Source organism: Georgenia soli, assembly GCF_002563695.1.
In the GTDB taxonomy this organism is placed as follows: Bacteria; Actinomycetota; Actinomycetes; order Actinomycetales; family Actinomycetaceae; genus Georgenia; species Georgenia soli.
The window spans coordinates 3,359,554-3,472,546 of sequence record NZ_PDJI01000004.1 but is presented as its reverse complement, the minus strand read 5'-3'; the positions used below and the strand labels follow the sequence as shown (position 1 = coordinate 3,472,546).

Below are 112,993 nucleotides of genomic sequence, written 5' to 3'. Positions count from 1 at the left end.
CCCTCCTGCACCTCGACCCAGTCGCCGTTGAGGCGGTAGACCGCCTTGCCCTCGAGCACGTAGAGGCCGTGCTCCATGACGTGGGTCTCGGCGAACGGGATCGACGCGCCGGGCTCGAACGTCACGATGTTGACGTGCATGTCGTAGGCGAGGTCGTCGACGGGGAGCATCCGGGTGGTGCGCCACCGCCCGTCCGTGTCCGGCATGGGGAACGGCTCGAGCTCCTGCTCTTTGCCGAAGACCGGGCGGGCCACGTAACCCTCGAGCGGCTCGTACGCCTTGCGGATCCAGTGGAACTGCGCGGGCGCGGCACCGGCGTTGCGCACGTGCCAGTCGGCCCCGGCCGGCGCGTAGGCGAAGCCGCCGGGAGCCAGGACGTGCGTCTCCCCCTCGATCGTCACGGTCAGCTCGCCGGACACGACCAGGACGAAGCCCTCGACCGTGTGCTGCGCCTCGGGGCGGCCCGAGCCGCCCCCGGGCTCGACCTCCATGAGGTACTGCGCGAACGTCGTCGCCCCGCCCGCGACGGGGCGGTTGAGGATCCAGGCCCGGGTTCCGGTCCAATCCGGGATGACGCTGGTGACGATGTCGCGCAGCACTCCCCGCGGGATGACCGTGTAGGCCTCGGTCACGATGGCACGGTCCGTCAGCAGGTCCGTCTGCGGCGGGAGACCGGCGGGGTTGGAGTAGTAGTGCGTCTGCGTCATCCGGGGAACCTCCGCTACGTCGGGGAACTCTGTTGCTTGCATATCATGACGCCTTCCGCGTCGTGGAACAACCCTTCCACGATCCGATGGGCCCAACGGTGAGGGCGATTGCCGTGCGCGTGGGCCGGCCGCCGTCCGGGAGCGCGGGTGGAGCGGGGCACGGCTTTTCCGGGCGAGCCGGCGTCCGGCAGCTCGAGGCCGAGCCAGCGTCAGCAGCCTCGGGGCCGAACCAGCGTCCAGCAACCTCGGAGCCGAACCAGCAACTGGGAGCTCGGCCCGAGCCGTCAGTCGGCGAGCCGGCCTGCCGTCGGCGCGCCGAAGCAGATGCTCACGTCCGCGACGTCGGCGTACCGGCCGAACGGCGGGATCTCGCGCCAGCCGCGCTCCTGGTAGAACACCACGGCCTCCGGCATCGGTGTGGCGGTGTGCAGCACCAGGGCGCCGTCCCCCGCCTGCGCGGCCGCGCCGCGCAGCTCGGCGAGCAGCAGGGAGGCGAGACCCCGACGGCGGTGGCCGGGAGCGACGTAGAGCTTCTTGACCTCGTGCCGGGCGCTCGCCCCGTCGACGTCGACGACGTCCGGCAGCCGGCGCAGGGACCCGCACGCCACGGCTTCGCCGTCGTCCTCCATGAGGAGGGTCAGGGCGACCTCGTCCGCCGGGGCCGCCAGGACCGGGGCGAGGCGGGTCTCGTGGGCGGCGAGGCGGGGGTCGAGCTCCTCGCTCATCGCGGCGCGGAGCCCGGCGGCGGCCGGGTCGTCCCACGCGACCTCACGGACGCTGACGGTGGAGGCATGCCGGGACACGAGGAGCATGTCTATCACGTCGCCCGGTCCGCGGGCCTGCACCGCCACGTCGGGCGGCCCTCCTCACCGCGTGCGCGGTCCGCCGCCCGGCCCCACGATGGTGCTTCCGCAACAGGACCGCTCAACGAGGAGAAGACATGGCTGCATCCGTCGCACGGGTCACGACCATCAGCGTCCGTTCCGACACCAGCTTCGAGGACGCCGTCAGGGTGGGGGTGGAGCGAGCCTCCCAGACGCTGCGCAACGTCTCCGGCGCCTGGATCAAGGACCAGAAGGTCGAGCTGACCGACGGGAAGATCACCAGCTTCCACGTGGTGCTCGAGGTCAGCTTCGTGCTGGACGACTGACCACCTGGACGACCGACCACCAGGCCTGGGGACGATCCGCTTCGGGTCGGGCCCGCTCGACCACCACGTCCGCCGGGTCCTTGTCGGGGCGCCACCCGCGCCAGCGGGGGTGCCGCATCCGCCCGTCGGGGGTCCACTCCGAGAGCGCCACCTCGGCCACCCGCACGGGACTGACCCAGTGGGCGTCCCTCGCGTCGAGCTTCGGCACGCCGTCGGCCGGGGCGGTCCTGCGGGAGATGCGCCGGAGCTCCTCGACCCAGTCCCGGGTCTCCCGCTCGGTGAAGCCGGAGCCGACACGGCCGGCGTAGCGCAGCTCGCCGTCGTCGTCCGGCACCGCGAGCAGGAGGGAGCCGACGGCGCCGTCGCGCGTGCCCTGGCCGGGGCGCCAGCCGATAACCACCGCCTCCTGGGTGAGCAGATGCTTGAGCTTGACCCAGGCGCGCGAGCGACGGCCCGGCGTGTAGGTGGAGTCGCGCCGTTTCGCCATGACGCCCTCCAGCCCCCACCGCAGCGACGCCTCCATCGCGGCCTCGACGTCGCCGTCGAACGCGTCGGGGATCTCCACGCGCCGGTTCCGCGCGGGGTCGACGAGCTCGTGCAGGCGCGCCCGCCGCTCGTCGTACGTCTCGCGGAGGAACGACGTCCCGTCCGCCTCCAGGAGGTCGAACAGCATCAGGTGCACGGGCGTGCTCTGCGCCAGGCGGGCGATCTCGCGGTCGCGCGTGAGGTTGAAGCGCTGCTGCAGCCGGGAGAAGCTCGGCCTGCCCCGCTCGTCGAGGGCGACGATCTCCCCGTCGAGCACCGCGCTCGTCGCGCCGGTCACGGCTGTGGCGATGTCGGAGAGCTCCGGGTACAGGGCAGTGACGTCGTTGCCGTTGCGGCTGACGAGGCGGACGTCGCCGTCATCGACCACCACGATCGCCCGGACGCCGTCCCACTTCATCTCCAGGGCCCAGTCGACGCCGGCACTGAGATCCCGTTCGTCCCCCAGCGTCGCCATCATCGGCGACGGCGGAGCCACCTCCCGGCGGGCCGCCGCCCTGCCGTTGCTCGCGTTCACGCCGCGCGCGTCGGCAGGGCGGGCCGCCGCCCTGCCGTTGCTCGCGTTCCCGCCGCGCGCGTCGGCACCGCGCCCGTCGCCGGAGGCGCCACCGGCCCGACCAGCACGGCCACCCGCCTCGCCATCGCGAGCACCGGCGTCGCCCGCGCCGCCGCTGCCACGACGGCCAGAGCTCGCACCCCTGGTGCGGAGAGTGGCGTTCTCCGGTCTCTCCGCACGCCTTCCCGAGGAGCTCGTCGGACTCGAGGAGCGGCCGGCATCGCCGTCGGCGCTCCCCTTCCGGCGCCCCTCGTGCTTCGAGACCCGCGCGACCCTGCTGGACTCCATCAGGTGGATGAGCCAGTGGTTCTCCTCCCCCGCGCCGCCGCGGCCACCCGTGCGGATGAGTGCGACCCGGGCGCCCTCGCCCGGGCCGTCGGGCCCGGCGAGGCCGCCGTCCGGCCGTCCGGAGAGGGCGACGATGACCTCCTTGCCCTCGTGCCACTTCTCCAGCACGTAGGTGCCCTCGTCCCAGATGCGCACCTCTCCCCCGCCGTACTCACCCTTGGGGATCGTGCCCTCGAAGGAGCCGTACTCCATGGGGTGGTCCTCGGTCTGCACGGCCAGGTGGTTGTCCCGGGGGTCCACCGGCACACCCTTGGGCAGTGCCCAGCTGACCAGCACGCCCGCGTGGGCCAGACGGAAGTCGAGGTGCCAGCGGCTGGCGTGGTGCTCCTGGATCACGAACGACAGCTCGGAGCCGCTGCCGGTGACGCTCTCGGGCACGGGCTCGGGCGTCAGCGCGGGGTCGCGCATGGCGCGGTAGCGGGCCAGCCGGTCCCCGACGGCGAGCGCCGACCGACCCGGCGCCCCCACCCCGCCGCCCTGGACGATCTCCCGCTCGGCGGTGGCGCGGCGGGCGGAGACGGCGGTGCGCTCGCCGGGGTCCGCGTAGGGCACGTCACCGCCGCCGTAGAGGTCGGCCATCGGGTCACCGGACTCCGCGACGCGGTCGAGGACCTCCTGGTACTCGAGGTGCTCGAGATCGCCGTCGAGCTCGTCCCAGGTGCGCGGCACCGCGACGGTGGGCCGGTGCCGCCCGCGCAGCGAGTAAGGCGCGATGGTGGTCTTCGAGGAGTTGTTCTGCGACCAGTCGACGAGCACCTTCCCCCCGCGCAGCGACTTCTTCATGTCGGAGACCACGAGGTCCTTGTTGTCGGCCTCGAGCACCCGGGCGAGCTCGTGGGCGACGGCGTTGATCTCGTCGGAGGTGTGCGAGCCGTCCAGGGCGGCGTAGAGGTGGATGCCCTTCGACCCCGACGTCACCGGCACGGGGCTCAGCCCCATGCCCTGCAGCAGCGTGCGGGCCAGCCGGGCCACCTCGGCGCACTCCGCGAGGCCGACGCCGGGGCCGGGGTCGAGGTCGAGGACGATCCGGTCGGGGTTGCGCGGGCGCCCGTCGGAGCCGAACCGCCACTGCGGCACGTGGACCTCGAGCGCGGCGACCTGCCCCAGCCAGGCCAGCGTCGCGGCGTCGTCGACCAGGGGGTACGTCTTCGGCCCGGAGGAGTGCTCGATGTCGGCGCGCACCACCCACGACGGCGCCGAGGACTCCAGGTCCTTGACGAAGAAGAACTCTCCCGGCCGGTCCGCCGTCCCGACGCCGTCGGGCCACCGCTTCCGCGTGGCCGGCCGGCCGGTGCAGTGCGGGATCATCACGGGCGCGATCCGGGCGAGGTAGCCGAGCACCTCGGCCTTGGTGGTGCCGGTCTCCGGGTAGAGCACCTTCGACAGGTTCGTCACGCGCAGACGGCGGCCCTCGATCTGCACGGTCTCGGGCTGGTCACGGGCGGGCATGCCTCATCGTCGCGCGCGGCAGCACCGCGCGCACGCCTGCACCGACGGTTGCATTTGTGCATCGTCGTAGGACTTTGGTCGGTGGTGAGGCCGGGGTGTGTTAGACAAGGGCCCTCCGAGACGCGGGTCACACCCCCGCGCCCGGCACCAGGGCACACGGGGTGCCCACCGGAACAGAAGAGGAACAACCCATGGCACCTGCAGGAACACGACGACGTGCACTCTGCGCCGTCGGCGCCTCCGCGGCCCTCGCCCTCGTGCTGGCCGCCTGCGCCGAGACCGACGACGCCGGCACCGATGACGGCACCGGCGGCACGGGCGGCGGCAAGACCATCAGCGTCGGCACCACGGACGTGATCACGAACCTCGACCCGGCCGGCTCCTACGACAACGGATCCTTCGCGGTGCAGAACCAGGTGTTCCCGTTCCTGATGAACACCCCGTACGGCAGCCCCGACGTCGAGCCCGACATCGCCGAGTCCGCGGAGTTCACCGCCCCGAACGAGTACACGGTCAAGCTGAAGGAGGGCCTGACCTTCGCGAACGGCAACGAGCTGACCGCCTCGGACGTGAAGTTCACCTTCGACCGCCAGCTGAAGATCGCCGACCCCAACGGCCCGTCGTCGCTCCTGTACAACCTGGACAGCGTCGAGGTCGCCGACGACCTCACCGCGGTGTTCCACCTCAAGAACCCGGACGACGTGATCTTCCCGCAGATCCTCTCCTCCCCGGTGGGCCCGATCGTGGACGAGGACGTCTTCGCCGCAGACGCCATCACACCGGCGGACGAGATCGTGTCCGGCAACGCGTTCGCGGGGCAGTACGCGATCACCGACTACACCGAGAACGAGCTGATCCAGTACAAGGCGTTCGACGGGTACGACGGCGTGCTCGGCGCCGCCGAGACGCCGACGGTCACGGCCCAGTACTTCACCGACGAGACCTCGCTGAAGCTCGCTGTGCAGCAGGGCGACGTCGACGTGGCCTTCCGCTCGCTGAGCCCGACGGACCTCAAGGACCTCGAGGGTGCGGACAACCTCACCATCCACGACGGTCCGGGCGGCGAGATCCGCTACATCGTCTTCAACTTCAACACCCAGCCCTACGGCGCCGAGACCGCGGAGGCCGACGAGGCGAAGGCCCTTGCGGTCCGCCAGGCGGTCGCGCACAGCCTCGACCGGCAGGCGCTGTCCGAGGAGATCTACGCGGGCACGTACACACCGCTGTACTCCTACGTCCCCGAGGGCCTCACGGGCGCGGCGGAGCCGCTCAAGGAACTGTACGGCGACGGCCAGGGCGGTGCCGATGCCGACGCCGCGGCGAAGGTCCTCGCGGACGCCGGCGTCGAGACCCCCGTCGAGCTGAACCTGCAGTACAGCCCCGACCACTACGGGAACTCCTCCGACGACGAGTACGCCCTCATCCAGAGCCAGCTCCAGGCCGACGGCCTCTTCAAGGTGAACCTGGCCTCGACGCTGTGGGACACGTACTCCACCGAGCGACGCGAGGACCTCTACCCCGCCTACCAGCTGGGCTGGTTCCCGGACTACTCCGACGCCGACAACTACCTCACGCCGTTCTTCCTCACCGAGAACTTCCTGGGCAACCACTACGAGAACCAGGAGGTCAACGACCTCATCATCGAGCAGGCCACCACGCCGGACGAGAGCGAGCGCACGTCGAAGATCGAGCAGATCCAGAAGCTGGTCGCCGAGGACCTCTCCACCGTGCCGTACCTGCAGGGTGCCCAGGTCGCGGTCGCCCAGAAGGACATCAAGGGCGTCACCCTCGACGCGTCGTTCAAGTTCCGCTACGCGCCGCTGACCCGCTGAGTCGCCGGACGGGATGCCGCCCGCCGGCATCCCGTCCGCACGGCCACGCCCGCGGACGGCACCGTCCGCGGGCCTCGCACGACCCGAAGGAGCATCACCCCGTTGACGATCGTCGACGAACGGACCGTCGAGGCGGCCCCCACGGTCAAGGCGCAGGGCTCCGGCCTCCTGCGCTACGTGATCGTCCGTTTCCTGCTCATCATCCCCACGGTGTTCATCCTCGTCACCCTGGTCTTCTTCCTCATGCGGGTGGCGGGCGACCCGATCACCGCCTCGGTCGGGGGCCGGCTCACCGAGGCCCAGCTCGCGGAGAGGCTCGCGGCCGCCGGTTACGACCGGCCCATCCTCGTGCAGTACGTCGAGTACCTCGGCCAGATCTTCACCGGTGACTTCGGCCGGACCATCACCGACAACCGCGAGATCAGCGACATCCTCGTCACCTACGGCACCGCGACGCTGGAGCTGGTGTTCTTCGCGCTCATCGTCGCCTTCGCCGTCGGCGTCCCGCTCGGCATGCAGGCCGCCTACCGCCGCGACCGCGTCCCCGACGCGGTGCTGCGCGTCTTCGCGATCCTGTGCTACGCCACCCCGGTCTTCTTCGCCGGCCTCCTGCTGAAGCTGGTCTTCTCCGTCTGGCTGGGCTGGTTCCCGCTCTCCGGCCGCACCAGCCCGAGCGTCCAGCTCATCCTCGGCCGTATCTCCGGCTCGTCCGGCATCAACATCGTCGACGCCCTGCGCACCGGCCGCTGGGACCTCATCTCCGACGTCCTCCTCCACGCCGCCCTGCCCGCCCTCACCCTCGGGCTGCTCACCGCCGGGGTGTTCCTCCGCCTGGTGCGTACCAACCTGATCGGCACGCTCGGGCGGGAGTACGTCGACGCCGCACGCTCACGCGGCGTGGCCGAGCGCCGCCTCCTGCGCAAGCACGCCTACAAGCCCGCGCTGATCCCGGTCATCACGGTGATGGGTCTGCAGATCGCGCTGCTGATGGGGGGTGCCGTCCTGACCGAGACCACGTTCGAGTGGCGCGGCCTGGGCTTCAGCCTCGCCCAGTACCTCGGCTCCCGGGACTTCGTCGCCGTCCAGGGCATCGTCGCGCTCCTCGCCGTGATCGTCGCCGTGACGAACTTCCTCGTCGACGTCCTCGCGGCGCTGATCGACCCGAGGGTGAGGTACTGAGATGAGCACCGTCGTCCACGGAACCTCCCGCGAGCCGCGCTGGAAGAGGCTGCCGGTGATCTGGCAGCTGCGTCAGAGCGTCGGCCTGCAGCGCGGCATGCTCGTCGCCGGCCTCCTGCTGTGCCTGATGTTCGTGATCATGGCGCTCCTCGCCCCCGTGCTCGCGCCGTACTCCTTCAACCAGCTCTCCGACGACGCCGGCAACTTCCCCCGCACCGCCCCGCCGAGCGACGCGCACCCCTGGGGAACGACGGTCGGGGGCTTCGACGTCCTTTCCCGGGTGATCTGGGGAGCCCAGACCGCGCTGTCGACGGTGATCATCGCCGTCGTCGCCTCGCTGTTCCTGGGGGTCCTGCTCGGCCTGGTCTCCGGGTACCTCGGCGGCTGGGTGGACCGGGTGCTCGTCACGATCGCGGACGCCGTCTACGCCTTCCCGACCCTGCTGCTGGCCATCGTCATGTCGATCGTCATCTCGGGCGGGCAGTCGTCCAAGTGGGGCGGCATCATGGCCGCGGCCCTGTCGATCACCGTGGTCTTCGTGCCGCAGTACTTCCGGGTGGTGCGCGCGGAGACCGTCCGGCTCAAGGCGGAGCCGTTCATCGAGTCCGCACAGGTGATCGGCACCTCCACCCCCCGGATCCTCTCCCGCCACGTCCTGCGCAACGCCACCCGCTCGTTGCCGCTGATCATCACCCTGAACGCGTCCGAGGCGATCCTGACCCTCGCGGCCCTCGGCTTCCTCGGCTTCGGCATCGTCCCGACGGCGGCGGCCGAGTGGGGCTACGACCTGAACCGCGCGCTCGCGGACGTCGCGTCCGGCATCTGGTGGACGGGCATCTTCCCCGGCCTCGCGATCGTCCTGCTGGTCATGGGGGTCACCCTGGTCGGCGAGGGCCTGAACGACCTGTCCGACCCTCGCCTGCGCATCCGCCGTCGGGTCGCCGGGACGGTCACCGCCACCACCGGGGCGGCAGCCGACCTCGCCACCACGTCCGCCACCACGACCGAGGGGGGCCGCCCGTGAGCGCCGTCGTCGACATCCGTGATCTCCATGTCGCCTTCGCCACCGACGCGGAGCCCGTTCGCGCCGTCGACGGCGTCAGCCTGTCCGTCGAGCCCGGGCAGGTGCTGGCCGTGGTCGGTGAGTCCGGGTCCGGCAAGACCGTCACCGGCAAGGCCATCCTGAAGCTGCTGCCCGAGACGGCGACGGTCTCCGGGGCGGTGCTCCTGGCGGGCAAGGACGTCGTCTCCCTGGACCGGCGGGCGATGCGCGCCGTCCGCGGCCGCGACGTCGCCATGGTCTTCCAGGAGCCCTCCTCGGCGCTCAACCCGGTGTACACCGTCGGCTGGCAGATCGCCGAGGGCCTGCGCGCGCACGGCGAGGTCTCGAAGAAGGAGGCCCGACGGCGGGCCGTGGAGATCCTGGGACGGGTGGGCATCCCCGACCCCGAGACCCGGGTGGACCACTACCCGCACCAGTTCTCGGGCGGGCAGAAGCAGCGCATCGTCATCGCGATGGCGCTGTCGCTGGGTCCGAAGGTGATCGTCGCCGACGAGCCCACCACGGCCCTCGACGTCACCGTCCAGGCCGAGATCCTGGATCTGCTGCGCCGGGTCCGGCGCGAGTTCGGCACCGCCATCGTGCTCATCACCCACAACATGGGCGTGGTCGCCGACCTCGCCGACCGGGTCGCGGTCATGTACCAGGGCAAGGTGGTGGAGGAGGCGGACGTGCGAGAGCTGTTCGCCAACCCGCGGCACGAGTACACCCGCGCGCTCCTGGAGGCGGTGCCACGCCTCGGTGGGCACGTCACGGCGGAGGAGCCGGAGCAGGGCACCGACCCGACGGCGGAACCGGCCGTCCCCGCCGTCGTCGAGGCGCGGGACCTCGAGATCGTCTACCCCGGCCGGATCGGCCGACAGGGCTTCCGAGCGGTCGACCGGGCGAGCTTCGCGATCGCGCCGGGCGAGGTGCTCGGACTGGTGGGCGAGTCCGGCTCCGGCAAGACCACCATCGGCCGGGCGATCGCCGGCCTCACGCGCGCGAGCGGCGGGTCGCTGCGGGTGCTCGGCCACGAGATGGTGGGCTTCCGGGAGCGTGCGTTCCGGCCGCTGCGGGCCCGGATCGGGTTCGTGTTCCAGGACCCCGCGACGAGCTTCAACCCCCTCCTCACCATCGCCGAGTGCGTGGCGGAGCCGCTGATCGTCCACGGCCGTGCCCGGGACCTGGCGGACGCCCGCAGGCGGGTGGACGAGCTGCTCGACGCGGTGCACCTGCCGACGTCCTACGGGGCGCGCTACCCGCACGAGCTCTCGGGCGGCCAGCGGCAGCGGGCGAGCCTGGCCCGGGCCCTCGCCCTGGACCCGGAGCTGCTCATCGCGGACGAGCCGACGTCGGCGCTCGACGTCTCCGTGCAGGCCCGGGTGCTCGAGGTCTTCACCGAGCTCCAGGAGCGGCTGCGCTTCGCGACGCTGTTCATCAGCCACGACCTCGCCGTCGTCGGCATGCTGGCCGACCGCATCGCCGTGCTCTACCACGGCCAGCTCGTGGAGATGGGCGCGAGCGAGCAGGTGCTCGGCGACCCGCGGGACGCCTACACCCGGCGCCTGCTCGCCTCGGTCCCCGTTCCCGACCCGGTGGAGCAGGAGCGGCGCCGCGAGGAGCTGCGAGCCTTGCAGTCCTGACGCGAGCTTGCAGTCCTGAGGCGAGTTTGCAGTGCTGAGGCGAGCTAGAGCGAGCCACGTGCGGTCGCGGCCGTGCCGGGCGCGGCAGCTCCGGGAGCCGGTGACCATCCGGCGGGTGCCACCCCTGCCGGATCGTGCCCGGGCACCGCTCCGGCGCCGCCCAGCAGGACGCGGGTGAGGGCACCGCCGTCGGCCATCATCTCCTCCAGCGACGTGCGCAGGTCGTCGTCGTCGACGTCGCCGCCGCGCTCGACCGCACGCAGCACCGACCGCCGCACGAGCTCCTTGGCGAACGACGCGGTCGTGCCCTCGGCGCCGGCCGCCACCTCCTCCAGGACGTCGTCGTCGAACGGCAGGCCCGCGGCGTAGAGGTCCAGCAGCGCGCGGCGGGCCCGGGCGTCGGGCAGCGGGATCTCCACGGCGAGGTCCACGCGACCGGGTCGCTGGGCGAGCGCGGGCTCGAGCACGTCGGCCCGGTTGGTGGTGAGCAGGAAGACGACGTCGCTGTCCGCGGCGAGGCCGTCGAGGGCGTCGAGCACCTCGAACAGCAGCGGGGAGGACGAGTGGTGGCTGCGCTCCTCGGCCACGAGGTCGCAGTCCTCGAGCACGACGATCGCCGGCTGCAGCGCCCGTGCGGTGTCGGCGGCCTGCGTGACCAGCTGCAGCGACTGGCCCGACAGCAGGATCACGGTCGAGTCCCGGGCCGCGCCGACGAGGTGGCGGACGGTGTGCGTCTTGCCCGTGCCCGGCGGGCCGTAGAGCAGCACGCCGCGCTTGAGGTGCTGGCCCGCCGCGGCGAGCTCGGCACGGAGGCGACCGATGCCGAGCACGTGCCGCTCGACCCGCGCCAGCAGCCCGTCCGGCAGGACCACCTCCTCCGCCGTGACCGCCGGGCGCCGGACGAACGTGACGCCGCCCGCGCCCGGCTCGTAGTTCGACGCCGTGAAGGTGAACACCTGCCCACGCAGCACGCTGTGGGTGTTCATCGCCTCGCGGACCTCGCCGAGGACCGCGGGCGCCACGCCCTCCGCCGCGGCGAGGACCTCCAGCTGGGGCGGGCTGCCGAACTGCGGCCGCCCGCCGCGCTGGAGGAGGACCACCGGCACGCCGTCGTGGTGGAACAGGTGGAGGCCGAAGCCGACGGTCGCGCGCTCGCTGTCGGGGCCGGTGGGCACGGTGGTGTAGTCGACGGGGCCGAGCGGGTACTGGCCCCACTGCCCGGCCACCTGCAGGATCTCGGACAGCCCGTTGTGCCACCGCTGGTCGCCGCCGCCGATCCCCAGAAGCGTGCCGCCCCCGTGCGCGGCGACGACGCGCTCGACCGCGACGTCCGCGTCGACCACGCGGAGCGGGCTGACGAGCTCGGTGAGCACCGCCAGGCCTCGCGGGTCCGTACCGAGGTGGGCCTCCAGCGCCGGCACGAGCGGATCGCGGCCCCGGGCCTGATCGGCCTCGAGCTGCCGCTGAGCGAGCTCGCCGAGGCGCTGGAACGTCCGGAGGAAGGGCGCGAGGTCCGATTCGGACGCTTCGTGGCTCATGGCGGGATCCTGCCAGGCAGCGACCGGTCGCCACGCCGGTATCGACGCGTCGTTCTCCCCGGGGACGGGACGGGCCGTGCCGCCTCCGGGAGGGACGGCACGGCCGGTCGGGGTCGTTCAGCCCGGGATCAGGCGCCGACCACCTTCACGCCGGTGCTCCAGGTGTTGCCGAGCTGGGCCTGGAGGGCCATGTGGACGAAGCCCATGCCCTCGAGCTGGTGGGACCGCTTGAGGGGACCGGCGTCGAGAGCGCGCATGCCGGAGGACTCGACGAGGGCGACGACGGCGGCCTTGGCGTCGACGTCGTCGGACGCGACCAGGACGTCGAGCTTCTCGCCCGCGACCTCGCCGGCGACGAGGGTGCTGGCGAACGTGGTGTTGAACGCCTTGACGACCTTCGCCCCGGCGGCGACCTTCGCGATCTCCTCGGCGGCCGAGGAGTCCGCCGGGGTGACGAGGCGGTCGAAGGTGGCGAAGTCGACCGGGTTGCTGATGTCGACGACGACCTTGCCCGCGAGGTCGTCGCGGCGCTGCTCCGCGACGGCGAGGGCGGCGTCGTAGGGCAGGGCCAGGACGACGATGTCGCCGGAGAGGGCGTCGTCGAGGCCGCCGGTGGTGACGTCGCCACCGAGTTCGCCGGCGAGCGTGGTCGCCTGGGAGGTGTCGCGGGCCAGGATCTGGACGGCGTGTCCGCCGGCCAGGGCGCGGGTGGCGATGCCACGGGCCATGTTGCCCGCTCCGACGATGGTGATGGCAGTCATACGAGTGCTCCTCTGGTCGATGGCCGGCGCCGCGGCGGGCGTCGAGGTGGTGGTCTCGTGCGTGGGCTCCGTCGCCTTGCGGCGGAGGCGGTCGAACAGGCCCATGAGGCTCCTTCGTGTCGTGCTCGCGAGCCCCGGCGGGGACTTACTTGAAACAACAACTATCAAGATACGCCGGGTTAGTTGAGGTGTCAACTAACTGTCCCGGCCGGGTCCGCCGCCGCACACCCAGGCTCCACGCCCGACCGGCAGCGACGCACGCCAGACCCGATCCGGTCGCGCTTATACGCTGGGCAGGTGACGGATGCGACGAGGTGGCTCACCAGCGAGCAGGAGGACGCGTGGCGCTCCGTCATGTCGGTCCTCATGCTCCTTCCCGGGGCCCTGGACGTGCAGCTGCAGCGCGACGCAGGCCTGACGCACGCCGGCTACGTGGTGCTCTCCGCCCTCTCCGAGGCTCCGGAGCGCATGATCCGGATGAGCCGGCTCGCAACGATGTCCAACATGAGCATGTCCCGCCTCTCCCACCTGGTGGACCGGCTCTCCGACCAGGGGTGGGTGGAGCGCCGGCCCGACCCGGCGGACGGCCGCAGCACGATGGCGGTGCTCACCGAGGCCGGCTGGGAGAAGGTGGTCGACACCGCTCCCGGGCACGTGAAGAACGTGCGCACGCTGATCTTCGACGACCTCACGGACAGCCAGGTCACCGAGCTGCAGCAGATCGCCACCAAGATCTCGTCCCGCCTCGACCCCGAGCACAAGCTCCGCTCGTACGGTCGCACCGCCCGCACCTGACCGGCAGACAACGCCGCACCACCCGACGACACTGGGCACCATCCCGCACAGATCCGTCCGGCGCGAAGGAGCAGCCATGGTGGACACGCCCCAGCACGTCACCTCTCCCGACGGAACGACGATCGCCTACGAGTCCTACGGCTCCGGGCCGACGGTCGTCCTCGTCGCCGCCGCGATGAACGACCGCTCCGGCCTCCGGCCGCTGGCGCAGGCCCTGGCCGACGGCGGAGCCCGCGCCGTGACCTACGACCGGCGTGGCCGCGGCGACAGCACGGACGCCGCCACCGTCGACGGCGTCACCCCGGTGGCGGGAGCGGTCGAGCGTGAGCTCGACGACCTCGACGCGCTGCTCGCGGCGGTCGGCGGCCGGGCGGCCGTGCTCGGCTACTCCTCGGGCGGGCACCTGGGCCTGCTCGCCACGATCCGCAACCCCGGCCTCGTCGCGCTCGCCATGTTCGAGCCGCCGTTCGCCTTCGACGACGAGTCCACGGAGCCGACGACGGCGAAGGCCGAGACCCTCTCGGCGCTCGTCGCCGCGGGGCGGCGGGCGGACGCGGTGACGGAGTTCCAGCGCGGCATCGGCCTGGACGACGAGATGGTCGACCAGCTGCGCCACGCCCCCTTCTTCCCGGCGCTGGAGGCGATGGCGGCCAGCCTCGTGTACGACGCGGCGGTCACCGGCCTGCACCCCGACCCGGCCCGGCTGGGCCCGCAGGTGCGGGTGCCGACGGTCGTGATGCACGGTCGGGGCACGTGGCCCGGGCTGGCCGGCTCGTCCCGGCGTGCGGCGGAGGCGATCCCGGGCGCCGAGCTGGTCGTGGTCGAGGGCGAGGACCACGCCGTCGTCCCCGGCGCCGTCGCGGCGGAGGTCCTCCGGCTGCTCGCCCGGGTGCCGTCCCGTGGGACAGCGGCCGCCCCGGAGGGAGCGAGATGACGACGTTCGCCGTCGTCCACGGTGCCGGCGGGTCCGCCTGGGAGTGGCATCTCGTCGGTGACGAGCTCGCGGCACGCGGGCACCGCATGGTGGCCGTCGACCTGCCCTGCGAGGACGAGTCCGCCGGCCTGGCGGAGCACGCCGACGCGGTGGTGACGGCGATCCGCGAGGCCGACGGCGCAGCTGGAGGTCCGGTCGTCCTCGTCGCTCACTCGCTCGGCGGGTTCGTCGCACCGCTCGTGGCAGCGCGCACCCCGGTCCGGCGCCTCGTCCTGGTGTCCGCGATGGTGCCGGCGCCCGGGGAGACGGCCGGCGAGTGGTGGGAGACGAGCGGGTACCGGGCGGCAGCGCGGGAGCGCGACGCCAGCCGGCAGGACAGCAACGTCCCGGGAGACAACCCCGGGGTTCAGGACAGCACGGGTCGGCAGGACGGGACGGCCGACGAGGCCGCCCATGACCCTGATGCCGAGCTGGTCGCACTGTTCATGCACGACGTCGACCGGGAGCTCGCGGCCGAGGCGCTGCGGCGGTCGCGGGACCCTGCGGAGCGGCTCATGTCCGACCCGTGGCCCCTGCCCGGCTGGCCGGACGTGCCGACGTCGTTCCTGGCTCTGGGCGACGACCGCGTCTTCCCGCCGTCCTTCCTCCGCGCGCACGCCCGCGAGCGCCTCGGGGTCACGGCCGACGAGATGCCCGGGAGCCACTGCGCCTACCTGTCACGGCCGGGCGAGCTGGCGGAGCGGCTCGTGGGCTACGCAGCGCTGGACCGACCGTCCCGCAGGTAGCGGAGCATGAGCATGTCGCCGGCGGTGAGGACGTGGCCCAGCCGCATGCGCCGGGTGGTCTGGGCGCCGCCGGCCGTGATCCGACCGGCGGCCCCGCCCTCGAGGACCGGGCTGAGCGTCAGGCACAGCTCGTCGACGGCGTCGGCCTCGACCAGCGTGCCGAGCAGCTGCGGTCCGCCCTCGCAGAGCACCTGGAACAGCCCGCGCCGCTCGAGCGCCGCACGCACCAGACCGACCTCGACGGCGTGGTCGCCGCACGGGACGACGTCGGCCACCCCCGCGAGCGCCAGCCGCGCCGCCGCCGGTGAGGCCTCGTCGGTGAGGACCAGCGGGCGGACCGGCGCCTCGGTGAACATGGGACTCTGCGGCGCGAGATCCAGCCGGGAGGAGACGACGGCGAGGACCGGGTGGGCCGGGAGGCCGTGCGCGAGCCGCCAGGCCGCGACCTCGTCGTCGAGCCGCATCGCGCCGTACCCCTCGGCGCGAATCGTGCCGGCCCCGACGAGGACGACGTCGGAGAGCATGCGCAGGGTGTCGAAGACCTGCTTGTCGTCGGCGTTGTTCAGGCCGCCGGACAGGCCGGCGTGGGTGGCGGCGCCGTCGAGGCTGGCGATGAAGTTCACCCGCAGGTGCCAGTCCGCCCGGTCCGCCACCGCGTAGCGGCGGATCAGCTCGTCGGGGTCGAACATCGGTGCCTCCTCAGCGGTTGTGCCGGCGCTGCACGGGGGCGCGCCGGCCGAGCACGGCCTCGGTGAGGCGGACGGCGTCGCACGTGGCGGCGACGTCGTGCGTGCGGACCACCCGGGCCCCCGCCGCCACGCACAGGGCCGCGGCCGCGAGCGACCCGGCGAGCCTGTCCTCACGGGGGCGGCCCAGCGTCTCCCCCACGAAGTCCTTGCGCGAGAGCGCCACGAGGGTCGGCCACCCGAGCGCGGTGATCTCCCCCAGGCGCCGGGTGAGCTCGAGGGAGTGGTCGGTGTTCTTGTTGAGGTCGTGGCCCGGGTCGATCACGATGCGGTCCTCGGCGACCCCGGCCGACGTCACCCGCTCGACCTGCCGGCGCAGGAAGAGCGCGACCTCAACCACGACGTCGTCGTACACCGGGCGGGGATGGTGCTCGTGCGGGGCGGCGAGCGAGTGCGCGATCACCACGTTCGCGCCCGTGGCCGCGACCACCTCGAGCATCGCCCCGTCACGCAGCCCGTTCGTGTCGTTGACGACGTCCGCCCCGGCGGCGACGCAGGCTGCCGCCACCTCCGGGCGGGTGGTGTCGACCGAGATGAGGACGTCCGTGGCCGCGCGCACGGCCTCCACGACCGGCAGCACCCGGTCGAGCTCCTCCGCCACCGGCACGGGCGGGGTCTCCGGGGAGAACGGCACGCCGCCCACGTCGACCCAGTCGGCACCGTCCGCGACCGCTCTCAGCGCCGCCGCGACGGCCGCGTCGAGGGAGAAGGTCCGGCCGCGGTCGTAGAAGGAGTCGGGCGTCCGGTTGACGACGGCCATGACGGCGACGTGGTCACGGAGGCGGAGGGGCCGTGGGCGGGTCGTCGTCGCGTCCGCCGGCAGCGGCCCCGGCGCCCCGGGCCCCGTGCCGGGCGCCACCGCCGCCTCCAGGGTTTCCGTCATGGCCGCCTCCTCGACACCGGTTCGGCGCTCATGCCGCGGGCTGGTGCGCGAGGGCGTCGAGCGGGACCTCCGGGTCCGCGAGCCGCGCCCGGTCCACCGGCTCGCCGGACCGCACGAGCCGTTCGATCGACGGGCTGACGTCCCAGACGTTGACGTTCATGCCCGCGACCACGCGGTCCTGCGCCACCCAGAACGCGATGAACTCCCCGCCGGCCGGGTCGCCGCGGTAGACCACCTCGGCGTCGCGGGCGAGGTCGAAGAACCCGGAGTACTCCATGCCGAGGTCGAACTGGTCGGTGTAGAAGTACGGCACGAGGTCGTCGACGACGTCGCTCCCGAGCATCGCCCGCGCCGCGATCGGTGCCGCGTTCAGCGCGGTCGCCCAGTGCTCCACCCGCAGGTGCCGGCCGAGCGCGGGGTGGAAGGCCTTCGCGACGTCACCGACCGCGTGGACGTGGGGATCCGAGCTGCGCAGCCGCTCGTCGACGACGACGCCCCCGTCGACCTGCAGGCCCGCCTCCCGGGCGAGCTCGTCGTTGGGCACGGCACCGATCCCGACCACGACGACGTCGGCCGGCACCCGCTCGCCGCCGTCGAGCACGACGGAGGTGACGCGGCCGGAGGCGCCGGCGATCTCGGCGACCCCGGTGCGCATGCGCAGGTTCACCCCGTGGCGGCGGTGCAGATCCGCGAAGACGGCGCCGAGCTCGTTCCCGAGCGCGCGGCTCAGGGGCACGGCCTCGGGCCCGACGACGGTGACGTCGTTGCCGTAGGTGCGGGCGGCGGCGGCCACCTCGAGCCCGATCCAGCCGGCCCCGACGATCACGACGCGGCGTCCGCCGTCGGCGATCTCGGCGCGGAGCGCGTCCGACTCGGCACGGGTGCGCAGGTAGTGCACGCCGGTGAGTCCCTCGCCCGAGCCGGGACCGGTCAGGCGCCGGGAGCGGGCGCCCGTGGCGAGGAGGACCTTGCGGAAGGGCAGGCGGGTGCCGTCGTCGAGCACCACAGCTCGTCCGGGCAGGTCGAGCGCGGTGGCGCGGTGGCCGACGACGAGGTCGACGTCGTGCTCGGCGTACCAGCCCCCGGGGTGGACGTAGCCCGCCTCCCGCCGCGCGGTGCCGGCGAGGTACTCCTTCGACAGCGGCGGCCGCTCGTAGGGGCGTTCGGGCTCCTCGCCCACGAGATGGACGGAGCCGTCGTAGCCCTCCTCGCGAAGGGTCTGCGCCGCCCGGGCGCCGGCGAGCCCGCCGCCCACGATGACGATGCCTGGTTGCGAGATGCCTGGTTGCGACATGGTGTCTCTCCTCCTCACTCACCGGCGCGGTGCCGGTCTCAGGTGAGGTACGCCGGGCTCAGCCCGCGTACGACCGCGGGGCGGGACCCGCCCCGACGAGCGCGAGGAACTCGGCCCGCGAGCGCGGGTCCTCGCGCAGAGTGCCGCGCAGCGCCGAGGTGACGGTGCGTGAGCCGGTCACCGCGACGCCGCGCAACGACATGCACAGGTGCTCCGCCTCGAGCACCACGCCGACGCCACGTGGCCGCAGTCGCTCCTGGAGGAGGTCGGCCACCTGCTGGGTCAGCCGCTCCTGGACCTGCAGGTCGCGGGAGAAGTGCTCGAGGACGCGGGCCAGCTTGGAGAGGCCGACGATCCGCTCCCCCGGCAGGTACGCGAGGTGCGCGACACCGTGGAACGGCAGGAGGTGGTGCTCGCACAGCGAGTGGAACGGGACGTCACGGACGAGCACCAGCTCGTCGTAGCCCTCGTCGTTCGGGAAGGTCGTCATCTCGAACGGGCGGGGCGTGAGCATCTCCGCGAGGGCGTCCGCCACGCGCCGCGGCGTGTCGGCGAGGTGCTCGCTGCGGGTGTCGCGGCCGAGGGCCCCGAGAAGATCGGCGACGGCGGAGCGGGCCCTGGCGAGGTCGATCCGCCCGGCCGAGCCGGCTGCGTCGTCGACCGGGGCGGGACGCTGCTCCACCAGGGCGGCACGCGACTCCGCCGGGACGGGACGTGGGTCGACCGTGGGGGCATGGGGCAGGGTCGTGTCGAGCGTCGGCTCCGCGTCCAGCGCGAGGCGCTCGTCCGCAAGGGTGACGACGGCCATCTGAGCTCGCCTCCTGCTCGTCCGCTGAGCGTGGTTCCCACGTCAGCCACCTCCGTGGTGCGTACTTCGACGGTAGGAACCTCAGCGTTCTTCAGTCAAGCGATCTTGTTTTTAGAGGCGTACACTGAGTGGCGTGCCGCAGACATCACGCTCCGCACGCGTCGCCGCCGTCTCCGTGCTGGACGACCCCACCCGGCGCGCGCTCTACGACCTCGTAGGCTCGCGCCCCTCCCCCACCAGCCGCGACGACGCCGCGACCGCCCTGGGCCTGAGCCGCAGCACAGCCGCGTTCCACCTCGACCGCCTCGCCCAGGAGGGGCTGCTGACCGTCGAGTTCCACCGACCACCGGGGCGGTCGGGGCCCGGGGCCGGGCGACCGACCAAGTACTACCTCCGGTCCGCAACCGAGGTCACGGTCTCGGTGCCGGAACGGCACTACGACCTGGCGGCGGACATCTTCGCCCGGGCCATCACCGAGGCCTCCTCCACCGGTGGGCACGTGCGCGACGCGCTGCGCCGGGTCGCGTCCGCGACCGGACGCGAGACCGGCGAGCGCGCCGGCGACTTCGACGCGGCGCTCGCGGCGGGCGGCTACGAGCCCCGACCCGACCCCGCCGGCGGTCTCGTCATGGGCAACTGCCCGTTCCACCAGCTCGCCCAGCGGCACACCGAGCTGGTCTGCGAGCTCAACTACCAGCTCCTGGACGGCGTCGCCCAGGGGTTGCCAGGGTGCGGCCGGCGAGTGATCGCGGACCCGGGCGCCGGCCGGTGCTGCATCCGTGTGCTGCTGGAAGGGGCCGGGAACGGGACAGCACCGCCGGCGGCCCGGCCCGACAGCCTGCTCGGCGACAGCGACGACCGAAGGTCGAAGGCGACTGACGGTGACTGAAGGCCACTGAGGCGACTGAAGGCGACAGCCACGGCTGAGGACTCCTCAGCCCGCAGGCGACGGCCGTGGGCCGCGTGGCGGGTCGAAGCGCGTCGTGCGGGTCCGCCACGGCTGGCGCCGGCGGGTCCGTGACTCCCTCGCCCCGACCGCCTCGGCGATGAGGTCTCTCGACCGGTACTCGTGCAGCTCCCACCACATCTCCACGCCCTGCTCCCACCTCTCGGCGGCGGCCCGGTGCCGCCGTCGCCACGAGCATGCAAGTTGAAGTCGACTTGAGGTCAACTACGCTGCGGACCGTGCCCTCAGCGACCCTCACGATCGGCCAGCTCGCCGAGCGCTCGGGCGCCGCCCCGTCGGCCCTGCGGTACTACGAGCAGCTCGGCCTCATCAGGTCCGAGCGCACGGCCGGCAACCAGCGCCGGTACCCGCGCGCGACGCTGCGGCGGGTGGCGTTCGTGCGGACCGCCCAGCGGGTCGGGCTCTCGCTCGAGGAGATCGCCGAGGCACTCGCGAGCCTCCCGGGAGACCGGGCGCCCACGCGCGAGGAGTGGGGCCGCCTCTCCCGCGGCTGGCGCCCCCGGATCGAGGCCCGGATCGCCCAGCTCGAGCGGCTGCGGGACAAGCTCGACAGCTGCATCGGCTGCGGGTGCCTGAGCCTGGACCGTTGCGCACTGTCCAACCCCGACGACGAGGCGGCCGCGCGCGGCCCCGGGGCCGCCTTCCTCTGACGATTCCGGTAGCCAGAAGCTGGTGCCACGGGTTGACTGTCCACCAGAGATCAGGGCCGTCGTCGGAAGGAGCTGCCGTGCGCGCGATCTGGAAAGGTGCCATCACCTTCGGACTGGTCAACGTGCCGGTGAAGCTCTACAGCGCCACCGAGAGCCACGACGTCCCCCTGCACCAGGTGCACGACGCCGACGGCGGTCGCATCCGCTACCAGCGCCGGTGCGAGATCTGCGGGAACGTCGTCGACTACGAGAACATCGACAGGGCCTACGACGACGGGCAGCAGACCGTCGTGCTCACCAAGGACGACTTCGCGGCGCTGCCGTCCGAGCGCAACCGTGAGATCGACGTGCAGGAGTTCGTGCCCACCGAGCAGGTCGACCCGATCATGATGGGCAGCGCCTACTACCTGGCCCCGGACTCGAAGTCGACTAAGTCGTACGCCCTGCTCCGCGAGACGCTCGAGCAGACCGACCGCACCGCGATCGTGACGTTCACGCTGCGGCAGAAGACGCGGCTGGCCGCGCTGCGGGTCCGGGACGACGTCCTGGTGCTGCAGACGCTGCTGTGGCAGGACGAGGTGCGCGAGGCCGACTTCCCCGGGCTGGACGAGAAGGTCAGCATCTCCGACAAGGAGCTGCAGATGTCGGCGGCGCTGGTGAAGAGCTTCGAGTCCGACTTCACCCCCGAGCAGTTCACCGACGAGTACCAGGAGCAGCTGCGCGAGCTCGTCACCGCCAAGCTCGAGCAGGGCGAGGCCCTCGACACCGAGGCCACCTTCGGCGAGGAGGCGGAGGCCGAGGAGGGCGGCCAGGTGCTCGACCTCATGGAGGCGCTGCGCCGCTCCGTCGAGCAGTCCCGCCAGAAGCGCGGGAACAAGGACGAGGAGCCGACGGCGGAGGGGGCCTCCGAGAAGGCCGCGCCCGACGACGAGGCGGACGAGGCGGAGGAGAAGAAGCCCGCCCGCCGGTCGTCGAGCAGGTCGCGCGCCAGCTCCAGCTCATCCGACGGCGAGAAGAAGACCGCCTCCCGGTCGCGGGCGAAGAAGGACACGACCGAGACGGCCGAGGAGAAGGCCGACGAGAAGACGAGCGGCTCCAGGTCCTCGCGGTCCACGACCAAGAAGGACACCGAGGAGAAGCCCGCGGCGAAGAAGTCGACCACCCGGAAGACCACCTCACGGAAGACACCCGCCAAGAAGTCCGCCTGAGCGAGTCCTCCAGCGACCGGGCCCGACGGTCAGCCGGCCGCGGACCGAAGCCTCTCGAGCAGCGGCTCGGCCGCCGTCGCCAGGAAGTCGTCCTGACTGTCGCCGCCCACCTGGACGAGGGCGACGTCGGTGTAGCCGGCCTCCCAGAAGGGCGCCACAGACTCGACCATCGCGTCCAGGTCGGGCCCGCAGACGATCGACTCACCGACGTCCTCCGGTCGGACGAAGGACGTGGCCGCCTCGAACGCCTCGGTGGTGGGCAGGTCGGCGTTCACGGCCCAGCCCAGGCCCGACCACCGGAAGAGGTCGTGGGCGCGAGCGAGCGCGGCGTCCGGGTCGGGGTCCCAGCACACCGGCACCTGGCCGATCGCCCGCCCCTCGGGCAATCCCTCCTCGCGGCGCTGCTCCTGCCACGCGGAGACCACGTCGGCGTCGGGCAGGGTGGAGACCAGGTGGTCCGCCATCGCGGAGAAGCGTGAGACCGACTGGCCGCCGGAGACAGCGACGGCGATCTCGACCGCCTCGTCGGGCAGGTCCCAGAGCTTGGCCTGGTCGACGCGGAAGTGCTCGCCCGCCCAGGTGACCCGCTCGCCGTCGAGGAGGTCGCGGATAATGACGAGCGCCTCCTCGAGCATGTCGTGGCGCTCCCCCACCGCGGGCCACCGCTCGCCGACCACGTGCTCGTTCAGGCTCTCGCCCGCGCCGAGACCGAGGGTGAACCGGCCGTCCGAGAGCACCCCGAGGGTGGCCGCCTTCTGGGCGACGACGGCGGGGTGGTAGCGCATGGTCGGGCACGTCACGTACGTCATGAGGCCGACGCGCTCGGTCACCTGCGCGACGGCGCCCAGCACCGACCACGCGTAGGGCGAGTGCCCCATCGAGTCCAGCCAGGGGAAGTAGTGGTCCGAGCAGACCTCGAAGTCGAACCCGCGCCGCTCCGCCTCCTGCGCGTGGCGCACCAGGTCCTTGGGGCCGGCCTGCTCGGTCATGAGGGTGTAGCCGAAGCGTGTCATGCGCTCCAGGCTGGCACCCGCACGGCCGCGCGGCACGCGGGGACGACGGTCGACCGCCGTCGGAATTCAGGACGCGCGTTCGGCTGCCCACTGCCAGACTTCGGCGCGTGAGTCCGCTCCTCTTCGTGGTGGCCGCGATCCTCTACGTGGCCACGGTCGCCCTGTTCACGCTGGCGGTCAGGCGCCTGCTCGGCGTCCAGGTGTCCATCGTGCGGGCCGCCGTCGCCACGCTGGTTGCCCTGACGGTCACCCGCCCGGTGCTCGACGCGCTGGTGACGGAGCCGGTCGTCTCGACCTCGAGCGTGACGACCGAGCAGCTGCTCTACGTCGCGCTCCTCGGCGCGGTCACGTTCGTGCTCGCGATGGTGATCATCGTCGTCGCCGAGGTGCTTGTGCCCGACGGGTCCGTCCCTGGGCCGATCGACCTCTGGCGCGGCTGGCGCTCGCGTCTGAGCCGGTCCGGGCGGTACCTCGAGATCCTGCGCATCGCGTGGCGGCACGGACTGAGCCGGTTCCTGCGCGGCCGGCGCCATCTCGCGCTGGGCACGGTGGCCGAGCGCCGCGACCTGGCGCGGTCGCTGCGCCGCGCCCTGGAGGACGGCGGGGTCACGTTCGTCAAGCTCGGGCAGCAGCTGTCGACCCGGCACGATCTGCTGCCCGCCGAGTTCGTCGCCGAGCTCTCGCACCTGCAGGACCAGGCGGCCCCGATCCCGTGGGAGGAGGCGGCCGACCTGGTGCGCACCGAGACGGGCCGCAGCCTCGACGAGCTCTTCGCCGAGATCGAGGAGCAGCCGCTGGCGGCAGCCTCGGTGGCTCAGGTGCACGGGGCCCGGCTGCGCACCGGCGAGCGGGTGGTGGTCAAGGTGCAGCGCCCGGGGATCGAGCACGACGTCGAGCGCGACCTCAACATCCTGGTGCGCCTCGCCTCGATGCTCGACGCGCGCACCGACTGGGGGCGCAGCATCGGGCTGCTCGACCTGGCCCACGGGTTCTCCGCGGCGCTGACCGAGGAGCTCGACTTCACGGTCGAACGGGACAACATGCGCGGCGTCGCCGCCGCGCTCGACCGCAACGGCACCAACGGCATCCACGTCCCCAAGCCGGTGGAGGAGCTGAGCACCTCGCGGGTGCTGGTGATGGAACGGCTGGAGGGTGTCCCTCTCACCGGGGCGGAGCAGACCCTGGTCCGCCTGGGACCGGAGACGCGCACCGAGCTGGCCAGCACGCTGCTGCGCACGGTGATGGACCAGCTGCTCGACAGCGGCATCTTCCACGTGGACCTGCACCCCGGGAACCTGCTCGTGGCCGACGACGGCACGCTCGGCATGCTGGACCTGGGCTCGGTCGGCCGCCTGGGTGCGAAGACCCGTCGGTCGATGGGCCAGTTCCTCGCGAGCATCGGCACCGGTGACTCGATGGCCGCGTCGGAGGCCCTGCTCGAGGTGGTCGAGCGGCCGGAGGAGATCGATGAGCGGGCCCTCGAGCAGGCGATCGGCGTGCTCATCCTGCGGTACACCGCCGGCGGCCCGACCGACGGCACGGTGGCGTTCGGGTCCCTCTTCACGCTGATCAACTCCTTCCGGCTCGGCGTCCCGCCCGAGGTGGCGGCCGTCTTCCGGGCGATGGCGACGCTCGACTCGACGCTGCGCGCCCTCGACCCTGGGTACGACCTCGTCGGCGAGGCGAAGGAGATGAGTCGGTCCCGGATGGCCAGACTCTCGGACCCCGGCCGGCTCAAGGAGACGGTCGAGCAGGAGCTGAGCTCGCTGCTGCCGATCGTGCGGCGGCTGCCCCACCGCATCGATCGTCTGGCCGACGCCGCGGAGCACGGCCGGCTCACCGCGAACGTGCGTCTCTTCGCGGATCAGCGGGACCGGCGGATCGTCACCAATCTCGTGCACCGCACTCTCCTGACGGTGCTGGCGGCGACGACGGGACTCATGTCCGTGGTCCTGTACACCGTCAACGGCGGTCCGATGGTCACGGACGAGGCGAGCATCTACACCGTGCTCGCGACATGCCTGTTCGTCGTCTCGGTGGTGCTCGGGCTGAGGGTGCTGATCATCATCTTCCGGCGCGAAGAGCCGTAGTCCGGGGCTTGCGCAGCATGCCCTCCCGGCGTCGTCGTCGCGGCCGCACGTAGCCCGGTCTGGTCGTCGCGGCGCGCGGCGCAGGTAGCGCCGCGCCTCGATGTCCGGCCATGCACGCCCGCTCGTCTTCGGGCCCGGTCACACGATGTCCGACCGACATCGGCACGGTCACGCGATGCCCGGTCCCGTCAGCGATGCCCGCTCGACCGGCGTTCTCCACAGGGCCGTGAGATGCCACGCCGTCCACAGATTTGGCGGAATGACGCCACTTCCCTTGCCCTCTCGAACGCCCGTTCGATAACCTAGGGGCACGTTCGAAACCGGGTCCGACGAGGCAGACCGGCTCTGACGGACGGACGTACGGGCCCCGCGGCCGACACGCACCCACGACGCAGAGGGAGGGCGAGATGACCACGACACCGCCCGCCCCCGGCGCGCCCGCCGGCCCCGCCGTGCCGGCCGGGCCGGTCTCCGCGGCCCTGACCGCGGCGGCCGACCAGCTCGACCTCCTCACCGGCCTCGACCTCGCCGCCCTGCCCTCCGCCGAGCTGCTCGCCGCGGTCGACGCCGCCGAGGCCCTCCACCGCCGCCTGCAGGCGGTCACCGCCCGCATCCTCACCGCCACCGAGACCGACGGCATGTGGGCCACCACCGGCGCACGGTCCTTCCCCGCCTGGTACCGCGCCCGCACCGGCCGCCACCACACCACCGCCCACAAGAACGTCCGCGAGGCCCGCCGCCTGCGCGACCACCTCCCCGCCACCGCCGACGCCCTGGCCGCCGGGTGAAGCGTTCGGGTTTTCGTGCCGCTCTCATACTGGCTGGGCCTCGGGCTCGAGGGCAGCGTAGTGGGCCTGCTCGTGCTCGACGGGCGGGACCATCCCGATGCTGGAGTGCAACCGGGTGTTGTTGTACCAGGCGACCCACCCGGCGGTGGCGAACTCGACGTCGCCGAGGGTCTTGTACGCCCCGTCGTGGAAGACCGTGGTGGCGATGCACTCGGTCTTGTACAGGCCGATGATCGACTCCATCAGGGCGTTGTCGTAGGCGTCGCCGACCGTGCCGATCGAGGGCGCGATGTCCTCCACGGCCAGGTGCTCGGTCAGCCGGATCGAGGTGTACTGGCTGCCCGCGTCGGAGTGGTGGATCAGCTGCCCGCGCGAGACGGGCCGCTCCTCGCGGTCGCGCTGCCAGATCGCCATGCGCAGCGGGACCATCACCAGGTCGGTGACCTTGGTGCGCTGGGCGTGCCAGGCCAGGATCCGCTGGGCGAAGACGTCGACGATGAAGGCGACGTAGACGAACCCCTCCCAAGTCCGCACGTAGGTGAAGTCGGTGACCCACACCAGGTTCGGCGCCGGCGCGGTGAAGTCCCGGTTGAGCAGGTCCCCGGCCCGTTTGCCGTCCTTGCCCGGCACGGTGGTGCGGTGGCGCCGGGCCCGGCTGATCCCGTGGTGGCCCAGGGCCCGCATCGCGGCGTCGACGCGCCCGTAGGAGACCTCCAGGCCGCCCCGCCGGAGCAGGGCGGTCATCTTCCGCCGCCCGTACAGGCCTTCGGGCAGCAGCCGGTACCGGCCCGTGGTGGGGTCCAGGACGAACGCCAGGGAGTGGATGGCGTTGACCAGGTACGCCATCGCCAGCTCCCGCGGCGCCAGGGAGGTCCGGGCCCGCCAGGCCCGGTAGGTCCGCGCGGCGACCTGCAGGCCCTGGTCAGACAGGACCCGGCAGACCGACTCGACCGAGCGGCCCTGGGCGTGCTGGGAGCGGATGAACTCCATGATCATCGGTTTCGGGGGTCGAGCTCCCCCGCGAAGAAAGTCGCCGCGGACCTCAGGATCGCGTTGTCCTCCTCCAGGCGCCGCACCCGCGCCTTGAGCGCCTTGATCTCCTCGCGTTCCTGGGTCGTCATCCCGTCCCGGGCGCCGGCGTCGACATCGCCCTGACGCACCCACCCCCGCAACGTCTCCCGGGACATCCCCAGACGCGCCGCGACCGCCTCGCACGCCTTGGTGATCGACCCGTACTCCGGGACCTGCTCCCTGACCATCCGCACCGCGCGCTCCTTCGCCGCGGCGTCGTACTGCTTCGGCATACCTGCATCCTTCCTCGCAAGAAACGATGCGGCACACAAACCCGAACGCTTCACCGCCGCCCACCTCGGCATCCTGCTGTGCTGGCACCACCACGACTACGTCCACCAACGCAACATCACCATCCAACGCGTCGGCGACCAGTGGATCTTCACCCGCCCCGACGGCACCACCATCACCACCATCCGCGCCGCCTGACCCGGCACAACGACAACGCGCCGGACACGCACGCACCGGAAGAGCATCGCCGCACCAGCGAGGGCCGCAGACCCACGGTCTGCGGCCCTCGCTCGCCGGTGACGCCTCGCCCTTCTCACCGGCCCCGCAGCACGAGCCCTGCCTACCGAAGCAAGCAGGGCAGCCAGCAGCGCCGGCTCCGACGGAGCGCCCGGTTCAGGCCACCGGCACAGCGGCCAGTCGACTCGCCGGGCCGTGAACGCGAGAGGCGGCAGTAGTGCGGACAGAACCGTTCCGCGTGCCGTGCCCACCGGCGGCGCGCCTGACGTCGTCGGGACGACGCGGGGTCGGGCGGGAGGCGACCGTGTGCTCCTCGACGAGGCCACGGGCGCGAAGCTCCGGCACGACACCCTTCAGCAGCGCGGCCACGTCGGCGGGAACCGACCCCGGCAGCACGACGAACCCGTCTGCCGCGCCCGCACTCACCCAGGTCTCGACCACGTCTGCGACGTCGGTGACGGTGCCGTAGGCGCGGAGCGCTCCCGCCCAGGACGCCTGGTCCCCGTCGATGTCGGCGATCAGCCCGGCCCGCTCCTCGGCGCTGGCCCGGTCCTGCGAGACGACGGCGTGCAGGTCGACGAGGACGCGCACGTCGTCCTCCCGGCCGGCGGCGCGGGCCGCCGCACGGACCGCGTAGCGCAGCTCGCGCGCCCAGCCGAGGTCCTCCTCGCGGATGCGCACGATGTCCGCGTGCGCGCCGGCCAGCGCGACATCCTGCTCGCCCGAGACCTGCAGCACCACGCTCGGGCGCGGCGAGCGCGTACGCGCCCCGGCGATCGAACGGGACACCCCTGGCAGCGACCGCGCGAGGTTCTCACCGCCGCCGGCGAGCTGGAGGCCTGTCCACGTGCCGTGCTCTCGGGACACCTGCGCCAGCTCACCGGCCACAACGCCGAGGTCGGCGCGCCCGGCGGGAACGCTGGGAATCAGGCCGGCTGACCCGGCGTGCGGGCTGATGCGCCGCGCGGCGACGACGGGGTCGAGCCAGTCGTCGCGGCGGACCGCCCGGTCGGAGCGCAGCCGGAACTGCTCGCCGAGAGAGACGAAATCGACGCCGCTGTGGTGCGCGGCGCGGGTGTAGGACGCCAGCTTGGCGAGGTCGCACTTCTCGACCGGCAGGTCGGCGGAGAGTCCCGTCGCGGACGTCGAGACTCCAAGGCCGGTGAGGTCCAGGCCGATGGTGGCGCGCGGAGTGTTGGAGGTACGGGTGGGCAGCAGAGAGACAGTCATGGTGCACGTCCAAGGTGTCGTCGCGCGGTCGCGCGCAGGCAGGAAGGAGGCTGACCGAGCCGGTCCACGCCACAGGCGTCTCACTCGCCCGGGTGTGGGCTCAGGTCAGGGGTGATGCGTCGGCGCGCAGTTCAGCGCCGGGGCATCGCGGAGGAACGTCGTTCAGGCGGACATTCGCGAACGACAGCACATGCACATGCACATGGAGCGGCCAGCAGAGAAGACGTTCTGCCTAGGGCTCGTGTGCGCGTTCATGTCGTTCCGGTTCCTTCGTGCTCATGCACCTGGAGGTGCGTGTCGTTGCCCTCACGGGCCAGGTCGTCACCCCGGGGCACCCCCCGCACGTGGGGGGTTGCCGACCAGCAAGCCGGGACTTAGCGCACTTACGTGCGCACTGGTGCTCGAGACCTGGAGGTGACGTTAGGCCAGCGATACTTCAGGTGTCAACGAACGGCGTGTCGCCACGGGATGCGATGACGCCGCCGTGAGGGGCACCCCGGGCGGCCCGCTGCCCCTGGGACCGCGCGTTCGGACCGCGCGTTCGGGCCGTGCTCCTGGGGACCACGCCGAAGGGCCGGGCACCCGAAAGGTGCCCGGCCCGGCGACCGCGCTCAGCTCTTCGCCGGGTTCTCCGGCTCTCCGAGCGAGAGCATCAGTCGGTTCGCCCAGTTGAAGAACGCCGCCCCGTGAACGAGGTCGGCGATCTCGAGATCGTCGAGCCCCTGCTCCCGAAGATCTCTGACCTCCTGCTCACCGAAGCCGACCGGGGTGCGGGTCAGCGCCACGGAGGCCGCGACGACGGCGTTCCAACGTGGGCCGAGGTCCGCCCCGACGCCCTCGTCGAGCAGCTGCTGGACGTCGTCGGGTCGGCGGGAGTGGTGGCTGGCGAACCGCGCGTGGACCGACGCGCAGAAGACACAGCCGTTGAGCCGACTCGTAGCGGCGGCCGCCAGCTCGCGCTCCGCACGGGGCAAGCCGCCCTTGGTGTTGTAGAAGATGTCGTTGTCCGTGCGGGTGCGCGCGCCCAGCACCTCGGGGTCGCGGGCCAGCAGCGCGAAGTAGGGGCTTTCCGCGCGGCGACGGTCGACCACACCGTCCCAGTGCCGCTCCGTGAACTTCTCCACCGCCAGAGGCTCCAGCCAGGGAACCCAGCCGAGGTTCTCCTGCGTGAACTTCTCGGGCCGCTCCAGGTCTGGGTAGGTGGTGACCTGCTCCGCGGCGCTGACCGTCTCGGTGGCGATCGTCTTCTCGGTGGACATCAGCGAGCTCCTTCCGACCCGGCGGCGGCGAGCTGGCGCAGCCCGTGCACCACCCGTACCTGGAACGCGAGGAACGCCACGAGCTGGGAGAGCGTGACGATCCCCGTGGTGGACCAGCCCTTCGTCAGCAGGCGGTCGAGGGCCTCGGGCGTCGCCTCCCGCGGGCGGAGCACCAGCAGCTGGGCGTGCTCGAGCGCGGCCGAGAGGCGACCGCCGAGCACCGCCTCCGCGGCCGCCTCGAACGACGGCCCCGGCCGGCTCTCCGGCGCGAGCCCGGGCTCGCGGTAGATCCCGTAGGGCCCGTTGCCCCGGGCACGAGCGACCTCCTCGTCGACCGCCCCGACGACGACGTAGCCGCTTCCCCCGCCGACGGCGGCGAGCCGCGTCGCGTAGTAGTCCCGCAGGTCCTCGGAACCGTGCAGCCCGACGACGAACGTGGCGACGGCGAGCCGTTCCGCGACCGAGATCTGGGAGTCGTCGACCGGGTGGAACAGCGCCTCGTAGGCCTTCTGCGCGTTCGCACGTGCCTCCGGCCGCGCCGCGCGGATCTGGTCCAGCCGGTCACCGGGACGGACACCGAGGAGGTGGTCGACGACGTCGGCCGGTTCTACGATCCCGCCGTAACCCGGCGAGCCCGGATCGGTTCTCACGTCGGTGGCCGGGCCGGCCGGGGTGGTCAATGGGGTCATCTCTCTCCTCACAGAGCAGTGCTGACGAGCGGGGCGGCGTCGGCGCGTGCTGCCGAACCGGGGAACGGGGAGGCATCGCTGTGCGACGCAGTGGTGGCGAGCGGGGCGGCAGCGGCGTGCGGAGCAGCACCCGCGGACGGGTCAATCTCGGCGGACGGGCCCCTGGTGGCCCAGCCCAGGGCGGGGGCGACCTCCGTGGCGATCAGCTCGACGGAGCGCAGGACGTCCTCGTGGGGCGGGTCGATCGAGTGCACCTGGAAGCTGACGTCCGTGGCGCGGGCGAGCGCCGTGTCCTGCCGCAGCAGCTCCACGACCTCGTCGGGCGTCCCGACGTAGCTGTCCGTGCGCCGGATGACGGTGTCGAGGTCGTCGATCGGCAGGTCGTGCCTGATCGCCCGCAGCTTCTCGACCGCACGGAACAGACCGGCGCCCGCGAGCACCCGCGCCCGCTGCCGGTCCTCCGTGACGAACAGGGTGCGCGAGGCGAGGATCCGCGGCTCGACCCCCGTGGGCAGCGCCGCGAGGTAGGCGTCGATCACCGGGTGCTGGATCTCGCTCAGCGAGGCGTCCGGCGCGCCGGCCGGGCGGGGCTGCGTGCGCGAGAGCATGAGCCCGTCGCCGGCCGCGCCCGCCCGCTCGGCGCCGGCGGCGGAGAACGTGGCCTGCCACAGCCGCTGCGCCAGCCCTGGCGCCGGCGGATAGAGCTGGTTGTGCGGGTGGCCGAGGTCCCCACCGGCCAGCGCGCCGCGCAGGACGTCGAGGTGCGCCGCGTGCACAGCGTGCTTGTCGGCCACGTCGAGGCCGAACGCCGAGAACGACTTCGGCGTCCCGCCGGAGCCGAGCCCCAGCTCGAGGCGCCCGCCGGAGAGCACGTCCAGCACCGAGGCATCCTCGGCCACCCGCACCGGGTTCTCCAGCGGCAGGGTGATGATCGCCGTGCCCAGGCGGATGCGCTCCGTCACGGCGGCGAGATGGCTCAGCAGCACGAGCGGCGAGGGCAGCCCGCCCTCGTCGCCGTCGAAGTGGTGCTGCGCCACCCACGCGGCGTCGAACCCCAGCCGTTCTGCCAGCTGCACCTGCTCGACGGCGTTGCGGTAGCGCTCCGCCGGGGGAGCGTAGTCGAGGACGCGCGTGAAGATCCCCAGTCGTGTGGTCATCGTGACTGCTCCTGCTCGGTGGTCGGTGCGGCGTGCCGCGTGATCGGGGCGGCGTGGTGCTCGCTGGCCGGGTCGGCGCCCCGCGTGATCGGGGCGGCGTGGTGCTCGCCGGCCGGGTCGGTGCGCCGCGCGGTGGACCCGGTGCGGACGCCGCGCCCGGGGATGGCCGCCAGCAGTGCGGCCGTGTACTCGTGCTCCGGCCGGGCGAAGACCTGCTCCGTCCGCCCCTGCTCGACGACCTTCCCGGCCCGCATGACCGACACGGTGTCGGAGATCTGCCGCACCACCGCCAGGTCGTGCGAGATGAACAGGTAGGTCAGGCCGAGGTCCGTCTGCAGCTCGCCGAGAAGGTCGAGGATCTGCGCCTGGACGCTGACGTCCAGCGCGGAGACGGCCTCGTCCAGCACCAGCAGCCGCGGCTGGAGTACGAGGGCCCGGGCGATGGCGACCCGCTGTCGCTGCCCGCCGGACAGTTCCGCCGGCCGGCGCCGGAGGACATCGGCCGGCAGCGCCACCCGCTCGACCGTCTCCGCCGCGCGGGCCGCGCGCGCCGACCGGCCGGGTCGCTCGCCGCGCGGGAGGTTGCGCAGCGGCTCGGCGACGATCTCCGCGATGCTCTGGCGCGGGTCGAGCGAGGAGAACGGGTTCTGGTACACGAGCTGCGTCCCCCGGCGGAACCGCCGCAGCGCCTCCCCCCGCAGACCGGTGACCTGCTCCCCCTCGACGACGACGGAGCCCGCCGTGGGCCGGCCGAGCCCGACGACCGCGCGCGCCGTCGTCGTCTTGCCCGATCCCGACTCCCCCACCAGGGCGTGCGTGGTGCCCCGGACGACGGCGAAGCTGACGTCGTCGACGGCGCGGAACGCGCCCGCCGCGCGGTCGCGTGCGAACTCCTGGACCAGGCCGGTGACGACGACGGCGTGGTCGTGCTCGTCGGCCCGCTCGACGAGGGCCGCGGTGCGCGCCCGCGCGCCGTCAGCCGGGGAACGGAACGCCGGGGCGTCCGCCAGCAGGGAGCGGGTGTACGTCGCCTGCGGGTGGGAGACGAGCTGCGCCGTCGGTCCCTCCTCCACCACCCGGCCGTCCTTGAGCACGACGACGCGGTCGGCGCGGTCGGCGGCGACGGCGAGGTCGTGCGTGATGAGCAGGACGGCGGTGCCGAGCTCACGCTGGAGGTCACCGAGCAGGTCGAGAACCGTCTGCTGGACGGTGACGTCGAGGGCGGAGGTGGGCTCGTCGGCGATGACGAGGTCCGGCTCGAGCGCGATGGCGCCGGCGATGAGGACCCGCTGCTTCATGCCGCCGGAGAGCTCGTGGGGGTACTGGCGCGCCCGGACCTCCGGCTCGGGGATGCCCACCCGCTCGAGCAGCTCGAGCACACGGGCCCGGATCGCCGCGGCAGAGCCGTAGCGGTGGATGCGCAGCACCTCGGCAAGGTTGTCGCCGACGGTCTTGACGGGGTTGAGCGAGTTGTTCGGGTCCTGCGGCACGAGTCCGACGCGCCTGCCGCGCACCGACTCGAGGCGGCGGGAGCTCCAGCCGCTGACGTCCGTCCCGTTGATCGCCACGGTGCCCGACTCGACCCGCCCGTTCTCGGCGAGGAGACCGATCACGGCCTGCGCCGTCGTCGTCTTCCCGGAACCGGACTCGCCGACGACGGCCACCACCTCGCCGGGACCGACGTCGAGCGAGACGCCGTGGACGACGGTCCGCGCGGCGGACCGCGTGCGGTAGGAGACGACGAGGTCACGGACCGACAGGACCGCCGGACGCCCGCGCGCGGGTGCCGCCCCAGCGGGCTCCGCCGTCGTGCGGTGGTCCGTCGTGCCCTGCTCCGTCGTGCCCTGGTCCGTCGACGGTTCTGTCGCCGGGGGCGCCGGGCGCGCCTCGGACCTGGTCGCGGCGGAGGCGAGGGTGGTGGCGATGCTGGTCATGGGTCAGCTCCTCCTGAGGGCGACGCTGATGCGGTTGGCGGAGAGGACCACGGCCACGAGGACGAGACCGGGCAGGGTGGTGAGCCACCAGGACGTGGCGATGTAGTTGCGGCCCTCGGCGATGAGCAGGCCCCACTCCGGCGTCGGCGGCGGGGCGCCGTACCCGAGGAAGCCGAGCGTGGAGATCGCGATGACGGCCGTGCCGAACTGCAGCGCCGCGAGGGAGACGACGGCGCCTGCCGAGTTCGGCAGCACGTGGCGCCACAGGACGGGCAGGAAGCGCGCGCCGCCCGCGAACGCGGCCTCGACGTAGTCGCTGCGACGCACGCGCACCACCTCCGAGCGGGACAGCCGCGCGAAGGAGGCGACCGAGCTGACACCGACGGCGATCGCCGCGTTCGTGGTGCCGAACCCGAGCAGGATGAGGACGCTGAGCATGAGCAGCAGGGAAGGGATGGAGAGCAGGACGTCGACGACGCGCATGATGACGTCGTCCACGATCCGGCCGGCCGAGCCGGCCAGGACGCCTAGGGCGGTGCCGACCACGAGTCCCACGCCGACGGCGACGAGGGCGCCGGTCAGCGACTCCCCCGCCCCGTGGATGACGCGGGCCAGCAGGTCGCGCCCGAGGGCGTCGGTCCCGAACGGGTGAGCCGCGCTCGGCGCCTGCAGCTTGTCGGCCGGCACGCCGACGACCGGGTCGTGGCTGGTGAAGAGCCCCGGGAGCAGAGCCCAGGCGAGCACGACAGCGACGACGCCCACCGCGAGCACGAGCGTGGGCTCCGTGCGGCGCAGGCGGGCCCAGGCGCCACGGAGGGCGCGCGGGGCACCGTCGGCCGGTCGGCGGCCGCCGGTCCCACGCACCGGCGCCGTGACGCGCCCGGCGTCGGCGTTCGCCGTGTCCGAGGCCAGGGGGCCCGACGTGTCCGAGGTCAGGGCGTCCGCCGTCGCGGCGCCCCCGGTGACATTCGTGGTGGTCATGCGGCCAGCCCCACCTTCTGCTTGGTGCGCGGGTCGAGGACCGGGTAGAGCAGGTCCACGACGAGGTTCACGACGACGAACGTGGTCGCCGCCAGCAGGACGACTCCCTGGAGCACCGGGATGTCCTGCTGCGAGACGGCCTGCTCGGTGATGCGGCCGATGCCGGCGCGGCCGAACACCGTCTCCGTCACCACCGCACCGCCGATGAGCTCACCGAGCAGCACGCCGGCGATGGTCAGCGACGGCAGGACTGCGTTGCGGGCGATCGTCCGCACGAGGAGCCACCTGGGCCCGGCGCCCTTGGCGGTGGCGACGACGACGAACGGCTGCAGGCTGACGTCGTCGATGCTGCGGACGATGACCTGCGCCAGCGGGGCCGCGATGGGCACCGCGAGGGCCAGCACGGGCAGGATCAGGGCCTGCACGGGGCTCGGCGCGATCACGGGGACGAGACCGAGCCGGAACGAGAAGACCTGGACCAGCACGATCGCGAGCCAGAACACCGGCACCGCGGCGAAGAGCGACGGCACGGACCGCAGCAGGCCCCGGAGCCACGCGAACGGGGCGAGGTAGGACAGGGCGGCGATCCCCACGGCGAGCACCACCGCGAGCGCGAACGACGCCACGGCGAGGGTCGCCGTCGACGGCAGCGCGTCGGCGAGGAGGGTGGCGACCGGGGTGCCGTACTGCACCGAGTACCCGAGGTCGCCGCGCAGGAAGCCGCCGAGTGAGTCGAGGTACTGCTGCACCAGCGGCACGTCGGCGCCGTAGGCCTGTCGGATCTCGGCGATCTGCGCGGCCGAGAGCCCGAGCTCCGGGTTCTCGAACTTGATGAGCAGCGCGTCGCCGGGCAGCGCCTGCAGCAGCACGAAGCTCAGGGTGAACGCCGCGAGCAGGACCAGGGCGGCCTGGCCCACGCGGCCGACGACGTAACGCATCAGCGGTTCAGCCAGGTGTCGTAGAAGGCCGGACGCCCGACGGACTCGAAGCCGACACCCTGCACGTGCGGGGCTGCCCCGTAGACCTGGGGCTCCTCGAAGAGGGGGATGTACAGGGCCTGCTCGGTCAGGTAGTCCTGCACCGCGCCCGAGGCGGCGTCCCGCTTCTCCGGGTCGGGCTCGGAGGCGACGGCCTCCAGGAGTGCGTCGAGCTCCTTGTCCTCGGAGACGAGGACGTCGCGGTTCTCCGAGTGGAACTGGCTCTTGATGACGTCGTGGTCCGCGCGTCCGACCATCGAGTGGTACAGCGGCGAGCCGAGCGGGTCGCGGGAGGCCTCGGTGATGGTGGCGGTGTCCGCGGTCTTCACGTTCAGCTCGAACCCGATACGCGCCAGCTGCTGCGAGACGAGCTCGAGGTTCGGCTTCGACAGCGGCTGGGCGTTCGAGGCGTAGACGTCGAGGGAGAGTCGCTCGCCGTCCTTCTCGCGGATGCCGTCGGCGCCCGGCACCCAGCCGGCCTCGTCGAGGAGCTGCTCGGAGAGCTCGGGGTCGTGGGCGATGCCCTCGGACTCGTCCTTGTAGCCCAGCGCGCTGCTGCTCAGCTGCGAGGTCGCCACCGGGTAGTTCTCCGTGTAGACGGTGTCGACGACCTCCTGCGCGTCCACGCCGTGCAGCAGCGCCTGGCGGACCCGGACGTCGCTGAGCAGCGGGTTGGTGGGACGGAGCGCGAGCCCGTTGTTCACGCCGCGGGTCTGCGGGGCGTAGAGGTCGATGCCGGCGGCGGTGACCTGCTCCTCGTCGTAGGCCTGGACGTAGCGGACGTAGTCCGCCTGACCCGAGGTGAGCGAGCCGATGCGCACGCTGTCCTCGGGGGTCACCACGATCTCGATCGCGTCGAGGTAGGCACGGCCCTGGTGCTCGAGCGACGGCGGCGCCCAGTCGTAGTCCTCGCGGGCCTCGAGGCGGATGCGGGTGCCGATCTCCTCGTCGGCGACGACGAACGGGCCCGAGCCGACGATCTCCGTGGAGCTGCCGGCCCCGAACTCCTCGAGGCTGCGGTCGAGCGTGTCCGGGGAGACGAGACCGGAGTTGATGGTCGAGGTCGCCTGGAGGAACCCGGGCGCCGGGGCGTCGAACCGGAAGGTCACCGTGTCCTCGTCGACGACCTCGCTGCCGGCGTAGTTGTTGATCGCCTCGGACACCGTCAGCCCGAGCTCGGCGTCGCCGAGGCCGTAGGTGTCGAAGTTCTTGGCGACCGCCTCGGCGTCGAGCGGCGTGCCGTCGGAGAAGGTGACGCCGTCCCGGAGGTTGAACGTGTACTCGGTCGCGTCGTCGTTGACCTCCCAGTCCGTGGCGACCCACGGCTCGATCTCGAGGGTCTCGGGGTTCTGGTAGGTCAGGCGGTCGGTGATGTTGTTGACCAGCCCGCCGTTGGGGTAGAAGCCGGCCTGCGGCGGGTAGAGGTTCGTGTGCGGCTGGTACTCGAGGTAGACGAGCTCGCCGCCGGTGACCGGCTCGCCGGCGGGGGCGTCGGCAGCTGCCGCGCCCTGCTGAGCGCCGCCGCACGCAGCGAGCATGCCGGCGGACGAGATGAGTGCGACGACGGTGAGCGCCTGGCGGCGGCTCGGGACGCGGCGGGACGCCGGTGACATGGGTTCTCCTACAGGGGTGTGGGACTGCTCGAGGTACAGAGGTGTGACGGTGCGTGTGCGTCGGGGGCGGCGCGTCGGGGGCGGCAGCTGACCGGACGGGTGGGCTGGGAGGCACGCAGGACCGAGACGGCCCCCGCAGAGGGCGTGCAGGTGTGCGACCCGGCGTGTGTGACCGACGTGCCGCCAGCGCCTCACGGGTGTGGACGTGGCGAGCCAGCGCCTCACGGGTGTGGACGTGCCGGGCCAGCGCCTCGCGGGTATCGAGGCGTCGACCGGCGACTGCCGTGACGCGTCGCGCTCGGGTCGCCACCGCTGTGTGCGGGCGCGACGCCCGGCAGACGGCGGCGCCGACGCCCGCGGACCACGTGAACGCGGTCTCGGAGCTGGGAAGCGCGCGGGCCTGCAAGGCGCGCGGCGACGAGGCGGCGACCGAGACCGCCGACGCTACGCCGTCGTCGATCCTGGCCCCCTCGCCCCCGCGACCGAATGAGGTCCGCGGGCCGGGCACTCTCCCCCGCTGGACGGGGTCAGGCTGGCTGTGTCCGGATGGTCCTGGACCGGGACGAGGTCAGAAGGCCCAGGACCCGCGCATACAGGGACGACAGCAACAGGCTCCGGTGCGGCAGGATCGGAGGGCCGTCGTGGCCCCGGCGTGAAGGGCGAGCTCGGCGGTGACCGTCGATCCCCTCATCGTTCCTCCGTCGTCCGGTGGCAGCGGCGGACGCCGCGCCTGGTGCTCATACAGTCGCACCCGCGGGGCGAAGGCGTCCGAATCGTCCGGGCACGTCCCGGGATCCGGGCCGTTGGTCCCCCGGCCCGACCTCCGTCCCACTTCGCGAGACAGCGGCGGAGGTGGTGGACGCAGCGCGGGCTGTGCCCTAGGCTCCGGCGCCGCTGCCGCGCCGTCCACGGTCTGCCTGGCAGCAAGACTGGCCCGTCACAGGACTTCCCCGGACCGCGACCCGGGCCCGGCACGTTACCCGGACCGCGACCCGGGCCCGGCACGTTACCCGGACCGCGACCCGGGCCCGGGCACGTCACCCGGGCTGCGCAGGTTCCGGAGCGACCGAGCGTCAGTGCCGACGGCGCGGACGCACCTGGGCGAGGTCGTCCCGGTGGACGACGGCGCGGGGCAGCGCGTCCCCGTTCTCGCGGAGCTGGTCGGACGACTTCCCGAGCATGGCCGGCAGCTCGCTCGACCCGTACGCGACGAGCCCACGGGCGACGACGCCGTCCGGACCGACCAGCTCGACGGCGTCGCCGGGCTCGAAGTCGCCGTCGAGACCGGTGATGCCGGCGGCGAGGAGCGAACGCTTGCCGTCGGTCACGGCGCGGGCTGCGCCGTCGTCGAGGTGCAGGCGGCCGCGAACCTGTGCGGCGTGCGCGAGCCAGAGGCGCCGCGCGGACTTGCGTCGCCCCGTCGCCGCGAACCAGGTGCCGACCTCCTCGCCGGCGAGCGCCGGCTCGACGTTGGCGGCGGAGGTCAGCACCACCGGGATGCCGGAGCCGGTGGCGATGGAGGCGGCGTCGAGCTTGGTGACCATCCCGCCCGTGCCGATGTCGCTCCCCCGGCCGGTCACCTCGACACCCGCGAGGTCCGAGCCGGCCGTGACCGTGCTGATGAGCCGGGTGCCGGGGCGTGACGGCGGTCCGTCGTACAGGCCGTCGACGTCGGTGAGCAGCACCAGGGCGTCGGCCCGCACGAGGTGGGAGACGAGCGCCGCCAGCAGGTCGTTGTCACCGAAGCGGATCTCGTCGGTCGCCACGGTGTCGTTCTCGTTGACCACCGGGACGACGCCGAGCGCGAGCAGCCGCTCGAGCGCACGCTGGGCGTTGGCGTAGTTCTGCCGGCGGATGAGGTCCTCGGCGGTCAGGAGCACCTGCCCGACTCGCTGGCCGTGCGAGGCGAACGCCTCGGTGTACCGGGCGACGAGGAGGCCCTGCCCCACGGAGGCCGTCGCCTGCGCGGTGGCGAGGTCCTTCGGCTTGCCGGGCAGGCCGAGCGGGGTGATGCCCGCAGCGATGGCACCGGAGGAGACCAGCACCACCTGCTGGCCGGCGGCCCGGCGTGCGGCGATCACCGCGACGAGGTGGCGGAGCGAGGTCAGGTCGAGGCTGCCGTCGGGCGCCGTCAGCGAGGACGACCCGACCTTGACGACGATCCGGTGCGCGCCCGCGACCTGGGCCCGGTTGGCCAGCGGCAGATTCACGCGGACATCTTCCCGCATCCCGCATGCTGCCGGCCGCGCCGTCCATGCCGCGACACGGGTGAGGCCGACCCCGGTGCGGGCTACACCTGCCGGGGGCTGCGGTGCCCGCCGTCGGGCCCCCGCTCGACCGAGTCCTCCTCGGCGCCGGCGTTGAGGTCGCCGCCGCCCTCGTCCCCGTGCACCTCGGGCGAGGGGCTGAGCGCGTTCCGCGCTGCATCGCCCGCGGCCTCGTCCGGCCGCTCTCCTCGCGGATGGGAGCCGCCCTCACGAAGCCAGTCCGACTGTCCTGGCTGCTGGTCGTTCTCGCTCTGGCTCATGCGCCTACGGTGGCACCTCCGCCCCGCGACGGCATCCCGGGTGGCGGTTCTCCGACGGCCTGCGTGCCGCCCGAAGCGCCCGCGCTTTCGGGCCGGTCTCATCCTTGAGCGGCCCCCACCTCCGGCGCATGCTGGGGAGGCCGCCCGCCGCCGGACCTCGGCGAACCCCTCGCCGTCCGGGCGACGCACCTCGTCCTCCTCCGTGACCCCGAGCGGCGGACGGCTGGTGAGGTGAGACCGATGGACGACCGAAGCAGCGCGGCCGGGACCGCCGTCGGCGATCTGCGTCGCCGGCTCAGGGGCACCGTGGTCACCGCTGACGACGACGGCTACGAGGACGCGCGCCGCGTCTGGAACGGGATGATCGACAAGTTCCCGGTCGCCGTCGTGCGGGTGGCTGACGAGGACGACGTCGTCACCGTCGTCGGGCACGCGCGCGAGCACGGTCTTCCGCTCGCGGTGCGGGGCGGGGGTCACGGGGTGGCGGGGTACGGCACCGTCGACGACGGCGTCGTGATCGATCTCGGGGCGTTGCACGCGGTCCAGGTGAACGCCCAGGAGCGCGTGGTCCGGGTGGGCGGGGGCGCCAACCTCGGCGACGTCGACCGAGCCACGGCGCCGTACGACCTCGCGGTGCCGCTCGGCGTCGTGTCGAAGACCGGCGTCGGCGGCCTCACGCTCGGCGGCGGCGTCGGCTGGCTCACCCGCTCCCACGGGCTGACCGCAGACAACATGCTCGCGGCCGAGGTCGTCACCGCGGCCGGCGAACGACTGCGGGCGAGCGAGACGGAGAACCCCGAGCTGCTGTGGGGGCTGCGCGGAGGCGGCGGCAACTTCGGGGTGGTCACCTCGTTCACCTTCCGCGCCCACCCGCTGCCGACACAGGAGCTGTGCGCGGTGAACCTCATCTACGCGGAGCCGGGCTGGCGCCCGGCGCTCGATGCGTGGGAGCGGTGGACGCGGGACCTGCCCGACGCCATGCAGTCGATCCTGACCTTCATCGTGCCGCCGCCCGAGCTCGAGGCCGGCGACGACCCGCTGCTGATCATCGCGTGCGCCTGGGCCGACCCCGCGGATCGTGACACCGGCGAGCGCCTGCTCGGAACGCTCCGCCGCGCGGCACCGCCGGACCTGGTGGAGGAGGAGACCGACTGGGTCGCATGGCAGTCGGCGTTCGACCTGCTCGGGGCCAGGGGCAGGCGCGGATACTGGAAGAACACGTCCTTCGACCGCCTCGACGACGAGGTGACGGACCTGCTCCTGCGCCGGGCTGCCGAGCAGCGGTGGCCCGGCACCGGCGTCGACATCCACCACATGGGCGGCGCGTTCGCCCGGGTCCCCGAGGACGCGACCCCGTTCCCGACGCGTAGCGCGCGCTTCTGGCTCAACCTCTACGGCGTGTGGGCCGGAGCCGAGGACGACGACCGCCTCACGGCGTGGGTACGCGCCTTCGCAGGAGACATGCAGCGGTTCTCCACCGGCGGGCTGTACGTGAACTTCATGGGCCGGGAGACGACCGCGGACCCGGCCGAGGCGCGGCGGATCTACGGGACCGAGAAGCTCACCCGCCTCGTGTCGCTGAAGCGCCGGTACGACCCGGACAACGTCTTCCGCCTCAACCACAACATCGCGCCGGGTTGAGCGAACGCCGCACGTCCAGCAGTGCGGCGGGCACGGTCCGGCGTCAACGCCGCCGGGCGTCCCATTTGGCTACATTCGCGCACTTCGCTAACGTCGTCGGCTCACCTCCAGGTCGGAATCCCGGGCACCGGCACGCGCCGTCCCGTCGGATCCAGCCGTCCGCCTGTGGGCCGCAGCGCCGCGCACGATCGCCGCACGGCCGGCCGCCGGCGCCCGTGAGACTGCCCGGAGGGGTTCGATGAGTCCACCGTCCGCGAGTGCTTACGCCAGGAAGGACATCCGTGTCCCCGACCAGCGATCCCGCCCATCCCCAGCGACCCACGCCCGGCCGCAACAGGTTCTCCCGCCACAGCAGGCCCCCGGCCACCGACGACGCCGCCGTCCGCCGCGCCACGGCCGCCTCGGCCCTCGGCAACGCCACCGAGTGGTTCGACTACGGCGTCTACGCGGTGGCCACCGCGTACATCTCCATGCACTTCTTCCCGTTCGAGGAGGGCATGCTGCTGACGCTCGCCACGTTCGCGATCTCCTTCCTCGTGCGGCCGCTGGGCGGACTGGTCTGGGGCCCGATCGGCGACAGGCTGGGGCGCAAGGGCGTGCTCGCGCTCACCATCCTGCTGATGTCCGGTGCCACCTTCCTCATCGGTGTCCTGCCGACGTACGAGCAGGTCGGCCTCCTCGCCCCGGTGCTGCTGATCGTCCTGCGCATGGTGCAGGGTTTCTCCACAGGTGGTGAGTACGGCGGCGCTGCCACCTTCATGTCCGAGTACGCGCCCGACCGCCGGCGCGGCTTCTTCGGTTCGTTCCTGGAGTTCGGCACGCTCGGCGGCTTCGCCCTCGGCACCGCCGTCATGCTGCTGCTCGAGGCGCTGCTCTCCCCCGACCAGATGTCGTCCTGGGGCTGGCGACTGCCCTTCCTGCTGGCGCTGCCCATGGGGATGATCGGCTTCTACCTGCGCTCGCGGCTCGACGAGAGCCCCGTGTTCCAGGAGGCGCAGGAGTCTGACGCCGGCAACGACGATCCCGACCCGGCCGGGCCCGACTCGGACGCCGCCGCCCAGACTCCCCCGGGCGTGGCCGAGCTCGTGCGTCGGCACTGGCGGCCGATGCTGGTGATGGCCGGGCTGGTCGTCGCGCTGAACGTCGTGAACTACACGCTGCTCTCGTACATGCCCACCTATCTCGAGCAGCAGATCGGGCTGCCGGCGACGGCGGGGCTCATCGTCATCCTCGTCGGCGAGCTGGCCATGATGGCGGTGATGCCGCTGACCGGTGGCCTCTCCGACCGTCTGGGCCGCAAGCCCAGCTGGTACGTCTCGCTCGGCGGGATCATCGTGCTGGCCGTCCCGATGTTCCTGTTGATGGGCGTGAGCTTCCCGCTGGCCATGGTCGGCTTCGCGGTGCTGGGCCTGCTGTACGTGCCGCAGCTGTCCACCATCACCGCCACCTTCCCGGCGATGTTCCCGACCCAGGCCCGGTTCGCCGGCTTCGCCATCACGTACAACATCGCCACGTCCCTGTTCGGTGGCACCGCCGCCCTGGTCAACGAGTGGGCGATCGGGCAGACGGGGAACCTGCTGTTCCCCGCCTACTACATGATGGCCGCGTGCGTGCTCGGCCTGGTCTGCGTCTGGTTCATGCCGGAGACCGCGGGCGCCTCCCTGCGGGGCAGTGAGGTCCCGGCGTCCGTCGGCTCCGCCGTCGCCCCGGGCTCTCCTGCCGAGACCGCCCTGGAGGCCGGGAAGCAGCCGGAGCAGCGCGCGCTGAGCGACGAGGAGATGCTCGAGATGGCCGCCGAGGTGCGCGAGGCGTCTGTCACGGGGAGGGCCGGCGTCGCCGTCGACCACACGGACGTGCGCCCCACGTGACCGGCCGACCCAGCGAGGCGGACCTGCCCTGAACGGCCGGAGGGCTCGCGCCGACCGCACTGAGACTCGGTCGGCGCGAGCCCACGTGTCAGCGAACCCACGTGTCAGCGGGCCCACCTCTCAGCGCGACCTCTGAGCGGGCCCGACCGTCAGGCCGGGCCCGCCTCAGGACCGGCAGGGCCGGGTGATTGACAGCGCCCCGCTGCGACCGATCCGTCAGCGCGGGTCGGACTCGGTGGACGAGGATTTCTCGTCCTCCGGGTCGACCCAGACGCCGGCCTGCCGCTCGGTCCACAGCTCGTCGCGGGCGGCGGCACGGGCGTCCATCATCTCGTGGAACCCGCGCCGCTTCTCCGCGCGCGTGGGACGTGCCGTCTCCTCGAGCCGCAGGTCCGTGCCGCGGGGGCCGAGCAGCTCGGCACCGGTCTGCAGCGTGGGCTCCCAGTCGAAGACCACGCCGCCCTCGGCGGGGCCGATGACGACCGTGTCGCCGGCGACCGCACCGGCCTTGTACAGCTGGTCCTCGACGCCGAGCCGGGCCAGCCGGTCGGCGAGGTAGCCGACGGCCTCGTCGTTGTTGAAGTCGGTCTGGCGGACCCAGCGCTCGGGCTTGGAGCCACGGACCTGGAAGTACGGCCCGTCGGCACCCTTGCGCGCCGTGACGGTGAACCCGGCGTCGTCGACTGCCCGGGGCCGCAGGATGATGCGGGTCTTCTCCAGCGTGGGCGCCTCGGCGCGGGCGCGGGCCACGATCTCCGCGAGGGCGAAGGAGAGCGGCCGGAGACCCTCGTGGGACGCCGTCGAGATCTCGAAGACGCGCAGACCGCGGGCCTCCAGGTCCGGGCGGACCATCTCGGCCAGCTCCCGGGCCTCCGGGACGTCGATCTTGTTGAGGACGACGACGCGGGGCCGCTCCATCAGGGGCACACGTCCGCCTGCGATGTCGAGGTCGCCGGCGTAGGCGGCGAGCTCGGACTCGATCGTGTCGAGGTCGCTGACCGGGTCGCGGCCGGGCTCGAGCGTGGCGCAGTCGAGCACGTGCACGATCACCGCGCAGCGCTCGATGTGGCGGAGGAACTCCAGGCCCAGGCCCCGCCCCTCGGACGCGCCGGGGATCAGCCCCGGCACGTCGGCGACGGTGTAGCGCTCCTCGCCGGCCTGGACCACGCCGAGGTTGGGCACCAGCGTGGTGAACGGGTAGTCGGCGATCTTGGGCCGCGCCGCCGACATGGCGGCGATGAGGGAGGACTTCCCGGCGCTGGGGAAGCCGACGAGGGCGACGTCGGCGACCGACTTCAGCTCCAGGACGAGGTCGACCTGCTCCCCCTCCTCGCCGAGCAGGGCGAAACCTGGGGCCTTGCGCCGCGGGGACGCCAGGGCGGCGTTGCCGAGCCCACCGTGCCCGCCGGTGGCCGCGACGAAGCGGGTGCCCTCGCCGACGAGGTCGGCGAGGACCTCGCCGTCGAGCGTCTTGACGACCGTGCCGTCGGGCACGGGGAGGATGAGGTCCTCGCCGGTCTTCCCGGCGCGCATGTCACCCGCGCCCTGGGTGCCCGACGTCGCCCGCCGGTGCGGCTGGTGGTGGTAGCCCAGCAGCGTCGTCGTCTGGGGGTCGACCACGAGGACGACGTCACCGCCCCGGCCGCCGTTGGCCCCGTCCGGGCCGGCCAGCGGCTTGAACTTCTCGCGCCGGATGGAGGCGCAGCCGTTCCCGCCGTCGCCCGCCGCGACGTGGATCACCACACGGTCAACGAAGGTGGCCATCGCCGTCGTCCTCTCAGCAGTTCTCTGGTTCAAGCATGCAGCAGGGGCGGACGGCTCGCGCCGTCCGCCCCTGCCAGGCGTTCAGTGTCGTCTCAGGCGTCGGCCAGGACGATGTCGACGACCTTGCGGCCACGGCGGTTGCCGAAGGCGACCGCGCCGGCCTCGAGGGCGAACAGGGTGTCGTCCTTGCCGCGGCCGACGTTGAGGCCGGGGTGGAAGTGGGTGCCGCGCTGGCGGACGATGATCTCGCCGGCCTTGACGACCTGGCCGCCGAAGCGCTTCACGCCCAGACGCTGGGCGTTGGAGTCGCGGCCGTTCCGGGAGGAGCTGGCGCCCTTCTTGTGTGCCATCTCGAACCTGCTTTCGTGTTCGTTCTTGAAGTGGGAACGGGCCCGGGAGGGGCCGCGGACTTACTTGATGCCGGTGACCTTGAGGCGGGTCAGCTTGCTGCGGTGACCCATGCGCTTGCGGTAACCGGTCTTGTTCTTCGACTTGATGATGGAGATCTTCGGGCCCTTCTCGGCCCGCACGATCTCGGCAGTCACCGTGACCTTGCCCAGGTCCTCGCTGCCAGTGGTGACCTTGTCACCGTCGACGAGCATGACGGGCTCGAGCTCGACGGAATCGCCGACCTGCCCGGTCAGCTGGTCGACGACGACGACGTCGCCGACGGACACCTTCTCCTGACGGCCGCCGGCCTTGACGATCGCGTACACCACGTTGCTGCTCGATTCTGTCGTTGCGGGTGGTCCGAGGTGCCCGGGGAACCGATCGATCCCCGCCGGACTCACTGGACCCACGGAACAGGTGCGTCACGGGACGCACCGACGCTCTAGGTTACGCGGAGCGGCCGTCCGGGGCAAACGCCTTGGGCCCGTCAGGACCGCCTGCGCCGTGAGACATCCGGCACAGTAGCCTCGCCGAAGTCCGTCTCACCCCGAGCCGTCCCGCTCCACCCAGGAGGATACCCGTGCCCGCCGACGCCCCCACCATCGTCGCCAGCTCTGGCGGATACGTGCCGGGCCGCCGCACGGAGCTGGAGTTCGGGCCGATCGTCCACCACGCCGTCGAGCTCGCCGGCGTCAGCGGGCGGGCGCCACGCCTCGGCTACCTCGGCACCGCGGCCGGCGACCAGCGCTGGGCGATCGCCGAGCGGTACGAGGCCGCCCGCGTGGCGGGCTACGAGCTCAACCCGCTGCTGCTGTTCACGATGCCGAACGTCGACGACGTCGAGGGCTTCCTGCTCGGCCAGGACGTGGTCTGGGTGGACGGCGGGTCGGTGGTGAACCTGCTCGCGGTGTGGCGGGCCCACGGTCTCGACCAGGTCTTCCGCCGGGTCTGGGAGGCGGGCGTCGTGCTGGCGGGCGTCAGCGCGGGCTCGATCTGCTGGCACACCTCGGGCACCACCGACTCCTTCGGCCCCGAGCTCCGGGCGGTCCACGACGGCCTGGGGCTCGTGCCCTACGCCAACGGGGTGCACTACGACTCCGAGGAGCGCCGCCGGCCGCTGGTGCACGAGCTCGTCGCGGCCGGCGAGCTGGGCACGACGTACTGCACGGACGACGGCGTGGGTCTGGTCTACCGCGGCACCGAGCTCGCCGGGGCGGTGACCGAGCGGCGCGGGCAGGCCGCCTACGTGGTCACGCGCGGCGCGGACGGCACCGCCGTGGAGGAGCGGATCGAGCCGGTGCCGCTGCGCGGCGCGCGCTGATGTCGGTGGCCGGTGGGAGTCTTCGCCCATGGACAACCAGGCTGTGCCGGTCTCGGCCGAGCAGGTGCTCGCCGTCTTCTACGCGCGCACACCGATCCTGCGGCACCCGTCGATGTTCGTCCGCGCGCGCCGGGTCCGGACGCACCTGGAGACGTACCTGGACACGGAGGCGGAGCAGTGGCTCACCGACGCCGAGCGCACCCTCGTCGAGGCGGAACGTCAGATCGACCCCGCGGGCGCCGTCGGGCGCGTGACGGGGCCGGAGGCGCTGCTGGCCACGCTGCCCGGGTTCGTCGACCCGGAGTGGATGATGCCTGGGGTCCACCAGGCCCGCGCGCAGCTCGTCGTCGTCGCGTCCCTGGTGCGGTGGCTCGTCGAGTCCGGTCTCGTGGACCGCGCCGAGATGTCGTGCTCGGTGCTGGAGGTCCAGACCCGCCTGGAGCTCGCGTGGCGGCACGTCGGCGCGCGCGCCACCTCGGCGCTCAGTCCGTGAGCTCGGCGAGCGCGACGGCGACCCGGTCGTCGCCGGAGATCACCTCGGTGACCAGGCCGTCGGTGGCCGGGTCGTCGAGGACGGCGCAGATGACCCGGGCGACGTCCTCGCGTGGGATCGAACCGCGTCCCGTCTCCGGCGCGATCGTCACCAGCCCCGTTCCCGGCTCGTCCGTGAGGCCGCCCGGTCGGATGATCGTCCAGGCGAGGTCGCGGGCGCGCAGGTCGTCGTCGGCGGCCTTCTTCGCGTCCATGTACGCGGCGAACACCTCGTCCTCGATCCCCTCCCCGCCCTTGTCGGCGCTCATGGCGGAGACCATCACGTAGCGGCGCACCCCCGCCGCCTCGGCGGCGTCGGCGAGCAGCACGGCCCCGCCACGGTCCACGGAGTCCTTGCGGGCCGCGCCGCTGCCCGGCCCGGCGCCCGCCGCGAACACGACGGCGTCGGCACCCTGCACGATCGTGGCGAGCTCGTCCGCGGAGCCGTTCTCGAGGTCGAAGACGACCGGCTGGGCACCGGCGGCGAGCAGGTCTTCCGCGTGGTCCGGGTTGCGGATGAGGCCCACGACCTCGTCCCCGCGGTCCGCGAGCTGGCGGGAGAGAATGAGGGCGATCTTGCCGTGGCCTCCGGCGATGACGATGCGCATGGTCCCGACCGTACGTGCTTCGCCGCCGGGAGGCGCAACTCAGGGAGGCGGCAGGGCTGCTCGCGAACCCCGGCTCGCGCAGCGCTGCTCGGGCATCGCTACTCGCGCACCGCTCCCTCGAGCATGCCCTGGATGAAGTGCCGCTGCAGGAACAGGTAGAGGACCACCACCGGCAGCGCGACCAGCACCGCGCCGGCCGCCAGCAGCGTCGTGCCCTGGACGTACTGGCCCTGGAACAGCGCGAGCCCGAGCGGGGCGGTGCGCAGCTGAGCGTTGGGCGACATCACGAGCGGGATGAGGAACTCGTTCCACGTCCACATGAACATCAGCAGCACCATCGTCACCAGCGCGGGTCGGGCGACCGGGACGAGCACCTGCCACAGCACCCGGTGGTGACCGGCGCCGTCGAGCCGCGCGGCCTCGATGATCGAGCGGTTCGCGCCGCGGAAGTAGGCGCGCATCCAGTACGTCCCGAAGGCGACGGACTGGGCCACCTGGGGCAGCGCGATCGCCCAGACGGTGTTGGTCAGGCCGAGGTACTGCAGGTCGAAGAACAGCGGGACGACGATCGCCTCGGACGGCACCATGATCCCGACGAGGAAGACGTAGAACAGCACCTGGGAGCCCCGGAACTCGAAGGCCCCGAACGCGTAGCCGGCCATGAGCGAAAGCACGGTGGACAGCGACACCACGATGAGTGCCACGACCACCGAGTTGCGCATGTACTCGCCGAAGCGGCCCTGCTCCCAGGCGCGGCCGAAGTTCTCCCAGTGCAGCGTCCCGCCCGCCGCCGCGTCCGCCGGGGTCTCCGGTGCCAGGGCGGCGCCGAGGATGGTCACGATCGGCGCGAGCGCCACGAGGGCGAAGAGGATCAGGATGACGTAGTTCGCGGCCCGCTCGGGCGCCGAGATCCTCATCGCTCATGCTCCCCGATGCGGTTGACGGCCAGGTTGATCAGGAAGATCAGGACGGTCAGGACGACCGCGATCGCCGCGGCCGAGCCCACCTCCCCGAGCTCGAAGGCGCGCCGGTAGACCTCGAAGCTGGGCACCGTCGTCGTGCTCCCGGGTCCGCCGGCCGTGGTGACGTAGATGAGGTCGAACGTCTTCAGGGCCGCGATGATCGTCAGGGTCAGGGAGACGACGATCTCGGCGCGTACCGACGGCACGGTGATGGAGAGGAACGTGCGGACGGGGCCTGCGCCGTCGATCGTGGCCGCCTCGTAGAGCTCGCCCGGGACGCGGCTCATGCCGGCCATGAGGAGCACCGTGACCAGGCCGGTGGAGACCCAGCTGCCGATGAGGCCGACGGCGTGGAGCGTGAGCGTGAAGTCGCCCAGCCACGTCCGCGTCAGGGAGTCCAGGCCGACGGCGCGCAGCAGGGTGTTGAGCTGGCCGGCGGGGGCGTAGATCTGCCGCCACGCGACGGCCACGACCACCATGGCGATGACCTGCGGGAGGAAGACCACCGTGCGGAAGAACCCCAGCCCCCGCACGCGGGCCCGGGTGAGGAGCGCTGCGAGGACGAGCCCGATCCCCAGCGGCAGCACGGCGAAGTAGAAGATCAGGACGAGCGCGTGGCCGAACGCGGCACGCAGCTGCGGGTCGGTGACGACATCGACGTAGTTGGCCGCCCCCACGAACGTCGCGAGGCTGAGCCCGTCCCAGTCGTACAGGGAGATCTGCACGGCCCGGCCGAGGGGGTAGAGCAGGAAGCAGGCGTAGACGAGCAGCGCCGGCAGCAGGAATCCGTAGGGCGCGAGCCCGTACTTGCTGCGCCGCCGGGGCGCCGGCGCAGGGAGGCGTGCGTCGTCGTCCGTCCGGGTGACGACGCCGCCCGCCACGCTCACCGGTGCGGGACGGCCGCGGCCGCCCCGCACCGGGCCGTCACTGGTTGGACGCGACGAACTCGGCATAGTCCTGCTCGACGGTGTCGGCGAACGCCTGCGGGGTGAGCTCGCCCGCCATCAGGGCCTGGAGGGCCTGGCCGAGCGTGGTGCCCATGGTCGGCGTCGCCCAGTCGAGGTAGGGCACGAGGTCGCCCTTGGTCGCGACGTCGTCGTAGGCGAGGAACACGTCACGCTGGAGGCCGGACTCGGGCAGGTGCTCGGCCGTCTCCACCACGGGCATGTTGCCGGTCTCGGCGAGGACGGCCATCGCGTCCTCGCTGGTGACGAAGTCGATGTAGGCGGCGGCGACGTCGGGGTTCTCGGCCTGCGAGGTGACGGCGAACGGGATGCCGGTGGCACCGGTGGTCACGCGGCCGGCGCCGGCGTCGGTGGGCGGCGGCGCAAAGAAGCCGACGTCCTCCCCCATCGCCGCGCCGATGTCGGCGGCGAGCCAGGACCCGCCGATGAGGTAGACGCCCTCGCCCTTGGTGAAGGCCTGCCAGGTGGCGTCGTAGTCGGCGCCGTTGAAGCCGTCGTTGAAGTAACCGGACTTCGCCCAGTCCTGGAGCTCGGTGGCCGCCTGGAGGTTGCCCTCGGACGCCCAGCTCGCGCCCTCGTTGCCGAAGCCGAGGTCGCGGATCTCGTCCGGGGCGACGTAGGCGCCCTGGACCGGGCCGAACACGTGCAGCGCCGGCCACTGGTCGAGGTTGCCCAGCATGAGCGGGGTCTCCCCCGCCTCGGCGATCGTGCCGAGCTGATTCTCGAAGTCGGCCCACGTCTCGGGCACGTCCAGACCGAGCTGGCCGAGCTTGGCCTTGGAGTAGTAGACGCCGACGACCTCGCCCACCTGCGGCAGGCCGTAGAGGGACCCCTCCCCGAAGATCTTGCCGTCCGTGCTGTAGCGGGTGTTCTGCAGGACGCTGTCGGAGAACCGGTCGGTCCAGCCGTACGCCTCGGCGTAGTCGTCGAGCGGAATGATCTGGCCCGAGGCGACGAACTGGCCCATCTGCGAGCGGGCGTTGTTGGTCTGGGCCACGTCCGGGGCGTCCTTGCCCGTCAGCGCCAGGCGCAGCGTGTTCTGCAGGTCGTCGTTGGACTGCGTCACCCGCTCGATCGTGATGTTCGGGTACTGCTCCATGAACGCCTTGTTGAGGCGCTCCATCTGCTCGTTCTGGCCCCCGCGGACCTCCTGGTCCCAGACGACGAGCGTCTGCTTCTCCGCGTCGGAGATGTCCGTCCGCACCTCGGCGGGGGCGGCGCCGGTCGGCTCCCTGGTCGCGTCCGGGGCGGTGTTCGAGCCCGGCGTGCACGCGGCGAGCGCGAGTGCCGTGGCAGCGAGGACGCCGATGCCGGCAGCGACGGTCCTCCTACGAGGGGAAGTGCTCATCCTTGGGTCTCCTGTTCGTTCCGAGACCCTCATTGTGGAGGAGCGGCGGACCCGATGACGCCAGGAGACGCTCCTCGACACGGGTGCGTCGTGGTGGCGGCGCCGTTCTCAGCCGTTGACGAGGCTCGTCTCGGCCGTGCGGACCTCGAAGGGCCGCGACGCCTCGGACGTGGTGGCGACACCGACGACGGGCTGCCACACGCCTGATCCGTTGACCTCGAACTCACCTGCCCAGCGGGTGGTCAGCGTGACCTGCCGCTGCTCCGCGGCTGCTGTGTAAAGATGACTCACCGAGTGGTTCGGGAAGGGCGCGCCCGGGTCAGTGGTGACCAGCGCGGCCGAGCCGTCACCGAAGTCCCACGTGAAGTCGATGGGCTCGACGCGGACCTGCACCGGCGTACCGAGCACGACCGTGGAGAACGTCTGCTCGGCGGCGTCTGTCCACACGATCGTCTCGAGGTTGACGAGCACCCAACCACGGTCGGGCTGCACCACCAGACCGCCCGGCGCGATGGGCAGTCGCTGCAGGTCCTCGGCGGTGACGACAACCGGTACCGGTTGAGACCCGGCTGCTGCGGGCACAGGCTGCGCGGCAGGAGGTCGCACTAACGCAGCCATAGAACCTGATCCTGGTCCGGGTACGCACGTGCCGTTATCGACATATTGCGTATCGCCGGCTTGGTCAGTGAAACCTCTGCACAGTGGTGGCGGCGCAGGTTGCCGTCGAGGCGACGAGGCCCCCGGCGCGGGGCCAGAACGCACGCTTTGGACATTATGAGAGCCCCGACGGCTCGTCCCATGGAGGTCGACGAGTGAGTCGGTCGCGCGCCCGCGGATACTAGGGTTTGACTCCGTGTCTCTTTGCGAGACCGTTCCCAACCCGGATGGATTTGCGGACACTATTAGCGACCCGGTGTCCGGAACAGATGTGCCGCTAGCCCACAGCGAAAGCGCGATGAAGGTGCTGCACACAAGGCGCATCGTCAACTCCCGCTCGGATCGAAGGTTTCGACTCCGCGAACTAGCCAACCTTGCTCGGCTCGGTACACCGCCATATCGACTTCGATCGGGCCACCGGTTGAGCTTCCTATCTGCGACCCATCGTCAGACAGTCGACGAACCGCATCCTCCTCAGCGTCAATCCACACAGCGAAGTATTGGCTTCCATCCTCCGGCGGTTGCGATGCAACCCTAGTGATCGTGAAAGAGCCGCCATCTTGATATCCGCCAGCCGCGTGTAACGCGCCGACATCGTCAAAGACGTCCTTGCAGAAGACACACTCTGGATCAGACATCGCCTTCCACTCGCTCAGATCCCCCGTCGCGTAGACGTAGGGATAGAGCTCCAGGAAGTACTGCGCCGCCGCTTCGGCTCCAGCCACGTCGTCACGCGCCATCGCGTCGGGCGGAACGGGCTTCTCCACCTCCGGCCGATCCGCGGTCGGCTCACCGCTCGGTTCGGCGGTCGGGGCGGCGCTGGCCGAACTCTCCGTCGGGCCGGGCTCGGCACCCTCACCGCTTGTACACGCAGCGAGACCTCCCACGAGCGCGAGTCCAACAGCAAGCGTCAACAGCGACGGATGTCGTCTCTCCCCCAGAGGCATGCGCCGACCGTACTGGCGCGATGTCCGTTTCGACCAGAGGGTGTCCGCGAACTGTGGAAAGACTCGAGGGCCGGCTCCCGCTGGGGAGCCGGCCCTCGAGCACAGGCGGCACTAGCCGCCGGGGGTCACTCGGTCTCGGAACCGGGTTCGATCGTGATGATCTTCGTCTCCCCCGGGGTCACGACACCGCTGGAGACCGCTCGTCGGCTACGCCGCGGCCGACGCGTCGGCTGGGAAGCGGCAGGCTGCGGCTCCGGCTCGTGGTCAGCCGTTGCTGAGTCCTGGACCGGCGACGCCTGCTGGGACGCCCCGATGACACCCGTCACCGAGGACGCAGCAACCGTCGTGGGCTTCCGGTGTGCCTGGCCGTCCTGCTGCGCGGACTCCGGCTGGGACGGCGCAGGCGCCGTCGTCGGGCTGGTGGCCTTGCGACGCGTGCGTGCCCGTGCCGGCTTGACCGGTGCAGCGGACTCCTCGGCACCCCGGGACTCGGACGCCGCACCCTCGGCTGACCCCGCGGCCGGGGACTCCGACCGCTTCACTGCAGCAGCAGGCTCCGCCGTCGTCCCGGAGGCAGTCTCCTGCGCGGCCGGCTCGGCGGATCCGCCGACCTCGGCGGTCGTGGCCGGGGCGGCGACGACCTCCGTCGGCTCCGCAGGCACGGAGGCGGCCTCGGCGGCCTTCGGCTCGGAGCTCTTCGGCTCGGACCTCTTTGGCTCGGTGGCCTTCGCCCCGGAGGCCGCACCGGACCTGCCCGCCGGCGCCCCCTTGGCGGGCTTGCCGGACTTCGAGTCCGCCTCCTCGTGGGCGTGGGCGGCCGCGGCCGCGATGGTTGCGAGCGTCGCCTTGACCGCCTCACGAGCCGCGACGGCTGCCGGGTCCTCCGCCGGAGCCTCCTCGGGGCTCTCGGGCACAGGTGCCGGGGCCGGGCGACGTCCGCGGCGGCGCGATCCGCCGTCGTCGGAGCTCTGGAGACGAGCCTCGCCGGAACCGGTCCGCTCGACAGGCTCCTCGTGCACGATGAAGCCGCGCCCGTTGCAGTGCTCGCACGGTGTGGAGAACGCCTCGACGAGACCCTGCCCCACGCGCTTGCGGGTCATCTGCACCAGACCGAGAGACGTCACCTCGGCCACCTGGTGGCGCGTGCGGTCGCGTCCCAGGCACTCGAGCAGCCGGCGCAGCACGAGGTCACGGTTCGACTCGAGCACCATGTCGATGAAGTCGATGACGATGATGCCGCCGATGTCGCGCAGCCTCAGCTGGCGGACGATCTCCTCGGCCGCCTCGAGGTTGTTGCGCGTGACCGTCTCCTCCAGCGTGCCGCCGGAGCCGGTGAACTTGCCGGTGTTGACGTCGATGACCGTCATCGCCTCGGTGCGGTCGATGACGAGCGAGCCGCCCGAGGGCAGCCAGACCTTGCGGTCCATGCCCTTGGCGAGCTGCTCGTCCACCCGGTACTCGGCGAAGACGTCCTTCTCGCTGGTCCAGTGGTGCATGCGGTCCGCGAGGTCCGGTGAGAGGTCCTTGACGTACGTCGAGATCGTCTCCCAGGCGGGGCCACCCTGGACCACGAGGGACTCGAAGTCCTCGTTGAACACGTCGCGGACCACCCTCACCGCGAGCTCGGGCTCGCCCTTGAGCAGCACCGGGGCGCTCTTGGCGTTCTTGGCCTTCGCCTCGATGTCCGCCCACTGCTTGGTGAGGCGCTCGACGTCGGCGCGCAGCTGCTCCTCGGTGGCGCCCTCCGCCGCGGTGCGCACGATGACGCCCGCCCCTGCCGGGACGATCTCCTTGAGCAGCTTCTTCAGGCGCGCGCGCTCGTTGTCGGGCAGCTTGCGAGAGATGCCGGTCATCGCACCCGAGGGCACGAGCACCAGGTGGCGTCCGGCCAGGGTGATCTGCGACGTCAGCCGCGCACCCTTGTGCCCGATCGGGTCCTTGGTCACCTGCACGAGCACGGAGTCGCCGGACTTCAGCGCCTGCTCGATGCGGCGGGGCTGCCCCTCCATGCCTGCGGCGTCCCAGTTGACCTCGCCGGCGTAGAGGACGGCGTTGCGGCCCTTGCCGAGGTCGACGAAGGCGGCCTCCATGGACGGCAGCACGTTCTGCACGCGGCCCAGGTAGACGTTCCCGACCATCGAGGTCTGCGTGTGCCGGGCGACGTAGTGCTCCACCAGGATGCCGTCCTCGAGCACGGCGATCTGGTTCAGGCCGTCCTTCTCGCGCACGACCATCTTGCGGTCGACCGCCTCGCGGCGGGCCAGGAACTCGGCCTCGGAGAGGGTGGGACGACGGCGACCCGCCTCGCGCCCCTCGCGGCGGCGCTGGCGCTTGGCCTCCAGCCGGGTGGAGCCCTTCAGCGCGGTGACCTCGTCGCGGGCGGTGCGCCCGGCCCCCTCGCCCTCGCTCCGTCCGGAACGACGGCGGCGACGGCGACGGCGGGAGCTCGAGCCGCCGTCCTCGGTGTCGGCCTCGTTCTCCTCGTCCGTGTCCTCGGTGTCCGGCTCGGCAGTCTCGGGCGCGGCGGCCTCCTCAGACTCCTCGTCCTCGTGCTCGTCGCCGTTGTCGGACTGGTTGTCGCCGTTGTCGGCCTGACCGCCGCGGTTGCGGCGCCCGCGGCCACCACGACGGCGACGGCGACGCCCTCCGGCGTGCTCCTCCTCGGCCTCACCACCCTGGTCCTCGGTGGTCTGGTCCTCGGCGGTCTGGTCCTCGCCGGTCTGGTCCTCGGCGGGCTGAACCTCAGCCGCCTGATCCTTGTCGCTCTCCCGACCGGCGCTCTCCTCGGCCTCGCGGGCCGTCGGCGCCCCGGCGGGTGCCTGTGCCCGACGACGCCGCGGGCGGGCCTTGGACAGGTCCGGGGCCTGGAACAGCAGCGCCGCAGCGGGGAGCCTCGGCCCCTCGTCCTGCGTCTGCCCCGCAGCCTCGGGCGTGGCGGCGGTCTCGACGTCCTCCGGGCTGACCTCCTCGGTCACCTCGGCGCCCTCGAGCTCCTCGTCCTCGTCCGCGGGCTCCTCGGCGGCGGCCGGCGCGACGCCGAGCTCGGCCAGCACGTCGAGCTTCTGCTCGGGGGCGCGGACGGGGGCGGAGGCGCGGCGGCTGCGGCGGGCCCGTGCCGGCTTCGTCGGCTCGGCCGGCGCGTCCGCGCCGGTCTCGCCCTCCGTGGCCTGCCCCTCGCCGGCGGCGACCGGTGCGTCGGCAGCGGCCGGGGCCTCAGCGGTCGCCGGGGCCTCGGCAGTGTCCGGGGCCTCGGCGGTCGCCGTGCCGCCCGTGCCGGGCGCCTCGGCGCCGGCCGTGCCGGTGCCGCCCTCGGCTGCGACCGGGGACTCGTCGGTCGAGGTCTCGCCGACAGCCGGCTCTGCCGTCTTCTTGGTGGCACGTCGAGCGGGGGCCTTGCGGGTGCGCTTGGGCTTCTCGGGCACGGACTCGGCGGCACCGGTTTCTGCCTCGGGAGCGCCCGCCTCGGCGGCCCCTGCGGCGGGGACACCCACGGCGGCGGAGCCTGCGGTGCCCTCGTCGGCGAGCGGCGTCGTCGTCGCGCCGGCAGCCTCGCCGGTCGTCGCGGCGCCGGAGTCGTCAGCCGCCGCGTCGGCGGCGGGCGCGGCAGTCTTCCTGGTGGTGCGCCGGGCGGGCGCCTTGCGGGTGCGCTTCGGCTTCTCGCCGGCGGCCTCCGCGGCCTTCTCCACAACGGCAGCCACGGCCTGCGCCTCGCGGTCCGTCGGTGCCCCGGCCGCGGTCGTGTCCGCGGCGAGCGTCTCGGCGGGGCTCGAGGTCTCGGGGGGCTGGCCGCCGCTCTCGCCCGCCGCGGCGGGCGCGGCGGCCGGGCTCGTGGCCCGCCGGCTGCGGCTCCGACGTACCGGTGCCGCCTTCTGCTCAGGCTGCTCCGCCGTCGTGCTGTCGTTCTTCTGGTCGTCCATGGGGTATGCCCCTCCATCCCGGTCGCCGTCCACACCCTGCGGCGCCCGTGGGCGGTTCGTCGTCCGCGACATCTGCCGCGGACGGAAGTCCTGTGGTTACGACCGGGGCACGAGTCCCCGGACGCCGGCGAACGGGCGGCCTGCCGACCACCTCTTCCGGTGGCGCGGTACGACCCCGGAACACGCCGTCCCCTGCTGCAGCGCGCTCGCCCGGATGGCGAGGCGGCGCGAGGTGGACGGCACCGAGGCGGTCACATCGTCGTCGGACCGGTGGGCGGGGTGTGGTACTACCCTCCGGCCAGGACCCAGTATCGCACAGGGGCACGTCCCCGCAGATCCTGACGCGCCGTCACCTTCCGGGACCAACGTCCCGGGGTGCCCGACGGCGCCGATCTTACGTTGGGAGGGAAATACCCGGGCCCTTCGCGGTCCGGGCCGTTCTCGTTCCCGAAGGGGCCCACAGGTGGAAGCACTTGACCTGGCACGGTGGCAGTTCGGCATCACCACCGTGTACCACTTCATCCTCGTCCCCCTGACGATCGGGCTCTCGCCCCTGGTCGCGATCATGCACACCGCCTGGGTCCGCACCGGCAACGAGAAGTGGCACCGGCTGACGAAGTTCTTCGGCAAGGTTCTCCTGATCAACTTCGCGCTCGGCGTCGCCACCGGCATCGTGCAGGAGTTCCAGTTCGGGATGAACTGGTCGGAGTACTCCCGCTTCGTCGGCGACATCTTCGGCGCACCGCTCGCCATCGAGGCGCTCGCCGCGTTCTTCCTCGAGTCGACCTTCCTGGGCCTGTGGATCTTCGGCGAGGGCCGGCTGCCCAAGTGGCTGCACTCCGCCTGCATCTGGCTCGTCGCCATCGGCACCAACCTCTCCGCCTACTGGATCCTGGCCGCCAACTCCTGGATGCAGCACCCGGTCGGGGCCGTCTACAACCCCGAGACCGGCCGCGCCGAGCTCGACGGCGTCGCCGGCTTCTTCGAGGTGATGACCAACAACACCCTCATCGCGGCGTTCTCGCACACCATCACCTCCGCCTTCCTGGTCGGCGGCACGTTCGTCGCCGGTGTCTGCGGCTGGTGGATCGTCCGCTCCGTGCGCGCGGGCCGTCAGCACGAGGCCCGGAAGGTCTGGCGCACCGGTGCCTACGTCGGCCTCGTCACCATGGTGATCGCCGGCCTCGGCGTGGCCGTCACCGGCGACTTCCAGGGCAAGCTCATGTACGAGCAGCAGCCCGCCAAGATGTCCGCCGCCGAGGCGCTGTGCGAGGGCGAGGAGTCCGCCGCCTTCTCGCTGCTGACGATCGGCGACCTGTCGAACTCCTGCGAGGGCGTCCGCCACCTCATCCAGATCCCGGGCGTGACGTCCTTCCTCGGCACCGGCCACTTCTCCGGCGAGGAGAGCTACCTGCCGGGTGTCAACGACATCCAGCAGGAGTACACCGAGCGCTACGCCGACCAGTTCGGCACCGACGTCGACTACGTGCCGAACCTGGCCGTGACCTACTGGACCTTCCGGCTCATGATCGGCCTCGGCATGGGGTCCCTCGCGCTGGCCGCCGCGGGCCTCTGGGTGCTGCGCAAGGGCCGCGTCACCGACACCACGTGGTTCTCGCGCCTCTCCCTGGCGGTGCTGCCCCTGCCGTTCCTCGGCGCCTCCTTCGGCTGGATCTTCACCGAGATGGGCCGCCAGCCGTGGGTGGTGCACCCGAACCCGGCCAACCCGGTCGACCAGGTGTACCTGCTCACCCAGGACGGCGTCTCCACCGTCGTCTCCGCCGGCACCGTGCTCACCTCGCTCGTCGTCTTCACGCTGCTGTACGCCGCGCTGGGCGTGGTGTGGTTCCTGCTCATCAAGCGGTACGTCCTCGAGGGCGTCGAGCCTCTCGCGGATGACCTCGCGACCACCGGCGACCAGGACGACGACCAGGACGACGCCTCCCCCGGCGGCGACCGCGAGGAGGAGCTCGAGCCGACGCTGTCCTTCGCCTACTGACGTCCCCGCGTCCCGCTCCCGCCCCGCCGCTCGCCCCGCCCGACTGGAGAAATCCATGGATCTCCCCCTCCTGTGGTTCCTGCTCATCGCCGTCCTGTGGACGGGCTACCTCGTGCTCGAGGGCTTCGACTTCGGCGTCGGCATGCTCCTCAAGCCCTTCGCCCGGGACGAGAAGGAGCGGCGGGTGCTGCTGCGCACCATCGGCCCGGTGTGGGACGGCAACGAGGTGTGGCTGCTGACGGCGGGCGGCGCCACGTTCGCCGCCTTCCCCGAGTGGTACGCCACGATGTTCTCCGGCATGTACCTGCCGCTGCTGCTGATCCTGCTGGCCCTGATCGTGCGCGTCTGCGCCATCGAGTGGCGCGCCAAGATCGACGACCCGGTCTGGCGCAACCGGTGGGACTGGGCCCACACCGTCGGCGCCTGGGTGCCGGCCGTCCTGTGGGGCGTGGCGTTCGCCAACCTCGTGCAGGGCATGGAGATCGAGGTGGTGGACGGCAACCACCAGCTCGTGGGCGGGTTCTTCTCCCTCCTCACGCCCTTCACCGTGCTGGGCGGCGTCATGACCGCCGTCGTCTTCCTCACCCACGGGGCCGTGTTCGTGGCGCTCAAGACCGACGGCGAGGTCCGCGAGCGCGCCGGTGTCCTCGCGCAGCGGCTCTCGGTCGTCTCCCTGGTCGTCGCCGGGGTCTGGGCGGTCGTCGCCCAGACGCAGTTCTCCGCCCACAGCCTCACCTGGCTGCCGCTCACGGTGGCCGCCGCGTCGCTGGTCGGCGTCGTCGTCGCCACCCGGGCCCGGCGCGAGGGCTGGGCGTTCGTCCTCAACGCCGTCGCGATCGTCGCGGCCGTCGCGCTGATCTTCGGCGTCATGTACCCCAACGTCATGCCGTCCTCGATCGATCCCGCGTACTCGCTCTCGATCGACCAGGCCGCCTCCTCCCCCGCCACCCTGACCGTGATGAGCGTGGTGGCGCTGCTCCTGGTGCCGGTGGTGCTGGCCTACCAGGGATGGACATACTGGGTGTTCCGCAAGCGCATCAGCACCGACCACATCCACGGCCACGAGGGGCTGCCCCCGGCGGCTCCCCAGGACGCCGGACAGTCCGCAGGAGCACGCTGACCAGGTGAAGCCACTCGACCCACGCCTGCTCAGGCACGCGCGGGCGGCGCGCCGCTACATCGCGGTCACCGCGCTCACCGGGTTCGTCACGGCCGCCCTGGTGATCGCGCAGGCACTCCTGATCTCCCGCGCCGCCGCCCCCGTGATCGAGGGCCGGGCGGGCTGGGCGCACGCCGCTCCCCTCGTCGCGGTGCTGACGGGCGTGTTCGCGGCGCGGTTCCTGGTCCTCCTCGTGCAGGAGTCGGTGGCGCACCGCGCCGCCCGCGACGTCGTCGCCGACCTGCGCGAGCAGGTGCTGGCCCGCGCCGTCGCCCTGGGCCCCCGCTGGCTCGGCGGCCACGGCGTCCAGGTGACGACGCTGGCCACCCGCGGCCTGGACGATCTCGAGCCGTACTTCGTGCGCTACCTGCCGCAGCTGCTGCTCGCCGCCACCGTCACCCCGGCCACGCTCGCGGTCATCCTCGGGCTCGACCTCACCTCGGCGCTCATCATCACCGTGACGATCCCGCTCATCCCGGTGTTCATGTGGCTGATCGGGGTGCTCACGCAGCGTTTCGCGGCGGACAAGCTCGCCGCCATGGAACGTCTCGGCGGGCAGCTGCTCGACCTGCTGGCCGGGCTCTCGACGCTCAAGGCGCTCGGGCGCGAGCACGGCCCCGGCCGGCGCGTGGGGCAGCTCGGCGAGGCGTACACGCGCACTACCATGGCCACCCTGAAGGTGGCCTTCCTCTCCGGCGCCGTGCTGGAGTTCCTCGCCTCGATCTCCGTCGCGCTCGTCGCGGTGACCATCGGCATGCGGCTGGTCTACGGCGACGTCGGCCTCACCACCGCCCTCGCCGTGCTCATGCTGGCCCCGGAGGTCTACCGGCCGTTGCGCGAGGTGGGCACCCAGTTCCACGCGGCCTCCGACGGCGTGGCCGCGGCCGAGCAGGCCTTCGGCATCCTCGAGCAGGCCCCGCCCACCGCCGGCACCGTGCCCGCTCCCGACCTGCGCCGCACCGACGTCGTCCTCGACGGCGTCACCGTGGCCGCCCCCGGGCGCGGGCTGGACGCGCCGTGGCGGCTGAGCGCGCGGCTGCGGCCGGGTCGCGTGGTCGCCCTCGTCGGCCCGTCCGGCGCCGGAAAGTCCACCGCCGCAGCCATCGTGCTGGGTCTCCTGCGCCCCGACGACGGAGCCGTCCGCCTCGTCCCCGCCGCCCCGGCCACCGACGCCGGTCCCGTCCCGGGCACGGTCTCCGCGCCGGGCGCTGGCTCGATCCCGGGCGGCGCAGCGCCGAGCACCGCCTCCGGCCCGGGCGCCGGTGGCGTCGACCTCGCCGACGTCGACCCCTCCTCCTGGCACGAGCAGGTCACCTGGGTGCCGCAGCGTCCCGTCATCCTGCCCGGCACCGTCCGGTCCAACGTGCTGGGGTCCGACGCGGCAGCCGTCGACGACCGCGTGCGTGCCGCGGCGGCGGCCACCGGCCTGGACGCCGTGCTCGGGGAGCTCCCCGCCGGGTGGGACACCCAGCTCGGGCACGGCGGGGTGGGCCTGTCCGTGGGACAGCGCCAGCGCCTCGCCCTGACGGCGGCACTGCTCGGCGACCAGCAGCTCGTCGTGCTCGACGAGCCCAGCGCGCACCTCGACGCCGCCTCCGAGCAGCACGTCCTCGACGCCGTCGCCGCCCTGCGCGCCGCGGGACGCACCGTGCTGGTCATCGCCCACCGCGCCTCCCTGGTCGCGGCCGCCGACCACGTCGTCACGGTGACCTCACGGTCCGTGCCCGCCGGCGCGGGCGGCACCCCGGCCGCCGACCGTGGTGACGACGTCTCCGCCGTCCGGACTCTCGGCCCGGGAGCCGGCCGCCCGTCCCCCGCCGCCGGCAACACCTCGGGAGCGGCACGATGACGACGACCGCGGCGACCTCGACGACCCGGGCCCCCGGCGACGGGCGTGGGGTCCTGCCGGCGGCCGAGCGGCGGGCGCTGCGCCGTGCCGTCGGCCTCCTCGACCTCGACCGGGTGCGCCTGTTCTGGGCGGTCCTCGCCGGCAGCGCGAGCCTTGCGAGCGGCATCGCCCTGACGGCGACCGCCGCGTGGCTGATCGCCCGTGCCTCCCAGATGCCGCCCGTGCTCGAGCTGTCGGTCGCGGCCGTCGCGGTGCGCACGTTCGGCATCTCCCGTGCGCTGCTGCGCTACCTCGAGCGGCTCGCGTCGCACCTGGTGGCGCTGCGCGGCATGGCGACGCTGCGCGAACGGGTCTACACCACCCTCGCCGCGGGGCGTGCCGACGCCGTCGCCGGGCTGCGCCGCGGCGATCTCCTGGCGCGCACCGGCACGGACGTCGACGCCGTGGGCGACGTCGTGGTCCGCGCGCTCCTGCCGGCCGTCGTCGCGGCGGTGGTCGCGGCCGGCTCGGTGGTGCTCGTGGCGTGGCTGAACGTCGGCGCCGGCATCGTCCTGGCCGTGTGCCTCCTCGTGGCCGGCGTCGTGGGGCCGTGGCTGAACATGCGCTCCGCCCGCCTCGCCGAGCGTGCCCAGATCGCTGCCCGGGCCGAGATCAGCGCCACCGCGATGACCATGGTCGACGGCGCCGCCGAGCTCACCGTCTCCGGTCGCCTGCGGGACGTGCTCGCCTCGCTGCGGGCGACCGAGCGCGACCTCGCCCACGCCAAGGACGCCGCCGCCCGGCCGGCCGCCCTCGCCGCCGGCCTGGACACCCTCGCGATGGGCGTCGCCGTGCTCGGCTCGCTGGTGCTCGGGATCCCGGCCACCGTGGCGGGGAGCATGGAGGCCGTCGAGCTCGCCGTCATCGTGCTGACCCCGCTGGCCGCGTTCGAGGGCACGGCGCTGCTCGGGCCCGCCGCCGTGCAGCTGGTGCGCTCGAGCGGCTCCGCCGTGCGGGTCATGGAGCTGCTCGACCGGGCCGGCGGGGACGCCGTCACGTCGGACGCCACGCCGGGGCCGACGGCCGTCGCGGCCGGGTCCACGTCCGCCGTCCCGGCCGCGCCCACGCCCACCGTCGCGGCCGGGTCCACGTCCGCCGTGGCGGCTGGGGCCACGCCAACGCCCCGCCCGTCGCGCACGTCGTCGACCGGAGGACCCCACCTCACCGCCCGCGGCCTCGCCGTCGGCTGGCCGGGGGGCCCCGTCGTCGCGGAGGGCATCGACCTCGACGTCGCCCCCGGGCGGGCGGTGGCCGTCGTCGGTCCGAGCGGCATCGGCAAGACCACCCTGCTCCTCACGCTCGCCGGGCTCCTGCCGCCCCGTGCCGGCACCGTGGAGCTGGACGGGGCACCGGTGTGGGGCGCCGACCGCCGCCGCGTCAGCTCCGACGTCGTCCTCACCGCCGAGGACGCCCACGTCTTCGGCACCACGGTGCTGGAGAACCTGCGGGTCGCGCGCGGGGACGTCACCGACGCCGAGGCGACAGAGCTGCTCCGGAGCGCCGGGCTGGGCGACTGGCTGGCCGGGCTCCCCGACGGCCTGGGCACCATGCTCGGCGCCGACGCCGCGACCGTCTCGGGCGGGGAACGTCGGCGCCTGCTCCTCGCCCGGGCGCTGGCCAGCCCGGCCCGGCTCCTCCTCCTGGACGAGCCGGGAGAGCACCTGGACCCGGCCACCGCGGACCGGCTGCTCACGGACCTGCTGCGGGTCGGCGCCGGCGACGCCGCCCCCGCGGCGCACCCCGACGCCCCCCGTGGCGTCGCGCTCGTCACCCACCGTCTCTCCCCCCTGGCCGCCGCCGAGGAGGTGATCGTCCTGGGCGCGGCAGGCGACGGACCCGCTACCGTTCTGGCGCGGGGCACGCACAAACGCCTCCGTGCGGAGGTCGCCGCCTACCGCTGGGCCCTGGAGCAGGAGGAACAACGAGCATGAGCACCGACGACGCCCCCCGCTGCCCCGTGGCGCACGGCGCCGACGGCGCGCGTCGTCGTCCCGCCGGGCCGTACGGCCGCCTCGACGACGGGCCGTACACCGGACCCGCGGCAGCGGTCGACGCCACCGGAGCCTCCGCCGACGACAGGCAGCACACCCTCGCCACGGACACCTCCTCCCTCCTCGGCGCCGCCCTCAACCTCACGGCGCAGCTCGACGTGAAGGAGGCGCTGCGGCGCTTCGTCGACCGGGCCGCCCGCCTCACCGGTGCCCGGTACGCGGCGCTCGGCGTGCTCGACAACCGCGGCGAGACCACGGCCTTCGTCCAGGTCGGCATGACCGAGGAGGAGCAGCAGATCCTCGGCCACCCGCCCCGCGGCCGCGGTGTGCTCGGCGCGATCCCCGTGGACGGCCCCCTCCTCCTCGACGACCTCACCGAGCACCCCGACTTCGGCGGGTTCCCGGAGGGTCACCCTCCCATGCACACCTTCCTCGGGGTGCCCGTGAAGGTGCAGGAGAAGGTCTACGGCCGGCTCTACCTCGCCGAGAAGGAGGGAGGTTTCACCAGCGGCGACGCCGAGGACATGATGAGCCTCGCGGAGGCCGCCGCGGTCGCCGTCGAGAACGCCCGCCTCTACACCGAGGCCCGCAACCGCGAGCGCTGGATCGCGGTGAGCCAGGACATCACCACCACCCTCCTCGAGGGCACCGAGGAGGAGGAGGCCCTCGAGATGATCGCCGCCCGCCTCCGCGAGGTCGCCGAGGCGGACACGGCGCTGATCATCCTGCCCTCCGTCGGGGACGCGTGGGCGTGCGAGATCGCCGAGGGATACCGCGCCGGGCAGCTCGTCGGACTCGTCTTCCCGCCGGACGGCCGCGCGATGACGGTGCTCAAGGAGGGCACCGGGATGATCGTCGACTCCCTCACCCGGCTGCGCACGCTGCGCCTGGCAGAGCTCGCCCACTTCGGCCCTGCGCTGTACGCCCCGATGATGCTGCGCGGCGAGGGCCGCGGCGTCGTGCTGCTCCTGCGCCGCGTCGGGGCCCCCGAGTTCGACCGGTCGGACCTGGTCATGGCGGAGTCGGTGGCCGGCCAGGCCGCGCTCGCGCTCGAGCTCGCCGCGGCGCGCCACGCCCAGGACGTCGCCTCCCTGCTCGACGAACGCTCACGCATCGCCCGCGACCTGCACGACCTCGCCATCCAGCAGCTCTTCGCCACCGGCATGCAGCTCGCCTCCGCCCGCGCCACCGTCGCGGAGCGCGGGGAGGAGGAGTTGGCGGACCTGCTCGAGGAGTCGCTGACGAGCGTCGACGAGTCCGTGAAGCAGATCCGGTCGATCGTCCACTCCCTCCGTGAGCCGGACGCCGCCGTCGTGCTGGTGGAGCGCCTGCGCCGCGAGGCGTCCCTGGCGCGCCAGTCCCTCGGCTTCGCGCCGTCGCTGATCATCGACCTCGACGGCACCCCGATCACCGACGACCAGGCCCAGGCGGACCTCGTCACGCAGATCGACGACCGGGTGGGGGCCGACATCGCCGACGATGCCGTCGCCGTCGTCCGCGAGGGCCTGGCCAACGCGGCCAAGCACGCCAAGGCGTCCTCGGTCCTCGTCCACGTGCAGGTGCTCGGGACGGGTTTCACCGGCCGCATCGTCGTCGACGTCACCGACGACGGCGTGGGCGTCGCCCCGTCCGTCTCCCGCCGGTCCGGGCTCGGCAATCTCGCCGCACGCGCCAGGCGCCACGGCGGCACGTTCTCCGTCGGTCGCAGCGAGTCGGGCACCGGGTCGCAGCTGAGCTGGCAGGTGCCCCTCACCTGATCCCGGCCGGGTGCGTCAGGCCGCCCCGTCGGCCGCCCACTGCTTCGCGGCCTCGAGGTCCGCGAGCGGGAAGGTGCGCGCCTGTCCGGGCCACAGGACGCTGAAGACCTTGACCGCCGGCCGTGCCCAGCGCGCGTCGGTCACGATGGCCATCCGCTCGAAAGCTGTCGGGCGGCGCACCCCCAGCTTCACGTCCTCCCAGACCGCGCCTGCCTCGTACTCCTCGAACTCGGGGCCGAGGACGAAGACGACTCGCACCTTCCCGTGGGCGGCGACGGCTTCCTCGACCGCCGGCACGATGACGTTGCGGTAGTCCTCCTCCTCCACGTCATCGATCGCCTGGAGCCCGAGAACTCCCGCCGGCATCTCCTCGAGACGCTTGATCATGACGTCCTCCTTGCGCGCTCGTGGCCGTCCCGTGCGCGAGCACCCGCCGAGGCGCAGCGCCGCGGGGTGGCCGGAACCGTGGCGTCGGACCGGGTCGTGCGTGGCCCCGGCCCGAGCCCCTGCCTGAACACGCTAAGCAGCGACGGCTCAGCCGCAGATCATCCGTCGAGGATGAGTTTCCCGCTCAGCCGCGCCAGCCGGCGGCGCGCTGGCCGGCCACCCACGCGGCCACCTGCGTGCGGCGCTGCAGCCCCATCTTGCTCAGCAGCGAGGTGATGTGGTTCTTCACGGTCTTCTCGGCGACCCCCAGCCGCTCGCCGATCTCCCGGTTGGACAGCCCGTCCCCGATGAGCTCGAGCACGCGGCGCTCGGACGGCGTGAGGTCGGCGGTCGGGTCCTCGTGGTCGGCGCGGCGGCGGGTGACGGTGCGCTCGTCGAGCAGGGTGCGGCCGGCGGCCACCGCCTTGACGACGTCGGCGATCTCCGCGCCGCGCACCGTCTTCAGCAGGTAGGCCTTCGCCCCGGCCTCGAGGGCCTCGGCGAGAGCGTCGTCGTCGTCGAAGGAGGTGAGCACCACGGGCCGGGCGTCGGGAACCTTCTCGCGCAGCGTCCGGACGATGTCGATGCCCGTCCCGTCGGGCAGCTGCAGGTCGACGAGCAGCACCTCGGGCCGGACGAGCTCGGCGCGGCGGACGGCCTCGGCCACCGACCCGGCCTCGGCGACGACGGTGAGACCGTCGGCGCGGTCGACGATCTCCGCGATGCCTCGACGCACGATCTCGTGGTCGTCGATGATCATCACGCGGATGTCGCGTGGCTGCTGTGACTCCTGAGCGTTCGGCACGGTTCCGAGACTACCCAAGTTCCGCGGCATCTCGCCGCAACGGCGCTGTTCGCCCCCCTCAGCGCGGCGCCGCCGGACGGCGCTGGCACCGCGGGCAGGAGAACGACCCCCGGTTCATGAACTCCTCGCGGCGCACCACCGCCCCGCAGCGCGGGCACGGCAGGCCCGCCCGCCCGTAGACCGCCAGCGACCGCGCGAAGAAGCCGGCGGCGCCGTCGACGTCCACGTACAGCGCGTCGAAGGACGTCCCGCCGACGGCGAGCGCCTCGTTCATCACGTCGGTCGCCGCGTCGAAGAGCGCCCGCAGGCGGTCCGGCCGCAGCACGTCGGTGCGGCGCGTGCCGTGGAGCCGGGCGCGCCACAGCGCCTCGTCGGCGTAGATGTTGCCGACGCCGGAGACGAGGCTCTGGTCCAGCAGCGCCCGCTTGACCTCGGTCCGGCGGGCACGGGTACGGCGCACGAGCTCGCGCCGGTCGAGCGCCGGGTCCAGCAGGTCGCGGGCGATGTGCGCCACGGGTGCGGGGACGACCGCGGCGGCGCTGCCGAGCCCGCCCGGGGCACCGTCGTCGGTGGGGACGGTGTCGACCGCCATGACGTGCCCGAACGTGCGCTGGTCGACGAACCACAGCTCGCCGCCGTCGGCCAGGGCGATCCGCACGCGCAGGTGAGCGGTGGTCAGCGGGATGTCGCGCACCACCGTGGGCGGCAGCGTGGCGGTGAGGTCGGCGGGACGTTCGCCGGCCGGCGCGAGGAAGGCGGCGTCCGGCGCGTCGACGGCGCGCCGGGCGCCCGCCGGTTCCTGCACGAGGAGCTGCCCGCTCATGCCCAGGTGCGCGACAAGGGCGTGGTCCGGCGGGGCGCCGGCGTCCTCGCCGAGGGTGAGCCACAGGTACTTGCCACGACGGACGGCGGCGGTGAAGGTCTGGCCGACGAGGCGGTCGGCGAGCTCGCGCCCCCCGCCGGGCTGGCGGCGGACGCTGCGCGGGTGGTGCACCTCGACGTCCGCGACCGGGCGGCCCAGCACGCGCGCGGCCAGCCCCCGCCGGACCGTCTCGACCTCGGGAAGCTCGGGCACGCCGGTCTCAGGCGCCGCTGTCGACGCCGGCCACCGGTTCGCCGGCGAGCCGGGCGTAGGTGTCCTCGGCGGCGTTCTGCTCGGCGAGCTTCTTCGAGCTGCCCACGCCGCGGCCGTGCTCGACGCCGTCGAGCACCACGGTGGCGGTGAAGGTGCGGGCGTGGTCGGGACCGGTCCCGGTCACCACGTACGTCGGCGCCCCGAGACCGCGCTCGGCGGAGAGCTCCTGCAGGGACGTCTTCCAGTCCAGGCCGGCGCCGAGGTTGGCGGCCTGGTCGAGCAGCGTCCCGACGAGCCGCTCGACCACCGCGCGGGTGTGCTCGAGCCCGTGGCAGAGGTACGTGGCGCCGATGAGCGCCTCGACGGTGTCGGAGAGGATCGAGTCCTTCTCCCGCCCGCCGGTGACCAGCTCGCCGCGGCCGAGGAGGATGTACTCGCCGAGGCCGATGTCGCGCGCGACCGAGGCCAGCGCCTTCTGGCTGACCGTGGCGGCCCGCATCCTCGCCAGGTCCCCCTCCGACTCGTCGGGGTGGTCGCGGAAGAGCCGCTCGGTCACGATGATGCCCAGCACCGAGTCCCCGAGGAACTCCAGCCGCTCGTTGGTGGGGATGCCGCCCGCCTCGTGGGCGAAGGACCGGTGGGTCAGCGCGAGGACCAGCAGCTCCGGGTCGACGGTGGTGCCGAGGGCGGCCGTCAGGGTCTCGACGTCCTGCCGTGCCGGCACCTCGCCGGGGACGTCCGAGCGACGACGGCGGCCGCTCACCTCTCGCCGTCCTTGGTCTCGCCCTCCCGCTCGAGAAGGGCGCCGAGGGCGGACCAGCGCGGGTCGAGCTGCTCGTGGTGGTGGCCGGGCTCGAGGTCGTCCATCCGCTCGCCGCACACCGGGCACAGCCCGCCGCAGTCGGGCCGGCACAGCGGCTGGAACGGCAGGGCGAGCACCACGGCGTCACGCAGGGTGGCCTCGAGGTCGAGCAGCTCACCGTTGAGCGTGGGGAGTTCCTCGGCCTCCTCGTCACCCTCCTGGAGCAGCGACGTCTTCCTGTCCGCGTAGTAGAAGAGCTCCGAGAAGTCGACGGCGAGGTCCTCGTCGATGTCGCGCAGGCAGCGCACGCACTCCCCGTGCAGCTGGACCCGCGCGGTGCCGGTGACGAGGACGCCGTCCATCACGGCCTCGAGACGCACGTCGAGCTCGACGTCGGACCCCTGCGGCACGCCGATGACCTCGGTGCCGAGGTCCTCCGGGGCGGGCACGGTGGACTCGAGCGTGCGCATCGCACCGGGACGGCGGCCGAGCTCGTGGGTGCTCACCACGAGCGGCGATCGGGCGACCATGACACTCCTTGCAGCAGCCGCGCGGGGCGCGGAGGGACCGGGTGGCCCGTCGGTTGGGGCGTCCGGGGACGCCCCGCCGGTGGGCCGGCGTTCGATGCTACACACGCCTGGCGGGCGCGGCGCCAGCCGGCGACCCCGCCGGCAGGGCCGAGCGTGCACCGACGGGCAGTCAGGCGTTCTCGGCCACCGGGTCCCGCCCGGTGCGGGCGGCGAGCGCCTCCCGGCCGGCGCGGACCTGCGCGCTGATGGAGTTCAGGTCGATCTCGAACTGGGCGAGCTGACGGTCGCAGTAGTCGTTCGCGTCCGCGGCCAGCTTCGCCGCCTTCGCCTCGGCGGCGGTGACGATCTGCTCGGCCCGCTCCTCCGCCAGCCGCACCACGTGCTCGTTCGCGACCAGCTCCTCGGCGCGGGCGTGCGCCTGCTCCACGATCTTGTCCGCGCGCTGACGGGCGCGCTGGACCATCGCGTCCGCGTCGGCGACGATGTCGTCCGCCGTCTGGATCTCCTCGGGGACCACGGCGCGTGCCGCGTCGAGCAGGTCCAGGGCCTCCGCGCGGTTGACCAGCACGGACGCGGACATCGGCATGGCCCGCGCCGTCGTGACCAGCTCGGTGAGCTCGTCGAGGATCGAGATCAGTGAGGCGCCGTCCTCGGCGTGCTGCTCGGCGGCGGTGTGCTGCTGGCTGGCGGTCATCGTGCTTCTCCTGAGTTGCTCAGCGCCCGGCGCATCGCCTCGGCGACGGCGGGCGGGACGAGATCCGTGAGGTCGCCGCCGTGGCGGGCGACGTCCTTGACGAGGGACGAGGCGACGTGGGCGAGCGCCGGGTCGCCCATGACGAAGACCGTCTCCACCCCGCTGAGGTGGCGGTTCATCAGCGCCATGGCGTGCTCGGCGTCGAAGTCGGCCGCGCCGCGGAGCCCCTTGACGATGGCGGTGGCACCGACGTCGGCGCAGTAGCGCGCCAGCAGGCCCGGGACGAGCTCCACCCGGACGCCGTCGAGGTCGGCGAGGGACCGGCGTGCCAGGTCCACACGTTCGTCGGCGTCGAAGAGGTACCGCTTGGCGGGGTTGTGAGCCACGGCCACGACGACCTCGTCGAACATGGCGCGGGCGCGGCGCACGGCGTCGACGTGCCCCAGGGTGATCGGGTCGAAGGACCCCGGGCAGACCGCGAGGCTCATCGCCGCTCCAGCTCGACCATGCCTTTCACGTTAGCGGCCCGCGCGGCTCCGGCCGCGTTACGACCCGGTGGCGGCGCGCCGTCGTCCGGGACGTCACCCGCGCGCGCCGTCGTCCGGGACGGCACCCGCGCGCGCCGTCGTCCGGCGCAGGACCGGTCGGTGCCGTCGGTCCGGCTCACGCCACGCCGGCCGGGGTCCCGTCGACCGGGGCCTCGAGGACGGGCGCCCCGAACCAGACCTGCGTGTCCCCGTACCGGCGCACGTCGGTGCGCTCGAGGCCGGCGGGCCAGGTGGGCTCGGGGCTGCGCCTGGACCGCTCGACGACGACGACGGCCCCGGCGTCCAGCCACGGCGCCGGTCCCGGGCCGGCGGGCCGCGTGGAGTCCTCGCTCCCCCGGGCCCCGAGCAGCGCGAGGACGCCCGCGAGGGACTCCTCGGTGATGTCGTACGGCGGGTCGAGCAGGACGAGGTGTGCCGGGGCCGCGCCGCGGGCGGGGTCGCCCGCGAGGTACGTCTCGACCTTCTGGCTGACGACGTCGACGCCTGCGAGGCCGAGCGCCCTGGCGTTGCGCCGGCACAGGTCGGCGGCCTGCCGCGAGGTCTCCACGAGCGTGACGCGCGCGGCCCCGCGGCTCGCGGCCTCCAGGCCGAGAGCACCTGAGCCGGCGTAGAGGTCGAGCACGCGGGCGCCGTCGACGGCTCCGAGGTGGTCGAGCCGGGAGAAGAGCGCCTCTCGCACCCGTTCGGACGTGGGCCTGGTCCCGGTGCGGGGCACCTGGAGGGTCCGCCCTCCCGCCGTGCCGGCGACGATCCTGGTCATCTGCGCCAGCGTAGTGAGGCCGCGGCGCGGAGCGGCACGCCGGCGCCGCGCCGTCGTCTCACGCCGCCGTCCCGATACCGCCCTGTCGCCTTGCCACGGCGATGGCGGCGCCCGCCTCGACCTGGGAGTCCACCGGCACGCTCACCCGGGATCCGATCCGGGCGTCCTGCCCGATCCGTGCCCGCGGGCCGACGACCGCGTCGGGGCCGACCACCGCACGCCGTCCCACGTGGGCGTCCTGCCCCACCACGGCACCCTCACCGACGACGGCGCGCCGGTCGATCCACGCTCCTGCGCCGACGCGCGCGCCGGCGCCGACCTGCGCGCCGGGGTCGACGTACGCCCCGGCGGCGACGAACGCCGTCGGGTGGACGCTGGCGCTGGACTCGACCAGCCCGCCGCCGTTGTCGTGGTGGAAGTACCGCAGGACGGTGCCGTCGTCGTCCTCGAGCTCGACATGCGTCGGACGCATGCTGTTCCCTCCCCCGGAACTCAGGGAATCTCCGTACATCCGTTCCAACGCGCGAAGCCGTCGGAGGATTCCAACAAAAAGCATGCGCTGTCATTGGTCTGGCCGCGACACGGGGGGCGCGGCACGTTCGGTCCACCGGGGCCGGCCCACCTCCCGCACCGGCCGCCCCTCGCACGTGACCGTTGGCCGACGCCGTTCGCCGGGACCTACGGTGACGAGACGTGCGCCGGCACCGGCTGCGCATGCACCACCCACCGGAGGTCCACATGTCCGTGCCCGTGTCCGTCCTCGACCTCGCGACCGTCCGCCCGGGCGGCAGCGTGCATGAGACGTTCGACGCCAGCGTCGCGCTGGCGCAGGACGCGGAGCGGTGGGGCTACCGGCGCTACTGGTTCGCCGAGCACCACAACATGCCGACGATCGCCTCCTCGGCGACTGCGGTGCTGATCGGGCACATCGCCGGACACACCTCGACGATCCGGGTGGGCGCGGGCGGCATCATGCTGCCCAACCACTCCCCGCTCGTCATCGCCGAGCAGTTCGGCACGCTCGAGACGCTCTACCCGGGCCGGATCGACCTCGGCCTCGGCCGCGCCCCAGGCGGTGACATGGCGATGCTGCAGGCGCTGCGCCGTCACCCCGGTGACTCCGACCGGTTCCCGCAGGACGTGGTGGAGCTGCAGTCGCTGCTGGGCCCGGACCGACCGGGGCAGGTCGTCCGCGCGACGCCGGGGACCGGGACCGAGGTGCCGCTCATCATTCTGGGCTCGTCGCTGTTCGGGGCGAAGCTCGCCGCGGCACTGGGCCTGCCGTACTCGTTCGCCTCCCACTTCGCCCCGAACGCGCTCGTCGACGCGGTGAGCGCGTACCGGCGCGAGTACCAGCCCTCGGACAAGCACCCGGAGCCGTACGTCATCGCCGCGATGAACGTGTTCGCCGCGGACACCGACGCGGCCGCGCACGAGCTCTACCACTCGGCCCTGCGCGCCAACGCCGGGCGGCTGACCCGCAGCGGCCTGCCGCTCTCGGACGAGGACGCCGACGTCGTCCTCGCCTCCCCCGCCGGCGAGCAGATCCGGAACATGCTGCGCTACTCGGCGGTCGGCTCGCCGGGCACGGTGCGGGAGCAGGTGGAGCAGTTCGCCACGCACGCGCAGGCGGACGAGATCATCGTGGCCTCCAACACCCCGACGGCCGACACCCGTCACCGCTCCTACGAGCTGCTGGCTCAGGCCCTCGAGCTCGCCGGCTGACCGGGGCCGATCCAGCCTCCGGTTAGCCCGACGTGCGCCGTCACGTCCGCTCGAGGTACGCGGCGGCGTCCTCGTCGATCGACTCGGCGACCAGCTGGGCCAGGCCGGGCTCGGTGGCGAGCCCCGGGTCGCGGGCGACGAGCTCCCGGGCGGCCGCCCTCGCGGCGTCGATGATGTCGGCGTCCTGGAGCACCCGGAGGAGGCGCAGGGAGCTGGACCGGCCTGACTGGGAGGCGCCGAGGACGTCCCCCTCCCGCCGCAGCTTCAGGTCGGTCTCGGCGAGCTCGAACCCGTCGTTCGTGGCGGCGAACGCGGACAGTCGCTCGAACGTGCTCGAGTCCGGGTGGGCCGCCGTCACGGCGAGACACACGCCGGGCCTGGTGCCGCGCCCGACCCGCCCGCGCAGCTGGTGGAGCTGGGAGAGGCCGAACCGGTCGGCGTCGAGGATGACCATGATCGTGGCGTCCGGGACGTCGACGCCCACCTCGATGACCGTGGTGGAGACCAGCACCGGGGTGCGGCCGGCCGCGAAGTCGGCCATGGCGGCGTCCTTGGCCTCCGGGGGCAGCTGGCCGTGCATCTCCCCGACCGCCACTCCCTCGAGCGCCGGCAGCTGGCGGAGCAGGGCGGCCACCTCCTCGACGGAGGCGAGCGGCGGGCGGGCCTCGCCCGCGTCGAGGTCGAAGAGCTCGTCGGAGACGTCGTCGGAGAAGCCGTCCTCCGCGGCGTCGCGGCCGTTCTCGCCGGCCGTGATCCTCGGGCACACGACGTAGGCGCGGCCGCCGGCGTCGACCTCCTCGCGGACCCGCTCCCAGGTCCGCTCGACCCAGCGGGGCCGGTCCGCGGGGACCAGGTTGGTGCTCACCCCGGCGCGTCCGGCCGGCAGCTCGCGCAGGGTGGAGGTCTCGAGGTCGCCGAAGCTGGTCATGGCCACGGTGCGCGGGATCGGCGTGGCCGTCATGACGAGGAGGTGCGGCGTGGTGCGGCCCTTGGCGCGCAGGGCGTCACGCTGCTCGACGCCGAACCGGTGCTGCTCGTCGACCACGACGAGCCCGAGGTCCGGGATCTGGACGACCTCGCTGAGCAGGGCGTGGGTGCCGATGACGATGCCGGCCTCGCCCGACGCCGCGGCCGCGAGCGCCTTGCGGCGGGCCGCCGCCCCCATCGAGCCGGTCAGGAGGACCACCCTGGTCCCGTTCTCGGCGCCGCCGAGCATCCCGGCCTCCGCGAGCGGGCCGAGCAGCCCGGTGATCGAGCGGTGGTGCTGCTGGGCGAGGACCTCGGTGGGGGCCAGGAGCGCGGCCTGCCCTCCGCCGTCGACGACCTGCAGCATCGCGCGCAGCGCGACCACCGTCTTGCCGGAGCCGACCTCGCCCTGGAGCAGCCGCATCATCGGCACGGGGGCCGCGAGCTCACGCTCGAGGACGGCGGCGACCTCCTGCTGCCCCGCCGTGAGCTGGAAGGGCAGACGGGCGTCGAACGCGTCGCGGATGCCGCCGTCGCGCGGCTCGTACGCGGTGGCGGCGTCGGCCTGGGTGGCGGCCCGGCGCTGGGCGAGCGCGGTCTGGAGGACGAAGGCCTCCTCGTGACGGAAGCGCCGCCGCGCCCGCTGCCAGTCCTCTGGCGTGCGGGGCGCGTGGAGGCCGCGCAGGGCGGTCATGACGTCCGGCAGGCCGTGCTCGCGGCGGTAGTCGGCCGGCAGAGCCTCCGGGACGTCCTCGGCGGTGAGCGGGCGCAGCACCGTCTCCACCGCCTTCTCGATCTGCCAGCTGGTGATGCTGGCGCTCGCCGGGTAGATCGGGATGGGCCAGTCGACCTTCTGCACGGCGGCGAACTCGTCGTCGAGGTCGGTGAACGTCTCGTAGTCGGGGTGGGTGAGCTGGCGGTCGCCGCGGTAGGCGCTGACCGTGCCGCTGAACATGCCGGTCGCCCCGCGGTGGAGCCGCCGCTGGTGGTGCTCGAGCGTGCGGGAGTGCCTGCCGAAGAAGGTCAGCACCAGCTCGTCCGTGCCGTCGGTGATGCGGACGTTGAGGATGGCGCCCTGCTTGCCGCGCATGGGGCGCAGGTCGGACGAGGCGACCGCGGCGATGACGGTGACGTGGTCGCCGACGCGCAGCTGACGCAGGGGCGTGAGCTTGCCGCGGTCGCCGTAGCGGCGGGGGTAGTGGCGCAGGAGGTCGCCGACCGTCTGCAGCCCGAGCTTGCCCAGCGCCTTCCCGGTCTTGGTGCCGAGCTCCTTCTCCAGGTGACGTCCCAGACGTCCGCCGACCTCACCGAGAAAGGCGGGGTCGTGACTCTTGCGTGCGATCGGCTGGCTCACTCCACCCCCAGCAGCAGCGCGGGGGACGGCTGCCCCCCGTGGACGACGACGACCTCGAGCGACGGCGCGAGAGCGGCCGCCGCCGCGCGCACCTCGGCCTCGACGTCCTTCCCGGCGCCGGTGCCGACGACGGCGGTCAGCAGCTCGTCCCCGGGCCCCAGGAGTGCCGTCAGTGCCTCGCCGACGGCCCCGTCCCCCGCCTGAGGCAGCGCCCGGGACCGCAGCCCGGCGACAGCCCGCTCCGCGCGCAGCCGGGCCTCGTCGAGATCGGCGACGCCGGCGCCCGCGAGCTCCCGGGCAGCCAGCTCGGTGGCGGCGGCCAGGACGCCGAGGTCGTCCGCCGGGGCTGCGACCTCGAGACGCACGGGGCGGACCCGGTGAGGCGCCGCACGCCCGTCGTGCCCGGCCGCGGCACGGGCCGCCGCTGCGGAGGACCGGTCGCACGGCAGCACGAGGACGTCGCTCGCCCGGGTGTCGGTGGCCGCCCGCACGACCGTGGCGGCGTCGGGTGCGAGCACGGCCGCGGCACCCGCGCGGGCCAGGTGCTCCAGCAGTCCGGGCGCGCGGGTGCAGGCGACGACGCCGACGTGCGCCGGCTCCCGCTGCACCAGCCGCACGCAGACCTGCGTCATCTCCTCGGGGCCGGCGAGGGCGGCCGCCGGGTCGTCGGTGTGCACGTGGACCTGCCAGAGCTCCTCGCCGCCGACGACGGCGACCGAGTGCCCCGCGAGCTCCAGGGACTCGCGCACCGCGCGGGCCCGGCGCGCTCCGGCGTGCAGCACGTACATGACCTCGAAGGCGCCGGCCCCGTGCTCCGTCTGCCCGGCCGGTGCGGGCGGGGCGACGCCGGCGGTCCCGGTGGGCGTCGTGGCGACCCGGGCGAGGAACGCGGTGACCCTCTCGGCACGGGCCGTCCCGGCGTCGCCCGTGGCGGTGACGACGTCGAGCAGCGCGGTGAGGAGGACGACGTAGCCCACTCCTCCGGCGTCGACCCCCGCCCCGCCGAAGGCGCCGCGGGTGCCCACCAGGGCCTCGCGCGCGGCCTGCGCGGCGGCCAGCACCACCTGCTCGAGGCCCGCCTCGGCGGCGGCAGCGCCGGTCGCCGCGTCGGCCGCGGCGCGGGCCACGGTGAGGATCGTGCCCTCGACCGGCCGGCCGACCGCCTCGCGGGCCTGCTCGGCAGCGGCGTCGAGCGCCCGCGCCACCTCGACCGGACCGGCCGAGGTGCGGCCGCTGAGCGCCCCGGCCAGCGCGCCGAGGCACTGGCCGACGATGACGCCCGAGTTGCCCCGCGCCCCGAGGAGCGCCCCCTCGGCGGCGGCCCGGGTGAGGGTGGTGAGGTCGGTGTCGGGTCCCAGCGGCCGCACGGCCTCGGCCGCGCCCGCGAGGGTGAGGACGAGGTTGGTCCCGGTGTCGGAGTCCGGCACCGGGAAGACGTTGAGTCGGTCGATCTCGTCGCGCACGAGCAGCAGCGAGCGCAGCGCGTGCTCGAACCAGCGGCGCACGGCAGGCGCGTCGAGGTGGGCGAGGGTGGTGATCACGGACTCCCCTCGACGCGGCCGGCCCGACCGGCCGGGTGCCGGTCCTCTACGATCCTCAGGTTATCCGCCGCCGCCCACACCGGCCGCGAGCCCTGTGGGAACACGCCACCAGGCGGGGAGGACGGGCGACGAACCGGGACGAGAAGCACCGCCCTCCGCTGTGGCGGACGCCACCCGGCGGAGAGCGGGGACCGTTTGAGGCTGCGGCGTTTTCTCGGGTACTCTTTCCAGGTTGCCCGACCCGGCTGGCATCCGCCTGCGCCCGGGCCCATCGACATCACGCACCGCCGCCCCGGCGGTGCGTCAGCGAGAAGATCAGGAGAACGACCGTGGCTGCCACCTGCGACGTCTGCGGCAAGCGCCCGAGCTTCGGCAAGAGCGTCTCGCACTCTCACGTGCGGACCAGCCGCCGTTGGAACCCGAACATCCAGCGGGTGCGTGCGCTCGTCAACGGCGCTCCGAAGCGCGTGAACGTGTGCACCTCGTGCCTCAAGGCCGACAAGGTCACCCGCGCCGTCTGACCTACCGCGCGGCGACGCGCACAGCTGAGGCCGCCTTCCCTCCGGGGACGGCGGCCTTCTGCATGCCCCGCGGGTCGCACGCCCGCGGGCGGTCAGCGCCGGAAGTGGTCCCAGCCCATGGAGGTCACGTCCGGCGGGGTCCCACCGACGAGGACGGACCCGGCCGGGTGGTCGCCGTCGGCGGCACGCACCGTGCCGAGCGGCCGGAACGGCTCGGGCAGGGCGGTCCCGACGGGGAACGTGGCGAGCATCCCGTGGTCCTCGCCGCCGGTCAGCGCCCAGCCGGCGGCGTCGGTCTCCATCCGGGCGGCCGCGTCGCGGAGGCGTTCGAGGTCGCCGGGCACCGATCGCTCCAGCGGCTCGAGGTCGAGGACGACGCCGGACCTGCGGGCCATCCGTGAGGCGTCGCGCAGGAGCCCGTCGGAGACGTCCATCATGGCCGTCGCTCCGGCGTCGGCCGCGGCCGGCCCGGCGGCGAGGGCGGGGCGCGGCCGCAGGAAGGCGGCGATGAGCCCGTCGTCCGCCCCGCCGCGGCGCCCGGACGCCAGCAGCGCCATGCCCGCCGCCGCGTGCCCGAGCACGCCCGCGTGGGCGACGACGTCACCGGGCCGGGCACCGGAGCGCAGCACCGGGTCCCGGCCGCCGAGGTCGCCGTGGACCGTGACGGCGATGACGAGCTGGGTCCCGGCGGAGAGGTCACCGCCGTCGACCCCGACGCCGAGCGGCCCGCACAGCTCCGCGAAGCCACGGCTGAGGTCGTGGACCCAGGCGACGGAGGTGGTGGGCGGCAGCACCAGGGAGACGACCATGGAGGTCGGCTCGGCCCCCATCGCGGCGACGTCGGAGAGGTTCTGTGCGGCGGCCCGCCAGCCGACGTCCGCGCCGTCGCCCCACTCCAGGCGGAAGTGCAGGTCCTGGACCAGGACGTCGGTCGAGACGCAGAAGCGCCCGTCCGGTGCGGCGATCACGGCCGCGTCGTCGCCGGTGGGCACGAGCGTGTGGCGACCGCGCGGCAGCAGGGGGACGAACGAGGCGATGAGCTCGTCCTCGCTGAGGTCGGCGACCGTCGTGCTGTCCATCCCGTCACCGTATCGGGCCGGGCCGTGACTGCCGGTGCTCCCGGACGCCCCGGTGGACGACGACGGCCCGCCAGCTGCGCGCCACCGGCCCCTCGGTCCCCCGCCACCGGCGGTCCAGACGGGCGCCGTCTGAGCGCGGGACGGCGGTTACAGTGATCGGGTGTCCCGCCGGCCCCTCGCTCTTCTGCTCGTCCCCCTCGCCGTGCTGACCGGCTGCTCCTCCCCCGTCGACCTGCCGCCCGGCCCGTTCGCGTCGGACCCCACGTGCGGGGAGGTGCTCATCTCGACCCCCGACGAGCTCGGCGGGCTCGAGCGCCGCTCGACCTCGGCCCAGGCGACGACCGCGTGGGGCGACCCGGCGGTGACGCTGCGCTGCGGCGTCGAGCCTCACGGTCCCACGACCGACCGGTGCCTCAGCGTCGACTCCGGCGACGGCAGCTCCGTCGACTGGATCGCGCTGGAGGGCGACGACCCGTCCCTGCCGGAGCACACCCGTCCGGGGCGCGGCTCGTGGGCCTTCGTCACCTACGGGCGCGATCCGGCGATCGAGGTCGTCGTCCCGGCGGAGCAGGGTGCCTCCGGCCAGCCGACGGCGTACCTCGTCGACCTCGCCGGTGCCGTCGACGCGAGCCCGGCCGAGCGGTCCTGCGTCGGCGCCACCGACGTCAGCTGAGCCTGTGCGGCGCGGCACGGCGCACCGGCGCCGCCGGGGCGATGCCCCGGGGGCGGCGCCCACCGGCGCCGTGAAGGTCCCCCCCGAGAACGTGCTCAGCGCAGCCCGGCGGACCGCTCCAGCGCGAGGGAGACCAGCTCGTCGATGAGCGCCGGGTACGGCAGCCCGGACGCCTCCCACAGCGCGGGGTACATCGAGAACGGCGTGAACCCGGGCATCGTGTTCACCTCGTTGACCACCACGTCACCGCGGTCGGTGTAGAAGAAGTCCACCCGGGCCAGTCCCTCGCAGCCGAGCGCCTCGAAAGCCTGCGCCGCGAGCTCCTGCACACGCGTGACGACCTCGGGGCGAAGGTCGGCCGGGATGGCCATCGTCAGCGGCGCGGTGTCGAGGTACTTCGTCTCGTAGTCGTAGAACCCCGCGGCGGGCGAGTCGAGGACGATCTCGCCGGGCACGGAGGTGCGCGGGGCGTCGTCGCCGTGGCCCTCGAGCACGGCGCACTCGATCTCGCGGCCGTCGATGCCGGCCTCGACGACGACCTTCGGGTCGTGACGCTGGGCCTCCTCGACGGCGGCCTCGAGGTCCTCCGCGCGGTCCACCCGGGAGATGCCCAGCGACGAGCCTGCGCGGGCGGGCTTGACGAAGACGGGGAGGCCGAGCGAGGCGACGGCGTCGAGCGCGGCGGCCTTGTCGGTGCGCCACATCCGCGGGGTGATGACCGTGTAGGGACCGACCGGCAGGCCGTGCCCGGCGAGGACGATCTTCATGTAGTGCTTGTCCATGGCGGCGGCCGAGGCGAGCACGCCGGAGCCGACGTACCGGGTGCCGGCCATCTCGAGCAGGCCCTGGATGGTGCCGTCCTCGCCGAACGGGCCGTGCAGGAGGGGGAGGACGACGTCGACGGCGCCGAGCTGGTGCGGTACCTGGCCCGGCTCCGCCAGGACGAGCGGCGCCGGGGCGTCGCCGAGGGGGACGAGGACCTGGGCGTCGTCGGCGGTGATCTCCGCGCGGCCGCCCTCGAGCAGGGCGGGGTCGTCGGGGGCCAGGACCCACCGGCCGTCCCGCGTGATCCCCACCGGCACGACGTCGTAGGCGTCGCGGTCGATGGCGCGCAGCACGCCGGCCGCGGTCGCGCAGCTGACGGAGTGCTCCCCGCTGCGGCCGCCGAAGACGACGGCGACGCGTACCTTGCGCCCCTCCCGCTCGGCAGGTTCGGGTGCGGTGGGCTCGGGGGCGCGCTGGATGTCCATCGCGTGCGAGAGTACAGCCGCCGACGGCGCGGACGCCTTTCCCACGTCGTGGTCCGGCGCCGCGGACCGTGGCCTCCCCCACCCCGGCGCGTCCCGCCCGACCCCGGGGGAATAGCCTGGCGCGGTGAGTCCAGAAGCCAGGAGCCCGCTCTCCCCTGCCACGACCGCCGTCGCCGCCGGCCGCCCGGCCCGCGTGCAGGGTGCCCCGGTCAACGAGCCGGTGGTGCTCTCCAGCACCTACGTCTCCACGGGCACGCCCGGCGCGGAGATGCTGTACACGCGCTACGACACCGAGACCTGGCACCCGCTGGAGGAGGCCGTCGGGGCGCTGGAGGGCTCCTCGCAGCCGGCGCTGGTGTTCTCCTCCGGCATGGCCGCCATCGACGCCGTGCTGCGGCTCGCGGCCCCGGGCTCGGCGATCGTCGCCCCGCGGCACGCCTACCTCGCCACGCTCACCGCGGCCCGGGAGCAGGCGGCCCGCGAGGGCTCGGTGGTGCGCGAGGTCGACATCGCCGACACCGCCGCCGTGGTCGCGGCGCTCGCCCCGGCGGACGGACCGGCCGCGAGCGTGCTGTGGGTGGAGTCCCCGACGAACCCGATGCTCGAGGTCGCCGACATCCCGGCGCTGGCCGCGGCCGCGCACGAGGCCGGTGCGCTGTGCGTCGTGGACAACACCTTCGCCACCCCGCTCGGGCAGCGTCCGCTCGCCCAGGGCGCCGACGTCGTCGTCCACTCCGTGACGAAGTACCTCGCCGGCCACTCCGACCTCGTCATGGGGGCCGCCGTGACGGACGTCGCCGGGCTGCGGTCCCGGCTCCACGCCCGGCGGACGACCGGGGGCGCGATCCCGGGGCCGTTCGAGGCCTGGCTCGCGCTGCGCGGCCTGCGCACCCTGGCGCTGCGGGTCGAGCGGTCCCAGGCCAGCGCCCTCGAGCTGGCGCGGCGCCTGGACGCCCACCCCCTCGTGGCCGAGGTGCGCCATCCCGGGCTGCCGTCCCACCCGCAGCACGAGCGCGCCGCGTCCCTGATGGACGGGTTCGGCTCGATCCTCACCCTCCGGCCGACCGGCGGCCCCGACGCCGCCGAGGCGCTCACCCGGGATGTCCGGCTCTGGGTGCCGGCCACGAGCCTGGGCGGGGTGGAGTCGAGCCTGGAGCGGCGCCGTCGTCTCCCGGCGGAGGCGGGCACCGTGCCGGAGGACCTCCTGCGCCTGAGCGTGGGCATCGAGGACGTCGAGGACCTCTGGGAGGACCTCGACCGCGCCCTCCGGGCGACCGCCGGCTGAGCGGCGCCCCGCGAACCCGGGTCGTCCGTCGGCCGCACGGTGCAAGATGGGGGCCCTCGCGCACACGTAACAGGCGTACCGTCCGCGCAACCTGTGGGGGAACCGTGAGAACTGCCCGCGTGCTGCTGGCCGCGACAGCGGCGGCCGTCGTGCTCTCCTCCTGCGCCGGGATGGTCTGGGCCGAGGACGAGACGCCGCTCCCGCCCTCCACCTCTGGCGGCACGGGTACCGGCAGTGGCGCTGGCCCCGACGACGGCGCCACGGGTGGGGCGACCCCGACTGGGGCCGCGGGCGACGCGACGGGACCGCCGACCGCCACGGGATCCCCGCTGCCCGCCGACTACCCGTGGCGGCCCCGGCAGGCGCCGCCGCCGCTGCTCGACGGCGAGGACGGCGGAGAGCCGTGGCTCGGCGGCCTCGACACAGTGACTCTCCCGGAGACCCTGGAGGCCGCGCACGACGGCGTGCCGACCTACTCGGTCACCGGCATCGAGATCTACGAGGAGAGCCCCGACCAGTCGCGGGTCGTCGTCAGCTACGAGGGCGGCGAGGGACTGGCGGGGCTGGTCCTCTCCGTCGCCGGCGTCACCGACTTCCCGCCGGAGGTGACGCTGCCCGGCGGCGTCGACACCGGGCTGGCCTTCCTCACCGGCGCGCAGGGGGAGCTGGGCGGCGGCCTGGAGCCGGGGCAGCTGGTGAGGCCCGGCGGGCCGTCGCGCGTCCACGGCGTCAGCGTCGGGCCGCCCGACACCACGATGGGCACCGGCATCTACGTCGGTCTCGAGGCCGGGGCGGTGCTCTGGGCGGTGATGGACCACCCGGGCACGCTCGTGCTCATCGTGACCGACCCCGGAACGGGGCCCACGGCGTCGTAGGCACGCCCGTCCGGTCACGGATCGGCATCGGCGGCGGGTGGTGCGCGGCGCGACGGCGGTCGCCCGCTAGCGTGGGCCCAGCGGCACCCGTCGAGGGGCCACGACCGAGGAGGACGGATGCGCAGAACGGCACGGGTGGTCACGACCGCTCTCGTGGGCATGGCCCTGCTGGCCGCGTGCAACAGCGGCGGCGGCGAGAGCCCGGCCCCCGAGCCCGCGGGCGGGCCGACGTCGTCACCCGCCGAGCAGACGACTGCGCCGGCGCCCTCCCCCACGGCCACGACCGACGGCGGCGACGACTCCGACGACGGCGCCACGGCCGTACCGGCGGACGAGACCGCCGAGCCCACGGACGGCGCCGACTACAGCACCGAGCCGCAGAATGACCCCGGCTGGCCCTCCTCCGGCGGGGAGCTGCTGCCCACCGGGGTCCGGGTGGGCAGCCACGAGGGCTACGAGCGCGTGGTGTTCGACTTCGAGGGCACGGGCACGCCCGGGTGGCGGGTGGAGTACGTGGACGAGGCCGTGGAGGAGGGCCGCGGCGACGTGATCGACGTCGGCGGCGACTTCACCCTCCAGGTGATCGCCACCGGCGTGCGCTACCCGGAGGGCGAGGACGAGAACGGGCGGGTGGCCCAGGGCTCCTACGGCACCGACGGCGCGGACCTGATCGAGGAGGTCCGGGTCACCGGCATCTTCGAGGGCCAGAACCAGGCGTTCATCGGCCTCGACGAGAAGGCCCCGTTCCGCGCCTTCACCCTCACCGACCCCGCACGTCTCGTGGTGGACGTACGGACCACGGACGGCTGACGCCTCGGACTGCTGACGCCCCGGGCTGCTGACGCCCCGGGCTGCTGACGCCCCGGGCTGCTGACGCGTCGGGCTGCTGACGCCTCGGGCGGCGGGTCGCCCCGCCGCCCTCGGCCGTCCTGGCTCAGTCGAGCTTGAAACCGACCTTCAGGCCGACCTGGTAGTGGGCGATCTTGCCCTCCTCGAGGTGCCCGCGGATCTCGGTGACCTCGAACCAGTCCAGCCCGTGCAAGGTCTCGCTCGCGCGCCCCAGGCCGTTGCGGATGGCCTCGTCGACGCCGTTGGGGGACGTCCCGAAGATCTCGGTGACTCTGTACGTGTTGTCCTCGCTCATGGTGCGCTCCTTCGTACGGGGTCGTGAGCGGCCAGTCTGGCCCGGGCCGGGGCGTCGGACAACAGGAAGGGGCGCCGGGGCGGTGGCCGGCCGCGCACTGCCGGTGCGAGTGCCCGTGGGCCGGAGCGCCCGTGGGCCGGGCGCTCAGGCGCGCTCGTGCTTGAGCGGGCGGGCCAGCAGCGCGGCGGTCATCTCCCCGACGGGCCACCCCTCGTGCAGCACCGCCACGACCGCCTCGGTGATGGGCATGTCGACACCGTTGGCCTGGGCGAGGTCGAGCACCGAGCGGCACGACTTCACCCCCTCCGCGGTTCCCCCCGTCGCCACCAGCGCCTCCTCGAGGCCCATGCCGGCGCCGATGTGCGCGCCGAGGGTGTGGTTGCGCGAGAGCGGTGAGGCGCAGGTGGCCACGAGGTCCCCCATGCCCGCCAGCCCGGCGAACGTGCCGGGCTCCGCCCCCAGCGCGGCGCCCAGGCGGGCCGTCTCCGCCAGGCCGCGGGTGATGATCAGCGCCTTGGTGTTGTCCCCGTACCCGCGCCCCTGCGCCATGCCGACCGCCAGCGCGATGACGTTCTTCAGCGCGCCGCCCAGCTCGACGCCGACCACGTCGGTCTGGGTGTAGGGCCGGAAGTACGGCGCGGCGCACGCCCGGGCCACGAGCTCGGCCACGTCGTGCCGGGCCGCGGCCACCACCGCGCCGGCCGGCTGGTGCCCGGCGATCTCCTTGGCGAGGTTCGGCCCGGAGACCACCGCGACGTGGCCGGGGTCGACCTCGAGGGTCTGGGCGAGCACCTCGCTCATGCGCAGGTGGGTGCCCAGCTCGACCCCCTTCATCAGCGAGACGACGACCGTGCCCTCCGGCAGCGTGCCCGCCAGCGGCGCGAGCACCGCCCGCACGGACTGGGACGGGAGGGCGACGACGACGACCCGCGCCCCGTCGACGGCCGCGGCGAGGTTCGTGGTCGCCGTGATGCCCCTGGGCAGGGTCACGCCGGCGAGGTTGCGGGAGTTGCGGCGGTGGGTGGCGATCTCCTCGACGACCTCCGGGCTGCGTCCCCACATCCGCACGGTGCAGCCGGCGTCGGCCATGATCGCCGCGAACGTGGTCCCCCAGGCTCCGGTCCCGAGGACCGCGACGGGCAGCGGCGCGTCCGGCGCGGTCCCCTCCGCCGTCGTCCCCTCGGCTGTCACGGTTCCGGCCGCCGTCTCCACGGGGCCGGTCACGGGCGGCCCCCGGCCCGGCGGGCCGACTGCCTGGCTCGCAGGGCGGTCAGGTGCTCACGGCCGGCCGTGAGCCGACGACGGAGGGCGGCCTGGCGTTCCAGGCGCGCGGCGAGCCGCTGGGCGCTGGCTGCGTCGTGGGCGGCGCGCGGGTCGCCGTCGCGGCGCATGTCGTAGGGCCGGACCGGCGGTTCCTCGCCGCGGATGTCAGCGAGGAGCGCGGTGACGGCCGCCATGATCCGCGCGGTCGCCTCGCGCAGGACGTCCTGGTCCAGCGGGCGGCCGTAGAGGTCGTCGAGGTCGACGGGCGGGCCGGCGACGACGGTGACGGGCTTGGGCGGGAAGGGCCGGAACCGTGCGGTGTACCGGGGCAGGAGGCGGTGGGCGCCCCACTGCGCGACCGGGATGACCGGGGCGCGGGTGGCCAGGGCCAGGCGTGCGGCCCCGGTCCTGCCGGTCATCGGCCACATGTCGGGGTCCCGGGTGAGCGTGCCCTCGGGGAAGATCCCGACGCACTCCCCTGCCAGCACGGCCTGCTCGGCCGCCACGAGGGACTCCCCGGCGCGTGACGTGCCGCGGTGGACCGGGATCTGGTCGGCGGCGGCCAGCAGCCTGCCGAGGACCGGTGCGTGGAAGAGCGAGGACTTCGCCAGGAACTTCGGGGCCGCCCCGTGGTCGTACAGGTAGTGGGCGAACGTGAGCGGGTCCATGTTGCTCACGTGGTTCGCGACGGCGATGAAGCCTCCGGAGGCGGGCAGGTGCTCCCCGCCGCGCCACGTCCGCCGGGTCATCAGCGTCATCGTGGGCCGGAGCACCCCGACGAGGAAGCGGTAGACACCGGACTGTTGACGTGGCTGCACGTTCGCGATGGTAGTCGTCGTGCCGGGGACTCCTCTCGGGAAGCGCCACATCTCACCCCGTCGCCGAGAGGTCACATACTCGCCGAGGCGTCACGAACTCACCGAGATGTCACGAACTCACCGAGATGTCACGAACTCACCGACATGTCACGATCTCCGTAGCCCCCTCGACTCTGGGGTCCCGGGGGCGCCCGAACCTCGACGGTGAGGAGCTGGTCGTGGAGCCGCACGAGCGCCGGCTGCCCCGCCTGGTCGTGGTGCCCGTCGTTGTGATGGGCGCCCTCGTGGGACTCGCCCTTGCGGTGCTGGGCTGGAGCGGCTGGCTCCTGGGAACCGCGGTCCTCGTCCTGGGCCTCGTGGGCCGCTCGACGGGCGCTCGGTGGGCGGGCTGGGCGATCCCGATCGGCGTCGGCCTGGTGCTCGGCACGCTCGTCTACCTGCTGGTGCTAGCCCTCGGCCCGGCGCCCTCCAGCAGCCGATGACGCGGCCTCGCGGTAGGCCACCGATGGCGCCGGTCGAGACCCTCGGGGCATCGCGGACATAGAACGGGTCCCCGCCTCTGAGCGCGCCTTCGTCTGGGCCCATGCACTGACTACCTGCGACCGCCGTCAGGCTCTGGTGAGGAGATGACATCTCAGCGAGAGGACGACATCTCGGCGAGAAGATGACGGCTCGGCGAGAAGATGACGGCTCGGCACGCTTGCGCTGGCGCGGGCTCAGGCCCGCTGGACCAGGCCGCGAACGTACGCCGCCTGCCCGAGGTGCTGCAGGTCGTCGCCGACGATGCTGACGAGCCGGACCCCCAGGGTCACGGGCGGGTCCCAGGCCTCGTCCACCACGCGGTCGAGGTCCTCCTCAGCCAACGTCGCGAGGAAGGCGACCGTGCGCCGGTGCACGTCTCCGAGATAGCCCAGCAGGTCCTCCGCGCCGACCCGCACCTGGGCCACCTCGGCGCTGGACTGGCCGTACCCCGTGGCTGACGGGTCGAAGGGCAGGCCCATGCGGGCGGCCCACCCGGCGGCGGTCCAGGCCTGCTCGTCCCCGGAGCACGCGGCCACCTGGGCGTCCTGGCCGCGGGCGAGGTGCCAGACCAGCCAGGCGATCGAGTTCGCGTCCGGGTCGGGCCGGTAGGTCAGTGCGGCGTCGTCCAGGCCCCGGAGGATCCGCGCGGCCTCGTCAGGGATGCGGGAGTAGGCCTCGATGAGCAGCTCGGCGACGTTCATGCCGACAGTGTGCCCAAGACGTCGAGCTCCCACAGCGGTACGGCGACGACGAGGGGCGGGGACCCCGGCGTCGCGCCGTCGTCCCCGCCCCGTCGGGAGCCGCTCCGGTCTCAGACGGCGGGCGCGACCGCGGAGTCGACCATCGTCACCTTGGCGTCGAGGGCCTCGAGCTTGCCCATGAAGTTCTCGTACCCGCGGTTGATGATGCTGATGCCGCGCACCCGGGAGGTGCCCTGGGCGGCGAGGGCCGCGATGAGGTGCGAGAACCCGCCGCGCAGGTCCGGGACCTCGATGTCGGCCGCGCGCAGCGGCGTCGGGCCCGAGACGACGGCGGAGTGGTAGAAGTTGCGCTGGCCGAAGCGGCAGGGCAGCCCGCCGAGGCACTCGCGGTAGATCTGGATGGTCGCACCCATGCCGCGCAGGGCGTCGGTGAACCCGAACCGGTTCTCGTACACCGTCTCGTGGACGATCGACAGCCCCTTCGCCTGGGTGAGCGCGACGACGAGCGGCTGCTGCCAGTCGGTCATGAAGCCCGGGTGGACATCGGTCTCCAGGACGATCGAGTGGAGGTCGCCGCCGGGGTGCCAGAACCGGATGCCGTCGTCGCGCACGTCGAAGGCGCCGCCGACCTTCCGGAAGGTGTTGAGGAAGGTCATCATCTCGGGCTGCGTGGCGCCGCGGACGAAGACGTCGCCGTGCGTGGCCAGGGCGGCGGAGGCCCAGGAGCCCGCCTCGATGCGGTCGGCGAGCGCGGTGTGGCGGTAGCCGCCCAGGCGCTCGACGCCCTCGATGCGGATGGTGCGGTCGGTGTCGACCGAGATGATCGCGCCCATCTTCTGCAGGACGGCGATGAGGTCCTCGATCTCGGGCTCGATCGCCGCGTTCCGCAGCTCGGTCAGCCCCCGGGACCGCACGGCCGTCAGCAGCGTCTGCTCGGTCGCCCCGACGGAGGGGTAGGGCAGCTCGATCTTGGTGCCCACCAGGCCGCGGGGGGCGGAGATGTGGATGCCCTGCGCGCGCTTGTCGACGACGGCGCCGAAGCTGCGGAGGATGTCCAGGTGGTAGTCGATCGGCCGGTCGCCGATCCGGCAGCCGCCCAGGTCCGGGATGAACGCCTCGCCCAGCCGGTGCAGCAGCGGGCCGCAGAACAGGATCGGGATGCGGGAGGAGCCGGCGTAGGCGTCGATGTCCGCCACGTGCGCGGACTCGACGTCGGTGGGGTCCAGGTGGAGGACGCCCCCGTCGCGGTCGTGGTCCACGGTCACGCCGTGCAGGCGCAGCAGGTCGGCGACGACGTCGACGTCGCGGATCACGGGCACGTTCGCCAGCTCGGACGGCCCCTCGCCCAGGAGGGAGGCGACCATCGCCTTGGAGACGAAGTTCTTCGCGCCGCGCACGGTGATCTCACCGGTCAGCGGAGTGCCACCCTCGACAGTCAGGAGCCCGCTCATAAACACCTCACCCGCCCCGGGAACTGACGGGGCGCAATGTCGTAGCGGACCCGGCTGGTCCGCGGTCGGTTCAGGATACGTGGGGCACCGCGGGCGCGTGGAGGGCAGGTGCGTGTCGACTCGGACACACAGCGCCCCGCGGACCATAGGGTCCGCGGGGCGCTGGGTACGGCGTCGTTCGACGCGCGGCGAGCAGTCCGGGCGTGTCCCGGCTCAGGGCTCCGGGCTCAGGAGAGGGGCGCGTCGGCGTGGGCGGGCAGTCCGCCGCCGTCGCCGCCGACCGGGCGGGCCGCCATGACGTGCACCGGGGGCAGCGTCCTGGCGGGCAGGGTCCTGGGCCGCCAGGACGCCCGGGTCTCCTCGAAGGCGGTGATGTCGGGCTCGTTCTGCAGGGTCAGGCCGATGTCGTCCAGGCCCTCGAGCAAGCGCCAGCGCGTGTAGTCGTCGATCTGGAAGGTGGTGTGGACGTCGCCGGCGACGACGGTGCGCTCCACCAGGTCGACGGTCACCTCGGTGCCCGGCTCGTTCTCGAGCACCTTCCACATCATCTCGGCGTCCTCCTGGCTGATGACGCCGGCCACGAGGCCCTGCTTGCCGGCGTTGCCGCGGAAGATGTCGGCGAACTTCGGCGAGAGGACCACGCGGAAGCCGTAGTCCTTCAGCGCCCACACCGCGTGCTCGCGGGAGGAGCCGGTGCCGAAGTCCGGGCCTGCGACGAGCACGGAGCCCGGCGCGTAGGCCGGCTGGTTGAGGATGAAGTCGGGGTCGCCGCGCCAGGCGGCGAACAGCGCGTCCTCGAAGCCGGTGCGCGTCACGCGCTTGAGGTAGACGGCGGGGATGATCTGGTCGGTGTCGACGTTGCTGCGCCGCAGGGGGACGCCGACGCCGGTGTGCTGGGTGAACTTCTCCATGGTTCCTTGGCTCCTCAGGCGTGGACGGGCTCGGCGGCGGGTGCGAGGTCTGCCGGCGCGGACAGGGTGCCGCGGACGGCGGTGGCGGCGGCGACCAACGGCGAGACGAGGTGCGTGCGACCGCCCTTGCCCTGCCGGCCCTCGAAGTTGCGGTTCGACGTCGACGCCGCCCGCTCCCCCGGCTTCAGCTGGTCGGGGTTCATCCCCAGGCACATCGAGCAGCCGGCGTTGCGCCACTCGGCACCGAAGTCGAGGAAGACCTGGTCCAGGCCCTCCGCCTCGGCCTGCAGCCGGACCCGGGCGGAGCCGGGGACGACGAGCACGCGGACGTCGTCGTGCTTCCTCCGGCCCTTGACGACCTCGGCGACGGCGCGCAGGTCCTCGATGCGGCCGTTCGTGCACGAGCCGATGAACACCGTGTCCACGGCGATGTCGCGCAGCGGGGTGCCGGGGGTCAGCGCCATGTACTCCAGGGCGCGCTCGGCGGCCTTGCGGGCGGACTCGTCGGCGATGTCGACCGGGTCCGGCACGCGGGCGGAGAGCGGCAGGCCCTGGCCGGGGTTGGTGCCCCAGGTGACGAACGGCTCGAGCTCGTCGGCGCGCAGGGTGATCTCGGCGTCGAACACCGCGTCGTCGTCGCTGCGCAGCGTCTTCCAGTACTCGACGGCGGCGTCCCAGTCGGCACCCTCGGGGGCGTGCGGGCGGCCCTTGATGTACTCGAAGGTGGTCTCGTCGGGGGCGATCATGCCGGCGCGGGCGCCCGCCTCGATCGACATGTTGCAGATGGTCATCCGCGCCTCCATCGAGAGGTTGCGGATGGCCTCGCCGCGGTACTCCAGGACGTAGCCCTGGCCGCCGCCGGTGCCGATCTTGGCGATGATCGCCAGGATGATGTCCTTGGCGGTGGTGCCCTCGCGCAGCTGGCCCTCGACGTTGATCGCCATCGTCCTGAAGGGCGTCAGCGGGAGCGTCTGGGTCGCGAGCACGTGCTCGACCTCGGAGGTGCCGATGCCGAACGCCAGCGCGCCGAAGGCGCCGTGGGTGGAGGTGTGCGAGTCGCCGCAGACCACCGTGAGGCCGGGCATGGTCAGGCCGAGCTGGGGGCCGACGACGTGCACGATGCCCTGGTCGGCGTCGCCCAGGGAGTGCAGGCGGATGCCGAACTCCTCGGCGTTGTTGCGCAGGGTCTGGATCTGCGTGCGGCTGGTCGGGTCGGCGATCGGCCGGTCGATGTTCAGCGTCGGGGTGTTGTGGTCCTCCGTCGCGATCGTGAGGTCAGGGCGGCGCACCTGGCGGCCCGCGAGCCGGAGGCCCTCGAACGCCTGCGGGCTGGTGACCTCGTGCACCAGGTGCAGGTCGATGTAGAGAAGGTCGGGCGCACCGTCGACGCCCTTGCGCACCACGTGCGCGTCCCACACCTTCTCGGCCAGCGTTCCGCTCATCGTCTCTCCCTCGGATCGTCAGGGGCCGGCTGCATGTCGCGTACTTGCAATCTCACCCACTGAGATGTCAATATCGACCCATGGACAACTCTAGCGGAGTCGGCGTCCTTGACAAGGCCGCCACGGTTCTCGGGGCGCTGGAGGCCGGGCCTGCCACTCTCGCCCAGCTCGTGAGCGCCACCCACCTCGCACGCCCGACGGCGCACCGCCTCGCCGTCGCGCTCGAGTACCACCGTCTCGTCGCGCGCGACATGCAGGGACGGTTCATTCTCGGCCCCCGGCTGGCCGAGCTCGCCTCCGCCGCCGGCGAGGACCGCCTGCTCGCCGCCGCCGGCCCGGTGCTGACGGCGCTGCGGGACCACACCAACGAGAGCGCGCAGCTCTACCGCCGCCAGGGCGACCAGCGCATCTGCGTGGCTGCCGCCGAGCGGCCCATGGGACTGCGCGACTCCATCCCGGTCGGCGCGACGCTGAGCATGCTGGCCGGCTCCGCCGCCCAGGTGCTGCTCGCCTGGGAGGAGCCCGACCGCCTGCACCGCGGTCTGCACGGCGCCAACTTCACGGCGACCATGCTCTCCGCGGTGCGCCGTCGTGGCTGGGCACAGTCCGTGGCCGAGCGGGAGCCTGGCGTCGCCTCCATCTCCGCCCCGGTGCGCGGACCGTCGGGCCGGGTGCTCGCCGCCGTCTCCGTCTCCGGACCGATCGAGCGAATGGGCCGCCAGCCGGGCCGCCTGCATGCGGCCGCCGTCGTGGCTGCGGCCAACCGGCTCACCGAGGTGCTCAAGCGCACCGAGGAGGACTGACCCGACGGACCGCCCACCGACCGCCCGCCGCCCTGCGGTGACAGCCCGGCTTCCCGCCCTGGGGAGCCGGGCTTCGTCGTGCGGGCCGGGCCCTGCCGTGCGCGGAAGCCTTCCGGACCGGAAGCCGTCCGGGCCGGAGCCGTCCGGGCGGCAGGTCGGGTTCACGCCTCCCGCGCCGCGATCCCGGTGCCCGCTCGCACCTGCTGTCGACGTTTCCGCGCCCCTTCGTGCTCTCGGCGCCTGTTGCAGCACCCACCGAACGAAGGAACGGGCACCAAGAACGCGCCGGCGCGGTCGTCGCCCGGGGCGGGACAGCGAAAAGGCTCCCACCCGCATACGGGTGAGAGCCTCTCGGTGGTACCCCCAGCCGGATTCGAACCGGCGCCGCCGCCGTGAGAGGGCGGTGTCCTAGGCCACTAAACGATGGGGGCGTGATCTTCTGTTGTCGGCCTCCTCGCGGCGGCCTCGGAAGACATTACCAGAGGGATGACGAGGTATCGACCCGAGGGCCACCCACGAGCCCTGTGACGTCCCGCACAGGACTGACGGCCGCGCCCGATACCGCCAGGAGATGCACGAAAGGCCCCGCACCGAGGTGCGGGGCCTTTCGGAAGTACCCCCAGCCGGATTCGAACCGGCGCCGCCGCCGTGAGAGGGCGGTGTCCTAGGCCACTAAACGATGGGGGCTCGGCACCCTGAGGTGCCACGGTCGACGCGGAGCGTCTCCCGCTTGGCTGGGGTACCAGGACTCGAACCTAGACTAACTGAACCAGAATCAGTCGTGCTGCCAATTACACCATACCCCAAGGGGGTATAACCTCCGCTCCGCCGGCGGGGCGGGCGGGGGTCGTACCGTCGAAGAACATTACCCGAGCGGGGAGCCCGTTCCAAACTCGGAAGGCCTTCCGTGACCGTTCTCACGACCGGCCCGCACGCCGGCCTCCCACGACCGCCCGGCCACACCATGAGCACCACCTCTCGGGTCCGCGGGTCGGATATGTTCGTGGGGCACACCGACCCGGCCCTGGAGGGTCCGCCCATGTCACGAACCACCGCTCCGCGCCTCGCCCGCACGCTGGTGCTCCTCGCCTCCGGCGCGCTCGCCGCCGCCGGTCTCGCGGCGTGCACCGGCGCCAGCTCGGGGGACGGCGCGACGGCCCCGGGATCGGGCAGCACCGCGAGCGAGACCTCGGCGCCTGAGCCGACCGCCGCGGCGGAACCGGCCACCGTGACGTGGGACCACCCGGAGCTCGAGGGGTACGCCGTCTCCGAGGAGCCGCCCACCGACACGGTCGTCCAGCTCGAGAACGACGATCTCGCCTGCCTCCTGCAGCTCACGCACGAGGTCATCCCCGACGCGGGCATCGACGACTCGACGTACACCGACACCGCCATCAAGAACGCCACCTCGGCCCTCGGGGAGATCACCGAGACGGGCCGCGAGGACTCCGCCATCCCGTCCGACGCCGGTCCGCTCGCCGCCCGCGAGGTCTCTCTGACGGCCTCGTCCGGGGCGCAGGAGCTGGACGTGAGGATGTTGCTGCGGGCCTCCTCCGCGGACCAGGTGCTCGTGGGCCTCGTGCACGTGTGTCCCGCCGGCGGCCTCGACGAGGCCACGTGGGACAGCTTCGTCGCCGGCACCACCCTGCACGGGACCACCGCGACCAGCTTCTGAGCCCGCGCACCCGGCGGGAGGTCGCCGGCCCTGACGCGCGTCGTCGCAGCTTCGCCGGCACTAACGTCGGGCCATGGATCCCGACGACGTCCGCCACGCCGCGCAGTGGTTCGCCACCGAGCTGCGCGCCCGCCCCGACGACGAGTTCGACTACGACCGGCCGGCGCGCGGCCTGGAGTGGACGTGCTGGTACACGGTCGAGCACGTCGTGGACGACCAGCTGAGCTACGCGCTCCAGCTTTCCGGGCGCCTCACGGACGGCTACCTCCCCCTGACACCTCCGGGTGAGGGCACCAACCTGCTGCGGGTCGACCGCGCCGCGGGGGCGGAGGGGCTCGCCAGGACGCTCGAGGCGGTGGCGGAGCTGCTCGCCGCCCAGGTCGAGCTCCACCCGCGCACGGCCCGCGCCTGGCACCCGGACGGCATCTCGGACCCGGGCGGATTCGCCGCGATGGGTGTCTGCGAGATCGTCATCCACGCCTGGGACGTCCTGAGCGCGCTGGACGACGAGGTCGCAGACCTCCCCGAGGACCTCTGCGAGGGCGTGCTGGCCCGGCTGTTCCCGGGCACCCCCGACATCGGGACGTTCCAGGACCAGCTGCTGTGGCAGACGGGACGCGAGGAGCTCGCCGGGTACGGGCGCCTGACGAGCTGGCGCTGGGAGCCGACGGTGCGCTGAGGCGAGGCCCCCCGCGGCCGGAGGGCCTCGCCGTCGTCAGGCTCCGCCGTCGTCAGGCCTGGGCGGAACGGAGGCGGGACCGCAGCGAGCGCAGCCGGGCGAGGGTCGAGTCCCGGCCGAGGAGCTCCATCGACTCGAACAGCGGCGGGGAGACCCGCCGGCCGGTGACGGCCACGCGCAGCGGCGTGAACGCGAACTTCGGCTTGATGCCCATCCCCTCGACGATGGCCGCGCGCAGCGCCGCCTCGACCGCCTCGGTCGTGAAGTCGGCCAGCGGCTCGAGCGCGCCCACGGCGGCGTCGAGAACCTCCGCCGCCTCCGCCCGCAGCGCCTTCAGGGCGTCATCCTCGACGACGAGCTCGTCGTCGGCGCGGAAGAGGAAGCCGAGCATGCCGACCGCCTCGCCGAGCAGCGTCATGCGCTCCTGGGTCAGCGGGGCCGCACGGACGAGCAGCTCCTGCTCCCGCTCGCCGAGCTCGTCGAAGGTCGCGGCGGGCACCAGGCCGGCGGCGTGCAGGTACGGCACCAGGCGCGCTCGGAAGTCCTCCGGCGAGAGCATGCGCACGTGGGTGGCGTTGATGGCCTCGGCCTTCTTCAGGTCGAACCGCGCGGGGTTGGGGTTGACGTTCGCGACGTCGAACGCCGCGACCATCTCCTCCTTGGAGAAGATGTCGTTGTCCGCGGAGATGCCCCAGCCCAGCAGCGCCAGGTAGTTCAGCAGCCCCTCGGGGGTGAAGCCGCGCTCGCGGTGCAGGAAGAGGTTCGACTCGGGGTCGCGCTTGGACAGCTTCCGGTTGCCCTCCCCCATCACGTACGGGAGGTGCCCGAAGACCGGCATGACGTCCGCGATGCCGAGGTCGAGCAGCGCCCGGTAGAGCACCACCTGGCGCGGGGTGGAGGAGAGCAGGTCCTCGCCGCGCAGCACGTGCGTGATCTTCATCAGCGCGTCGTCGACCGGGTTGGTGAGGGTGTACAGCGGGAAGCCGTTGGCCCGGACGATGACGAAGTCGGGGATCGACCCGGCCTTGAAGGTGACGTCGCCGCGGACGAGGTCGGTGAAGGTCACGTCCTCCTCCGGCATGCGGACCCGCAGCACCGGCTCACGGCCCTCGGCGCGGTAGGCGGCCTTCTGCTCGTCGGTGAGGTCGCGGTCGAAGCCGTCGTAGCCGAGCTTGGGGTCACGGCCCGCGGCCCGGTGCCGTGCCTCGATCTCCTCCGGCGTGGAGAACGACTCGTAGGCGTACCCGGCCTCGAGGAGCTTCTGCGCCACGTCGCGGTAGACGTCCATGCGCTCGGACTGGCGGTAGGGGCCGTACGGGCCGCCGACCTCGACGCCCTCGTCCCAGTCCAGCCCGAGCCAGCGCAGCGCCTCGAGGATCTGCTGGTAGCTCTCCTCGGAGTCACGGGCCGGGTCGGTGTCCTCGATGCGGAACACGAACGTGCCGCCCACGTGCCGGGCGTGCGCCCAGTTGAACAGCGCGGTGCGGATCAGCCCCACGTGCGGGGTACCGGTGGGCGAGGGGCAGAAGCGCACCCGGACGGCGGAGCCAGTCGGGGCCGTGGCGAGGTTCTCGGTCATGATGCCTCCCAGCGTAGCCGCGCCGCCCGGCGCCTCCCCCGGGGGCGTCCGGTTCTCCGCGCCGTCCCGGACGACGGCGCTTTCTCCGCGTCGTGCCCGACGACGGCGCTTTCTCCGCGTCGTCCCCGACGACGGCGTTCCGCCCGCCGGCCCGGTGCGGCGGGTGTCAGCGGGGCCGGGTAGCGTCGTCGGGGATCGAGGAGGACGAGAGACAGGCGGGCGCGGTGCGCGACTTCGACAACATCACCATCGACCAGCTGCGGGCGGCGGGCGGGACGAAGTGGACCCGCTTCCCCGACTGCATCGGCGCGTTCGTCGCCGAGATGGACTTCGGTGTCCCTCCGGTCGTGCAGGACATCGTGCGCAGCGCCGCGGACGCGGGCGCCCTCGGGTACCTGCCGGTCGCCGAGCGGCAGGCCGCCCGCGACGCCACGTCCGACTGGCTGCTGCGCAACACCGGCTGGCGGGTGCCCTCCGAGCGTGTCCACCTGCTGCCGGACGTGCTGTCGGTGCTGCGCGAGACCATCCGACACTTCATCCCGCCAGGCTCCGCCGTCATCGTCCCGACCCCGGCGTACATGCCGTTCCTCACCGTGGTCCCGGCGCTCGACCGCGAGGTCGTCCAGGTGCCGAGCCTCGTCGACGACGCCGGGCGCTACACCCTCGACCTCGACGCCATCGACGCCGCCTTCGCCGCCGGCGCGGGACTGCTGGTGCTGTGCAACCCCTGGAACCCGGTCGGCCGGGTGCTGACGCGCGAGGAGCTCCTCGCCCTCGCGGAGGTGGTCGACCGGCACGGGGGCCGGGTCTTCTCCGACGAGATCCACGCGCCGATCCTGCTCGACGAGGTCGAGCACGTCCCGTACGCCTCCCTGGACGAGCGCACCGCGGGCCACACGGTCACGGCGGTGGCGGCGTCAAAGGGCTGGAACGTCCCGGGCCTGAAGTGCGGGCAGATGATCCTGTCCAACGAGGCCGACCAGGCCGCGTTCGCGCCCTACGCGGCGGACGTCTCCGACACCGTGGGCCTGCTGGGCGCACGCGTCGCCACCGCCGTCTACACGGACGACGGCGGCTGGCTCGACGACGTCGTCGAGTACCTGCGCGGGAACCGCGACCTGCTGGCGAAGCTGGTCGCCGAGCACCTGCCCGGGGCCGTCCTGACCCGGACCGAGGGCAGCTACATCGCGTGGCTCGACTGCCGGGCGCTGGACATCGAGGGGTCGGCCGCGGCGTTCTTCCGCCGCGAGGCCCAGGTCGCCCTCACCGACGGCATCGCGTGCGGCGAGGCGGGGGCGGGCTTCGTCCGCATCATCATGGCGACGCCGCGCCCGATCCTGCGCCGCGCCGTCGAGCAGATGGGTGAGGCGCTGGCGCGCGTGCGGGTCTAGCCGACGGAGCGCCCCGGCCCGCCCGTCCGGTCATACCGTGCTTGCCGCGAGGGGACCGTCGCACCACCGACGGCTGTCGCGGTGACTCCGCAGGCGCACCACCGGGAGGTCGGGCAGCGCCCTGGCCCGCCGCACCGCCTCGACCCGCTCCGGGAGGCCGTCGTACTTGTGGCGGGTCCGCCACGCCCACCGGATGATGTGGTCGGGCTGGTGCAGGACACCGAGCAGCGGTCCCTCGCGGTTCCCGTTCCACAGCTCGACGCGCCCGACCCGGCGCGTCACCGTGCGCACCGTCACCTGCGTCATCGTCCGGGCGACCGGCAGGTCGAGCCACACCATCAGGTCGGCACGGGCCAGGAGCAGCGGGCGGGCGGCGGCGTACTGCCACTCGGTCACCCACTCCTCGCGGACGACGAGGCGCTCGACGTCCGCCAGGAACTCGGGGCGTGGGCGCCAGCCCGGTCCGTGGAAGAGAGCGTCGATCTCGACGTGCGGGACCCCGAGCCGCGCCGCTGCTCTCCGCGCCAGCGTCGTCTTCCCGGAGCCGGAGACGCCCGCGACGACGATCCGCGACGGGCGGCGGGGCAGCGGGTCGTCGGGGCCGAGAAGCACCGACCCATGATGGCAGCGGCCTCAGCTCAAGAAGTGACCTCGGCGCGGTCACGGATTCCGCGAAGCATCCGCTCGGTCATGACGAAGCTGACCACCTGGACGGCCTCGACCAGCGGACGCACCCACGGGCGCTCCCAGCCGTACCGCTCGCGGACGAGCATGCGGGTGCCGCCGTCCGGCGTCGGGCGGAGCACGAACGCCCAGGTGAAGTCGTACGGGGGCGCCGGCAGGCCCGGCGCGACGCCGCCGTGGAGCACCAGGTGCTCGGCGGGGCTCACAGCGGCGACCTCGAGCCCCACCTCGGGGGCGAGACGGACCTCGTCCCCCACGGCGACGTCCTGCCACTCGGAGACGATCCGCCCCGCGCTGTGGATGTCGCAGCCCGCGAGGTTCTCGAGCGCGTCGTAGCTGTAGAACCCGCCGCGGCCCTGACCGAGCTGGGCGATCCAGGGCCAGACCTTCCCGGGCGGCGCGGCGATGTCGACCGCTCGGGTGGCGACGAGCCCGGCGGCCGGGAGGAGGTCGTCGCCCGGCAGCGCCTCGGCGACCTCGGCCTCCGTGGCGCCCCAGCACGCCTGGACCTGCCGCAGCGCGGCGGCCGCCAGGGCGACGGAGGCGAGGATCAGCGGGACAGGAGCGACACGGGTCGGGGTCACGGTGATCACCTCAGTGCCAGCGCACCACCGCCGTCGGACCGGCGGAAGTGACCGAGGTCCCGGGTGCTGCGGGCGGCTCAGTCCCGGCGCACGACAGGGTTGGAGAACGCCCCGATGCCCTCCACCTCGACCTCGACCCGCTGGCCCACGTCGATGGGCCCGACCCCCGCCGGGGTGCCGGTGAGGATCACGTCGCCGGGCAGCAGCGTGAAGATCGAGGAGACGTACGCGACGAGGTCCGGCACCTTGTGGACGAGGTCGGAGGTCCGACCGTCCTGCCGGATCTCGCCGTCGACCCGCGCCCGCACGGCGAGGTCCGAGACGTCGAGGTCGATGGTGATGTAGGGGCCGAGCGGGCAGGAGGTGTCGAAACCCTTCGCGCGGGTCCACTGCGAGTCGGTGGACTGGACGTCGCGGGCGGTGACGTCGTTGGCGACGGTGTAGCCGAAGATGACGTCGCCGGCCTTCTCCCGCGGCACGAACTTGCACAGCCGCGAGATGACGACGGCGAGCTCGGCCTCGTGGTGGACGTTCTGGCTGTAGGCGGGCAGCACGATCGGGTCGTCGGGCCCGATGACGGAGGTGTTCGGCTTGAGGAACACCAGCGGCTCCGCGGGCACCTCGTTGCCCATCTCGGCGGCGTGGTCGGCGTAGTTGCGGCCGATGCCGATGACCTTCGAGCGCGGGATCACCGGGGAGAGGAGGCGGACCTCGTCGAGCGGCACGCGCTTGCCGGTGGTGTCGAGGTCCCCGTAGATCGGGTCGCCCCGCAGGACCACGAGCTCGTCCGTCTCCTCGTCGAGGATGCCGTACTGCGGGTTCTCCCCTGTGATGAACCGTGCGATGCGCATGGACCCACCCTAGTCAGCCCGTCTCCTACCCTGGACGCCATGTCCACCCTGACCGCTCCGGTGCGCGCGCTCGCGCCGGCCGAGTGGACGGTTCGGGCGTCGGCCCACGCCGCACGCGCCGACGCGCTCACCGCCGACCGCCGCGCGCGCCGGTCCCGGCACGAGAAGCACCCCATCGAGGACTTCCTCGTCGAGTACTACCCCGTCCGGCCCGCCCAGCTCGCCCGCTGGCACCCCGGCGTCGGCGTCGCCCTCCTCGCCGACGGCCGTCCCGACGCCGACGCTGCGCTCGCCGAGCGGGCCGGCTGGCGCTGGCACACCACGCTTCCCGACGGCGCAGCACCGCCCAGCGTCATCGTTACAACTTCGACGCGGTATCCGCACCGAAGTTGTGACGATGACGGTCCGGAGCGCGACGAGCCCGTGGCCCTTCCGGCGGACGGCGTGGGGCGAGACGTGCCGTCCGCCGTCGTCCTGGACGTCGAGGCCTTCCTCGCGGACCGCGGCGAGGGGGTGCGGTGGATCGACGACCTGCTGCGGCGCACGGCCGCGCGGCCCGCCCACCTGGGCTGCCTGGGGCTGCACGAGTGGGCGATGGTCTACCGGCAGCGCGAGCACCGTCACCAGCTGCCGCTGCGGCTGGGGCAGGCGGGCACGGACGCGGTGGTCGAGGCCCACCCGATCCGGTGCACGCACTTCGACGCGTTCCGGTTCTTCACCGAGCCCGCACGCCCGCTGAACCGGCTCCAGCCCGACCGCGCCACCCAGCCGGACCTGGAGCAGCCCGGCTGCCTGCACGCCAACATGGACCTGCTCAAGGCCGCCCTGAAGCTCGGCCCCGCCTGCCCGGGCGAGCTGCTGCTCGACTGCTTCGAGCTCGCCCGGGACATCCGCCTGCTCGACATGCAGGCCTCCCCGTACGACGTCACCAGCCTCGGCCACGAGCCGGTGGCGATCGAGACGCCGGCGGGGCGGGCGGAGTACGTGGCCCGGCAGCGGGAGTTCAGCGACCGGGCCGCGCCGCTACGGTCCCGGCTTCTCGAGGTCACCACGACCCTCCTCGCGGCCGACGCCTCCTCCCGTTGAGTCGTCACCAACTCCCCCACTCGTCACGAACTCCGCCGTCGTCACCAACTCCGCGAGTCGTCACGAACTCCGCGAGTTGTCACGAACCCCGCGAGTCGTCACGGACTCCGCGAGTCGTCACGGACTCCGCGAGTCGTCACGAACTCCCCCACTCGTCATGAATTCCAACGGGCGTCACGAGCTCCGCCCGACTGAGGAAGAAGGTGACTTGTCACGGAGGGGGCGGCACCTCACGGATGAAATGACTGCTCACGGAGTAGATGACTTCTCGCGGAGGAGTTGACGTCTCACCGGGAGGGACCGGCGGAGGGTCGGAATCGTTACGCGTTCGCCGTTCGGGGGCACTGTGCGCGCCACCGTCCGAGGCGTACCGTCGTCTTGCCATCCGGGGGAAGCCCGCCTGAGTGGAGAGTGCGATGAAGCGTCTCTTGCGTGCAGTTCTCGTGCTGGTTCTCGGTCTCCTGCTCCTCGGTCCCGTCTCCGCCGCCCAGGCCGCCACGCCGTACTGCGGGATCCGCTGGGGCTCAGGGCCCAAGAGCGTGCCGACCATGTCGATGGACGCTCACCTGACGAACGTGCGCACCGGCCGGCACGCGTGCTTCGACCGGATGGTGGTTGACGTGCGCGGCGACATCCGCGGCTACGACGTCCGCTACGTCCGCCAGGTGTACCAGGAGGGCTCGGGCTTCGTGGTGCCGCTGCGCGGCGGCGCCAAGCTCGCCGTCGTCGCGCGGGTCCCCGCCTACGACGACAACGGCCGCGCCACGTACCGGCCGGCGAACCCGCGGGAGCTGCGCAACGTCACCGGCTACCGCACGTTCCGCCAGCTCGCCTGGGCCGGGACGTTCGAGGGGCAGTCGACGATCGGTCTCGGCGTGCGGGCCCGGCTCCCGTTCCGGGCGTTCATCGTCGACGGCCCGGGCAGCGGCTCGCGCCTCGTGGTCGACGTCGCGCACCGCTGGTAGCGCGGCGGGAAGGTGACCGGGCACGTCCCGGTCACCTTCCGCCGCTACCCTGCGCGCCGTGACCTCCGCTCCCCTCGCCCGCCGGCTCGACCTGCGCGATGCCGTCGTCATCGGCGCGTCGTCGATGATCGGCGCCGGCGTCTTCGCCGTCTTCGCGCCGGCGTCCCGCGCGGCCGGGCCGTGGCTGCTGGCCGGCCTGGCCCTCGCCGTCGTCGTCGCCCTGTGCAACGCGACCTCGACGGCGCAGCTCGCGGCCACCTACCCCACCTCGGGCGGGACGTACGTCTACGGCCGGGAGCAGCTGGGGCCGTGGTGGGGCTACGCCGCCGGCTGGTGCTTCGTCGTCGGCAAGACCGCCTCGTGCGCCGCCATGGCGACGACGTTCGCCGCCTACACCGTCCCCGGTCCGTGGCAGCGGCCGGTGGCGGTGGCCGCGGTGGTCGCGCTGACGGCCGTGAGCTGGCGTGGTGTGACGCGGACTGCGGGGCTCGCCCGGGTGATCCTCGCCGTGGTCCTGGTGGCCATCGCGGTGGCGCTCGCGGGTGCGTGGCTCGGCGGGGCCGCCGGTCCGCTCCTGGCGGGCGGCGGGGCGACGGCGGACGGCGCACCGTCCGCCGTCGGCCCCCTGGAGGTGCTGCAGTCTGCGGGGCTCATCTTCTTCGCCCTCGCGGGCTACGCCCGCATCGCCACGCTCGGCGAGGAGGTCCGCGAGCCGCGCACGACCATCCCCCGCGCGATCGTCACCACGCTCGTGGCCGTCGCGGCGCTCTACGCCGTCGTGGCGGTGACCCTGCTCAGCGTCCTCGGCCCCGACCTCCTCGCCCGTTCCGGGGCCCCGCTGGCCGACGCCGTCGCGGCGGGGTCCTGGGACTGGGCCGTGCCGGTGGTGCGGGTGGGCGCGGCCGCCGCCTGCCTGGGGGCGCTGCTGGCGCTGCTCGCCGGGGTCGGCCGCACCACGCTGGCGATGGCCCGGCACGGAGACCTCCCCCGCCCCCTGGCCGCCGTGCACCCGCGCTTCCGCGTCCCGCACCGCGCGGAGGCGGCCGTGGCAGCGGTCGTGGTGGTCGCCGTGTCGGTCGCGGACCTGCGCGAGCTCATCGGTTTCAGCTCGGTCGGGGTGCTGCTGTACTACGCCGTCGCCAACGTCTCGGCGTTCACCCAGGGCGCCGACCGCCGGCTCTACCCCCGCTGGGTGCAGGTGCTCGGCGCGGTGGGCTGCCTGACGCTCGCGCTCACCCTGCCGGCCGTCTCCGTGGTGACGGGTCTGGCCGTCCTCGTCGTCGGCCTGGTGTACCGGCTGGTGCGCCGCCGCGGCCGCGGCGCCGTGGCTGCCTCTACGCTCGACGGGTGAGCGCCCCGCACCCGTCCGGTCCCGCCGCGAACGCCCTCGCGTCGGCGGGCGACCCCGCGCGCCCACGCGCCGGCCGCCTCGTCGGCGTCGACATCGCCCGCGGCCTGGCCATCCTCGGCATGTTCGTCGCCCATCTCGGCGACGACGGACCCGACGGCGGGCACGACCCGGAGTGGTTCGTCGTCGCGGACGGCCGCTCGGCGGCGCTGTTCGCGCTGCTGGCCGGCGTCTCGCTCGCGCTCGCCAACGGCCGGCAGGTGCCGCCGTCGGGACTCGCGCTGACGCGGGCGCGCCTCGCGACGCTCGTCCGCGCGGGGGTGCTCCTGGTGATCGGCGTGGTCCTCGTGCTGCTGGGCACACCGGTGCTGGTCATCCTGCCGGCGTACGCTGCGATGTTCGTCCTCGCCCTGCCGTTCCTGGGGGCGGACCGGCGGGTGCTGCTGGCGGGGGCGGTGACGGCCGCCGTCGTCTCCCCCGCCGTCATCTTCCTGCTCACCACCCCGCTGGAGCGGGGCGGGACGAGCATCGCCGCCACGCTCACCGGGCAGGCCGACCCCGTCGAGCTGCCGATGGACGAGCTCGCCACCGGCGCCTACCCCGCCCTCATCTTCATCGCCTACCTCCTCCTCGGGCTGCTGGTGGGCCGGTCGAACCTCTCCGCCGTCCCGGTCCAGCTGGGTCTGGTCGGCGCGGGGACGGTCCTCGCCGCGGCCGCCTGGGGCTCCTCCTACCTGGTGCTGGACGCCCTGGGCGCGGACGCCTCGCCGCTGGCCCTCCGCCTCGCCAGCGCCGCCGCCCACGACGACTCCACGCTGGAGGTCATCGGCAACTGCGGCACCTCGATCGCCGTGATCGGGCTGTGCCTCCTGCTCACGCGGCCGGGGACGGCCGCCGGGCGGGCGGCGTCCGCGGTCCTCTCCCCCGTCGCCGCGGCGGGTGCCACGAGCCTGAGCACGTACTCCTTCCACATCGTCGCCATCTTCGTCCTCGGCAACGCGGTGGTCTGGTACCCCGAGTCCAACGCCGTGCTGGTCTGGTTCGTCGTCGTCGCGCTCGTCGGCGCGTGGCTCTGGCGCCGGTTCCTTGGGCAGGGGCCGCTCGAGCGCCTGGTGCGCTCCGCCGTCGCCGGGGTGCTGGGGTCGGCACCGGCCCGCTGAGGCGTCAGCCGCCGAAGGCGCGGTCCAGGTTCGTCAGGGCCGCTGGCGCTCGTGCACCGGTCGGCGCTCCCCCGCCACCCAGACGTCGGTGGGCAGGTCCCCGGGCAGCTCCGGGTTGCCGACGCCGACGAACACCGGCTCCTCCCCCGCGGCGGCCTGCCGCTCGTAGTCGCGCAGGGCACCGAAGGCCCACCTGCCGAGCAGGAACAGGGCGACGAGGTTCACCGTGGCCATGAGCCCCATGGCGACGTCCGCGAGCGCCCACACCGTGCTCAGCTCGAGCAGGGCGCCGGCGGCGACGGCCGCGACCACCAGGAGCCGGATCCCGAGGTTCATCGCCCGGCCGGGCCGGATGAAGTCGGTGTTGACCTCGGCGTAGGTGAAGTTGCCCAGCACCGAGGAGAACGCGAAGACGAAGATCAGGACGGTCATCGGGATCGTGGTCCACGTGCCGAGGGAGTCGGCGACGGCCGTCTGGGTGAGCACGGCGCCCTGGTCGTCGCCGGTGACGCCCGGCGTGTACACCTCGGGGCCGGCGAGCAGGATCATGAACGCGGTGGCCGAGCAGACCAGGATGGTGTCGACGAAGACGCCGAGGGACTGGATGAAGCCCTGCTGCGCCGGGTGCGCGACGGTGGCGGTTGCCGCCGCGTTGGGGGCTGACCCCATGCCGGCCTCGTTGGAGAACAGGCCGCGCTTGACGCCGTTGAGCAGGGCGGCGAGCATCCCGCCGGCGGTGCCCGCCAGCGCCTGGTCAAGACCGAACGCGCCTCGGAGGATGTCGGCGACGACGCCGGGGATCTCGGGCAGGTTCGCGGCGATGACGATCACCGCGAGCAGCACGTAGAAGAAGGCCATGACGGGCGCCATCCACTCGGTCACCCGGGCGACGGAGCGGATGCCGCCGAGGATGACCGGCGCCGCGAGCGCGACCAGGAACAGCGAGGTCACCCACGTGGGCCAGCCGTGCGAGCCCTCCAGCGTCCCGGCGATGGTGTTGGCCTGCACCATGTTGAAGGACAGGCCGAACGCGAAGATGAGGCAGACGGCGAAGACGATGCCCCAACCGCGGGAACCGAGGCCCCGCTGGATGTAGAAGGCCGGCCCGCCGCGGAACGTGCCGTCGTGCCAGCGCACCTTGTACATCTGCGCCAGCGTGGCCTCCATGAACGCGGTGGCCATGCCGAGCAGGGCCACCACCCACATCCAGAAGATCGCGCCCGGACCGCCGAGGGTGAGCGCGATCGCGACACCGGCGATGTTGCCGGTCCCCACGCGGGAGGCCAGCCCGATGGCGAACGCCTGGAAGGAGCTGATCCCGCCCTCGGCGCCCCGCCGGGAGCCGAGGACCTTGCGCACCATCAGGCCGAAGTGGCGCACCTGGAGCGCCCGCGAACGCACGGTGAAGTACAGGCCCGCCCCGACGAGCAGGAAGATCAGGACGTAGGTGTACAGCACGTCGTTCACGGCACCGACGACGGCGTCCATCGGCATTCCCCTCGGTTCGGCGACACGCGAGCCCCTCTGCGGGCGACGCGGCAGGACCGGGGAACGCTAACGCCCCGGACGCCGGAGCGCAGGTCGAGGCGACCGCGCGGTCAGCGCCGCACGGCGCCCGAGGGCCGCGCCCAGACGTCGCCGGGCAGCTCGCCGGGCGCATCCAGCAGGTGCTCGGCGACGAAGACGGGCTCGACCGGACCACCCGCGGGGGCGGCCGCGACCTGGCGCTCGTAGTCGCGCAGGGCGGCCACCACCCACCGGGTGAGCAGGACGAGCGCGACCAGGTTCACCACCGTGATCAGCGCCATCGCGGTGTCCATCAGCGCCCACACCGTCCGCAGCGCGAGGACCGACCCGATGCCGGTGGTCGCCACGACCGTGCCCCGCAGCACCCGGTAGGCGCCCGCCCCGGCGTGGAGGAAGAGCAGGTTGACCTCCGCGTAGGCGAAGGCGCCCAGGATCGAGGAGAAGCCGAAGAAGAAGATCATGATCGTCATCGGCCAGGCCATCCAGTCCCCGAGCTGGGAGGTGACGGCCGTCGTCGTCAGGTGGCCGGCGGCGTCGACGTCGGTGACGCCCGGGACGTACACGGCGGCGCCGCTGGCCAGGATGATGAAGGCCGTCGAGGTGCAGATGAACATCGTGTCGATGAAGACCCCGAGCGACTGGATGAGCCCCTGCTGCACCGGGTGGGCGACCGTGGCGGTCGCGGCGGCGTTGGGGCCGGTGCCCATGCCGGCCTCGTTGGAGAACAGGCCGCGGCGCACGCCGTTGAGGAGCGCGGCGACCACGCCGCCGGCCACGCCCGCGAGGCCGGGCTGCAGCCCGAACGCCCCGGCGAAGATGTCAGCGAAGAACTGCGGGACCGTCTCGAGGTTGAGCGCGATCACCGCGACCGCCGTCGCCACGTAGCCCAGCGCCATGAGCGGGGTCATGATCTCGGCGACCTGGGCCACCAGCTTGACCCCGCCGAAGACGACGAGGGCGGTGATGACGACGAGGACGAGCGCGGTGAGCCAGGTGTCCACGCCGTGGGAGGACTCGACCGTCACGGCGATGGTGTTGGCCTGCACCATCGGCATGGCGACGACCATGGACAGGACGAGCAGCCACGCGAACACGGTGCCCCAGCGCCGCGAGCCCAGGCCGCGGCTGATGTAGTACGCCGGGCCGCCGCGGAACGTGCCGTCCATGGCCCGGACCTTGAAGAGCTGGGCGAGCGTCGCCTCGGCGAAGGAGGTCGCCATGCCGACGAGGGAGACCATCCACATCCAGAAGATGGCCCCCGGACCGCCGAGGATCAGGGCGAGGGCGACGCCGGTGATGTTGCCGATGCCGATCCGCGTGGCCATCCCGATCGCGAAGGCCTGGAACGAGGAGATCCCGCCCTCGGCGCCGCGGCGCGACCGCGTGACGTAGCGCAGCATCTGCCCGAACAGGCGCACCTGCACCGCCCGGGTGCGCCACGTCATCCAGACGCCGACGGCGACCAGCAGGCCGACGAGGACGTAGAGGTACATCGCGTCGTTGACGACGGTGAGCAGCTCGGTCATGAAGCGTCCGTTCCAGGGTGCGACGGTCGCCGGGCGCGCCGCCGCCCAGCATCCTGACACGCGAGGCGTGCGCGGCGCGCGGGCCCGTCCGGGACCAGGACGGCCGTACCCCGCCTCCCGGCGGTCGCGCCGCAGTGAGAGGATCGGAGGATGCCGCCCGCCGCCACGCTCAACCTCGCCCTGGACGACCTCGAGGACGCCGGCGTCAGCGACCCCGATGCGATCTACGCGGCCTACGAGGAGTGGGCAGGAGCGACGGGGCTCACGCTCTACCCGCACCAGGAGGAGGCGGTGATGGAGCTGGTCTCCGGCTCCCACGTCATCCTCGCCACGCCCACGGGGTCCGGGAAGTCCCTGGTCGCCGTCGGCGCCCTGTTCACGGCCCTGGCGACCGGCCGTACCGGCTACTACACCGCCCCGCTCAAGGCGCTCGTCTCGGAGAAGTTCTTCGACCTCGTGGACCTGTTCGGCTCGGCCAACGTCGGCATGGTCACCGGTGACAGCGCCATCAACCCCGACGCCCCGATCATCTGCTGCACCGCGGAGATCCTCGCCAACCAGGCGCTGCGCGACGGCGCGGCCACCGACGCCGACGTGGTGGTCATGGACGAGTTCCACTTCTACGCCGACCCGCAGCGCGGCTGGGCGTGGCAGGTTCCCCTGCTGGAGCTGCCCCGCGCGCAGTTCCTGCTGATGAGCGCCACGCTCGGTGACGTCTCCTTCTTCGTCGAGGACCTGCGGCGGCGGACCGGGCGAGAGGTCGCCGTCGTGGACGACGCCGAACGGCCGGTCCCGCTGACGTTCACCTACTCCGTGGAGCCGATCCAGGACCTCCTGCTCGAGCTGGTGCAGACCCACCGCTCCCCCGTGTACGTGGTCCACTTCGCCCAGAAGGACGCCGTCGAACGGGCGCAGTCCCTCACCTCGGTGCAGGTGGCCACCCGCGAGCAGCGCGACCGCATCGCCGACGCGCTCGGCGACTTCCGCTTCGGCCCCGGGTTCGGCCAGATCCTCTCGCGCCTCCTGCGCCACGGCATCGGCGTCCACCACGCCGGGATGCTTCCGCGCTACCGCCGCCTGGTCGAGCGCCTCACCCAGGGCGGACTGCTCGGGGTCATCTGCGGCACCGACACGCTCGGCGTCGGGATCAACGTGCCGATCCGCACGGTGGTCATCACGTCGCTGACGAAGTTCGACGGCGAGCGCATGCGGCACCTCACCGCGCGTGAGTTCCACCAGATCGCCGGGCGGGCCGGCCGCGCCGGGTTCGACACCACCGGCGAGGTCATCGTCCAGGCGCCCGAGCACGTCATCGAGAACGCCAAGGCGCTGGCCAAGGCGGGCGACGACGAGCGCAAGCGCCGCAAGATCGTCCGGAAGAAGGCCCCGGCCGGGGCGGTGAACTGGACGGACAAGACCTTCGAGCGGCTGCGCGACGCCGACCCGGAGCCGCTGACCAGCCAGTTCCACGTCACGCACACCATGGTGCTGTCCGTGCTGGCCCGCGAGGGGGACCCGGTGGCGGCCATGTACCGGCTCGTCACGGACAACCACGAGCCGGAGCGGGACCGCAACCCGCACCTGCGCCGGGCCATCGAGATCTACCGCTCGCTGCGTGCCGGGGGCGTGGTGGAGCACGCCGACGCCGCGTGGCGCCGCGCCCACCCGGGACAGCCGTACGTGCGGCTGACGGTGGACCTGCCGCGCGACTTCGCCCTCAACGCCCCGCTCTCCCCCTTCGCGCTGGCGGCCATCGAGCTGCTCGACCCGGAGCACCCCGACTTCGCCCTCGACGTGGTCTCCGTCATCGAGGCCACCCAGGAGGACCCGCGGCCGGTGCTGTTCGCCCAGCAGCGAGCGCTGCGCGGGGAGGCCGTGGGCGCGATGAAGGCCGAGGGCATCGAGTACGAGGAGCGCATGGCGCTGCTCGAGGACGTCACCTGGCCCCAGCCGCTGGCGGAGATGCTCCGGGCCGCGCTCGCCACCTACCGGCAGACGAACCCGTGGGTGGCCGACTACGAGCTGCAGCCCAAGTCCGTGGTGCGCGAGATGGTCGAGCAGTCCATGACCTTCTCCGAGCTGGTCTCCCGCTACCAGCTCGCCCGCTCCGAGGGTGTGGTGCTTCGCTACCTCACGGACACCTACCGGGCGATGCGGCAGGTGGTGCCCGCCTCCGCCCGCACCGAGGAGGTCGTGGCGATCATCGACTGGCTCGGCGACCTGGTGCGCTCGGTCGACTCCTCGCTGCTGGACGAGTGGGAGGCCCTCTCCGCCGGGGCGGCCGCGTCCGCCGGAGCCATGGTGGTCCCCGAGGAGGAGCCGCCCGGGGAGCGCCGCTTCGGCGAGGGACCCGACGGCGAGCTGCCGGTCACGCGCAACCGGCACGCCTTCCGCGTGGCCGTGCGCAACGTCCTGTTCCGCCGGGTGGACCTCCTCGCCCGCGAGGCCTACGAGTCGCTCGGCCAGATGGACGACGGCGCCGGCTGGGACGCCGCCCGCTGGGAGGCGGCGATGGCCCCGTACTGGGCGGAGTACGACTGGCTCGGCACAGGCCCCGAGGCGCGGGCCGCGGCGCTGGTGCAGATCGTCGAGACACCACCGGGGGCGGACCTTCCCGATGCGCTTCCGGACGGCGCGGACCTCGCCCTCCCGCCGCGGGCCTGGCTCGTGCGCCAGACCTTCGACGACCCCGACGGTGACCACGACTGGGGCCTGACCGCCCTGGTCGACCTGGACGCCTCCGACGCTGCGGACGGCGCGGTGGTACGGGTTCTGACGGTCGGGCCGCGCTGACGGCTGCGCGGACCGCGGGGTTCGCGGCAGGATGTGCCGAATGACGGCAGGACGGTACTGATGGCGCGGAGGAACAAGGCCCCTTCCGGCACGCCCGCGCTCCGGGCTCTCGCCGAGGCCGGTGTGCCCCACGAGGTGCGCGCCTACGAGCACGATCCGCGTGCCGCCGAGTACGGCAGGGAGGCCGCGGAGGCTCTGGGCGTGGACCCCGCCCGCGTGCTCAAGACCCTTGTGGCGGTGGCCGACGGGACGCTGACCGTCGCCGTCGTCCCGGTGGCGGGCCGGCTCGACCTCAAGGCTCTGGCGACGGCGGTCGGTGCCAAGCGTGCCGACCTCGCCGACCCGGCCGCGGCGGAGCGGGCCACCGGGTACGTCGTCGGCGGCATCTCGCCGCTGGGGCAGCGGACCCGGCTGCGCACCGTCGTCGACGCCTCGGCCCTCGAGCACGGGACCGTCCTCGTCAGCGCGGGACGGCGCGGGCTCGACGTCGAGCTCTCGCCAGCCGACCTGGTCGCGCTGACCGGTGCCGTCGTCGCCGCGGTGGGGCGGGCGTGAGCGCGGACTCCGGTCGCGCCGGCCGGGCGGCCGCGCTCAGCACCTCGGCCGGCCGCGCCCGGCCGGGCGTCCCGCCGGCACCCCGGGTGCCGGAGCCGGACGTCGCGCGGCACCTCGTGCCCGCCCCTTCTGGTGACCTCGCCGGCGTCACGCTCACGGGCGTGGACCTCACCGGAGCGGGCCTCGTCGGTGCGGAGCTGGACGAGGTGCAGGTCGAGGCGTCCGCCCTCGACCGGTTGCGCGCCGCGGGCGGGCGGTGGGTACGCACCGCGCTGGCGGACTGCCGGGTCGACAGCGCGGACCTGGCGAACCTCCACGCGGAGGACCTCTCGCTCCTGCGCTGCAGCCTGCGCGACGCCCGGCTCGTCGGCGCGCAGCTGCCGGGAGCCCGGCTGCGCGGGGTGCGCCTCGACGGGGCCCGGGCCTCACTGACCAGCTGGCGCGGCGCGAGCTGGCAGCACGTCGTGCTCCACGGGGCGGACCTCACCGAGGCTGACCTCACCGGTGCCACGCTGACGGACGTGCTGCTGCAGGACTGCGACCTCACGGGCGCGCAGCTCACCCAGGTGCGCTGCGAGCGGGTGCGGCTCTCCGGGTGCCGGCTCACCGGGATCGCGGGGGTGCGCTCGCTGCGCGGGACGAGCGTCGCCGAGTCGGACGCCTATCAGCTGCTGCCGCTGCTCGCCCGCGACGCCGGGATCACGATCGCCGGCTGAGTGGCAGGACGGGAGGACGCGCGTCGCGCTACTTCTTGGCGGCCTTCGCGGCGGCCTTGGCGGCCCGCTTGGTCTCGCGCACGCGGGTGAGGGAGTCTGCGTCGACGATGTCCGCGACGGACCGGAACGAGCCCTCCTCCCCGTACGCGCCGGCGGCCTCCCGCCAGCCGGCCGCCTCGAGCCCGCACTGCTTGCCCAGCAGCGCGAGGAAGATCCGCGCCTTCTGGTCGCCGAAGCCGGGCAGCGCCTTGAGACGCCGGAGGATCTCCGCACCGTCCGGGTCGCCGCGCGTCCACAGGGCGGCGGCGTCGCCGTCGTACTCCTCGACGAGCGCCGCGCTGAGGGCCTGGATCCGGCCCGCCATCGACCCGGGGTAGCGGTGCACGGCCGGCGGCTGCCGGCAGACCTCGGTGAGCTCGTCGGGATCCATGGTCGCGAGCCGGCGCACGTCCAGCCCTCCGAGGCGCTCGGCGAGCTTCTGGGGGCCCGCGAACGCCGTCTCCATCGCCACCTGCTGGTCGAGCAGCATGCCGACCAGGAGGGCGAACGGGTCCTCGCTCAGCAGTGCGTCGGCGGCGTCGTCACCGGTGATGTGCAGGTCGTGGCTCATGCCCGCAGTCTGCCAGGCGGCGGGCGGCGGGCGGCGGGCGGCGGGCAGCGGGCAGCTTCGCTCCCGGACGGCTCTTCCTGCCATCCTCGTGCCGGCAGACTCGCTTCGACGAAAGGTCCGGCGTGACAGAACCTCGGTCGGCGGCGTACCCCGGCCCCGAGCCGGCGGTCGTGGCCCGGTTCGACGACCTCCGATCCGGCACGGTGCTGCAGTTCAGCTCGCTGCGCGACGAGATCGTCGCCCGCACGCCGCAGGAGGTGATGCCGGCCCTCGCGGCGGTCGAGCGCGCGACGGCCGACGGACGGTGGGCCTTCGGCTTCGTCGCGTACGAGGCCGCCGCCGGCCTGGACGACGCCCTCCCCGTTCGCGAGCCGGTGCCCGACCTGCCGTTGGTGTGGTTCGGCATCGCCGACGGTCCCGGCCCTGGCGCCGACCCCGAGCCCGCCACCGGCACCGCCACCGGCACCGGCCCTGCCATCACCACCGGCGCTCCCGCCCGTCGCGCCTACGCGGCGGACCGGTGGGAGCTGGAGTGGACCGAGGCGCAGCACGCGGCCCGGGTGGACGCGGTGCGCCGCGCGATCGCGGACGGCGAGACCTACCAGTGCAACCTGACCACCCGGATGACGTCCCGCCTCGAGGGGGACCTCCTCAGCTTCTACCGCACCCTCGCCACCAACCAGCGCGGCGCGTACAACGCCTACCTCGACCTCGGTCGGTTCGTCGTCGCCAGCGCCAGCCCCGAGTGCTTCTTCGACTGGTCCGGCTCGACGCTGACGACCGTGCCGATGAAGGGCACGGCGCCGCGCGGGCTGACCGCGGCGAGCGATCTCCAGGCCCGCGGACGGCTGCTCGCGAGCGAGAAGGACCGGGCCGAGAACGTCATGATCGTCGACCTGCTCCGCAACGACCTCTCCCGCGTGGCGGAGCCGGGCACCGTGGAGGTCACCGACCTGCTCGCCTGCGAGCCCTACAGCACGGTCTGGCAGCTGACCTCCACCGTCACCGGACGGGTTCGGCCGGGGACCACCCTCCCGGACGTCTTCCGGGCGCTGTTCCCGTGCGGCTCGGTCACCGGTGCACCGAAGGCGCGCACCATGCGCCTCATCGACGAGCTGGAGTCCTCCCCGCGCGGGGTGTACTGCGGCGCGATCGGCTACGTCGCTCCCGCGGGCTCCCCCACGCGGGCGCGTTTCGGCGTCGCGATCCGCACCGTCACGGTCGACCGCAGCAGCGGCACGGCCACGTACGGCGTGGGCGGCGGTGTCACGTGGGGCTCGACGGCGGAAGGCGAGTACCAGGAGATTCTCACCAAGGCCTCGATCCTCGACGCGCCGCCCGAGCCGGACTTCGGCCTTCTCGAGACGTTCCGCCTCTCCTCCGCCGGCCCCGTCAACCTCGACCAGCACCTCGACCGCCTGGCCACCTCGGCGAGGTACTTCGGCTTCTCCTACGACCGGGCGGCGGTCGTCGAGGCGGTCGCACGGGCCGCGCAGGGCGTCGGGAGCCACTGCCTGGCGCGGGTCCGCCTCAGCCGCGACGGCGGGGTGGAGGTGACCACCCGGGACGCGGCGTTCTCCGCGGAGCCGGTGACGGTCGCCGTCGACACCCGCACCGTCGACCGCGGCTCGCGGTACCTGTACCACAAGACCACCGTCCGCCACGTCTACGAGGAGGCGCGGCGGCGGCACCCCGGCGCCGACGACGTGCTGCTCGTGAACGGCGACGGCCACGTGACGGAGTCGACGGTCGCCAACCTCGCCGCCCGCGTCGACGGCGCCTGGGTCACGCCCCCGGTGGAGGACGGCTGCCTGCCCGGGGTCGGTCGCCAGCTCCTGCTCGACGACGGCGTGCTGACCGAGCGGTCGCTCACGGTGGAGGACCTGCTCGCCGCGGAGGAGCTGGCGCTCGTCAGCTCCGCCCGCGGGTGGCGCACGGCGCGCCTGTCAGTTGCTCCTGGCGGTGGCGGCGC

The 112,993-nt window shown here is 73.3% G+C and carries 99 protein-coding genes, 3 tRNA genes and 1 riboswitch (2 of these 103 running past the window's edge); of the genes, 41 read left to right on the top strand and 61 right to left on the bottom strand.

What is annotated here, in order from left to right; translation table 11 throughout:
• Both ATJ97_RS16955 and ATJ97_RS16950 read right to left on the bottom strand, forming a co-directional pair.
• Nucleotides 1-707 carry the 5' portion of a bifunctional allantoicase/(S)-ureidoglycine aminohydrolase gene (locus ATJ97_RS16955; RefSeq protein ID WP_098484740.1) on the bottom strand. The gene continues 109 nt to the left of window position 1, outside the view, so 707 of the gene's 816 nt are visible here — the first part of the coding sequence; its start codon is at nucleotides 705-707; its stop codon lies beyond the left edge, outside the window.
• A 284-nt stretch (nucleotides 708-991) separates the two neighbouring features.
• Nucleotides 992-1,519, bottom strand: coding sequence for a GNAT family N-acetyltransferase (locus tag ATJ97_RS16950; protein ID WP_143427056.1), 528 nt, complete (start codon nucleotides 1,517-1,519; stop codon nucleotides 992-994).
• Between the two features lie 128 nt (nucleotides 1,520-1,647).
• Here ATJ97_RS16950 and ATJ97_RS16945 point away from each other — a divergent pair, with 128 nt between their 5' ends.
• On the top strand, nucleotides 1,648-1,857 hold the full coding sequence (locus ATJ97_RS16945) for a dodecin family protein (protein WP_098484738.1): 210 nt from the start codon (nucleotides 1,648-1,650) through the stop codon (nucleotides 1,855-1,857).
• Here the strand turns inward: ATJ97_RS16945 and ATJ97_RS16940 are convergent.
• The gene (locus ATJ97_RS16940) at nucleotides 1,835-4,753 is read right to left on the bottom strand and encodes an ATP-dependent DNA ligase (RefSeq protein ID WP_098484737.1); all 2,919 of its coding nucleotides are present in this window, start codon (nucleotides 4,751-4,753) and stop codon (nucleotides 1,835-1,837) included. The two genes, ATJ97_RS16945 and ATJ97_RS16940, sit on opposite strands and share 23 nt — an antisense overlap.
• A gap of 191 nt (nucleotides 4,754-4,944) precedes the next feature.
• Here ATJ97_RS16940 and ATJ97_RS16935 point away from each other — a divergent pair, with 191 nt between their 5' ends.
• The 4 genes from ATJ97_RS16935 (at nucleotide 4,945) to ATJ97_RS16920 (ending at nucleotide 10,449) form a co-directional block, all read left to right on the top strand.
• Nucleotides 4,945-6,585, top strand: coding sequence for an ABC transporter substrate-binding protein (locus tag ATJ97_RS16935; RefSeq protein ID WP_098484736.1), 1,641 nt, complete (start codon nucleotides 4,945-4,947; stop codon nucleotides 6,583-6,585).
• Nucleotides 6,586-6,687: 102 nt separating this feature from the next.
• The gene (locus ATJ97_RS16930; RefSeq protein ID WP_425432771.1) at nucleotides 6,688-7,764 is read left to right on the top strand and encodes an ABC transporter permease; all 1,077 of its coding nucleotides are present in this window, start codon (nucleotides 6,688-6,690) and stop codon (nucleotides 7,762-7,764) included.
• A 1-nt stretch (nucleotide 7,765) separates the two neighbouring features.
• Nucleotides 7,766-8,788, top strand: a complete 1,023-nt coding sequence (locus ATJ97_RS16925; protein WP_098484735.1) for an ABC transporter permease — start codon at nucleotides 7,766-7,768, stop codon at nucleotides 8,786-8,788.
• Nucleotides 8,785-10,449, top strand: a complete 1,665-nt coding sequence (locus ATJ97_RS16920; RefSeq protein WP_098484734.1) for an ABC transporter ATP-binding protein — start codon at nucleotides 8,785-8,787, stop codon at nucleotides 10,447-10,449. The genes ATJ97_RS16925 and ATJ97_RS16920 overlap by 4 nt, the downstream gene beginning before the upstream one ends.
• 44 nt (nucleotides 10,450-10,493) lie before the next feature.
• On the opposite strand, the gene ATJ97_RS16915 is transcribed toward ATJ97_RS16920, so the two are convergent.
• Nucleotides 10,494-11,987 carry an AAA family ATPase gene (locus tag ATJ97_RS16915; RefSeq protein WP_098484733.1) on the bottom strand — a complete coding sequence of 498 codons (1,494 nt, stop codon included), beginning with the start codon at nucleotides 11,985-11,987 and terminating at the stop codon, nucleotides 10,494-10,496.
• A gap of 128 nt (nucleotides 11,988-12,115) precedes the next feature.
• The gene (locus ATJ97_RS16910) at nucleotides 12,116-12,853 is read right to left on the bottom strand and encodes an NADPH-dependent F420 reductase (protein ID WP_245862671.1); all 738 of its coding nucleotides are present in this window, start codon (nucleotides 12,851-12,853) and stop codon (nucleotides 12,116-12,118) included.
• Nucleotides 12,854-13,045: 192 nt separating this feature from the next.
• Between ATJ97_RS16910 and ATJ97_RS16905 the strand changes: the two genes are divergently transcribed.
• The 3 genes from ATJ97_RS16905 to ATJ97_RS16895 all read left to right on the top strand — a co-directional run bounded on the left by ATJ97_RS16905 (nucleotide 13,046) and on the right by ATJ97_RS16895 (nucleotide 15,262).
• Nucleotides 13,046-13,543 (top strand): MarR family winged helix-turn-helix transcriptional regulator, encoded by a 498-nt coding sequence (locus ATJ97_RS16905; protein ID WP_245862669.1) that lies wholly within the window; start codon nucleotides 13,046-13,048, stop codon nucleotides 13,541-13,543.
• Nucleotides 13,544-13,619: 76 nt separating this feature from the next.
• Nucleotides 13,620-14,477, top strand: coding sequence for an alpha/beta fold hydrolase (locus ATJ97_RS16900; RefSeq protein ID WP_098484732.1), 858 nt, complete (start codon nucleotides 13,620-13,622; stop codon nucleotides 14,475-14,477).
• Nucleotides 14,474-15,262: an alpha/beta hydrolase gene (locus ATJ97_RS16895; RefSeq protein ID WP_098484731.1), complete on the top strand. Its 789-nt coding sequence runs from the start codon at nucleotides 14,474-14,476 to the stop codon at nucleotides 15,260-15,262. Before ATJ97_RS16900 ends, ATJ97_RS16895 begins: the two co-directional genes overlap by 4 nt.
• Here the strand turns inward: ATJ97_RS16895 and ATJ97_RS16890 are convergent.
• From ATJ97_RS16890 to folE, 4 genes are read right to left on the bottom strand one after another with little or no spacing between them, the layout of a single operon-like run.
• Nucleotides 15,229-15,951, bottom strand: coding sequence for a pyrimidine reductase family protein (locus tag ATJ97_RS16890; protein ID WP_098484730.1), 723 nt, complete (start codon nucleotides 15,949-15,951; stop codon nucleotides 15,229-15,231). The two genes, ATJ97_RS16895 and ATJ97_RS16890, sit on opposite strands and share 34 nt — an antisense overlap.
• 10 nt (nucleotides 15,952-15,961) lie before the next feature.
• Complete coding sequence (gene folP / locus ATJ97_RS16885; protein WP_098484729.1) at nucleotides 15,962-16,891, bottom strand: dihydropteroate synthase; 930 nt, start codon at nucleotides 16,889-16,891, stop codon at nucleotides 15,962-15,964.
• 28 nt (nucleotides 16,892-16,919) lie between these two features.
• A complete protein-coding gene (locus tag ATJ97_RS16880) occupies nucleotides 16,920-18,185 on the bottom strand; it encodes an NAD(P)/FAD-dependent oxidoreductase (RefSeq protein ID WP_098484728.1) in 1,266 nt (421 codons plus the stop codon).
• Between the two features lie 58 nt (nucleotides 18,186-18,243).
• Nucleotides 18,244-18,993, bottom strand: coding sequence for a GTP cyclohydrolase I FolE (folE, locus tag ATJ97_RS16875; protein WP_098484727.1), 750 nt, complete (start codon nucleotides 18,991-18,993; stop codon nucleotides 18,244-18,246).
• 133 nt (nucleotides 18,994-19,126) lie between these two features.
• On the opposite strand from folE, the gene ATJ97_RS16870 reads away from it, so the two are divergent.
• From ATJ97_RS16870 to ku, 3 genes are all read left to right on the top strand, one after another.
• Nucleotides 19,127-19,882: a helix-turn-helix transcriptional regulator gene (locus ATJ97_RS16870; protein ID WP_098484726.1), complete on the top strand. Its 756-nt coding sequence runs from the start codon at nucleotides 19,127-19,129 to the stop codon at nucleotides 19,880-19,882.
• Nucleotides 19,883-20,136: 254 nt separating this feature from the next.
• A complete protein-coding gene (gene soxR / locus ATJ97_RS16865) occupies nucleotides 20,137-20,610 on the top strand; it encodes a redox-sensitive transcriptional activator SoxR (RefSeq protein ID WP_098484725.1) in 474 nt (157 codons plus the stop codon).
• 77 nt (nucleotides 20,611-20,687) lie between these two features.
• A complete protein-coding gene (gene ku, locus ATJ97_RS16860) occupies nucleotides 20,688-21,818 on the top strand; it encodes a non-homologous end joining protein Ku (protein WP_098484724.1) in 1,131 nt (376 codons plus the stop codon).
• A gap of 29 nt (nucleotides 21,819-21,847) precedes the next feature.
• Here ku and ATJ97_RS16855 read toward each other — a convergent pair whose 3' ends face one another.
• Nucleotides 21,848-22,831 (bottom strand): TIGR03557 family F420-dependent LLM class oxidoreductase, encoded by a 984-nt coding sequence (locus tag ATJ97_RS16855; RefSeq protein ID WP_098485564.1) that lies wholly within the window; start codon nucleotides 22,829-22,831, stop codon nucleotides 21,848-21,850.
• A gap of 107 nt (nucleotides 22,832-22,938) precedes the next feature.
• On the opposite strand from ATJ97_RS16855, the gene ATJ97_RS16850 reads away from it, so the two are divergent.
• The gene (locus ATJ97_RS16850) at nucleotides 22,939-24,921 is read left to right on the top strand and encodes an ABC1 kinase family protein (protein WP_098484723.1); all 1,983 of its coding nucleotides are present in this window, start codon (nucleotides 22,939-22,941) and stop codon (nucleotides 24,919-24,921) included.
• Nucleotides 24,922-25,328: 407 nt separating this feature from the next.
• The gene (locus ATJ97_RS16845) at nucleotides 25,329-25,709 is read left to right on the top strand and encodes a DUF222 domain-containing protein (RefSeq protein WP_098484722.1); all 381 of its coding nucleotides are present in this window, start codon (nucleotides 25,329-25,331) and stop codon (nucleotides 25,707-25,709) included.
• 24 nt (nucleotides 25,710-25,733) lie between these two features.
• On the opposite strand, the gene ATJ97_RS16840 is transcribed toward ATJ97_RS16845, so the two are convergent.
• From ATJ97_RS16840 to ATJ97_RS16790, 11 genes are all read right to left on the bottom strand, one after another.
• Nucleotides 25,734-27,013, bottom strand: a protein-coding gene (locus ATJ97_RS16840) for an IS3 family transposase (RefSeq protein WP_098482786.1) whose coding sequence is annotated in 2 segments (ribosomal slippage) — nucleotides 25,734-26,740 and nucleotides 26,740-27,013 — 1,281 coding nt in all. Because the reading frame shifts where the segments join, the coding sequence is not laid out codon by codon here.
• 391 nt (nucleotides 27,014-27,404) lie between these two features.
• Nucleotides 27,405-28,478, bottom strand: a complete 1,074-nt coding sequence (locus tag ATJ97_RS16835) for an LLM class oxidoreductase (protein WP_098484721.1) — start codon at nucleotides 28,476-28,478, stop codon at nucleotides 27,405-27,407.
• A gap of 291 nt (nucleotides 28,479-28,769) precedes the next feature.
• Nucleotides 28,770-28,887: riboswitch (SAM riboswitch) on the bottom strand.
• A gap of 202 nt (nucleotides 28,888-29,089) precedes the next feature.
• On the bottom strand, nucleotides 29,090-29,737 hold the full coding sequence (locus ATJ97_RS16830) for an alkylhydroperoxidase domain protein (protein WP_098484720.1): 648 nt from the start codon (nucleotides 29,735-29,737) through the stop codon (nucleotides 29,090-29,092).
• Nucleotides 29,737-30,426, bottom strand: a complete 690-nt coding sequence (locus ATJ97_RS16825) for a CMD domain protein (RefSeq protein WP_098484719.1) — start codon at nucleotides 30,424-30,426, stop codon at nucleotides 29,737-29,739. Before ATJ97_RS16825 ends, ATJ97_RS16830 begins: the two co-directional genes overlap by 1 nt.
• Nucleotides 30,427-30,434: 8 nt before the next feature.
• Nucleotides 30,435-31,583 carry a putative FMN-dependent luciferase-like monooxygenase gene (locus tag ATJ97_RS16820; RefSeq protein WP_098484718.1) on the bottom strand — a complete coding sequence of 383 codons (1,149 nt, stop codon included), beginning with the start codon at nucleotides 31,581-31,583 and terminating at the stop codon, nucleotides 30,435-30,437.
• Nucleotides 31,580-33,517: a dipeptide ABC transporter ATP-binding protein gene (locus ATJ97_RS16815; RefSeq protein ID WP_098484717.1), complete on the bottom strand. Its 1,938-nt coding sequence runs from the start codon at nucleotides 33,515-33,517 to the stop codon at nucleotides 31,580-31,582. Before ATJ97_RS16815 ends, ATJ97_RS16820 begins: the two co-directional genes overlap by 4 nt.
• A 3-nt stretch (nucleotides 33,518-33,520) precedes the next feature.
• Complete coding sequence (locus ATJ97_RS16810) at nucleotides 33,521-34,498, bottom strand: ABC transporter permease (protein WP_098484716.1); 978 nt, start codon at nucleotides 34,496-34,498, stop codon at nucleotides 33,521-33,523.
• Complete coding sequence (locus ATJ97_RS16805; RefSeq protein WP_098484715.1) at nucleotides 34,495-35,436, bottom strand: ABC transporter permease; 942 nt, start codon at nucleotides 35,434-35,436, stop codon at nucleotides 34,495-34,497. The genes ATJ97_RS16810 and ATJ97_RS16805 overlap by 4 nt, the downstream gene beginning before the upstream one ends.
• A complete protein-coding gene (locus ATJ97_RS16800) occupies nucleotides 35,436-37,088 on the bottom strand; it encodes a TIGR04028 family ABC transporter substrate-binding protein (RefSeq protein WP_211287272.1) in 1,653 nt (550 codons plus the stop codon). Before ATJ97_RS16800 ends, ATJ97_RS16805 begins: the two co-directional genes overlap by 1 nt.
• Before the next feature lie 1,073 nt (nucleotides 37,089-38,161).
• Entirely contained in the window at nucleotides 38,162-39,316 is a 1,155-nt protein-coding gene (gene proB / locus ATJ97_RS16795) for a glutamate 5-kinase (protein WP_098484714.1), read from the bottom strand.
• Between the two features lie 62 nt (nucleotides 39,317-39,378).
• On the bottom strand, nucleotides 39,379-39,615 hold the full coding sequence (locus ATJ97_RS16790) for a hypothetical protein (protein ID WP_098484713.1): 237 nt from the start codon (nucleotides 39,613-39,615) through the stop codon (nucleotides 39,379-39,381).
• Nucleotides 39,616-39,855: 240 nt separating this feature from the next.
• Between ATJ97_RS16790 and ATJ97_RS16785 the strand changes: the two genes are divergently transcribed.
• Both ATJ97_RS16785 and ATJ97_RS16780 read left to right on the top strand, forming a co-directional pair.
• The gene (locus ATJ97_RS16785) at nucleotides 39,856-41,256 is read left to right on the top strand and encodes an FAD-binding oxidoreductase (RefSeq protein WP_098484712.1); all 1,401 of its coding nucleotides are present in this window, start codon (nucleotides 39,856-39,858) and stop codon (nucleotides 41,254-41,256) included.
• Between the two features lie 281 nt (nucleotides 41,257-41,537).
• Nucleotides 41,538-43,124 (top strand): MFS transporter, encoded by a 1,587-nt coding sequence (locus ATJ97_RS16780; RefSeq protein ID WP_098484711.1) that lies wholly within the window; start codon nucleotides 41,538-41,540, stop codon nucleotides 43,122-43,124.
• A 216-nt stretch (nucleotides 43,125-43,340) separates the two neighbouring features.
• On the opposite strand, the gene obgE is transcribed toward ATJ97_RS16780, so the two are convergent.
• The 3 genes from obgE to rplU form a co-directional block, all read right to left on the bottom strand.
• Complete coding sequence (obgE, locus tag ATJ97_RS16775) at nucleotides 43,341-44,888, bottom strand: GTPase ObgE (RefSeq protein ID WP_098484710.1); 1,548 nt, start codon at nucleotides 44,886-44,888, stop codon at nucleotides 43,341-43,343.
• A gap of 92 nt (nucleotides 44,889-44,980) precedes the next feature.
• Entirely contained in the window at nucleotides 44,981-45,238 is a 258-nt protein-coding gene (rpmA, locus tag ATJ97_RS16770) for a 50S ribosomal protein L27 (protein ID WP_043497418.1), read from the bottom strand.
• 60 nt (nucleotides 45,239-45,298) lie between these two features.
• Nucleotides 45,299-45,607 (bottom strand): 50S ribosomal protein L21, encoded by a 309-nt coding sequence (rplU, locus tag ATJ97_RS16765; RefSeq protein WP_098484709.1) that lies wholly within the window; start codon nucleotides 45,605-45,607, stop codon nucleotides 45,299-45,301.
• 251 nt (nucleotides 45,608-45,858) lie between these two features.
• Here rplU and ATJ97_RS16760 point away from each other — a divergent pair, with 251 nt between their 5' ends.
• Together ATJ97_RS16760 and ATJ97_RS16755 are read left to right on the top strand one after the other, a co-directional pair.
• Nucleotides 45,859-46,599, top strand: a complete 741-nt coding sequence (locus tag ATJ97_RS16760; protein WP_098484708.1) for a Type 1 glutamine amidotransferase-like domain-containing protein — start codon at nucleotides 45,859-45,861, stop codon at nucleotides 46,597-46,599.
• A 28-nt stretch (nucleotides 46,600-46,627) separates the two neighbouring features.
• Complete coding sequence (locus ATJ97_RS16755; RefSeq protein WP_098484707.1) at nucleotides 46,628-47,092, top strand: hypothetical protein; 465 nt, start codon at nucleotides 46,628-46,630, stop codon at nucleotides 47,090-47,092.
• Here ATJ97_RS16755 and ATJ97_RS16750 read toward each other — a convergent pair.
• The 7 genes from ATJ97_RS16750 to ATJ97_RS16720 all read right to left on the bottom strand — a co-directional run bounded on the left by ATJ97_RS16750 (nucleotide 47,082) and on the right by ATJ97_RS16720 (nucleotide 56,534).
• The gene (locus ATJ97_RS16750) at nucleotides 47,082-47,738 is read right to left on the bottom strand and encodes an SDR family oxidoreductase (protein ID WP_098484706.1); all 657 of its coding nucleotides are present in this window, start codon (nucleotides 47,736-47,738) and stop codon (nucleotides 47,082-47,084) included. The two genes, ATJ97_RS16755 and ATJ97_RS16750, sit on opposite strands and share 11 nt — an antisense overlap.
• Nucleotides 47,739-47,836: 98 nt before the next feature.
• Nucleotides 47,837-48,655, bottom strand: a complete 819-nt coding sequence (locus tag ATJ97_RS16745) for a carbohydrate ABC transporter permease (protein ID WP_098484705.1) — start codon at nucleotides 48,653-48,655, stop codon at nucleotides 47,837-47,839.
• Nucleotides 48,652-49,617 (bottom strand): carbohydrate ABC transporter permease, encoded by a 966-nt coding sequence (locus ATJ97_RS16740; RefSeq protein ID WP_425432770.1) that lies wholly within the window; start codon nucleotides 49,615-49,617, stop codon nucleotides 48,652-48,654. The genes ATJ97_RS16745 and ATJ97_RS16740 overlap by 4 nt, the downstream gene beginning before the upstream one ends.
• Before the next feature lie 7 nt (nucleotides 49,618-49,624).
• Nucleotides 49,625-51,013 carry an ABC transporter substrate-binding protein gene (locus tag ATJ97_RS16735; protein ID WP_098484703.1) on the bottom strand — a complete coding sequence of 463 codons (1,389 nt, stop codon included), beginning with the start codon at nucleotides 51,011-51,013 and terminating at the stop codon, nucleotides 49,625-49,627.
• A 108-nt stretch (nucleotides 51,014-51,121) separates the two neighbouring features.
• Nucleotides 51,122-51,595, bottom strand: a complete 474-nt coding sequence (locus ATJ97_RS16730) for a hypothetical protein (RefSeq protein ID WP_143427055.1) — start codon at nucleotides 51,593-51,595, stop codon at nucleotides 51,122-51,124.
• A gap of 401 nt (nucleotides 51,596-51,996) precedes the next feature.
• A complete protein-coding gene (locus ATJ97_RS16725) occupies nucleotides 51,997-52,617 on the bottom strand; it encodes a DUF6318 family protein (RefSeq protein ID WP_143427054.1) in 621 nt (206 codons plus the stop codon).
• Nucleotides 52,618-52,742: 125 nt separating this feature from the next.
• Nucleotides 52,743-56,534 (bottom strand): Rne/Rng family ribonuclease, encoded by a 3,792-nt coding sequence (locus tag ATJ97_RS16720; RefSeq protein ID WP_098484700.1) that lies wholly within the window; start codon nucleotides 56,532-56,534, stop codon nucleotides 52,743-52,745.
• A 463-nt stretch (nucleotides 56,535-56,997) separates the two neighbouring features.
• Between ATJ97_RS16720 and ATJ97_RS16715 the strand changes: the two genes are divergently transcribed.
• The 5 genes from ATJ97_RS16715 to ATJ97_RS16695 are packed head-to-tail and all read left to right on the top strand — an operon-like array spanning nucleotide 56,998 to nucleotide 65,328.
• Entirely contained in the window at nucleotides 56,998-58,533 is a 1,536-nt protein-coding gene (locus ATJ97_RS16715) for a cytochrome ubiquinol oxidase subunit I (RefSeq protein WP_098484699.1), read from the top strand.
• 55 nt (nucleotides 58,534-58,588) lie between these two features.
• Entirely contained in the window at nucleotides 58,589-59,653 is a 1,065-nt protein-coding gene (cydB, locus tag ATJ97_RS16710; RefSeq protein WP_098484698.1) for a cytochrome d ubiquinol oxidase subunit II, read from the top strand.
• 4 nt (nucleotides 59,654-59,657) lie between these two features.
• Complete coding sequence (cydD, locus tag ATJ97_RS16705) at nucleotides 59,658-61,541, top strand: thiol reductant ABC exporter subunit CydD (protein WP_098484697.1); 1,884 nt, start codon at nucleotides 59,658-59,660, stop codon at nucleotides 61,539-61,541.
• Nucleotides 61,538-63,511, top strand: coding sequence for a thiol reductant ABC exporter subunit CydC (cydC, locus tag ATJ97_RS16700; RefSeq protein ID WP_098484696.1), 1,974 nt, complete (start codon nucleotides 61,538-61,540; stop codon nucleotides 63,509-63,511). Before cydD ends, cydC begins: the two co-directional genes overlap by 4 nt.
• Complete coding sequence (locus tag ATJ97_RS16695) at nucleotides 63,508-65,328, top strand: GAF domain-containing sensor histidine kinase (protein ID WP_098484695.1); 1,821 nt, start codon at nucleotides 63,508-63,510, stop codon at nucleotides 65,326-65,328. Before cydC ends, ATJ97_RS16695 begins: the two co-directional genes overlap by 4 nt.
• A gap of 15 nt (nucleotides 65,329-65,343) precedes the next feature.
• On the opposite strand, the gene ATJ97_RS16690 is transcribed toward ATJ97_RS16695, so the two are convergent.
• From ATJ97_RS16690 to ATJ97_RS16650, 9 genes are all read right to left on the bottom strand, one after another.
• Nucleotides 65,344-65,715, bottom strand: a complete 372-nt coding sequence (locus tag ATJ97_RS16690; protein WP_098484694.1) for a SpoIIAA family protein — start codon at nucleotides 65,713-65,715, stop codon at nucleotides 65,344-65,346.
• 184 nt (nucleotides 65,716-65,899) lie between these two features.
• The gene (locus ATJ97_RS16685; RefSeq protein ID WP_211287389.1) at nucleotides 65,900-66,514 is read right to left on the bottom strand and encodes a response regulator; all 615 of its coding nucleotides are present in this window, start codon (nucleotides 66,512-66,514) and stop codon (nucleotides 65,900-65,902) included.
• 103 nt (nucleotides 66,515-66,617) lie between these two features.
• Entirely contained in the window at nucleotides 66,618-67,634 is a 1,017-nt protein-coding gene (mutM, locus tag ATJ97_RS16680; protein ID WP_098484692.1) for a bifunctional DNA-formamidopyrimidine glycosylase/DNA-(apurinic or apyrimidinic site) lyase, read from the bottom strand.
• Between the two features lie 7 nt (nucleotides 67,635-67,641).
• A complete protein-coding gene (gene rnc, locus ATJ97_RS16675) occupies nucleotides 67,642-68,397 on the bottom strand; it encodes a ribonuclease III (RefSeq protein ID WP_098484691.1) in 756 nt (251 codons plus the stop codon).
• Nucleotides 68,394-68,966, bottom strand: a complete 573-nt coding sequence (locus tag ATJ97_RS16670) for a YceD family protein (protein WP_098484690.1) — start codon at nucleotides 68,964-68,966, stop codon at nucleotides 68,394-68,396. The genes rnc and ATJ97_RS16670 overlap by 4 nt, the downstream gene beginning before the upstream one ends.
• 169 nt (nucleotides 68,967-69,135) lie before the next feature.
• Nucleotides 69,136-69,660: a hypothetical protein gene (locus ATJ97_RS16665; protein WP_098484689.1), complete on the bottom strand. Its 525-nt coding sequence runs from the start codon at nucleotides 69,658-69,660 to the stop codon at nucleotides 69,136-69,138.
• Nucleotides 69,657-70,148, bottom strand: coding sequence for a pantetheine-phosphate adenylyltransferase (gene coaD, locus ATJ97_RS16660; protein ID WP_098484688.1), 492 nt, complete (start codon nucleotides 70,146-70,148; stop codon nucleotides 69,657-69,659). The genes ATJ97_RS16665 and coaD overlap by 4 nt, the downstream gene beginning before the upstream one ends.
• Before the next feature lie 175 nt (nucleotides 70,149-70,323).
• A complete protein-coding gene (gene rsmD, locus ATJ97_RS16655) occupies nucleotides 70,324-70,968 on the bottom strand; it encodes a 16S rRNA (guanine(966)-N(2))-methyltransferase RsmD (protein WP_098484687.1) in 645 nt (214 codons plus the stop codon).
• A gap of 58 nt (nucleotides 70,969-71,026) precedes the next feature.
• Nucleotides 71,027-71,440: a transferase gene (locus ATJ97_RS16650; protein WP_170037523.1), complete on the bottom strand. Its 414-nt coding sequence runs from the start codon at nucleotides 71,438-71,440 to the stop codon at nucleotides 71,027-71,029.
• A gap of 266 nt (nucleotides 71,441-71,706) precedes the next feature.
• On the opposite strand from ATJ97_RS16650, the gene ATJ97_RS16645 reads away from it, so the two are divergent.
• Nucleotides 71,707-72,693, top strand: a complete 987-nt coding sequence (locus ATJ97_RS16645) for an LLM class flavin-dependent oxidoreductase (RefSeq protein ID WP_098485562.1) — start codon at nucleotides 71,707-71,709, stop codon at nucleotides 72,691-72,693.
• Between the two features lie 40 nt (nucleotides 72,694-72,733).
• Here the strand turns inward: ATJ97_RS16645 and ATJ97_RS16640 are convergent, their stop codons facing one another.
• Together ATJ97_RS16640 and ATJ97_RS16635 are read right to left on the bottom strand one after the other, a co-directional pair.
• Complete coding sequence (locus tag ATJ97_RS16640) at nucleotides 72,734-75,013, bottom strand: ATP-dependent DNA helicase RecG (RefSeq protein WP_245862667.1); 2,280 nt, start codon at nucleotides 75,011-75,013, stop codon at nucleotides 72,734-72,736.
• Nucleotides 75,010-76,554, bottom strand: a complete 1,545-nt coding sequence (locus ATJ97_RS16635; RefSeq protein WP_098484685.1) for a DAK2 domain-containing protein — start codon at nucleotides 76,552-76,554, stop codon at nucleotides 75,010-75,012. Before ATJ97_RS16635 ends, ATJ97_RS16640 begins: the two co-directional genes overlap by 4 nt.
• A 329-nt stretch (nucleotides 76,555-76,883) precedes the next feature.
• Between ATJ97_RS16635 and rpmB the strand changes: the two genes are divergently transcribed.
• Nucleotides 76,884-77,075, top strand: a complete 192-nt coding sequence (gene rpmB, locus ATJ97_RS16630; protein WP_098484684.1) for a 50S ribosomal protein L28 — start codon at nucleotides 76,884-76,886, stop codon at nucleotides 77,073-77,075.
• Between the two features lie 92 nt (nucleotides 77,076-77,167).
• On the opposite strand, the gene ATJ97_RS16625 is transcribed toward rpmB, so the two are convergent.
• Entirely contained in the window at nucleotides 77,168-78,154 is a 987-nt protein-coding gene (locus tag ATJ97_RS16625) for a thiamine-phosphate kinase (RefSeq protein WP_098484683.1), read from the bottom strand.
• Between the two features lie 160 nt (nucleotides 78,155-78,314).
• On the opposite strand from ATJ97_RS16625, the gene ATJ97_RS16620 reads away from it, so the two are divergent.
• Complete coding sequence (locus ATJ97_RS16620) at nucleotides 78,315-78,827, top strand: DUF3515 family protein (RefSeq protein WP_098484682.1); 513 nt, start codon at nucleotides 78,315-78,317, stop codon at nucleotides 78,825-78,827.
• A gap of 95 nt (nucleotides 78,828-78,922) precedes the next feature.
• Here the strand turns inward: ATJ97_RS16620 and ATJ97_RS16615 are convergent, their stop codons facing one another.
• Complete coding sequence (locus ATJ97_RS16615; protein ID WP_098484681.1) at nucleotides 78,923-80,077, bottom strand: D-alanine--D-alanine ligase family protein; 1,155 nt, start codon at nucleotides 80,075-80,077, stop codon at nucleotides 78,923-78,925.
• A 124-nt stretch (nucleotides 80,078-80,201) separates the two neighbouring features.
• Here ATJ97_RS16615 and ATJ97_RS16610 point away from each other — a divergent pair, with 124 nt between their 5' ends.
• From ATJ97_RS16610 to ATJ97_RS16600, 3 genes are all read left to right on the top strand, one after another.
• On the top strand, nucleotides 80,202-81,362 hold the full coding sequence (locus tag ATJ97_RS16610; RefSeq protein ID WP_098484680.1) for a trans-sulfuration enzyme family protein: 1,161 nt from the start codon (nucleotides 80,202-80,204) through the stop codon (nucleotides 81,360-81,362).
• Between the two features lie 104 nt (nucleotides 81,363-81,466).
• Complete coding sequence (locus tag ATJ97_RS16605; RefSeq protein ID WP_143427053.1) at nucleotides 81,467-82,237, top strand: hypothetical protein; 771 nt, start codon at nucleotides 81,467-81,469, stop codon at nucleotides 82,235-82,237.
• A gap of 117 nt (nucleotides 82,238-82,354) precedes the next feature.
• Nucleotides 82,355-83,047 (top strand): AMIN-like domain-containing (lipo)protein, encoded by a 693-nt coding sequence (locus ATJ97_RS16600; RefSeq protein WP_098484678.1) that lies wholly within the window; start codon nucleotides 82,355-82,357, stop codon nucleotides 83,045-83,047.
• Between the two features lie 124 nt (nucleotides 83,048-83,171).
• Here ATJ97_RS16600 and ATJ97_RS16595 read toward each other — a convergent pair whose 3' ends face one another.
• The 3 genes from ATJ97_RS16595 to ATJ97_RS16585 all read right to left on the bottom strand — a co-directional run bounded on the left by ATJ97_RS16595 (nucleotide 83,172) and on the right by ATJ97_RS16585 (nucleotide 85,462).
• Nucleotides 83,172-83,381 carry a dodecin gene (locus tag ATJ97_RS16595; protein ID WP_098484677.1) on the bottom strand — a complete coding sequence of 70 codons (210 nt, stop codon included), beginning with the start codon at nucleotides 83,379-83,381 and terminating at the stop codon, nucleotides 83,172-83,174.
• Between the two features lie 144 nt (nucleotides 83,382-83,525).
• Entirely contained in the window at nucleotides 83,526-84,524 is a 999-nt protein-coding gene (locus ATJ97_RS16590; protein ID WP_098485560.1) for an NAD(P)H-dependent glycerol-3-phosphate dehydrogenase, read from the bottom strand.
• A gap of 77 nt (nucleotides 84,525-84,601) precedes the next feature.
• A complete protein-coding gene (locus ATJ97_RS16585) occupies nucleotides 84,602-85,462 on the bottom strand; it encodes a lysophospholipid acyltransferase family protein (RefSeq protein ID WP_342746913.1) in 861 nt (286 codons plus the stop codon).
• Between the two features lie 218 nt (nucleotides 85,463-85,680).
• On the opposite strand from ATJ97_RS16585, the gene ATJ97_RS16580 reads away from it, so the two are divergent.
• Nucleotides 85,681-85,944, top strand: a complete 264-nt coding sequence (locus ATJ97_RS16580) for a hypothetical protein (RefSeq protein WP_098484675.1) — start codon at nucleotides 85,681-85,683, stop codon at nucleotides 85,942-85,944.
• A gap of 234 nt (nucleotides 85,945-86,178) precedes the next feature.
• On the opposite strand, the gene ATJ97_RS16575 is transcribed toward ATJ97_RS16580, so the two are convergent.
• The 4 genes from ATJ97_RS16575 to leuC form a co-directional block, all read right to left on the bottom strand.
• The gene (locus tag ATJ97_RS16575) at nucleotides 86,179-86,685 is read right to left on the bottom strand and encodes a mycothiol transferase (RefSeq protein WP_098484674.1); all 507 of its coding nucleotides are present in this window, start codon (nucleotides 86,683-86,685) and stop codon (nucleotides 86,179-86,181) included.
• A 110-nt stretch (nucleotides 86,686-86,795) separates the two neighbouring features.
• Nucleotides 86,796-88,136, bottom strand: coding sequence for a UDP-N-acetylglucosamine 1-carboxyvinyltransferase (gene murA, locus ATJ97_RS16570; RefSeq protein ID WP_098484673.1), 1,341 nt, complete (start codon nucleotides 88,134-88,136; stop codon nucleotides 86,796-86,798).
• A gap of 227 nt (nucleotides 88,137-88,363) precedes the next feature.
• A complete protein-coding gene (gene leuD, locus ATJ97_RS16565; RefSeq protein WP_098484672.1) occupies nucleotides 88,364-89,047 on the bottom strand; it encodes a 3-isopropylmalate dehydratase small subunit in 684 nt (227 codons plus the stop codon).
• Between the two features lie 14 nt (nucleotides 89,048-89,061).
• Nucleotides 89,062-90,489 carry a 3-isopropylmalate dehydratase large subunit gene (gene leuC, locus ATJ97_RS16560; protein ID WP_098484671.1) on the bottom strand — a complete coding sequence of 476 codons (1,428 nt, stop codon included), beginning with the start codon at nucleotides 90,487-90,489 and terminating at the stop codon, nucleotides 89,062-89,064.
• A gap of 80 nt (nucleotides 90,490-90,569) precedes the next feature.
• Here leuC and ATJ97_RS16555 point away from each other — a divergent pair, with 80 nt between their 5' ends.
• Nucleotides 90,570-91,292: an IclR family transcriptional regulator gene (locus ATJ97_RS16555; protein ID WP_098484670.1), complete on the top strand. Its 723-nt coding sequence runs from the start codon at nucleotides 90,570-90,572 to the stop codon at nucleotides 91,290-91,292.
• Between the two features lie 355 nt (nucleotides 91,293-91,647).
• Here the strand turns inward: ATJ97_RS16555 and ATJ97_RS16550 are convergent.
• The 3 genes from ATJ97_RS16550 to ATJ97_RS16540 all read right to left on the bottom strand — a co-directional run bounded on the left by ATJ97_RS16550 (nucleotide 91,648) and on the right by ATJ97_RS16540 (nucleotide 92,098).
• Nucleotides 91,648-91,723 (bottom strand) — tRNA-Glu (locus ATJ97_RS16550).
• A gap of 183 nt (nucleotides 91,724-91,906) precedes the next feature.
• Nucleotides 91,907-91,979 (bottom strand) — tRNA-Glu (locus ATJ97_RS16545).
• Between the two features lie 44 nt (nucleotides 91,980-92,023).
• Nucleotides 92,024-92,098 (bottom strand) — tRNA-Gln (locus ATJ97_RS16540).
• Between the two features lie 233 nt (nucleotides 92,099-92,331).
• Between ATJ97_RS16540 and ATJ97_RS16535 the strand changes: the two genes are divergently transcribed.
• Nucleotides 92,332-92,967 carry a hypothetical protein gene (locus ATJ97_RS16535; protein ID WP_143427052.1) on the top strand — a complete coding sequence of 212 codons (636 nt, stop codon included), beginning with the start codon at nucleotides 92,332-92,334 and terminating at the stop codon, nucleotides 92,965-92,967.
• Between the two features lie 73 nt (nucleotides 92,968-93,040).
• Nucleotides 93,041-93,646 carry a DinB family protein gene (locus tag ATJ97_RS16530; protein ID WP_098484668.1) on the top strand — a complete coding sequence of 202 codons (606 nt, stop codon included), beginning with the start codon at nucleotides 93,041-93,043 and terminating at the stop codon, nucleotides 93,644-93,646.
• A 52-nt stretch (nucleotides 93,647-93,698) separates the two neighbouring features.
• On the opposite strand, the gene gltX is transcribed toward ATJ97_RS16530, so the two are convergent.
• Nucleotides 93,699-95,225, bottom strand: coding sequence for a glutamate--tRNA ligase (gene gltX, locus ATJ97_RS16525; protein ID WP_098484667.1), 1,527 nt, complete (start codon nucleotides 95,223-95,225; stop codon nucleotides 93,699-93,701).
• A 224-nt stretch (nucleotides 95,226-95,449) separates the two neighbouring features.
• On the opposite strand from gltX, the gene ATJ97_RS16520 reads away from it, so the two are divergent.
• A complete protein-coding gene (locus ATJ97_RS16520; protein WP_245862663.1) occupies nucleotides 95,450-96,616 on the top strand; it encodes a MalY/PatB family protein in 1,167 nt (388 codons plus the stop codon).
• Nucleotides 96,617-96,646: 30 nt separating this feature from the next.
• On the opposite strand, the gene ATJ97_RS16515 is transcribed toward ATJ97_RS16520, so the two are convergent.
• From ATJ97_RS16515 to ATJ97_RS16505, 3 genes are all read right to left on the bottom strand, one after another.
• Nucleotides 96,647-97,228 (bottom strand): P-loop NTPase family protein, encoded by a 582-nt coding sequence (locus tag ATJ97_RS16515; RefSeq protein ID WP_098484666.1) that lies wholly within the window; start codon nucleotides 97,226-97,228, stop codon nucleotides 96,647-96,649.
• Between the two features lie 26 nt (nucleotides 97,229-97,254).
• Nucleotides 97,255-97,884 (bottom strand): SRPBCC family protein, encoded by a 630-nt coding sequence (locus ATJ97_RS16510; protein WP_245862661.1) that lies wholly within the window; start codon nucleotides 97,882-97,884, stop codon nucleotides 97,255-97,257.
• A gap of 77 nt (nucleotides 97,885-97,961) precedes the next feature.
• Complete coding sequence (locus ATJ97_RS16505; protein ID WP_098484664.1) at nucleotides 97,962-98,735, bottom strand: fumarylacetoacetate hydrolase family protein; 774 nt, start codon at nucleotides 98,733-98,735, stop codon at nucleotides 97,962-97,964.
• Nucleotides 98,736-98,774: 39 nt separating this feature from the next.
• Here ATJ97_RS16505 and ATJ97_RS16500 point away from each other — a divergent pair, with 39 nt between their 5' ends.
• From ATJ97_RS16500 to ATJ97_RS16485, 4 genes are all read left to right on the top strand, one after another.
• Complete coding sequence (locus tag ATJ97_RS16500; RefSeq protein WP_098484663.1) at nucleotides 98,775-99,821, top strand: 3-methyladenine DNA glycosylase; 1,047 nt, start codon at nucleotides 98,775-98,777, stop codon at nucleotides 99,819-99,821.
• Nucleotides 99,822-100,237: 416 nt separating this feature from the next.
• Complete coding sequence (locus ATJ97_RS16495; protein ID WP_098484662.1) at nucleotides 100,238-100,786, top strand: AMIN-like domain-containing (lipo)protein; 549 nt, start codon at nucleotides 100,238-100,240, stop codon at nucleotides 100,784-100,786.
• A gap of 58 nt (nucleotides 100,787-100,844) precedes the next feature.
• Nucleotides 100,845-102,137, top strand: a complete 1,293-nt coding sequence (locus ATJ97_RS16490; RefSeq protein ID WP_098484661.1) for an APC family permease — start codon at nucleotides 100,845-100,847, stop codon at nucleotides 102,135-102,137.
• A complete protein-coding gene (locus ATJ97_RS16485; RefSeq protein WP_098484660.1) occupies nucleotides 102,134-103,294 on the top strand; it encodes a heparan-alpha-glucosaminide N-acetyltransferase domain-containing protein in 1,161 nt (386 codons plus the stop codon). Before ATJ97_RS16490 ends, ATJ97_RS16485 begins: the two co-directional genes overlap by 4 nt.
• Before the next feature lie 33 nt (nucleotides 103,295-103,327).
• Here the strand turns inward: ATJ97_RS16485 and ATJ97_RS16480 are convergent, their stop codons facing one another.
• Both ATJ97_RS16480 and ATJ97_RS16475 read right to left on the bottom strand, forming a co-directional pair.
• On the bottom strand, nucleotides 103,328-104,782 hold the full coding sequence (locus ATJ97_RS16480) for an alanine/glycine:cation symporter family protein (protein ID WP_098485558.1): 1,455 nt from the start codon (nucleotides 104,780-104,782) through the stop codon (nucleotides 103,328-103,330).
• Nucleotides 104,783-104,892: 110 nt separating this feature from the next.
• On the bottom strand, nucleotides 104,893-106,347 hold the full coding sequence (locus tag ATJ97_RS16475; RefSeq protein ID WP_098484659.1) for an alanine/glycine:cation symporter family protein: 1,455 nt from the start codon (nucleotides 106,345-106,347) through the stop codon (nucleotides 104,893-104,895).
• 150 nt (nucleotides 106,348-106,497) lie between these two features.
• On the opposite strand from ATJ97_RS16475, the gene ATJ97_RS16470 reads away from it, so the two are divergent.
• Genes ATJ97_RS16470 through ATJ97_RS16460 form a run of 3 tightly spaced genes read left to right on the top strand, consistent with a single transcriptional unit; the run spans nucleotide 106,498 to nucleotide 110,411 of the window.
• Nucleotides 106,498-109,140, top strand: coding sequence for a DEAD/DEAH box helicase (locus ATJ97_RS16470; RefSeq protein ID WP_098484658.1), 2,643 nt, complete (start codon nucleotides 106,498-106,500; stop codon nucleotides 109,138-109,140).
• A 60-nt stretch (nucleotides 109,141-109,200) separates the two neighbouring features.
• On the top strand, nucleotides 109,201-109,695 hold the full coding sequence (ybaK, locus tag ATJ97_RS16465; protein ID WP_098484657.1) for a Cys-tRNA(Pro) deacylase: 495 nt from the start codon (nucleotides 109,201-109,203) through the stop codon (nucleotides 109,693-109,695).
• Nucleotides 109,692-110,411, top strand: coding sequence for a pentapeptide repeat-containing protein (locus ATJ97_RS16460; protein WP_098484656.1), 720 nt, complete (start codon nucleotides 109,692-109,694; stop codon nucleotides 110,409-110,411). The genes ybaK and ATJ97_RS16460 overlap by 4 nt, the downstream gene beginning before the upstream one ends.
• 28 nt (nucleotides 110,412-110,439) lie before the next feature.
• Here the strand turns inward: ATJ97_RS16460 and ATJ97_RS16455 are convergent, their stop codons facing one another.
• Complete coding sequence (locus ATJ97_RS16455; RefSeq protein ID WP_098484655.1) at nucleotides 110,440-111,021, bottom strand: HhH-GPD-type base excision DNA repair protein; 582 nt, start codon at nucleotides 111,019-111,021, stop codon at nucleotides 110,440-110,442.
• A 122-nt stretch (nucleotides 111,022-111,143) separates the two neighbouring features.
• On the opposite strand from ATJ97_RS16455, the gene pabB reads away from it, so the two are divergent.
• Nucleotides 111,144-112,993: the 5' portion of an aminodeoxychorismate synthase component I gene (gene pabB, locus ATJ97_RS16450; protein WP_098484654.1), read on the top strand. 28 nt of this gene lie beyond the right edge of the window; 1,850 of the gene's 1,878 nt are visible here — the first part of the coding sequence; its start codon is at nucleotides 111,144-111,146; its stop codon lies off the right edge, out of view.

Bases quoted from the DNA above. Each gene is read 5' to 3' on its own strand.
- folP (WP_098484729.1), bottom strand. From the start codon at position 16,891: ATGACGGAAACCCTGGAGGCGGCGGTGGCGCCCGGCACGGGGCCCGGG.
- gltX (WP_098484667.1), bottom strand. From the start codon at position 95,225: ATGACCGAGAACCTCGCCACGGCCCCGACTGGCTCCGCCGTCCGGGTG.
- ATJ97_RS16800 (WP_211287272.1), bottom strand. From the start codon at position 37,088: ATGTCACCGGCGTCCCGCCGCGTCCCGAGCCGCCGCCAGGCGCTCACC.
- leuC (WP_098484671.1), bottom strand. From the start codon at position 90,489: ATGAGCGGAACGCTGGCCGAGAAGGTGTGGGACGCGCACGTGGTGCGC.
- ATJ97_RS16645 (WP_098485562.1), top strand. From the start codon at position 71,707: ATGTCCGTGCCCGTGTCCGTCCTCGACCTCGCGACCGTCCGCCCGGGC.
- ATJ97_RS16945 (WP_098484738.1), top strand. From the start codon at position 1,648: ATGGCTGCATCCGTCGCACGGGTCACGACCATCAGCGTCCGTTCCGAC.
- ATJ97_RS16845 (WP_098484722.1), top strand. From the start codon at position 25,329: ATGACCACGACACCGCCCGCCCCCGGCGCGCCCGCCGGCCCCGCCGTG.
- ATJ97_RS16495 (WP_098484662.1), top strand. From the start codon at position 100,238: ATGAAGCGTCTCTTGCGTGCAGTTCTCGTGCTGGTTCTCGGTCTCCTG.
- ATJ97_RS16915 (WP_098484733.1), bottom strand. From the start codon at position 11,987: ATGAGCCACGAAGCGTCCGAATCGGACCTCGCGCCCTTCCTCCGGACG.
- ATJ97_RS16650 (WP_170037523.1), bottom strand. From the start codon at position 71,440: ATGCGTCCGACGCATGTCGAGCTCGAGGACGACGACGGCACCGTCCTG.
- ATJ97_RS16690 (WP_098484694.1), bottom strand. From the start codon at position 65,715: ATGATCAAGCGTCTCGAGGAGATGCCGGCGGGAGTTCTCGGGCTCCAG.
- ATJ97_RS16910 (WP_245862671.1), bottom strand. From the start codon at position 12,853: ATGGGCCTGTTCGACCGCCTCCGCCGCAAGGCGACGGAGCCCACGCAC.
- ATJ97_RS16480 (WP_098485558.1), bottom strand. From the start codon at position 104,782: ATGGACGCCGTCGTCGGTGCCGTGAACGACGTGCTGTACACCTACGTC.
- ATJ97_RS16500 (WP_098484663.1), top strand. From the start codon at position 98,775: ATGTCCACCCTGACCGCTCCGGTGCGCGCGCTCGCGCCGGCCGAGTGG.
- ATJ97_RS16685 (WP_211287389.1), bottom strand. From the start codon at position 66,514: ATGATCATCGACGACCACGAGATCGTGCGTCGAGGCATCGCGGAGATC.
- ATJ97_RS16470 (WP_098484658.1), top strand. From the start codon at position 106,498: ATGCCGCCCGCCGCCACGCTCAACCTCGCCCTGGACGACCTCGAGGAC.
- ATJ97_RS16950 (WP_143427056.1), bottom strand. From the start codon at position 1,519: ATGCTCCTCGTGTCCCGGCATGCCTCCACCGTCAGCGTCCGTGAGGTC.
- ATJ97_RS16695 (WP_098484695.1), top strand. From the start codon at position 63,508: ATGAGCACCGACGACGCCCCCCGCTGCCCCGTGGCGCACGGCGCCGAC.
- folE (WP_098484727.1), bottom strand. From the start codon at position 18,993: ATGGCCGTCGTCACCCTTGCGGACGAGCGCCTCGCGCTGGACGCGGAG.
- rsmD (WP_098484687.1), bottom strand. From the start codon at position 70,968: ATGACCAGGATCGTCGCCGGCACGGCGGGAGGGCGGACCCTCCAGGTG.
- ATJ97_RS16615 (WP_098484681.1), bottom strand. From the start codon at position 80,077: ATGGACATCCAGCGCGCCCCCGAGCCCACCGCACCCGAACCTGCCGAG.
- ATJ97_RS16625 (WP_098484683.1), bottom strand. From the start codon at position 78,154: ATGGACAGCACGACGGTCGCCGACCTCAGCGAGGACGAGCTCATCGCC.
- ybaK (WP_098484657.1), top strand. From the start codon at position 109,201: ATGGCGCGGAGGAACAAGGCCCCTTCCGGCACGCCCGCGCTCCGGGCT.
- ATJ97_RS16935 (WP_098484736.1), top strand. From the start codon at position 4,945: ATGGCACCTGCAGGAACACGACGACGTGCACTCTGCGCCGTCGGCGCC.
- ATJ97_RS16825 (WP_098484719.1), bottom strand. From the start codon at position 30,426: ATGACCCCATTGACCACCCCGGCCGGCCCGGCCACCGACGTGAGAACC.
- rpmA (WP_043497418.1), bottom strand. From the start codon at position 45,238: ATGGCACACAAGAAGGGCGCCAGCTCCTCCCGGAACGGCCGCGACTCC.
- cydB (WP_098484698.1), top strand. From the start codon at position 58,589: ATGGATCTCCCCCTCCTGTGGTTCCTGCTCATCGCCGTCCTGTGGACG.
- ATJ97_RS16670 (WP_098484690.1), bottom strand. From the start codon at position 68,966: ATGGTCGCCCGATCGCCGCTCGTGGTGAGCACCCACGAGCTCGGCCGC.
- ATJ97_RS16880 (WP_098484728.1), bottom strand. From the start codon at position 18,185: ATGTCGCAACCAGGCATCTCGCAACCAGGCATCGTCATCGTGGGCGGC.
- ATJ97_RS16805 (WP_098484715.1), bottom strand. From the start codon at position 35,436: ATGCGTTACGTCGTCGGCCGCGTGGGCCAGGCCGCCCTGGTCCTGCTC.
- soxR (WP_098484725.1), top strand. From the start codon at position 20,137: ATGCAAGTTGAAGTCGACTTGAGGTCAACTACGCTGCGGACCGTGCCC.
- cydC (WP_098484696.1), top strand. From the start codon at position 61,538: ATGACGACGACCGCGGCGACCTCGACGACCCGGGCCCCCGGCGACGGG.
- ATJ97_RS16835 (WP_098484721.1), bottom strand. From the start codon at position 28,478: ATGACTGTCTCTCTGCTGCCCACCCGTACCTCCAACACTCCGCGCGCC.
- leuD (WP_098484672.1), bottom strand. From the start codon at position 89,047: ATGGAGAAGTTCACCCAGCACACCGGCGTCGGCGTCCCCCTGCGGCGC.
- ATJ97_RS16830 (WP_098484720.1), bottom strand. From the start codon at position 29,737: ATGTCCACCGAGAAGACGATCGCCACCGAGACGGTCAGCGCCGCGGAG.
- ATJ97_RS16735 (WP_098484703.1), bottom strand. From the start codon at position 51,013: ATGAGCACTTCCCCTCGTAGGAGGACCGTCGCTGCCGGCATCGGCGTC.
- ATJ97_RS16475 (WP_098484659.1), bottom strand. From the start codon at position 106,347: ATGACCGAGCTGCTCACCGTCGTCAACGACGCGATGTACCTCTACGTC.
- ATJ97_RS16530 (WP_098484668.1), top strand. From the start codon at position 93,041: ATGGATCCCGACGACGTCCGCCACGCCGCGCAGTGGTTCGCCACCGAG.
- obgE (WP_098484710.1), bottom strand. From the start codon at position 44,888: ATGGCCACCTTCGTTGACCGTGTGGTGATCCACGTCGCGGCGGGCGAC.
- ATJ97_RS16535 (WP_143427052.1), top strand. From the start codon at position 92,332: ATGTCACGAACCACCGCTCCGCGCCTCGCCCGCACGCTGGTGCTCCTC.
- ATJ97_RS16455 (WP_098484655.1), bottom strand. From the start codon at position 111,021: ATGAGCCACGACCTGCACATCACCGGTGACGACGCCGCCGACGCACTG.
- ATJ97_RS16890 (WP_098484730.1), bottom strand. From the start codon at position 15,951: ATGTTCGACCCCGACGAGCTGATCCGCCGCTACGCGGTGGCGGACCGG.
- ATJ97_RS16665 (WP_098484689.1), bottom strand. From the start codon at position 69,660: ATGACCGCCAGCCAGCAGCACACCGCCGCCGAGCAGCACGCCGAGGAC.
- coaD (WP_098484688.1), bottom strand. From the start codon at position 70,148: ATGAGCCTCGCGGTCTGCCCGGGGTCCTTCGACCCGATCACCCTGGGG.
- murA (WP_098484673.1), bottom strand. From the start codon at position 88,136: ATGAGCGGGCTCCTGACTGTCGAGGGTGGCACTCCGCTGACCGGTGAG.
- ATJ97_RS16750 (WP_098484706.1), bottom strand. From the start codon at position 47,738: ATGCGCATCGTCATCGCCGGAGGCCACGGCAAGATCGCCCTCATTCTC.
- ATJ97_RS16785 (WP_098484712.1), top strand. From the start codon at position 39,856: ATGGACGACCGAAGCAGCGCGGCCGGGACCGCCGTCGGCGATCTGCGT.
- ATJ97_RS16720 (WP_098484700.1), bottom strand. From the start codon at position 56,534: ATGGACGACCAGAAGAACGACAGCACGACGGCGGAGCAGCCTGAGCAG.
- ATJ97_RS16575 (WP_098484674.1), bottom strand. From the start codon at position 86,685: ATGAACGTCGCCGAGCTGCTCATCGAGGCCTACTCCCGCATCCCTGAC.
- ATJ97_RS16505 (WP_098484664.1), bottom strand. From the start codon at position 98,735: ATGCGCATCGCACGGTTCATCACAGGGGAGAACCCGCAGTACGGCATC.
- ATJ97_RS16810 (WP_098484716.1), bottom strand. From the start codon at position 34,498: ATGACCACCACGAATGTCACCGGGGGCGCCGCGACGGCGGACGCCCTG.
- ATJ97_RS16600 (WP_098484678.1), top strand. From the start codon at position 82,355: ATGCGCAGAACGGCACGGGTGGTCACGACCGCTCTCGTGGGCATGGCC.
- ATJ97_RS16755 (WP_098484707.1), top strand. From the start codon at position 46,628: ATGGACAACCAGGCTGTGCCGGTCTCGGCCGAGCAGGTGCTCGCCGTC.
- ATJ97_RS16555 (WP_098484670.1), top strand. From the start codon at position 90,570: ATGGACAACTCTAGCGGAGTCGGCGTCCTTGACAAGGCCGCCACGGTT.
- ATJ97_RS16900 (WP_098484732.1), top strand. From the start codon at position 13,620: ATGGTGGACACGCCCCAGCACGTCACCTCTCCCGACGGAACGACGATC.
- ATJ97_RS16820 (WP_098484718.1), bottom strand. From the start codon at position 31,583: ATGACCACACGACTGGGGATCTTCACGCGCGTCCTCGACTACGCTCCC.
- ATJ97_RS16595 (WP_098484677.1), bottom strand. From the start codon at position 83,381: ATGAGCGAGGACAACACGTACAGAGTCACCGAGATCTTCGGGACGTCC.
- ATJ97_RS16925 (WP_098484735.1), top strand. From the start codon at position 7,766: ATGAGCACCGTCGTCCACGGAACCTCCCGCGAGCCGCGCTGGAAGAGG.
- ATJ97_RS16745 (WP_098484705.1), bottom strand. From the start codon at position 48,655: ATGAGGATCTCGGCGCCCGAGCGGGCCGCGAACTACGTCATCCTGATC.
- proB (WP_098484714.1), bottom strand. From the start codon at position 39,316: ATGCGGGAAGATGTCCGCGTGAATCTGCCGCTGGCCAACCGGGCCCAG.
- ATJ97_RS16855 (WP_098485564.1), bottom strand. From the start codon at position 22,831: ATGACACGCTTCGGCTACACCCTCATGACCGAGCAGGCCGGCCCCAAG.
- ATJ97_RS16790 (WP_098484713.1), bottom strand. From the start codon at position 39,615: ATGAGCCAGAGCGAGAACGACCAGCAGCCAGGACAGTCGGACTGGCTT.
- ATJ97_RS16725 (WP_143427054.1), bottom strand. From the start codon at position 52,617: ATGCCTCTGGGGGAGAGACGACATCCGTCGCTGTTGACGCTTGCTGTT.
- ATJ97_RS16815 (WP_098484717.1), bottom strand. From the start codon at position 33,517: ATGACCAGCATCGCCACCACCCTCGCCTCCGCCGCGACCAGGTCCGAG.
- ATJ97_RS16940 (WP_098484737.1), bottom strand. From the start codon at position 4,753: ATGCCCGCCCGTGACCAGCCCGAGACCGTGCAGATCGAGGGCCGCCGT.
- ATJ97_RS16895 (WP_098484731.1), top strand. From the start codon at position 14,474: ATGACGACGTTCGCCGTCGTCCACGGTGCCGGCGGGTCCGCCTGGGAG.